Genomic DNA, 112,937 nt, shown 5'->3' on the forward strand with positions numbered 1-112,937 from the left:
GCCGCCGCCGACACCCGCACCGTCCTGCTGAACCAGGTGTCGTGGGGCGCGATCTTCGCCGGCGCCGTCACCGCCCTGGTGACCCAGGTCATCCTCAACATGGTCGGCGTCGGCATCGGCCTGTCCAGCGTCGGACCGGTGGCCGCCGACAACCCGGCTGCCTCGACCCTGTCGCTCAGCGCCGGCATCTGGTTCATCGTCTCGGGCATCGTGGCCGCCCTGGCGGGCGGCTTCATCGCCGGGCGCCTGTCGGGCAAGCCNCGATAACCCGGCCGCCTCGACCCTGTCGCTCAGCGCCGGCATCTGGTTCATCGTCTCGGGCATCGTGGCCGCCCTGGCGGGCGGCTTCATCGCCGGGCGCCTGTCGGGCAAGCCYGTCACGGGCGCGGCCGGCCTGCACGGCCTCGTCTCCTGGGCGGTAACCACCCTCGTGGTGCTCTACCTCCTCACGTCGGCGGCCGGTGGCCTCATCGGCGGGGCCTTCTCCGGCGTGACCAGCACGCTGGGCGGAGCCGGCTCGCTGGTCGGCGGCACCGTGCAGACCGCGGCCCAGGCCGCTGCYCCGTCGCTGTCGAAGATCACCAACCCGCTCGACGGCATCGAGCAGAGCGTCCGCAACCAGGCCGCSGGCCAGGACCCGCAGGCCGCCAAGGACGCCGCCGTCGCCGCGATCCGCGCCCTGTTCACGGGTGATCCGAGCCAGAAGGCCCAGGCCGAGAACCGTGCCNGGCCAGGACCCGCAGGCCGCCAAGGACGCCGCCGTCGCCGCGATCCGCGCCCTGTTCACGGGTGATCCGAGCCAGAAGGCCCAGGCCGAGAACCGTGCCGCCGACGCGCTGGCCAAGGCCCAGGGCATCCCGGTCGACCAGGCCAAGACGCAGATCCAGGACTACCGCAAGCAGTACGAAGAGACCGTCGCCACCGCCAAGCAGAAGGCCGAGGCCGCGGCCGTTGCCGCCAAGTCCGCCGCCACCCAGGGCGCCTTCTACGGTGCGCTTGCCCTGATCCTCGGCGCGCTCGCCGGCTTCTTCGGCGGCCGCCTCGGCGCCCCGAAGCTCCACACCCTCGCCGACAGCTACGGCGCCCGCCGCGCCTGAGCCAATCCCCGGCCGGTCACCCGCGACCGGCCGGACCTCCCCCTNAGTACGAAGAGACCGTCGCCACCGCCAAGCAGAAGGCCGAGGCCGCGGCCGTTGCCGCCAAGTCCGCCGCCACCCAGGGCGCCTTCTACGGTGCGCTCGCCCTGATCCTCGGCGCGCTCGCCGGCTTCTTCGGCGGCCGCCTCGGCGCCCCGAAGCTCCACACCCTCGCCGACAGCTACGGCGCCCGCCGCGCCTGAGCCAATCCCCGGCCGGTCACCCGCGACCGGCCGGACCTCCCCCTGCGATCTCATTCTCGAACCGAAGGAGCATCCCCATGAGCAGCACCACGGACAAGCTGAAGGGCCTCGCCAACGAAGCCGCCGGCAACGTCAAGCAGGTGGCCGGCAAGGTCACGGGCAACGACACGCTGGTCGCCGAGGGCAAGGCCCAGGAACTCAAGGGCGAGGCCCAGCGCACCGTCGGCGAGGCCAAGGATGGCGTCGCCTCAGTGGTCGACAAGGTCACGGGCAAGCACTGACCCCGCAAACGCTGACCCGAAAGGGCGGGCCCCGACCCGATCTGGGGCCCGTCACCTCCATCCATTCCGAACTCGGGAGTATCTCATGAACGGCGACCAGTTCCGCGGCGCATCCCGCCACCTCACGGGCCGCGCCCAGACCGCGCTCGGCGGAATCACCGGTGATCCCGCCCGTCAGGTGCGCGGCGCCGTCAATCAGGTGGCCGGCGGTGCGCAATACGCCTACGGCCGGGCCCGTGGCCGGGCCGAGGATTTGGCCCAGGATGGCCGAGACATCGCCCATGAGATCCGGGATCGCGCCGGAAATCTCGTCGAGGACGGACGTCACCTCGTTGACGAGGCGCGAGATCGGGCCGGACACCTCATTGCCAATGGGCGCGACCTCGCGCGTCACGCCCGCAAGCGCGGCACGACCTACGGCCGGCAGGCCGTTCGCTACGCCGACAACAACCGAGCCTCCGCCCTGTTCGGCCTCGCCGCCGTCGCTTTCGCGGTAGGGTGGCTGTCCCGTTCCAAGCGTTGATCCCTCGTCCTCGGAGACCATCCCATGATCCGCAAGCTCCTGACTGCCTTCCTGCTTCCGAAGATCATCGCCTATGTCAGCCGCCGCTTCGGCGGCAGGTCCGCCGCCCCGCCGAACCGTCGGGGCTACTGATCCGGTTTCGGCATTTCCCCATCGCACGTCAGGAGACCACCTCACGATGAAGCTGACCTTCGCCCTCGCCGCCACCTTGGCCGCAACCCTGACCGGGCTTCCGGCCCAGGCCTCCCCGGCCACCGTCTCTCCGATCGAGGCGCTGGTCCGTGGTGACCTGCCGACCGGGTACGTGCAGCACCGTCGCTTCGGTCATCGGCACGGCTGGCGTGGCGGGCGTGGATACGGCCGGGGCTACGGCCATCGTCGTGGCTACGGTTACCGCCGTGGTCCCGCCGTGGGCGCCGCCGTCGGCGCAGGCGTGGCAGGCCTTGCGGCGGGGGCCATCATCGGCGGTGCCATCGCCAACTCGCAGGCCCAGGCCGCCCCGCGTGGGGTCCCGGCCGAGGCCGTCGCAGCCTGCGCCCGCCGTTTCCGCTCTTACGACGCGGCCAGCGGAACCTATCTCGGCAACGACGGCGACCGTCACACCTGCCCCTGATCCATCGATGGGGCCCGGACACGCCCGGAAAATGCCGGCGTCGCTCCGCCCCGACTCCCGCGGCACTCCTTCCAACGCCGGCTCGGCTCCCATGCCGGGCCGGATTTCCGCGGACTGCCTTCCGCCCCCCACTCCCCACCGACAAGGACGACAGATGAGCAAGGGCTATCCCTCGATGACCGCGCTGCTGGGCCTGTTGGCCGTGGCCGGCTACCAGAACCGCGACAAGCTCGCCGAACTGCTGAAGGGGCACGATGCCCCGTCGGCTCCGTCCCTGAGCCCGAACCACGGCACCGTCCCGCCGATTCCCAACACCAGCGCGAACACCGGCTCCACGGGCGGCCTCGGAAGTCTTCTGGGCGGCCTCGGCACGGCCGGCGTGGGCGGGCTGATCGCCAGCGGCCTGAGTGAACTCGTCGATCACTTCACCAAGGGCGGTCATGGCGAGACCGCGACGTCCTGGGTCAACCAGGGCGCCAACCGCGACATTCCCGAGGCAGATCTGGAACGTGCCATCGGCACGGACACCCTCGACCACCTCACCCAGCAGACCGGGCTGAGCCGCGCCGCGCTCCTGTCCCGCCTCTCGCGCGAGCTGCCCTCGGCCATCGACCGCTACGCCGCCGACGGCCGCAAACCGGCTTAAGGCCAGACTTGCAGGCCAGACCTGCCCGACACGATGCCACGATGCGGCCGGCGCATGACTGCGCCGGCCGCATACGACGCCGGGCGATGCCGCGCCGGGGTTCGATCCACCGCCTTCCCCGACACCGCGAGACCCTCATGGCCATCGACTACCGCTCGGAACTCCGCCGACCCTTGCCCTTCAGCCTCGCTGTCGTGGCCGCGATCCTGCTGGTCTGGCTCATCGTCGCCTCCATCGCGGGCGCACGCCAGCGCAGTGCCCGGGACCATCGGATCGAGGACCTGCAGAGCCAGCAGACTGCGCTCCGCGCCGATCTTGAGCGGCAGGTCTCGACCGCCGGAACCCTGAATGCGCTCCAGGCCAAGATCGCCACCGCCCAGCAGCAGGGCCAGCAGGCGAGCCAGGCCGCCGAGCAGGCGAAGTCGCGCGCCGCGGCCCTGACGCAGGAGCAGCAGACGGCTGAGGCCAAGGCGGCCGAGGCAAGGAAGACGGCCGAGGCAGAGGCCCGCAAGCTCACCGAGCTGCAGAGCCAGGTCACGCAGGTCGAGGGGAAGCTGACGCCGTTGCGCGAGGCCATCACCACCGCGGAGACATCGGCGGTGGACCGCGCCCGGGATCTCGCCGAGGTCGGTCGCCGTCTCGAGGACGCCCGCGTGCAGGAGGCCAAGCTCCGCGCCGATCTCGCGACCATGACGCAGGAGGCGACGGCCAAGACGACCGACCTCGCCAAGGCCGAGGAGCGCCAGCAGAATGCCCGCGAGGCCGCCGCCGCCGCGCAGAAGGATCTGGCCGACGCGCGTGCGGCGACCGAGCAGGCCACCAAGCAGCGCACGGAGATCGATCAGGCTGTCGCCGAACTGAACGCCAACAAGGACAAGCTCACCGCCGAGATCGGTCTCGCCAACCGCGACGCCCAGCAGGCGCGCGAGGCCCTGGCGACCGTCCGCAACGACCTCGCCGAGGTCCAGGCGCAACGCGACCGCGTCGTGTCCGAGCGTGGTCAGGCCGAGCAGGCCTTGCAGAAGCTCTCCACCGACCGCGATGCCGGCACCGCTGCCCTCGACGCGCTGCGCAAGCGCCAGACCGATGCGCAGGGAGAGCTGGCCACGCTCACCGAGACCCTGGCCACCCGCAACAAGGAGGCCGCCTCCATCGACGAGCGCCTGGCCTCCGCCCGGCAGGATCTGAGCGCCGCCCAGGCGAAGCTCGCCGAGACCCGCCAACAGCTCGCCGCTCCGCCGGCCGTGGCGCCCGGCCAACCCGCCACCAATCAGCCGTCTCGTTGAGGCAACAACGACCCATGCGAGCACTGCTTGCGTGGGTCGTCCATCCGGCCCTGTCCCCTATGAAGATCGCAGCATGACCATCCGTATCTTAGCCCTGACGGGTCTCGCTCTCGTCGGAGCGCTAGCCATGACCCAGCCATCCGCGGCGCAGGAGGGTCCCGAAATGGAGGCCATGCGGGCGAGCTGCGGCGGCGATTACCTGCGACTCTGCGCGGGAATGAAGCCCGGCGGCCCTGAAGTGAAAGCCTGCTTCAAGCGCAATCGCCCGAACCTTTCGGAAGGATGCTCGAGCGCCATCGCCGCTTACGAGCGGTCGCGTAGCCGCTCCTCCGACGACGCCGAAGACTGACACGTAAGACGACAGCCCGTGCCCCGTCTTGCCCGGTGAGAGTGGCGTCGGGGACGTGCGACACGAAAAACACAGAGAAACGGATCGGATCCATGACCAAGTTCACCAAGGCCATCACCTATGCCGTGGCCGTCGCGGCCCTCGTCACGCTGGTGGTCGTCATCGTCCAATCGACGAGCATGCTCGCAAGCTCGTAGCGGGCGATGGGACGACCAATGTTTCGGAATAGCCTGCGGCATGTAGAAACGCCGCAGGATCCTGTCGCGAACACGAACGACGACCATAATCGAATAATCGGCGAATGAAGGAACGGTATTGACGCGAACTTGTTTCTTGCTTCCAAGTTTAAGTCGGAGGCATGCATGCGTCGCGTATCATCTGTCCTCTCGATCTTCAGGAAGCGCGCCAATCCTGAACAACCTCCGCAAAAGTCATTACGGTCAAGCTCTCCTGTCGCGCCCCATCCTCTGAGCGAAAGTCTCATCTACCCGATGGGACAAAGCTATAGCTGGGGCGGCCCATCGACGGCGTCACATGGCTTCGCGCCGGCTATAGGCTATGACGGCTATCATGGCGGCAACGGCTACTGATCTTGTGACGAAATAAAATCACGGCGGAGACTGGAACAGTAACCCCGTGACTGTCTAACCGACGGCGAGGTTGAGGGTGCGGTCCGCCGGCGAGAGCCTGACCTGGGAACCCCATCCGAACGGCAGGAAATCCTGCTCGATACCGTCCGCGAATACGACACCGCCGTCGTTCATCCGCGAGGTGATGAGGAGCCCGGCGTCTTTCAGCTTGCCGGCGCGCAGCCGCGTGGTGCTGGCGACGCTGGGGAAGGGCTCGCGCACCCAATAGCCCACCGCCGCCTCCTCGGTTCCGAGCGGGATGGTCAGATGCGTCGCCTCGGCGATGGAGCGGGCCCACCCGGTGATCCCGGTCCCGGAGGCCACGATGAGCCCGCTGGAGGAATGATCCTCGGCCTCGTCCGCCGTCTCGATCCGATAGCGTGCGGATTGGTGGCTGCGATGCCCGACGAAGATCTCGTTGAGGGCAAACAGCGTCTCGCCGTGGTCGAGGATTGCCCGGACCATGGTGCGACGCTCGATCGCCGCCGCACCGTTCACGCTGGCGGGGAGGAGAGCGCCCAACCGCTCGACGGCGATGCGGGCGAGGATACCGTCATAGAGGTCCGGCGCCGGGTTGATGCCGATGACGGGCTGCGCTCCGAGATACTTCGCCACATTCGCCACGAGCCCATCCTGCCCCACGGCGACGATCACGTCGTTGGGGGCGAAGAGGAAACGGTCGAGATCGGCCCGCCGGACCAGGGCTTGGCGCCACTCGTCAGGAACCGAGGCCCGCGCACGGGCGAGCACGGCGTGGAAACGCTCGTGGCGCTCCACCACGTCCTCGAGCTTCTGCCCACGGCTCTCGAGGAAGAAGCGCGCCTGACCGCTCGTGGCGTGCCGGGCGATCAGGGCCTCGTAATCGGTCTCGCGGATGACGAAGACCGCGCGGTGGGTGAGGGCGGCCATGCCTAGCGCGCCCCCACCATCGGACGGGGCTTGTGAAACTCGCCCATCACGGCGGCGAGGAGGTCGGGCGTCACGCTGACATGCTCGATCGTGTCGAGCTTGCCCGCCAGTTCCTGCGCGGCGAGGCCGAGCAGAACCGCGGGCGGCAGGTCGCGGTAGATCGCGACGCGCTGCGCCTCGGCCAGGACCCTGGCCCCCTCGACGAGGCGGATGCGCTCCGCTTCCGCCATCGCCTCGACGCCTTGCGCCTCGGCGAGACCGGCGGCGCGGCTTCGCGCGTTCTCGGCCTCCTCGGAGATGAGGAGCTTCTCCCGACGCGCCAGTTCCGTGCGCGTGGCGAGTTCGTTCTCGGCGATGGCGCGCTCCTTCTCCACGGCGAGCGCCCGACGGGAGAAGGTCGCCTCGTCGGCCTTCTGCTGAAGCGCTTCGAAGGTCGGGGTCTGCAGGGCGCGTTCGAGCTCGCTCGTCGGCGCGAGGTTGGTGAGCCGCACCGACACCGCCGAGACGCCGATCTCGGCCAGGGACTGGTCCCCCGCCAGAACGGTCTCCAGTCCTTCGCGCAGGGGCTCGGGGCCGGCATCCAGGATGGCGCGCACCGGCTTGCCACCGAGATATTGCAGCACCGCCTGACTGGCGATGCCGGCGATGCGGGCCTCGATCTTCTCGATCGGCTCACCCTGGAGCTTTCCGTTGCGAAGGCCGATGGAGAAATCGATGCGGTTCGCCAACCGCTCGGGATCGACCACGTGCCAGCCGATCGTCCCCTGCACGGCGACGGCCTGGAAATCCTGGCTGCGGCCCCGCACGAACAACGTCATCTCGCGGTCGTCCATCGGCACTTCGGCGATGCTCGACGTCTCGGGGCGGAACCAGAACACGAGGCCCCGGCCGCTCTGCCGGATGCGTCCCTTGCGATAGCGGATGACGTGGCTGCTCGCCTCGCTCCTCAGTTGCGCGATCAGGCCGATATTGCGGATCGTCGCCATGGAAATCCTCCTGTGCGTTCAGCGAGATGGTTGAAATCGGTAGAGTTCGGCCGGCCGGAACGACGTTCCGGCCTCACGCAATCCGGTCGGCGCCAGCCAGCCCCGGTCGAGCATTCTGCGTCGGAAAGCCGGCTTGTTGAGCGTGGTGCCGAGCACCGCCTCGTGCACGTCCTGCAACTGGCGCAGGGTGAAGTGCTCGGGCAGGAGGGCAAAGCCCACATCCGAATAGTCGAGCTTGCCGCGCAACCGCAGGATCGCCATGGCCAGGATGGCGGCATGGTCGAAGGCGAGGGGAAGCGTCTCTCCCTTCGGCGACAGGGCCGTCACCTCTCCGCCCGTCTCGCCCGGCCACGACACCGCGATGGTGACCGGCATGAGGGCCGCCGAGCGCTCCAGCGCCTCAGCGAAGTCAGCCTCCGGCAGAAGAGCCAGATAGGCGACGCTGATGATCCGCATCCGCGGATCGCGGTCGAGGGCGCCGAATGTGTAGAGCTGCTCCAGATGCGCCCTGGCGATGCCGGCCTTCTCCTGCAGGACATGCAGGGCCGCCGCATCGAGGGTCTGGTCGATGCCGACGAAGCCGCCGGGCAGCGCCCAGCGGCCGCCATGCGGAAGCTGGTCCCGCTTCAGCAGCAGCGCCGCGAGCCGGCCCGCGCGCAGTCCCAGCAGGACGAGATCGACGGCGAGGGCAGGGCGCTCGTAGGCGGCGGGATCATACTCCGCCAGGAACTCGGCTTCGGTCACGGGATAGCCTTATATGCTCGATGCATCTTAGTTAGATGCATCGAGCATATAAGGCAAGAGGTGCGTCGCCGGGGTCCAGGGTTCCGGCCTCGTCCGGCGACTGCGTCCGGAAAAGGAATCGGCCACAGAGCTTCCGTCGCCCCAGGCACGAAAAAACCGGCCGTCACCTGAGGTGCGACGGCCGGTTCTTCGGGCCGGAATGGATCGATGCTACAGGTGCGACGGGGTCAGTTCGGCAGCTTGTCGTCGATGCCCTTCACATACCAGTTCATGCCGAGGATCATCGGGTCGGGGGCGGTCTCGCCTTCCTTCACGGCGACGCTGCCATCCTGTTTCAGGACCGGCCCCTTGAAGGGATGGAGCGTACCGTCGGCGATCGCCTTCTTGGAGGCCTCGGCCTTGGCCTTCACGTCGTCGGGCATGTTGGCGAAGGGCGCCAGCACCACCATGCCCTCCTTGATCCCGCCCCAGGTGTCGTGGCTCTTCCAGGTGCCGTCGAGAACGGCCTTGGCCTCGCCGATCACGTAGCCATCCCAATCGTCGACGATGGAGGTGAGCTGAGCCTTCGGGGCGAAGCGCATCTGGTCAGAGGACTGGCCGAAGGCGAACTTGCCCTGCTTCTCCGCCTCCTGCAGCGGAGCGGCGGAATCGGTGTGCTGGGACAGGATGTCGGCCCCCTGCGCCAGCAAGGCCTTGGCCGCCTCGGCCTCCTTGCCCGGATCGAACCAGGTGTTCACCCAGACGATCTTGAGCTTGATGTTGGGGTTCACCGATTGCGCGCCGAGCATGAAGGCATTGATGCCGCTCACCACCTCGGGGATCGGGAACGAGGCGATGTAGCCCACCGTGCCGGTCTTGGAGAGCCTGCCGGCGATCTCGCCGCAGATGTAGCGGCCCTCGTAGAACCGCGCCGAATAGGTCGAGACGTTGGCCGAGCGCTTGTAGCCGGTGGCGTGCTCGAACTTCACCTTCGGGAATTTCTTGGCCACCTTCAGGGTGGGCTCCATGAAGCCGAAGGAGGTGGTGAAGATCAGCTGATGGCCCGAGCGTGCCAGGCTCTCGATGGAGCGTTCGCTGTCCGCTTCGGGCACGTTCTCGAGGAAGCTCGTCTCGACCTTGTCCGGCATGGCCGCCAGCAACGCCTTGCGGCTCTGGTCGTGCTGAAACGAGTAGCCGAAATCGGCCACCGGCCCGACATAGATGAAGCCGACCTTCAGCTTGCCCGCCAGCTTCTCCTGCGCCTGGGCCGCACCGAGCCCCAGCGCGAGCGCCACAGCGACGGCGACCCCCTTGATCATCCCCATATCACCGTCGTCCTCTTCGAAAAGCGCCGTTCAGCGGAACGGCGTGAACACGCGGCCGAGCGAGGCCGGGGCCACCGAGCCGCCCTGTCGTCGCCCCAGGGAGAGCAAGACGAGGGCCAGGATGGTGGCGAGATAGGGCAGGGCCGAGAGGGCCTGGCCGGGCAGCCCGAGACCCGCTGCCTGCGCGTGAAGCTGCAGCACCGTGGCTCCGCCGAACAGCATCGCGCCGGCCATCACCCGTAGCGGGCGCCAGGAGGCGAAGACGACGAGGGCGAGGGCGATCCAGCCGCGGCCGGCGGTCATGGCCGGAGCCCAGAACGGCGTGTAGGCGAGGGAGAGATAGGCGCCGGCGAGACCGGCGCATGCGCCCCCGAACAGCACCGCGAGAAACCGGACCTTGCGCACCTTGAGACCGAGCGCGTGGGTGGAGGTGTGGTCGTCGCCGATGGCGCGGAGCGCGAGACCGGCCCTGGTCCGCCACAGGAACCATGCGATTCCGGCAACGAGGGCGAAGCCGGCATAGACGAACGCATCCTGCCCGAAGAACAGCCGGCCGATGCCGGGAAGGTCGGTGAGGCCGGGAATGGCGAGATGCGGCGCCGATTCCCGCTTCATGCCGACATAGGAGGCGCCGACCAGTCCCGAGAGGCCGAGGCCGAGGATCGTCATGGCGAGCCCGGAGGCGATCTGGTTCGCGGCGAGTACCACGGTGAGGATTCCGAACAGGGCCGACAGAGCGAGGCCGGCGCCCGCCCCCGCCACCGCTCCGGCCAATGTCGAGCCCGTCTCCACGGCCACCGCGAAGCCCGTAGCGGCGCCGAGCACCATCATGCCTTCGACGCCGAGATTGAGCACGCCGGACCGCTCGACCACGAGTTCGCCGAGCGCCGCGATCATCAGCGGTGTCGCGGCGGCGACGATGGTGACGAGCACCATCTGCAGGACGTCGAGAGTCATGGTGCGAGCTTCCTTCGACGCGCCGTCCGTCCAGCCGCCTTGCGGGCCGTCTCTCGCCGAGGACCGCACGGACGGATCATGCGCGCGAGCCGGGCCGACAGGGGTGTCACGCCCGTCACGTCGCCGTCCCCGGCACGAAACGGACGCGGTAGCGCGATAGGGCGTCCGCCCCGAGCACGAGGGCGAGCAGCAATCCCTGGAAGGCGCGGGTGAGGTCGAGGGGCAGCTTGAGGTCGATCTGCGCGCCCTCACCGCCGATGGTCGTGAGCGCGATCACCAGGGCCGCCACCAGGATTCCCACCGGGGAGAGCCGTCCGAGGAAGGCGACGATGATGGCGGTGAAACCGTAGCCCGGCGAGATCGACGGCTGAAGCTGGCCGATCTTACCCGCCACCTCGGCGATCCCGGCGAGCCCCGCCGCACCGCCCGAGACCGCGAAGACCGCGAGCGTCAGGCGGACATCGCTGAACCCGGCGAAACGGGCGGCGCGCGGGCTCGCCCCCACCACCCGGACCTCGAAGCCGAACAAGGTCCGCGCCAGCACGATGGCGGCGACGATCACCGCCGCCAGGGCGATGAGGACGCCGGCATGGAGCGTGTCGCCCTCCATCAGGTAGGGGAGGCGGGCCGCGTCGTCGAAGGTGACGCTCTGGGGAAAGTTGTAGCCCGCCGGGTCGCGCAAGGGTCCGCGCGCCATGTAGTCCAGCAGCAATTCGGCGACATAGACCAGCATCAGGCTCGTCAGGATCTCGGAGACGCCGAGCCAGACCTTGAGCAAAGCCGGGATCAGCGCATAGGCGATGCCGGCCAGCGTGCCCACGGCGAGCATCAGCGGCAGGACCCAGAGGGTGTTCCCCTCCGCCCCGTGCGTCGCCACGGCGATCCAGCCGCCGAACAGGCCACCGACGACGAACTGGCCCTCGGCGCCGATATTCCAGACATTGGCGCGGAAGCAGAAGGCGAGGCCGATGGCGATGAGGGCGAGGGGCGCGGCCTTCAGCGCCACCTCCTGCAGGGACCACACCTCGCTCAACGGCGTGACGAAATAGGTGACGAAGGCGGCGGCCGGCGAACGGCCCATGGCGGCGACCACGATGCCGCCGATGGCGACGGCGACGACGAAGGCGAGGATCGGCGCGAGGCCGTCCATGAGGGGGGAGCGGTTGGTGCGCGGCGACAGGTCAATGCGCATGGGCCATCGCCTCCATCGCCGAGGATGACGGCGTCGATTCGATGCCTCCGCCCCCCATCAGCAACCCCACCGCCTCGCGGCTCGTCTCGCTCGCGGGCACCGCCCGCGACAGCGTCCCGTCATGCAGGACCGCGATGCGGCCGGCGATCTCGAACAGTTCGTCGAGGTCCTGGCTGATGACCAGCAGGGCGGCCCCACGCCCGGCGAGATCGAGCAGGGCCTGCCGGATATGCGCGGCGGCGAGCGCATCGACGCCCCAGGTCGGCTGGTTGACGACGAGGATCCCCGGCTCGGCCATGATCTCCCGCCCCATCAGGAATTTCTGAAGGTTGCCGCCGGAGAGCGTGCCGGCGGCAGGGTCCGGCCCGGCCTTGCGCACGTCGAAGGCGGCGATCACGCGTTGCGCCAAGGCCTTGGCCGCGGCGTTGCGGAGGAAGCCGAAGCGGCTGAGGCCGGCGGTGGCGTGGCGCGAGAGGAGGGCGTTGTCGGAGAGGCTCAGGGTCGGGGCGGCCGCGTGGCCGTTGCGCTCCTCCGGTACGAAGCAGGCCCCGTGGCGGCGTCGCTCGGTGATGCCGAGGCGCCCTGCCGGAACGCCGTCGAGCGTCACCATGCCGGCCTCGGGTGCCGAAGCCTCGCCGGACAGCGCATCGAACAATTCGGCCTGCCCGTTGCCGGCGATGCCCGCGATGCCGACGATCTCCCCGCCCGAGACCGTGAGCGAGATGTCGCTCAGCGCCGTGCCGTGCAGGCCCGACGTCGCCAGCGAGAGATTGGAGAGGACGAGCCGGGGCGCCCCGAGCGGCATGCCGGAGGGCGGCTTCACCTCGCCGACCTGGACGCCCACCATCATCGCCGCCAGCGACCGGGCGCTCTCCTGGCGCGGGTCGCAGGCGCCCACGACCTTGCCGCCACGCAGGATGGTGGCGCGGGAGCAGAGCCGTCGCACCTCGTCGAGGCGGTGCGAGATGTAGAGCAGCGCCCGGCCCTCGTCGCGCAGTCGCTCCAGCACCGTGAACAGGCCCTCCGCCTCCCCCGGCGTCAGCACCGATGTCGGTTCGTCGAGGATGACGAGGCGCGGGTCCTGCAGCAGGCAGCGGATGATCTCGATACGCTGGCGCTCGCCGGCCGAGAGCGACCAGACCGGGCGATGCGGATCGAGATGCAGGCCGTAGGTGGCGCCCACCGTGGACATCTTTTCCCTGAGCGCCTTCGGGCTCATGTCGGGCGGCATCACCAGGGCGATGTTCTCCGCCACGGTCAGGTTCTCGCAGAGGGAGAAGTGCTGGAACACCATGCCGATGCCGAGCGCCCGCGCGGCTTCGGGGTTGGCGAGCTTCACGATGTCGCCGCGATGGGTCACGACCCCTTCGGTGGGTTCCAGAAGCCCGTAGAGGATCTTCATGAGCGTCGACTTGCCGGCCCCGTTCTCGCCGAGCAGGGCATGGATCTCCCCGGCACGGATTTCGAGGTCGACGCCGTCATTTGCCGTGAAGTCGCCGAAGCGCTTGACGATGCCGTAGGCACCGAACAGCGGCGTCGCGCCAATCTGGCCGGCAAGAGCCGGGGTAGCGGGAGCCGGGCTCGGGGTCGCATCCGTCATGAGGGCTGGGTTCCCCGATTCCATAGCGAGCCCATCGGACCACGCCGCCATTGCGGGCCGCGGCGCAGGATCGGGCGAGCACGCAACCCGCCCGCCTTCCTGCCCGCGGCCGCCGTCACGATCCGCTCCGCAGCGCATGGGCGAGGCGGGTATGGGCCTCGCGCAGCTGCCCGGTCTCGATGCCCAGCGGCTGGCCGTCCACCACCCGCCAGCTCCCCGCCACCATCACCCGGTCGGCCCTGTGGGCGCCGCACAGGACCAATGCCGCCAGCGGGTCGTGGGCGCCGGAAAAGCGGAGTTCGTCGAGGGTGAACAGGGCGAGATCGGCCTCGCGGCCCTCCTCGATCCGGCCGATATCGGTCCGGCCGAGGCAGGCGGCCGAGCCCTCCGTCGCCCAGCGCAGGGCATCGAGATGGGTGACGCGCTCAGCGCCGTAGGTCAGGCGGTTGAGCATCAGGGCGTGCCGGACGCCTTCCATCAGGTTGGAATTGTCGTTCGAGGCCGACCCGTCGACGCCGAGCCCCACCGGCGAGCCGGCGGCCTCCAGCTCGCAGGTCCGGCACTGGCCGGAGGCGAGCGTCATATTTGAGGTCGGGCAATGGCACACGCCGACGCCGGCCCTGCCGAGACGGACCACTTCCTCGTCGTTGAAATGGATGCCGTGGGCGAGCCAGGTCCGGCTCTGCATCCAGCCAATCTCCTCGATGTAATCCACCGGGCGCTGGCCGAAGACGTCGAGACAGTATGTGTTCTCGTCCAGGGTCTCGCCGAGATGGGTGTGCAGGCGGCAATCGTAGCGCTCGGCGAGCGCCGCGCTCTCGCGCATCACGCGCTTGGTCACGCTGAAGGGCGAGCAGGGCGCCAGGCCGATCTGCACCATGGCCCCCGGCTTCGGATCGTGGAACAGGCGCAGCACGCGCTCGCTATCGGCCAGGATCGTATCGTCGTCCTGCGTCAGGCATTCGGGCGGCAGGCCGCCGTCGCGCACCGACAGGCTCATGGAGCCACGGGTGACGAAGGCGCGGATGCCGATCGGACCCGCTTCCTCGACCTGGATGTCGACGGCGGATTCGAGGCCCTTGGGAAAGAGATAGTGGTGGTCGCCCGCCGTGGTGCAGCCCGAGAGCAGGAGCTCGGTATAGGCGAGCCGGGTCGCAAGGCGGAACGCGTCGGGGGTGATCTTGTCCCACACCGTGTAGAGGGCCTGCAGCCACGGGAACAACGGCTTGTTCAGCGCGACGGGATGGGCGCGCGTCAGCGTCTGGAAGAAATGGTGATGCGTGTTCACGAGCCCGGGAATGACGACGTGGCGGCTCGCGTCGAAGGTCTCGTCCACGGCTCGCGAAGGCTGCGCTCCCGCCGCGATCCGCTCGACGATCCGCGTTCCCTCGACGACGATGCCCCCGCCCGCATCCTCCGCGAGGATCGCCAGCGGATTGCGGATCCAGACCCGCCTCGGTGTGCCCGCTTCTGCCATCGTGCCCGTCAGTCCCTTCGCCGGAGGAAGGACGGAGCGTTGCCCCGGCCTCGTCACGCCTTGGTGTAAGGTGGACGGACGCGTCCTTCCAGAAGCGCTCCCCGCCGGACGCGAACCTTTCCGACCGGCGCGTTCCTAAGAAAACCTTGCTTCAGAAGACGTGGAACGAGACGCCGGCGAGGAAACTCTTCTCTTCCGTGCCCTTGAAGGTCGCCGTTTCCTGAGCGCCGAACTTGTTCAGCCAGTACTGAAAGCCGATGAAGACATCGACCTTGTTGGGAGTGTCGTAGACGAGCTTGCCGAGGTCGAGGACGAGATTGGTGCGGGAGAGGAATTCGAGACCGGTCTTCGCGTTGAAGGCGAACGCGGTCACGTCGGTGACGCCGCGCCCCTTGGGCAGCACGATGTTGTTGAAGCCCGCGATGCTGAGCGGCAGACCTGTGAAGCTCAGGGGCAGGCTGTAGACGATTTCGAATTCGGGGACCGTGTCGAAGCTGACGTCGCGGTTCGGGTAGGTGTTGAAGCCGTTCCGGTTCCACTCCTTGTAGGCATGGACGGACGCGTTGATGAACCCGGCCGGCACGTCGAAGGCGAAGTTCAGGCCGCCGACCACGTCGCGCTTGCGCGGGCCGAAGGCCGTGTTCTTGGCATTGGCGTCGAAACCATAGGACAGGGAGATGTCCTTGATGATGCCCGGCACCGCGAAGGCCTTCGTGCCGGTGAGCGCATTGAGGCTGAGCGTACCGCGATAGAGGCCGTAGGCTTCCGTGGCGCCATAATCGTATTGCGCGAAGCCTCCCGGCGCGTTGGTGGTGCCGCCGGGGTCCTGCGAGGCGGATTTCAGGATGTCCAGCGTGAAGAAGTTGGTGCCGTAGGCCCAGGCATTGGCATGCGAGATATTGTAGATGTGCTTCGGGATACCGCGCGTGCTGAACGAGCCGTCGGAATTCTGGACCTGCACGCCGGGCTCGGACGACGGAAACTGATAACGGTAGCTGAACTGCGTATCCGAGAAGAGGAAGAACGATCCGGGCGCATCGGGGAGCGGTGCGGGTGCGGGAGCCTTCACGAGGTCGGCGGCGAAAACGGGCGCCGTCACCAGCAACGAGACCACGCCCGCCATCAGCGCTTTCGGGATGCCCGACATGTTCAATCCCTCTTCCGAGCATCGCGCTCATGGGGATCGAAGGCTGCAACCCATATGCCAGGACACGCGAGCCGGAGAGGATGTGCGAATTGGCGACCCGATATGTGCAAATATGCAACAGAAGCGCCGAGGGTACGAGTCGACAACAAATACAGGGGTTCACCGTCCGACCGGCAGTCAATGCACATAGATCGATTCGAACTTGATAGTTTAACAATTCCTCTTCGCCGGCAAGTCATTGAAGATCATGAGGCCCGACCCAACTGGCATCGTTAAAAACGATATAAAAAATTCCGGTACTTTCAAGCGCGACCCGGAAGGCATGGTCTCCCGAATCGACGGCTATAGTGGTCGTCCTGGGGAATGTTGCAGCACCACGCCGGTCTCGATAAGTCTGCTTCTCGCAACACCCTGCATTCACGGCACGAGAAACTGCGCTAGGGTACGACCGCGTCCCTTCGGGTCGTCTTCGTCCCCCACTTCATCGAGAGACCGGTGCCTGCATCACAGACCCGCGCCGAACACCTGGCGGACCAGATCGCGAACGACATCCTGGCCGGCGTTTTCCCACCGGGCCTTCATCTCGATGAGCAGGTCCTCGCCAAGCGCTTCGGCGTGTCGCGAACGCCCGTCCGCGACGCCCTGCGCCTCTTGAGCGGGACGGGACTGATCGACCTGCGTCCGCGCGCGGGCGCCATGGTGCGCAGGATGGCGCTCGACGAACTCGACATGCTGTTCATCGCCATGGGCGAGATCGAAGCCACCTGCGCGCGGCTCGCGACACTGAGCATGGCGCCGAAGGAACGGAGCCAGCTCCAGACCCTCCATCACGGCATGGCCCGGCTGGCGGATGCGGATGACAGGGCGGGCTACATGGCCGCCAACCAGGAGTTTCACGGCCTCCTCTATGCCGGCGCCCATAACAGCGTCGTCGAGGAGATCGCGGTCTCCCTTCGCAGAAGGCTGACACCTTACCGCAAGGCGCAGTTTAAGGCCCCCGGCCGTCTCCATCGATCGCATGCGGAGCATGGCGCCGTCGTTCGCGCGGTGCTGGGGCGCGACGCGGCGGCGGCCAATGCCGCGATGCTGATCCATATGAGCATCGTCGAGGACGTCTTCGAGAGCGTGGATGCCGAGCCGGCGCGGGAGCGCGAAGCCGCTCACGAACGCGATGACGACCGCCGCTCCGCCGTCGAACCGGAAGCGGGGATCGGCAGGCTGGAGCGCTCGAACCGCTGAGCCAGCGCAAGGATTCCACAACCTGGCGCGCAACGACGCAGGATCGCGCATCATTTGGGCGTGTGCCGGAGCTACCGTGCATACATGATCGCAACGACATCGCGACCGAATCGGCACCGCCGCCGGGATTCGAGAACGCGGCATCGGACGATCGGGTGTGCAGGTCATGAGTGTCACGCTCAGCGCGGAACCCGCCGATCTCGGCTTCGATCCCGCCACCACCGCGCTCGTCATCATCGACATGCAGCGGGACTTCCTGGAGCCCGGTGGGTTCGGCGAAACCCTGGGCAACGACGTCTCGCTCCTGCTGGCCGCCGTCGCGCCCTGCCGGTCCGTCCTCGCCGCGGCACGCCGCACCGGGATGCTGGTCGTGTATACACGGGAAGGTCACCTGCCCGACCTGTCGGACGCACCGCCGGCCAAGCTCGAACGGGGTGAGCCGACGGCGCGGATCGGCGCCCCCGGCCCGATGGGCCGCATCCTGATCCGCGGCGAGCCCGGACACGACATCGTGCCGGATCTCGCGCCGTCGGCGGGCGAGATCGTGATCGACAAGCCCGGCAAGGGGGCATTCTACGCGACCGAACTGGGGGCGGTTCTGGCCGAGCGTGGCATTGCCACCTTGCTCGTCTGCGGCGTCACCACCGAAGTCTGTGTGCATACGACGATCCGTGAAGGCAACGACCGGGGCTATCGCTGCGTCGCGCTCGCGGATTGCTGCGCCTCCTACTTCCCGGAATTCCACCGCATCGGCCTGGAGATGATCAAGGCGCAGGGCGGCATCTTCGGCTGGGTCTCGTCGTCGGAGGCCGTCCTGACGGCCCTCGCCACGCCCGGATGACGATCGGCGGGACGGGCTGATGGCGGCGGGACGGGGAGGGTGGACCATGGCAGCGGGATCGGCTTCGGGCGGAACGACAAGCGGGATCGGCGTCTTCCGTCCCAGCCTCTGGGTGCCGGGGGATTGGAACGCCTTCTTCGGCTTCGGCACCAACATCCTGGTGAACCTCCTGGTCCTCACCGGCCTGCTGCGCTTCGTCCTCGGCATGCCCGATGCCATCACCTTCGGGCGCATCCTGCCGGCCATCGGGCTGATGCTGTGCCTCTCCACCGCCTATTACGGCTGGCTGGCCTACCGCCTGGCGAAGGCGACGGGCCGGAGCGACGTCTGCGCCCTGCCATCCGGCATCAGCGTCCCGCACATGTTCATCGTCGTCTTCGTCATCATGCTGCCGATCAAGCTCGCCACCGGAGATCCGGTGAAGGGCTGGGAGGCCGGCCTCGCCTGGGTCTTCATCCAGAGCTTCATCCTGATGATCGGCGGTTTCGTCGCCCCCGTCATCCGGCGGGTCACGCCGCGCGCCGCGCTCCTCGGCACGCTGGCCGGCGTCTCGGTCACCTTCATCGCCATGCGTCCGGCCCTGGAGATGATCACGACACCCGTGATCGGTGTCGTCGCCTTCGCCATCATCCTCCTCGCCTGGTTCGGCGGCTTGCGATATCCCGGCCGGATCCCCGCCGGCCTCGTCGCCATCCTGTTCGGGATGGTGGTGGCCTGGGGGGCCAAGCCGTTCGGCCTCGACATGGGCGGGGTCAGCGGTCCCGGTTTCCTCGCCGCCATCCAGGGAATCGGTTTCTCGATTCCCCTGCCGGCCTTCGGCCACGTCTTCGGCGGGTTCGAGTTCCTCGGCGTGATCCTGGTGACCGCGATCCCGTTCGGCATCTACGATCTCGTGGAGGCCATGGACAATGTCGAGAGTGCCGAGGTCGCCGGGGATGCCTATCCGACCACCCGCGTCCTCACGGCCGACGGCGCCGTCAGCCTGATCGGCTGCATGATGGGAAACCCCTTCATCAACGCGGTCTATATCGGCCATCCCGGTTGGAAGGCGATGGGCGGGCGGATCGGCTATTCGGTGGCCACGGGTCTGGTGATCCTGGCCCTGTGCTGGCTCAATCTCGTGTCGCTGCTCTCCAGCCTCGTACCCGTGGTCGCGATCGCGCCGATCCTCCTCTACATCGGCATGCTCATCGGGGCGCAGGCCTTCCAGGAGACGCCGCATTCCCATGCACCCGCGATCGTGCTCGCCTTCGCGCCGCATCTCGCCGCCTGGGCCAAGACCCTCGTGGACGGCGCGCTGGGCGCGGCGGGCACCAGCGCGGCGGCGGTGGGGCTCGACAAGCTCGGACAGGTGGGCGTGCTCTATGGCGGGCTCGAAGTGCTCGGCGAGGGCGCGATCCTGGGTGGGCTGATCCTCGGCGCCATCGCGGTCTTCATCATCGAGCGCGATTTCGCCAAGGCGGCGGCTTTCTCGGGCGCCGGGGCGGTGATGACCTTTTTCGGCTTCATGCATGGCCCCGCGGTCGGAATCGCGGTGAAGCCCGGCCTGGCCCTTGCCTATCTCATGGTGGCGGGGCTCCTCTACGCAGCGTCCCGCGCCACCGCCGGGGAGCGGCTCATGCCGGTCTCGTCGGCACTGCCAGCGGAATAGAAGAGACAGGGAGACGATCATGGTCGAGATGCCGAAGACCGAACCCGCACCGGGGGGGCTCGACGCCTATATCGACGCTGCCTCCTCGCTCCTGGGCATTCCCCTCGACCCCGCCTGGATCGCGGCAATCGGGGCGAATCTCACGGTGCTTCAGGCCACTGCCGGCCTCGTCGCGGCCTTTCCCTTGCCCGACGAGGCGGAGCCGGCTCCGGTCTTCGTAGCGTGAGCAGCGGAACGCAATGACGAACGACACGATGAACGATCCGAGCACGATGCACGCGGCGAAGATCGCCGGGTCCGTGAGGGACGGGGTGATCGGCGCCCGCGAAACGGTCGAGGCCGTGCTCGCGCGCATCGCCCGGGTGGACACATCGGTGAATGCCTTCACCGACGTGCTGCCCGAGCGCGCGCTGGCCAGGGCAGATGCCATCGATACGGCGCGGAACCGTGGTGAGGCGCTGGGGCCGCTGGCGGGCGTCCCCTTCGCGGTGAAGAACCTCATCGACATCGCGGGCCTGCCGACGCGGGCCGGCTCGAAGATCAACCGCGATCTCGCCCCCGCCGAACGCGACGGCGCCTTGGTGAGACGGCTCGAAGCGGCCGGGGCCATCCTCGTGGGCGGTCTCAACATGGGCGAGTATGCCTATGATTTCACGGGCGAGAACGTCCATGACGGCGCGACCCGCAACCCGCACGATCTCGGCCACATGTCCGGCGGCTCGTCCGGGGGTTCGGGCGGCGCGATCGGCGCGGGCCTCGTCCCGCTGGCCCTCGGCTCGGACACCAACGGCTCGATCCGCGTCCCCGCCGCCTTCTGCGGCTGCTTCGGGCTGAAGCCCACCTATGGCCGGCTGACGCGGGCGGGAAGCTTCCCCTTCGTCGGCAGCCTCGACCATCTCGGGCCGATGGCACGCAGCGTCACCGACCTCGCTTTGTCCTACGATGCCATGCAGGGGGCCGATCCGGACGATCCGGTGGCGACCACCCGCGCGCCCGATCCCGCCATGCCGGGCCTCGATGACGGCATCGGCGATCTGCGCATCGCCGTGGCGGGCGGATACTTCGCGCGTGGCGGTGACCACGAGGCCTTCGTGGCGGTGGAAACCCTCGCCGCATCCCTGGGCGCCAAGCGCCGGGTGGAGATCCCCGAAGCCGCACGGGCGCGGGCCGCCGCCTACCTCATCACCGCCGCCGAGGGTGCGGCCCTCCATCTCGACCGCTTGCGCACCCGCGCCGCCGATTTCGACCCGGCCGTGCGCGACCGGCTCATCGCGGGAGCGATGATTCCGGCTCCCTTCGTCGAGCGCGCGCAGCGCTTCCGCCGCTGGTACCGGGCGGCGATGCTCGACCTGTTCCGCGAGGTCGACATCATCCTGGCACCCTCGACCCCGTGCCGGGCTCCGAAATCGGGCCAGGTCACCTTCGAGCTCGACGGCGTCACGCTGCCGGTGCGGGCGAATATCGGCGTTTTCACGCAGCCGATCTCGTTCATCGGCCTGCCCGTGGTGGCGGTGCCGGTACGGGTCGATGACGGCCTGCCCCTCGGTGTCCAGATCATCGCCGCTCCGTGGCGCGAGGATCTGGCGCTCCGGGTCGCGCGCCACCTGGAGAGGAACGGCGTCGTCTCCGCGCCGCATGCGACCCTGTGAGCGAGCCGATGGACATCGACGCAGCCGACGTGATCGCGGAAGTCGAGGCCGCCTTCGCGGCCTATGAAAAGGCGCTGACCGGCAACGACGTGGCGACGCTGGAAGCCCTGTTCCACGACGATCCCCGGACCATCCGCTATGGCGGGGGCGAGAACCTCTACGGCATGGACGCGATCCGTGCCTTCCGCCGCGCGCGCTCGCCGGCCGGGCTGGAACGGACCCTGTCCGATACGGTGATCACGGCCTATGGGCGGGATACGGCCGTGGCGATGACCCTGTTCCGCCGCGACGGATCGCCCGGCAAGGTGGGTCGGCAAAGTCAGACCTGGATCCGTTTTCCCGATGGCTGGAAGGTCGTCGCCGCGCATGTGAGCGTCATCGACGGATAGGCGCGGAGAGCCCTGGCCTGCCTCTCTCGCGGAGACCGCGTAGGAGAGCGAGCGTCAGCGACGTGCGGGGCGGTAGCGCCTGCTCACGTCTCCTGAGGCGTCGTCTCGGTCACCACGCGGCGCAGGCGACCCTTGCGCTTCTCGTACTGGAACATCGAGGTCAGGGTCGGATCAGCCGGATCCGATGCCGGGCTCATCGGCGCCAACTCGGGCGCCGGCGCAGGCTCGGGGGCCGGTGCAGGCTCGACCGCCGGGGTGGGAGCCCTCCGTTCGAGCGCGAGGCGCACCACCTCACGGTCGCGCAGAATGATGGCCGCAATGGCGTTGTCGGCGGCCATCGTCGCGCTGGCGCCGTCGGTGAACGTGATCGGCAGGGTCGCGGTGGTCGTGGCCGAGGATTCGAGCACATCGAGCCCGAGCCCCACGAAGGAGGCCGCAAAACCGAAGGGCGACGGCAGGGCCTTGGTCGTCGTGGCGAGCGCGCCTTGGAGACCGCGCACGATGTCGCCGCTCCAATGCGGCTCCGTCGCCGGGTCGGTCGGCAGGCCGAGATCGGAAAGATCCTCCACGCCACGGATATCGCCGTTGGGAAAGCGAAACACGCCGTTGTCGTAGGTGGCCACTCCCTCGCCGAAGGAGCCCGCCGTGATCCGAATATCCGTCATCGTGCCGTCCTGGCGGACGTCGACCGCCGCCATCGCCCGAACCTACGCAGCCATGTGTCCGAAACAGGGCGTCGCCTCAGACGGCCGGCGCGGGCGCCGTACCATAGGCCTCCGCCATCTCGGCGATGGCATCGAGCTTGGCATGGAGCGCCGACCAATCGTCCCGCTCGGCAATCGGATCCCACAGCGCCTCGACCTCTTCGATCAGCATCGTGCAGGGCTCGCGCCGCGCAAAATACGGATGATCGAGCCGGATTCCTTCCGCCGGGGACAGGGAAGCGAGGCTGGTTCTGACGGGGGCGAAATCCTCGCGCTCGTAGAAGGCGGAGGAGGGGCTCGCCGCCGCACGGTCGGTGCTGGCGAGGCCGCCATACCAGTCGAAGAACGTCTGCTCGAACGGCGCCCGGCTCTTCGCCAGGAAGCCCCAGAAGGCGGCGACGAACCGGTGCAAATCCGCCTCGTCCGCCGGCTTTGCCAGGCCCAGCCGGGCGAGGAGGGCCTCGGCGAAGGCATCCTGAAGGCTCGTCCCGAAGACCTTCAGCGCGCCTTCGAGGGCTTCGCGGTCGGCGAGCGGCATCAGGCATTCGGCGAGCCGGCTGAGGTTCCAGAACAGCGCCTCGGGCTGCCGGCCGAAACTGTAGAGCCCTTGAACGTCGAAATAGGCGGCGGTGAAGCTCGGATCACTGGCGGGCGCGAAGCGCCACGGGCCGTAATCGAAGCTTTCGCCGGTGACGTTGATGTTGTCGGTGTTCAGCACCCCATGGACGAAGCCCGCCGCCATCCACTGGGCGCCCGTGCGGGCGACCCTGCGGCAGACCTCCTCCAGGAAGGCGACGGCGCGGGGCCCGGTCTCCTCCCGCCACGCGTCGGGCAGGTAGGTCCCCACCGTGTAATCGAGGAGTTTCTGGATGTTGTGCGGCTCGTCCAGCGCGAGCAGGCGCTGGAAGCTGCCGATGCGGATATGGGAATGGCTCAGCCGCACCAGGACGCTGGACCGGGCGGGGGAGGGCTCGTCGCCGCGCTCCAAGTCTTCGCCGGTCTCGATCAGGCTGAAGGTCTTCGAGGTGTTGACGCCCAGGGCCTCGAGCATGGAGGTGGCGAGAATCTCGCGCATGCCTCCCTTCAGGGTGAGGCGGCCATCGGCGGTGCGCGACCATGGTGTGGTGCCGCTGCCCTTCGTCGCGAGATCGAGGAGACGCCCATCCACGAGGTCGTGAAGCTGCGCGAACAGGAAGCCGCGCCCGTCGCCGAGATCGGGGTTGTACGAGCGGAACTGGTGGCCGTGATAGCGCAGCGCCAGCGGCTGGGGCAGGCTACCGGGTAGCGGCTGGAAACGGCCGAAATGCGCGATCCACGACTCGTCGGACAGACCGTCGAGCCCCACCCGCGCCGACCAGGGCCGGTTGCGATAGCGCAGGATCGTCTTCGGGAAATCGGCGGCGGCGACGACGTCGTAGAAGTCGGTGCCGAGTTCCATGTGCTTCGCGGCGGTGCGGGGTGATGGCATGGGCGAGCGCGGGTTCCTGCGATGGAGGCCGGACTCTAGCGAGAGCGGCGCTGCGATGACAGCCACCCCAGATGACGCGAGCGCCTCTCGGGGGAGAGTCATGACCCCTCGAACCGGCGCTGCTCCGCGCGGCTCGCCAGAATGACGACCTTGCCGGGAAACCGTTCGATCAGAGCGAGGTTCCTCGCCCGCCTCTTGCGGTTCCAGGTCCAGACGTAGCGCAGGAACTCCATATCGAGCCGCTCCGGGCAACCGAGCGCCGCATCCGGCCGGACCCGGCCGTAGCTCGCCGCCAGCCGGCGGATCACCCGCGCCATCGTGAGCCAGGCCGGAAGATCGAGATAGACCAGTGTGTCCGCCGCCTCGAAGCGCGGCCCGATCGTGTCGGTGTAGTTCCCGTCGATGATCCAGCGCGGAAGGGCGGCGAGACGCTCCACCTCGGCGCGGAACGCCTCGGCCGGCACGGGCTCCCAGCCCGGACGGAAATAGGCCTGATCGAGATGGAAGACGGGCAGGCTGCGGGCGGAGCCCAGGCGTCTCGCCAGGGTCGATTTCCCGCTGCCCGGCGGCCCCATGACGATCACGCGCTGCATGCGGACCTGCTTAGCCGATGAGCGGTCGCCGCCGCCAGAGTGTGCGTCGCGCTACCGCTCCCGCCCGATCGTCGCCTCGATCTGTCCGTGCGGTTCGTCGGTGGGCAGGAACACAGCGTTCGGGTTGTCGAGGCCGAAAGGCGCGAGGTTGATCGGGATGTAGTGCTTGTTGGGCATGGCGAAGGCGATCTCGGCGATCTCCGGGATCGCGGCCAGGACCGCCTCGCCCATCCGGTACATGCTGTCCTGGACACCGTAGCTGTACGTCGTGCCGAACACCGCGATGAGGGTCGCCAGCACCTGGGCGTTGGCGGCAGCATAATCGGCCGGGATGCCGGCCCAGGTCCAGGTCGCGTCCATGCTCGTCGCGGCGATGCGGTCGCTGGTATCCGGCAGGGTACGGTATTGGTCATCGACGAAATCGGCCCAGCCGGACTGGGTCGTCTTCATGAAGGTGTAGCCGCGCAAGCCGGATTTCAGCACCGACCCGGCGCGGTTCGCCGTGAGCTTGACGAAGCCGACGCCGTTGCCGTCGAGGGTGAAGGTATGGCCATGCGGCACGCCCGCGATGGCGTGGCGCAGCCAGCGCGTCTCTCGCGCCTCGATCACGACCTCCTCGACCTGTGGATAGGCGTCGAGGAAGACCGATGCCACGGCGCCGGCGAACGCTTCCTTCTCCGCCGTGAGATGCTTCGCCGCCGTGACGTTGACGATGTTCTTGACGCTGTCGGTGGCGACGCAGGCCCGGTTGTCGCCCGCCGTCCAGGCACGGTCGAAACCGCCCTTCATCAGCACCTTCACGTCGAGTTCGCGCGGGGTATGGTGGTCGCCGTCGCGGGCCAGCCGCATCACCCGCACCCGTCCCTTGCCGTAGGTCGACGCCGTCAGGGCCATGATCGGTTCCTTCTCGTTTGCCTCAGGCCTCGGCCGCGTGGGCGATGCGGGTCGCCTCCGAACGTGCGGATGCCGCATCGCCAAGGCCGTTGAAGAACAGATTCAGCACCACCGCCGCCACAGCCGCGAGCAGGATGCCGGATTCCAGCAGCGGATGCAGCGCATGCGGCATATGCTTGAAGAAATTCGGCGCCACGAGAGGGATCAGGCCGAAGCCCACCGATACGGCGACGATGAAGAGGTTGTTGCGGTTGCGCGCGAAATCGACCGCGCCGAGGATGCGTGCGCCCGTGGCCGCCACCATGCCGAACATGACGAGGCCCGCGCCGCCCAGGACGCATTGCGGCACCGCTTCCACCAGGGCTGCGAGCTTCGGGATCAGGCCCAGGCCGAGCATGATGAAACCACCCACCACCGCCACGTAACGCGAGCGCACGCCCGTGACCCCGACGAGGCCGATATTCTGCGAGAAGGAGCTGTAGGGGAAGGTGTTGAACACGCCGCCCAGCAGCGTGCCGAGCCCGTCGGCGCGCAGGCCGCGGCCAAGCCGCTCCTCATCGACCGGGTCGTCGGTGATCTCGGCCAGGGCCAGGAACATGCCGGTCGATTCGATCATCACCACCACCATCACGAGACAGAGCGTGAGGCTCGCCACGAGATCGAATTTTGGCCAGCCGAAGGCGAAGGGACGCACGATGTCGAGCCAGGGGGCAGCACCGACGCGGGTGAGGTCGACGAGGCCGAACGTACTCGCAGCCAGCATGCCGGCGACGATCCCGATGAGCACCGAGGCCGAGGCGACGAAGCCCCTGGCGTAGCGCGTGAGGAGAAGGATCACCGCCAGGACGAAGAGCGCGATGCCGAGATAGAGCGGCGCGCCGTATTGCGGGTTGCCGACGCCCCCGCCGGCCCAGTTCACGGCGACCCGCATCAACGAGACGCCGATGACGAGGATGATCGTGCCGGTCACGACGGGAGGAAACAGCGGGAGCAGCCGGCCGACGAGCGGACCGGCCAGGAACGCGAACAGGCCGGAGACGATCACCGCCCCATAGATACCCGCGAGGCCGAGATCGGGGTTGGTGCCCATGGCGACCATCGGCGTCACGGCCGCGAAGGTGACCCCCATCATCACGGGCATGCGGATGCCGATCCCGGGCATGCCCCAGGACTGGACCAGGGTGGCGAGACCACACGCGAAGAGATCCGCGCTCACGAGGAGCGCGACCTGCTCCGGTGCCAGACCCAGGGCGCGTCCCACGATGAGCGGCACCGCCACGGCACCGGCATACATGACGAGGACATGTTGGAGGCCAAGGAGGACCAGAGCGGCCGGCGCGACCTTTTCGGGAGGGCGCTCCATTCCCGGCAACGGATCGGTCGTGGAGGGAGAGCGTTCGATCACGGTCAAGGCTCCTTCCATGGACCCGCCGCACGGCCCGCGCACGGCTCACCCATTTCGAGGAACACCCGCAAGCGATGTGCCAGCGAAACGACCCTCGGCAGGGATGCAAAGTCGGCGATCGTCCGCCCGCATTCACACCCATTCGCCTTACACTCGCTCGCCCGGGCCCCGATCGTTCTGGCCCGTTGCCTGCTATGAACGGGCGAGGGCCTATCCGGGACGAACAGCGGAGCGACGTGCCCCGGAGACGAGGGATGCCATGAGTTCTCCTGCCGCCCTCGATCTGACGGACCTCAATGCGGCGACGGTCGCGGACTTCGTGTCCGCCCTCGGCGCGGTGTTCGAACACGCCCCTTGGGTCGCCGAGGCTGCAGCCGGCCGGCGCCCATTCGCCACGGTGGCGGAGCTGTTCTCCGCGATGCGGGGCATTGTTGAGGAAGCCTCGGACGAGGATCGTCTCGCACTCCTGACCGGCCATCCCGAATTGGCGGGCCGGGCCGCGCGATCCGGCGACATCGCTGCGGATTCGGTCGCAGAACAAGCATACGCCGGTCTCGACCGGCTATCAGGTGCCGAATACGCCCGGTTCGAGGCCCTGAACGCGGCCTATTCCGATACGTTCGGCTTTCCCTTCATCCTCTGCATCAAGCGACACGGCCGCGCCTCGCTGCTCCGCACGTTCGAGCAACGTCTGGCCTCGACGCCGGCGATGGAGCGGGCGACAGCAGAGGAGGAAGTGTTCCGGATCGCCGCGATCCGCCTCGATGCTCTGGTGAAGGGGGAGGGGAGGCTGCGCACGACCGGCCGCGTCTCCACTCACGTCCTCGACACCGCTTCCGGCAGGCCGGCGGCGGGGGTCGCGGTGTCCCTGTACGAATGGGTTTCCGACGACAGGGCCGCCCTCGTGGCCAGCACGGTGACGAACGCCGATGGACGCACCGACGCGCCCCTCATCGGCGGGAGGCCGGTGCCGATCGCGGCCTACGAATTGCGGTTCGGCATCGGCGACCATTTCCGGCGGACGAATCCCGGACTACCGGAACCGCCCTTCCTCGATATCGTCACTCTGCGCTTCGGGGTGAGCGACCCGGAGGGTCACTACCACGTCCCGCTGGTGGCGAGCCCCTGGAGCTACCAGACCTATCGCGGGAGCTGAGCTCGTCCGTGGAGACGGTGAGTCGCAGATCCCGCGAGGGAGTGCCCCGGTCAGGCGGCGCGGATCGTCGCGAGGAAGCGGCCGAGTTCGACGTTGAGATGCTCGGACTGGCGTGACAGTTCCGATGCCGCGCCGAGCACCTGGCTGGCCGCTGCTCCCGTCTCCTCGGCGGCGTCCGCCACGCCCACGATGTTCACCGTCACCTCGCTCGTGCCGGTAGCGGCCTGGGCCACGTTGCGAACGATCTCCTGTGTCGCGGCGCCCTGCTGCTCCACGGCGGCCGCGATCGACGTCGAGACGCCGCTGATTTCCTGGATTCGCGTGGTGATGCCGCCGATCGCCGAGACCGCCTGATCCGTCGACCTTTGCACCGAGGCGATGTGCCCGCCGATCTCTTCGGTCGCCCTGGCCGTCTGGTTGGCGAGCTCCTTGACCTCCGCCGCGACCACGGCGAAGCCGCGGCCGGCCTCGCCGGCGCGCGCCGCCTCGATCGTGGCGTTCAGAGCGAGGAGATTGGTCTGGGCCGCGATCGAGGTGATCATCGTCACCACATCGCCGATCTTCAGCACCGCCGAGTTGAGATCCTTCACGAAGGTCGTCGTCCGGGCAGCCTCCTGAACGGCGGCATGGGACATGTCGGCCGAGGCGCTGACCTGACGGCCGATCTCGTGCACCGACGAGCCGAGTTCCTCGGCCGCGGCCGCCACGGTGGTGACGTTGGACGCGGCCTGATGGGCAGCCGCGGCGACGCTGGTGGATTGCGCAGCGGTCTCCGTGGCGGTGCCGGCCATGCTCTGGGCTGTCGCCTGCAGTTGCGTCGCCGAACTCGTGACGCTCTGGATGATCCCGCCGACCGCGGCTTCGAAACCGTCGGCCATGGATCGCATGGCCGACTTGCGCTGTGCTTCCGCGCCGGCCCGGGCCAGTGCGGTCTCCTCCTCCAGAGCCTTCATGCGCAACAGGCCGTCCTTGAACACCTGCACGGCATCGGCGATGCGCCCGATCTCGGTCCGGGCCTTCTGGTGCGGGATGGTCACGGAGAGGTCGCCCGCAGCGAGGGTCTGCATCGGCCGCACTACGGAATCGATCCCTCCGGTGACGCCCCGGATGATGACGAGGGCGGAGAGCACGGACAGCACGACGGCGACGACGATGGCGGAGATGCCTAGGGTCCGGGTCTGCTCGAACACTTCCTTGCTGCGCGCCTGTGCCATATCCGCACCGACATTATTGAGGTTCACGAGTTTCTCGAGGGCCTCCGACACGCCCCGGCGGATGGCGAGCCCCTTGGTCTCGTACAGGGCGAAGGCCTGAGCTTTCTCTCCGCTGCGGGAGAGATCCATGATGGCGTCGCGCACCACGGCGAATTTCGCGGCCTCACGGGTATACGCGTCGTAGAGGTCGCGCTCCCCGGGGGACGCAATCATCGTCTCGTAGGATTTCTTCTTCTCCTCGAGCTTCTTTCCGAAACGGACGAGGTCGCCCTCGATCGTGGCCTGCTTCTGCGCATCGGTCTCCTGGGCATGGCGCAGGATGACGGCGCTGTTTCTCGCCGTGAGTGTATCGATCTCGCCAAGTACACGGATACTGGGGAGCCAGTTGGTCTCGATGTGGAGTGCCTGTTCACGCATGCGCAGGGTGCCCAGAATCCCGAGCAGCCCCAATCCCATGATGAAGACGGTGAGTATCGAGAAAGCCACGATGAGCTTCGTGCGAATGGGGAGAGCCTGGAGCGTCACAACGAACCTCATCAAGACCACCATCCGGTCATTCGGTGGGGCGATCGAATGTCGACACTCCCTCGGAATCCTTAAGGTTCACTTTTGATTGCTTCGTCTCTTCCTCATCCCTTCGCGACACATGTATTCTTCTGTCATCGTCAGAGATCTGCAGGGCGATGCCCAATCCGGCCGTGCCTCGCCCCATGTCCCCATTCGTCCGAAACAGGACAATCGCGCATTGGGATCTGTTCCGGCATGCGGATTGCACTGCATTGACTTCCGTTTGACGTGCCGACAACCAATCACCGTGAGACATTCAACCGTGGCAGCACGACCGATGACACGCTTCTTCACCGTTACTCTCGCGGCCGGTCTTGTGATCGCATCCGCGAGCCTCGCTGTCGCGCAGAGCTACGGCGCCCCCTCGGGCCGCGACGCCGCCACCGCACCGGGCGGAACGGAAGGCGTGGCCGGTCCTCGCAACGAAGCCGAGGCCATCCGGAGCGGCGATGCCGTTCCGGTGCCGCAAGGTGCGGGGGGCATTCGGGCCGATGAGCCGAAAGTGCCGCCCCACGCCCCTCACACGCATCCGTCCCCGCGCCCCTGATTGCGCCGTTGGCGCAACGGGCTCGGAGCGTCGACGACGCCAAGCCCCCATCCGACCACATTCCCCTTGCATAGGCGGATTGGAACGGTGCCGGGCGCACCGGCAACGATACGGGGATCTCGGATGGGCGTTGCTGCAGCGGAGAAGCGGGTTTCCGAGCCCGATGCCGGGCACCTCCCCGCCGTCGCCTCCGCCCTTCGGACCATCGAGACCGAGCGCGAGGGCCTGCGCTGCCTGATGGAGGCCATCGGCAACGGGCTCGGCGCGGCCTTTTCCGAGGCCGTCGCCCGAATCTCCGACGCGAAGGGCCGGGCCATCCTCACCGGCATGGGCAAGTCCGGCCATGTCGGCCGCAAGATCGCCGCGACGATGGCCTCCACCGGCACGCCGGCCCTCTTTGTTCATCCAGCCGAGGCCAGCCATGGCGATCTCGGCATGATCCAGCCGGAGGACGTCGTCGTCGCCCTGTCCTGGTCGGGCGAAACGACGGAACTGGCCAACATCATCGGCTATGCGCGGCGCTACCGGGTCGGCCTCATCGCCATCACGGCGAATGCCGGCTCGACCCTCGGGCGGGAGGCCGATATCTGCCTGACCCTGCCCAAGGCCCGCGAGGCCTGTCCCAACGGGCTCGCGCCGACGACCTCCACGGCGATGCAGCTCGCCCTGGGCGACGCCCTCGCCGTCGCCTTGCTCGAGGCCCGCGGCTTCTCAGCCCGCGAATTCGGCATCTACCATCCCGGCGGACGCCTGGGAGCCTCGCTCCGTCAGGTCCGCGAGGTGATGCATGCGGGCGACCAGCTGCCGGTGGTCCGGCGCGGCACGGGCATGCGCGCCGCCATCGCCGAGATCGACGCCAAGGGATTCGGATCGGTGGTGGTGGTGGAAGAGGACGGCCGCCTCGCCGGTATCCTCACCGACGGCGACCTGCGCCGCAACGTGTTCAGGGCCGATCTCGACGGCCTCGTCGTCGAGGCGCTGATGAGCGTCCGGCCGCGCACCGTGAGCCCGGAGACCCTTCTCGCCAAGGCCCTGGAAATCCAGGAATCGATGAAGATCACCTCGCTCATCGTCGTGGAGAACGAGCGCCCCGTGGGCCTCGTCCATTATCACGACCTGCTGCGGGCCGGGGTCGCCTGACCACGGGCCTTTCCTCCGCGAAGACCGGAGCGTATCCGCCCCCCGGTCTTGGGGCACGGCACTCGCACATCTCGCGGGCAGCAAGGGTCCCCTCTCTTGGAAGGCAGGGTGATCGCATATGCCGATTTACTCGTCGAGAAATTGAAACGCAGCACCCCGTCATCCCGGGGCCGCGCAGCGGAGCCCGGGATCCAGAAACACAGGCGGTGCAGGACTTTGCACCGTCAGCGGATCTGGATTGCACGCCTCTGGCGCGGCCCTCCGGGTCCGGGCTCGCCTCTGGCGACCCGGAATGACGGCGCGGTACCATATGCGATGGCCCTGCCCGGAAGGAGAGGGACAGGGTGAGGTATGTGACCTCTCCGGAGATGGACCACACCTCACCCCAGCCCTCTCCTTCCAGGAGAGGGAGCCCGTCGCGCCTCATGTCGAACCCGCCAGGATCAAGGGAACGGATGTCGAGCAGATGTGTGACCCATTAGAGTCTTGGGGTGAGAGCGGGAACCGAGCTGGGTCGCCCCGGCATCACACCGTCAGGCAGTCGAGGATAGGCTCCAGCATCCCGTCGATCACCCCACGCGCCGCCTCGGCCGGCCCCAGCGCTCCGTCGAGGGCAAGCCGCGCGAGACCATGGACCACGGACCAGCAGGCGACGGCCTTCGGGTCCGGGGCGGTATGATTGGAGACCGCCGGTAGTCCGCCATCCTCGAAAGGGGTTCCGGCCACCGCCGCTTTCAGGAGCCCGAATGCACGACCGGCGGCCGCCGCGTAGGCCGCGTCGCCCGTATTGATCCGCGCACAGCGCCACATCGTGTCGAACTCGGCCGGATGGTCGAGGGCGAAGCCGATATAGGCCCGGCCCTGGCCGCGGATGCGCCTGTCGCGGTCGGTCGCGGTGGAATCGGCAGCGGCCAGCGCGTCGCCCAGCATCCGGAACCCCTCCGTCGCCACGGCGGTGAGTAATCCGCGCGCATCGCCGAAATGATGCTGCGGGGCCGCCGGCGAAACGCCCGCGCGCCGCGCCGCCTCCCTCAGGGAAAATCCATCGATCCCGCGCTCTCGCAGGATGGCCGTCGTCGCATGGATCAGGGCGGCCCGCAGATCGCCGTGATGGTAGGCAGCAGCCTCGGTCGTTCCGACGTCCTTCGACGACTTGACAGTGTCAAGATGCTTATCCATGCTCGATCTATACGATGTCAAGATAAGGATGGGCAAGACGTGATCCCCGCAGCCAGCCTGTTCTCCCTCTGCAGCACGATCGCCCTGTTGGGCTGGATCGCCCTCGCCATCGCGTTGTTCGCTCCCCGTCTCCGAAGGGCTACCTGGATCGGCACCGGCCTCGTCCTGCCGGCATTCCTGGCGGTGGCCTATCTCGGTGCCCTGGCGGCAGGGTTGGCAGGCGGCGCGAAAGGCGGCTTCGACTCCATCGAGGCGGTCCGCGCCCTGTTCGCGGACGATCATGCACTCACCGCCGGCTGGATCCATTATCTCGCCTTCGACCTCTTCGTCGGCACCTGGATCGCTCGCGCCGGGATCGGAGCGGGAATCTCGCCGCTGCTGCTCCTGCCCTGCCTCGTCCTCACCTTTCTGGTCGGCCCGGCCGGTCTCCTCCTCGCCCTCGTCATCGGATTCAGCACCGGCAGGCTCGGCCTGGAGACCCGGACATGATCCCCTTCACCCTCGGCGGAGACGCTCCCCACCCCACGGCACTCGCCCGGCTTCGGGCGGACGATCCCGTCCTCACCGCCTTCGGCCTCGCCTGTCTGTTGACCGGCGCCGTCACCCTGGCACTCCCCCTGGTCGATGGGCGGCTCATCGATGGCGGCTTTGTCTGGGCGAAGCCCGCGAAGTTCTTCGTTTCGGTCGGTGTGTACGCCCTGACCTTCGCCTGGTTCACCGGCTACGTCCGGCCGGATCGGCGCCGCTCCCGCTCGCTGCGCGCCGGCCGGCTCCTGATCATCGTCGCCGGCGGGTTCGAACTCGGCTACATCACTCTGCAGGCGGCGCGGGCCGAGGCCTCGCATTTCAACGACGGCGATCCGCTGCACGCGTCCCTCTACGCCCTGATGGGGATCATGGCGCTCACCCTGCTCGCTGCCAAGATTCCCCTGGCCGTCGCGGTGGCGGTCCGGCCACGTCCCGGCCTTGAGCCGAGCCTGCGCCTGGCCGTCCTTCTCGGCCTCGCGACGACGGTGATCCTCGGGGCCGCCACCGGCATCGCCCTCAGCGTCAACCACGGCCATGCGGTCGGCCCGACCGGTGCGAGCCTGCCCCTGCTCGGCTGGAACCGGGCGGGCGGCGATCTGAGGGTCGCCCATTTCCTCGGCATGCATGGGGAACAGATCGTGCCCCTCGCAGCCGCCGGCTTCATCGCCCTCGGCTTGCCGAGGCGACGGATGCTCGTGACGCTGGCGGCCTGCCTCCTCTGCATTGTCGTCGCGGGTGCCTGGGTCCAGGCTGGTCGGGGCCTCGCCTTTCCCTTCTTTTGACCGCGTCCTTCCCACCGCGATGACGTCGGCAGCGCTTTGAGGCGGCGGCGCGCTCGCCTATGGTCGGGGGAATGCCACCCGTGCTCCGCCCCGTCCGCCGCCTCGACCCGATCCTCGTGGACCGCATCGCCGCGGGCGAGGTGGTGGAGCGCCCGGCCTCCGCCGTGAAGGAACTGGTGGAGAACGCCATCGATGCGGGCGCCACCAGTATCGAGGTGACGATCGAGGCGGGGGGCCGCCGGCTGATCCGCGTGGTGGATGACGGCGCCGGCATGAGCGCCGACGATCTCGCCCTCGCGGTGGAGCGCCACGCCACATCGAAGCTTCCCGGCGGCGACCTGACCCGCATCGATTCCCTCGGCTTTCGCGGCGAGGCGCTGCCCTCCATCGGGGCTGTGGCCCGCCTCTCCCTCACCAGCCGCACCGCCGAAGCCGAGAGCGGATCGACCCTGGTGGTCGATGCCGGGATCAAGGGCGAGGTCCGTCCCGCACCGAGCCCGCGCGGCACGCGGATCGAGGTGACGGACCTATTCTCGGCGACGCCGGCACGGCTGAAATTCCTCAAATCCGACCGCGCCGAGGCGCTGGCCATCGCCGATGGGTTGCGGCGTCTCGCCGTGGCGCAGCCGCGGATCCGCTTCGCCCTCCGCTCCGAGAGCGGCAGCCCCCTGGTCTTTTCCGCCGAGACCGGCGACGACGCCGACCTGCGCCGGCTCACGGCGGTGCTGGGGCCGGATTTCGGCGCGAGTTCCGCCCCCCTCCAGATGGCGCGCGAGGGCTTCGCCCTGTCCGGCCATATCGGCCTGCCGAGCTACCATCGCGGCGCGGGCAACCAGATCCACTTCACGGTCAACGGCCGCCCGGTGCGCGACCGCCTGCTGCTGGGCGCCGTGCGCGGGGCCTATGCCGACACGATGAGTTCGGACCGTCATCCGGTGCTCGGCCTCGCCATTACCTGCGATCCCGCCCTCGTCGACGTGAACGTCCATCCCGCCAAGACGGAGGTGCGCTTCCGCGAGCCGGGCCTCGTCCGCGCCCTCATCGTCAGCGCCATTCACGAGACCCTGCGGCAGGTGGGAGCGCGCAACGCCAGCACGGGGGCCGCCCGCACCCTGGACGCCCTGCGGCCGGGCCATCCCTCATCGACGATGCGGCCTGCAATGACCGCACATTCTGGACGTGGCGCCTGGTCGGGCAGGGCGGCGCTTCCGCCGGGCCTGCTCTCGTTCGGCGCGCCGGCCGGCCTCGCGCCGGCATCGTCCTTCGGTGCGCGCGGGGGCCTGTTCGAGGCCCCGCAGGCGGCGTTCGATCGGTCCGGGGCAGGGTTCGAGGACCCAGGGTTCGAGGAAGCCGGGCAGGCGCTGTTCTCCGGCGATCTCGCGCCACCGGGCGCCGATATGCGCGAGCCGGAGGTGGAGCCCCTGCCGGACGATCACCCGCTGGGTGCCGCCCGCGCGCAGCTCCACGAGACCTACATCGTCGCCCAGACCCGCGACGGGATCGTCCTCGTCGACCAGCACGCGGCCCATGAGCGCCTCGTCTACGAGCGGCTGAAGCGCGAGCGCGCCGCCGGCGGCATCGCCCGCCAGGGCCTCCTGATCCCGGACGTGGTGGAGATGGCGCCCCAGGACGCCGAGCGCCTCGTCGCCGCCGCACCCGACCTCGACCGCCTCGGCCTCACCCTGGAGGCTTTCGGCACGGGTGCGGTCCTGGTGCGTGAAATGCCGACGGCGCTGGCCGGTGCATCCACCCGCCGCCTGCTGGAGGACGTTCTGGACGCCCTCGACGCGAGCGGGCTGGAGGAGGGCAGCGCGGACGGCACCGAGGGCGGTCCGCTCGGGCGGCGTCTCGACGCGATCCTCTCGCGCATCAGCTGTCACGGCTCGGTCCGCGCCGGCCGGCGCCTGCGCCCCGAGGAGATGAACGCGCTCCTGCGCGAGATGGAGGCCACCCCGTTCGCCGGCACCTGCAACCACGGCCGCCCGACCTTCGTGGAACTGAAGCTCCAGGATATCGAGCGGCTGTTCGGCCGGCGCTAGAGCGCTCTCCGCCGAAGTGGATGCCGGTTCGGCGAAAAAGAGCGCGGCAAAACAAAGGCCTGGAGATGTGCCCCGGCCCAACGTGGTCGGGCGCAGCTCTAGGGAGCGGCGCCGGTTCATCGGTCCTCAGGCGGTCGGCAGGGCGGAGGCGGCGTCGAGCGCCCCGGCGAGGGCCTTCTCGCGGGCCTCGGGACCGAGGGCGATCCCCTCGGCGATGACGAATTCCGGGTTGGTCACGCCGATGAAGCCGAGGACGACCCGCAGATAGGTCTCGGCATGCTCCGCCGAAGCCGTCGGCGACCCCGCCCCGTAAAGGCCGCCGCGCGACACGGCGACGATGATGCGTTTCTCAGGCACGAGGCCGACGGCGCCGCTCTCGGTGTATTTGAAGGTCTGGCCGGCCACGAGGATGCGGTCGATCCAGGCCTTGAGCTGGGTCGAGATCGTGAAATTGTAGAGCGGCGCGCCGATCACCACGATGTCGGCGGCCAGGAACTCCGCCAGCACCGCGCGGCCGAGGGCGACGTCGTTCTGGATGTCCGGCGTGTTGGTCGCATTGGGCTGATGGCCCGCGAGATAGGCGCCGGAGAGATGAGGGATCGGCGTGGCAGCCAGATCGCGATAGGTCGTCACGAGGTTCGGTGACCCTGCCTGAAGGCGGGCGACGATGGCGGCCGAGACCGCGCGGCTGACGGAATGCTCGCCCAGGATGCTGCTGTCGATGTGCAGAAGGTTCATGTTCGATCCTCGGTATCAGAAATATACCGAGGCGCTATAGAGTACCGGAGCGGCGCTCGCGCAAGGAGGCACATTGGTGGAACCCGGTCACAGCGACGTAACCGAGGCACAGGCCTCTCACCGCCCCGGCGATTGCCGGCTGGTCGGTACGGTGCTGGCGCGCGTCGGCGACAAATGGAGCATCCTCGTGGTGATGACGCTCACGGACGGGCCCCGGCGCTTCAACGAGTTGAAGCGGATCATCGGCGGCATCTCACAGCGGATGCTCACCTTCACCCTGCGCGGCCTGGAGCGAGACGGCCTCGTTTCGCGCACGGTCACCCCGACGATCCCGCCCCGGGTGGATTACGAACTCACCGAGCTCGGCCGCTCGCTACAGGTGCCGGTCCAGGCACTCGGCTCCTGGGCCTTCGCGAACCTGCCCACGATCCAGGCCGCGCGGACCCGTTTCGATGCCGGCGGCGAGACGGACCCGGCTTGAGACCGGGGCGTTCGACGGGCGTGACAGCGGGAAGACCGGCCGATCAGGTCCAGTAGAGGACCCGCGCGAAGGGCAGTTCGCGCGCGACGGCGGCGGTGATCGTCTCCCGCATGGTCCGCATCAGATCGCGGGGATAGACGTATTTCACCGAGCCGAACTTGGTGAGCTTGCGACTGCGCTCGTCCTCCCGCATCGGCAGGTCGGAGCCGGGATACCAGCCCTGGAGCACGTCCTTCGACCCCGGCGTGAACCGGTGCGTGATGAGCTCCACGGTGAGGTCGGGGTTGGAGACGCCGGACAGCGCCTCCGCCACCTCCCGCAGGAGCCCCTCATAGGCGTCCGGCCAATCGGGAACGGCGATGATCGGCGCGATGGTGAGCCCCACCGGATAGCCGGCGCGGGCCATGGCCCCGAGCGCCTGCAGGCGGGCGTCGAGACTGGCGGTGCCGCCCTCGTAGCGCGCGGCGGGACGCGCGTTGAGGGAGAACCGCACGCGGGTCCGGCCCCGATGGGGCAGGGCCAGAAGCGGCTCGACGGCGGCGAATTTCGTCGTGAAGCGCAATTGCACCGCCGCGTCCCAGGCACCGAAATGCGTGATCGCCGCCGAGAGCGAACCGGTCAGGTGCTCGATGCCGAGGGGGTCGGTGTAGCAGGAGGCCTCGAAGGTTGTGCCCTCCTCGACCCGGCCGGCCTGGGCCGAGGTGACGCCGCCCTTACCGAGATAAGCCGGCAGATTCCCGAGGATGGCGTCGAGATTGGCATAGGCCCGCGTCACCGGCGGGCCGGACAGGGAGCCGGCGAGGTAGCAATACTGGCAATGGGCCGGGCAGCCCTCCGCGAGATCGAAGCGCCAGTCGGCACTGGGCGGGATCGGCAGCAGCTTCAGCTTGGTCGGGGGCGCCACCACGATGGCGAGGGTCGCCTTCGCCTCGCGATAGGCCCGGCGTGGATCCTCGTCGCGCAGTCCCGTGAGACGGTTGCTTTTCAGACGCTCCACCGGGAGACCGAGCGCCTCGGCCCGCGCCAGCATCGCGCGGCCATGGGCATGGTCCAGGGCCGCCGGCGTCACCAGGACACGGCGCGGCCTCCACAGGCGCGCGTCACGCGAAGTCCCTACCGGCCCGGCCTTCGCCGGCTCGGCCGTCAGGGGATCGCGTGTGACGTCTTCGAGGACCATGGCGGAGCAACGCGGCGGCGATGCCCCGGGGTTCCCGGCGCGCGCCGGGGTCGCAGGGTCGACGCGTCAGGCCTGGAAGCGCGCGAAGGCCAGGGCGGTGTCTCCGTAGATCCGTCGTTCGAGCTCGGTGAAGCCCGGCGGCAGCGCGACGTTGGCGCCGGCGGCCTCCTCCACCACCACGAGGGCGCCGGGGGCGAGCCACCCGCCATGGGACGCGCTGGCGAGAGCGGCCGGCGCGAGGTCCCTGTTGTAGGGGGGATCGCAGAAGACGAGGGTGAAGGTCCCGCTGGTGCCGGCCGGGCCGAGCTTGGTCGCATCGCGGCGGAACAGCCGCGTCTTGCCGGCACAGCCCAACGCATCGATGTTCTCGCGGATCAGACCGCGCGCTTCCGCCCCCTCGTCCACCAGGAGCGCGTAGCTCGCCTCGCGGGACAGGGCCTCGAAGCTCAGCGCCCCGGTTCCGGCGAAGAGATCGAGAACCCGCGCGCCCGCCACCGCGTCGTCATAGGCATGGGCGAGAACGTTGAAGAGCGCCTCGCGCAGGCGATCCGAGGTTGGCCGGATCGCGTCCGATTTCGGGGTGGCGAGGCGGCGTCCACGCAGGTCGCCGCCGACGATCCTCACCGCGAGCCGCCACGGGGCGGACGTCCGCCCCCGCCACCGGGCTTACCGCCCGCGCCGCCGCCGCGATTGCCGAAACCGCCGGGCTTGGCCGAACCGCCGGGACGGGACGAGCCGCCCGCCTTGAACCCGCCCGGCCTTCCGGCCCCGGCGGGTTTGCCCGATCCGCCGGGCTTGCCGAACCCACCGGGCTTTCCGCCCGGGCGGAAGCCGCCACGATCGGCGCCGGAGCGTTCGGCGCCGATGTCACGGTCGCCGCCCTGGCGGTCGTCGGAGCGGCCCTTGAAGCCCGCTCCCTTGAAGCCGCCCGGCTTGAACCCACCCGGCCGGCCGCCACCGGGACGATCGTCCCCGCCACGATTGAAGGCCGGCTTCTCGCTGCGGAATCCCGCCGGCCTGTCCCCGCGCGGCTCGCCGCGATTGAAGGCCGGGCGTTCCGCGCGGTCGTTGAAGCCGCCGCCATCGCGAGGCTTGAAGCTGCGGGGGCGCTCGTCGCCGCCACGCGGCGGACCGCGCCGCTCGGCACCGTCCTGCCGTCCGAACCCGCCGCTGCGCGGAGCATCGTCCCGGCGCGGGGGTCTGGAATCGCTTCGCGGAGGCCTTGCATCGCTGCGCGGGGGCCTGGAATCTCCGTCGAACCGGCGCTGCGGCGGCCGCGCATCGGCCTCCTCGCGGCGGGCCGCCTTGGCATCGGATTGGCGCAGCGTCCGGACCGGACGCTCGGCGGCGCCCGTCTCGTCACGCCGTGCACCGCGATCACGCCGATGCGGCTCGGGAGCCGGCTCCTGCGGGCTCGCCTTCAGGCGCTCCACCAGGACACGGCGCTCGCCGGTGTTGATCGCGCCCACGCGCTCCCGGCCGCGAGCGGCGGATGCCTCACGCTCCGCCTTGGGATCGGCGCCACGGCGGGGGATCTTGACCCGGCGCGGGCCGTCCTCCTGCGGTGCGGCCTCGTCCGCGCGCCAGACCGAGCGCCGGGGGCCGGCACTGTTGCCGCCGGTGGGGACCCGTGCGGGTTCGGCGGGCTTGCGCAGGGGGCGGTCGCCGCCGCGATCACGGTCACCGCCGCGCTCATAACCGCGCGGGGCGTCGTCATAGCTGCGCCCGGCGCTTCGCGCCGCGGCCGCCGAGGCGCTGCGGGCGGGCTGTTTCGCCTGCTGCTGCGCGGCTTTCGGCGAGCCGAACGGGGCGATGGGCTCACGGTTGGGGCTGGTGAAATCGACGCCGGCCTGATCGGCGAGGGTCGGGCCCAGCTGCTCCTTGAGCACCTTGGTGCGAATCTCTTCCACCAGTCCGACTTCGAGGTCGCCGAGCTGGAACGGGCCGAAGGACAGGCGGATCAGCCGGTTCACGGCCAGACCCAGATGTTCGAGGATGCGCTTGACCTCGCGGTTCTTGCCCTCGCGCAGGCCCAGCGTCAGCCAGAGGTTGTCGCCCGAGGACCGGTCGAGGACCGCGTCCACCGGGCCGTAATCCATGCCGTCGATGGTGACGCCCTTGCGCAGCTTGTCGAGCTCGGCCTGATTCGTGTCGCCATGCGCGCGGACGCGGTAGCGCCGCAGCCATCCGGTATCGGGATGGGCGATCACCTTGGCGAGGCCGCCATCGTTGGTGAGAAGCAGCAGGCCTTCGGTGTTGATATCGAGGCGGCCGATGGCGACCACGCGCGGCAGGTCCTCGGGCAGGGCCTCGAAAACGGTCTGGCGTCCTTCCGGATCGCGCGCCGTGGTCACGAGGCCCCGCGGCTTGTGATAGATCCACAACCGGGTCCGCTCGCGGGCGGGCAGGGGCTCGCCGTCGACAGTGATCTCGTCGGCATCCGTCACGTTGATCGCGGGCGAGGTCAGCACCTTGCCGTTGAGGGTGACGCGGCCCTCGGCGATCATCGCCTCGACGTCGCGGCGGGAGGCGATGCCGGCGCGCGCGATGGCCTTGGCGATACGGTCGCCCTCGGGCGTCGCCGAATCGGAATCACCGGCGGCATCGTCCCCGGCCTTGGCCGCAGGCCTCGGCAGGGCGGCCTTGCGGCGCAGGGGAGCGTCTCCTCCCCTGGCGGGCGCGGCGGCCCGGCGGGGCTTCGGCTGCTCCTCGGCAGAGGGGCCGGGCACGCCCGCATCGGTCGCCGGGGTCCAGGCTTCGCCGGAAACGCTGTTGGTCTCGGGCGCGTCCTCGGACCCGCCCGTCTGTTCGTCTGTCTTGTCGCTCATCCGAGCCCCATAACAGAGCGGAGGCAAGGTTGCGAGCGATTGCGCGTGGGGCGGCCTGCCCCTCGCGCAAGGGGGCATTGCGGCCGATCACGAAAAAGGCAGCCTTTCGGCTGCCTTCGTTCCTCATCCAGTCGGGCTGGATGCCGAGGTTCAGAGCTTGCTCTTCACCGTGTCGGCAGCGTTCTTGACGCCGTCCTTGGCGTCGCCGACGGTCTTCTGGGCATCGCCCTTCAATTCCTGGGCCTTGCCTTCGGCCTTAAGCTTGTCGTTGTCCGTGGCATTGCCGATGCCCTGCTTCACGTTACCGACCGCCTCGTTGGCGAGCCCCTTGATCTTGTCAGTGGTGCTGCTCATCGTCTGCTCCTGATAAGATCCTGCGGCCTTGGCCGCGTTGGAGATGAAACGGCTCAGCCTCAGCGATGTTCCTGCCGAGCCGGATCACAGGATCTCGACCGCTTCCTTCTTTCAACGAATACAAAGGCTTGGGCTCGACGATCGTGACTGCGCCCATTTCCTCGAAGGCCGCGACCGACCCGTTGAGCCTCGCTTTCGACGCCGCCCGCCGCGCGGCCGGGGAGGGCGAAGTGCCGGTCGGCGCCGTGATCGTGCGGGACGGCCTCGTCCTCAGCGTTGCCCACAATCGCCCACGGGCGCTTCGCGATCCCACCGCCCATGCGGAGATCCTGGCGATCCGCGCCGCCTGCGCCGCCATCGACGACGAGCGCCTCATCGGCTGCGACCTCTACGTCACCCTGGAGCCCTGCCCGATGTGTGCGGGCGCCATCTCGTTCGCGCGCATCCGACGGGTCTATTTCGCGGCCCTCGACCCGAAGGGCGGCGGGGTCGAGCACGGGCCACGGGTCTTCAACCAGCCCACCTGCCACCACGCGCCGGACGTCTATGGCGGCTTGCGCGAGGCGGAGGCCGCCACGCTCCTGCGCGACTTCTTTCGCGACAGGCGGGAGGGCTGACGCGAGACGCCTTGCCCATCGTACAAACGGCGGCCATCCGAATCTTGCGTCCCGGAGATACCCCATGATCGCGACCTATCGGCGTGCCCTCATCGTCGGGGCCGGAGAGGGCCTGAGCGCCTCGCTGGCCCGGCGTTTCGCCCGTGAAGGCCTGCGGGTCGGCTTCGCCTCGCGCAACGTCGGGAAACTCGAAGGGCTGGCGGCCGAGACCGGCGCCGCCGTGCATTCCTGTGATGCCGCCGATCCGGCCGAGGTGGAAGCCCTGTTCGCCCGGATGGAGCCGGCGCTCGGGGGGCCGCCCGACGTGGTGGTCTACAATGCCAGCGGTCGCTTGCGCGGCCCCATCGCCGATCTCGACCCGGACGCGGTGCGTCAGTCCGTGATGGTCTCGGCCTTCGGCGGCTTCCTCGTCGCCCAGGCCGCCGCGCGACGCATGCTACCGGGGCGACACGGCGCGATCCTGCTCACCGGAGCCTCGGCCAGCGTGAAGGGCCATGCCGAGTCCTCCGCCTTCGCCATGGGCAAGTTCGCCCTGCGCGGCCTGTCGCAGAGCCTGGCGCGCGAACTCCAGCCGAAGGGCATCCATGTCGCCCATTTCGTCATCGACGGCGGGATCCGCAGCGTCTCCCGCCCGGAGCCGGCCGAGGCTCCCGACAGCCTGCTCGACCCCGATGCCATCGCCTCGGCCTATTGGGACGTCCTGCGCCAGGACCGCAGCGCCTGGACCTCCGAGATCGCGCTGCGCCCCTGGGTCGAGCGGTTCTGAGGCACTTGGGAGCGCCTCGGAACCGGCCGGCGATCAGGCCGCCGCCAACGGCTTCGAGACATCCTCCAGGGACTTGCCCTCGGCGGCCGTGCCCCAGACCCCGCCGACGATGGCGGCGATCAGCATGAGAGCGGCACCGATGCCGTAGCCGATCAGCACGTTGTCGCGGGACCCCGTCTCGACCAGGGCGCCGAACAGGAGCGGGCCGGAGACGCCGCCGATGCCTGTGCCAAGCGCGTAGAACACCGCGATGGCGAGCGCCCGGATTTCCAGCGGGAAAGTCTCGGCGACGGTGAGATAGGCGGCGCTCGCGGCGGCGGAGGCGAAGAAGAACACCACCATCCAGGCCGCCGTCTGGCCCACGGGGCCGAACACCTCGATCTTGAACAGGTAGCCGGTGATGGCGAGCAGGACCGCCGAAATACCGTAGGTGAAGGCGATCATCTGGCGACGGCCGATCGTGTCGAACAGCCGGCCGAGCAGCAGCGGCCCGAGGAACGAGCCCAGCGCGAAGGGCAGCAGGTACCAGCCGACATGGTCCCCCGGCACCCCGTAGAAGCGCTGGAGCACGAGGGCGTAGGTGAAGAACAGCGCGTTGTAGAAGAAGGCCTGCGCGATCATCAGGGCGAGGCCCACCAGGGTCTGCTTGCGGTAGCCGACCAGCATGGTGCCGAAGACTTCCTTCAGCGGCGTGTGGCTGCGCGTCCTCAGCTTCATCCGCTTCGATTCGTCCACCGGCGGCAGAGTGATGCCCTCGTCGATGAAGCGTTTCTCGATGCTGGTGACGACCCGGTCCGCCTCGGCGACGTAGCCGTGGGTGGCGAGCCAGCGCGGGCTCTCGGGGATCCATGTCCGCAGCAGCAGGATCACGAGGCCGATACCGCCGCCGACGAAGAAGGCGATGCGCCAGCCCCAGGCCGGGTCGATCATGCCGGGGCGCAAAACCGCGATGGAGAGGAAGGAGCCCAAGGCCGCCCCGATCCAGAACGAACCGTTGATGACGAGGTCGGTCCAGCCGCGCACGCGGGCCGGGACGAGTTCCTGGATGGTGGAGTTGATGGCGGTGTATTCGCCGCCGATGCCCGCGCCGGTGAGGAACCGGAAGATACAGAAGCTGTAGATGTCCCAGGACAGGCCGGTGGCCGCGGTAGCGGCGAGGTACAGAGCCAGCGTGATGAAGAACAGCTTCTTGCGGCCGATCCGGTCGGTGAGCCAGCCGAAGCCCAGGGCCCCGACGACGGCACCGACGAGATAGGAACTCGCCGCCAGACCGATATCGAACTCGGTGAAGCTCATGGGCTCGGCCCGCAGGGCGCCCACGAGCGAGCCCGCCAGGGTGACTTCGAGGCCGTCGAGCACCCAGGTGATGCCGAGCGCCACGATGACGAGAACGTGGAAGCGTCCCCAGGGCAAACGGTCGAGACGAGCGGAAATATCGGTATCGATCACCGTGCCCATCGGAACCCGCTCGGGCGCGGGAGAGCCCGACTTTGCTTCGACCATACTCGTCATCGACGCCTCGTTAACCACCGGATACGATTGCTGTTGGCAATGAACGGCCAAGCGTCGCGGTTCCGTCGGCGTCTTTACCTGTTCACGCTTCACTCACGGTACTCGTCTCCGGGTGCCGCCTCCGATGTATTCCCGCCTCCTCTCCGTCATTCTCGCCACCACGGCCCTTACGGCCGTCGCGATCGTGCCGACGTCCCTACGCGCCACGGAGATCTCGCGCAGCCAACCGAGCGGCGCCGAGCGCTGGCGCCTTCGCCCCGCCGACGTGACGATGACGGGAAGCACCGGCACGGTGGCGAAGGATCGCCCGGCGGCCGACATCCCGGCGGAACGGCGTGCCGTGCGGGTGGTCTATCCCGGGCTCCTGCCTGCCCAATGACGACCCGGCCGGCAGCCCATCGTGACAAGACCGATCATGGTTGTCGCGATGATTCACACAACAAGAATCATCGTTGTCATTTGCCGATCGGCACTATCGGCTCCCGACCGCAAAGATATCATTCAAAGACCTCGCTCCGTCATCTCGCTTAAGATCTCGACACCCACGAACGGGTTGAGGACCGATACGAGGGGCGAGCGCGGATTGTCGTTCGACCACGCGACGCCGCACTGTCCGGTCACTGACGGAAGTTGCATGTTATAGGAAAAATTGACTCTACCGGTTGACGGTCTCGCAAGCCCGTGGGCTGCAAGGTCCGGTCTGATTAAAGGATCGGTAACGATGCTGGAACGGCTCGCCAACAAGATCTCGCTGCGGCATCAGATCAGCCTCGTCACTGGGGCGGTCGGCCTCACGATCGTGGCCGCGGTCACGCTGGGATCCGCCTTGCTGGCGCGCGCGCAGGCCACCGACATGGCCGAGAACGCGCTATTGCAGGTCGCACGCTCCGTTGCCGATCGTCTGGACCAGGACATGGCGGAACGCCTGCGCGAGATCCGCAACGTGGCCGCGCTCGATCCGCTGCAGCCTCACTGGATGGAGAATACCGGGAGTCTCCGCAACGTCCTGCAATCGATGCAGAAGACCTTCCCGGATTATGCCTGGATCGGCTTTGCGGACGAGACCGGAAAGGTTCGGGCTGCGACCGGCGGTATCCTGGAAGGTGCGAATGTCGGCCAGCGTCCTTGGTTCATCGATGGAATCAAGGGCGCGGCGGCCGAGGACGTCCATCTCGCGGCCCTGCTGCAGACTCTGCTCAAACCCAATGCCGACGGAACGCCCTTCCGGTTCGTCGATCTCGCATCGCCCGTCATCGACGCGTCGGGCCGGACCATCGGCGTCCTGGGAAGCCATCTCAGCTGGAGCTGGGCCGACGGGGTGCGCCGGGAGGTCCTGTCCTCCCGCCGCCCCGAACTGAAGGAGGAGGTCGTCGTCCTCGACCGGACCGGCCGCGTCCTCATGGGACCGGCGCTCGGCACCCATCCGTATTCGCCCGCCGATCTCGCCGCCGGCCATTTCATCGCGCGCGGCCCCGGCGGAGACCAGTTCGCGGCCGTCTCGGCGACGAGGGGGCGGGGCGATTATGCTGGCCTTGGATGGATCGTCGTGGCCCTCCAGCCGGTGCAGACGGCCCTCGCGGGTGCCCACAGGCTAACCGTCGTCATCACCCTGGTCGGCCTCGGCGCGGGCGCGCTCGGCACGCTCGGCATTTTCCTCGTGGTGACGCGCCTCAGCCGCCCGCTGGCGCGTCTCACGGATGCGGTCGACCGGATCGGCCGCGAGCGAAATGCGACGATGACGGAGCGCGTCCAGGGCTCCCCCGAAGTGTTGCGCCTGTCCGCCGCGGTCAGGTCCCTGTTGCGACGGATCGGCACCGCCGAAGCCGATGCACGCGACGTGGAACTCGAAGCGTCGCGGGCCGTCCGAGCCGCCCAGGACAGGATCGAGCGCATCGGCGCCGATCTTCAGGCCATGAAGCTGATCGCGAACAGGGACGCCCTCACGGGCCTGCTGAACCGGCGTGCGTTCCTGCCCCTCGCGAAGGACGCCCTCGGCGATTTCAGACGCTATCAGCGCCCCCTCTCGGTGCTGATGATCGACATCGATCATTTCAAGCGGGTGAACGACCGTTACGGCCACCCGGCGGGGGATGTGGTGATCCGCAAGGTCGGCACCATCATCAACGATACGATCAGGACCACGGACAAGGTGGCGCGGTTCGGGGGCGAGGAGTTCGTGGTTCTCCTCAACGACAACAATGCCGCCGGTGCCGCGATCATCGCGGAGCGTATCCGACAGACCGTGGCCAGCACGGTGTTCGAGGCCGACAACGATCGCCTCCTGGCGACGATCAGCATCGGCATCGCCGAGGCGGAGAAATTCGACACGGACATCGACCGCATCATCGAGCGCGCGGACCGCGCCCTCTACGAGGCGAAATCCCGCGGCCGCAACTGCGTGCATACGTTCGAGATCGACATCGACGATCTGCGTTCGGTCGCGTAGCCCCGTTCGTCGACGGGTCGGCCGCCCTACTGCCAGCGTGCCTCCTGCCGGCGCGCGTCGCAGGGCTTCCGCATGCGGCGGCCGAGGGGCGCTCGCGCGCTCTCGGCCGGACCATCAGGTCTCCGAAAGGCGCGGGTCGAGGGCGTCGGCGAGACCATCGCCGATCGTGTTGAGGGCGATGAGGGTCAGGACGAGAAAGGCGGCGGGGCCGGCGAGCATCCACGGGGCGGATTCGAGGGTGCGTGCGCCGTCCGCGATCAGCGCCCCCCAACTGGTGGCCGGCTCCTGCACCCCGAGGCCGAGAAACGACAGGAAGCTTTCGAGCAGGATCACCTTGGGCACGAGCAGGGTCGCCGCCACCGTGACGGGACCGAGGGTGTTCGGGACGATATGGCGCCAGAGGATGGCCGGTGTCGAAAGCCCGAGCGCCTCGGCCGCACGCACGAAGTCGCGGGCGCGTAGCGACAGGGTCTGGGCGCGCACGAGGCGGGCCATGTCGAGCCATTCCACCGCGCCGATCGCCACCAGGATCAGCCCCAATCCAGAGGGGAAGAACACCAGCAGCATGATGACGAAGAACACGAAGGGCAGGGCGTAGAGGATGTCGACGATGCGCATCATCACCGCGTCGGCCACACCCCCGAGGTAGCCGGCCGCCGCGCCGTAGGCGATCCCGATCAGCAGCGCCACGGCGGTGGCGACGCCACCGATGAGGAGCGAGACCCGCCCCGCGACGAGGCTGCGGGTGAGGAGGTCCCGCCCCAGCATGTCGGTTCCCATGAGGAAGCGCAGGCGGCCGAGCGGCGCCTCGACGACGAGGCGGCGACCCTCGTCGAGACGCTCGACGATGCGGGGGGCGCCGAACAGATCGGACCGGGGGAGATAGGCGAGGACGCGCTCGTCGACGGGCCTGGCCGGGTCCGACACCACCATGCGCACACGGTCGCCCGAGACGGTGACGTCCGAGACCGAGACCCGCATGCGGAAAGCGAGGCGGGCCAGCGCCGGAACGACCTCCCCGGGTTCGGGATGAGCGGCGAGGCCGGGCGCGATGCGGACGAGATCGGGATAGATCCGCCCGGGTTCGTGGCCGGTGAGGAACGGCCCGACGAGGCAGGCGAGCATCATCGAGACGAGGATCAAAGAGGCGGCAACGGCGCCGCGGTTCCACGCGAAGCGGGTCCAAACGCGGCTCATCGCCCGTGCCTCAGGCGCGGATCGAGGAGCGCACAGGCGATGTCGGCGACGATGTTGAGCAGAGTGACGAACAATGCCACGAGGATGACGGTGCCCATCACCAGGGTGTAGTCGCGGTTGAGCGCCCCATCGACGAAGGCCCGCCCGATCCCGGGCAAGCCGAAGATCGTCTCCACCACCACCGACCCCGTCAGCAGCCCGGCCGCCACGGGCCCGAGGATCGCGACCACGGGCAGCAGCGCCCCGCGCAGGGCATGGCGGGCGACGCGTCGGGGCGGCAGGCCCATTGCGCGCATGGTGCGGACCGGCTGGGCGTTCAGGGTCTCGTTGAGGGACGTCCGCGTCAGCCTGGCGATGGCGCCGATCTGCGGCAGCGCGAGGGTGAGCACGGGAAGCACCAGATGCGAGGGCGCGCCGCCCTCCCAGCTGCCCACCGGCAACCAGCGCAGGCTCAGGCCGAACACGATCTGGAGCAGGGGCGCCACGACGAAAGTCGGGATCGCCAGGGTCAGCCCGGCGAGAAGGCCGATGGCCCGGTCGATCCATCCGCCGCGCCGGAACGCCGCCCAGGCTCCGAGGCCGATTCCCACGCTCAGGGACAGAAGGAGGGCGAGGCCGCCGAGGGTCATGGAGACGGGCAGGCCACGCGCGAACAGGTCGGCCACGGTCAGGTCGCGGAACGAGAAGGAGGGGCCGAGATCGCCCTGGATCAGTGCGGCGAGGTAGCGGCTGTATTGGACGATGAGGGGCTGGTCGAGGCCGTAGACACGGGCGAGATTCTGCATCGCCGCCGGCGGCAGCGGACGCTCCAGGTCGAAGGGTCCACCGGGGGCGAGGCGGATCAGGAAGAAGCTGCCCGTCACGACGAGGAACAGGGTCGGGATCGCCTGGGCGAGGCGGCGCAGGACGAAGCCGATCATGCCTGGATCCCGCCCGTCACGCGTCGAGCTTCAGGAAACGCGTCGGCGACGCGTTGCGCGGGTTCGGGTGATAGCCGGTGAGACGGGCCGAGATCAGTGCCTTCGACCGGGTGTGGAGCACCGGGATCCACGGCAACTCGTCGAGGATGATCGCCTCGGCCCGGAACAGGAGGTCGGCCCGCCTGGCGAGATCCCGCTCGGCGGCCGCCTCGCGCATCAGCCCGTCATAGGCCGGATTGCTGTAACGACCGGGGTTGAGCCCGTCATTGCCGGTCTCCAGCAGGAACAGGAAATTCTGCGGATCGGAGTAATCGGCGACCCAGGACATGCGGGCGACATCGAAATCGCCGCCGTCGCGCAGGTGGGCGAAATGGGTTTTGGCATCGGTATAGACGAGGCGCGTCTCGACGCCGATGCCCCGCCACATGTCGGTGAGAGCGACCGCCGCGTTGCGGTTGTTGTCGGTGCTGTTGAAGCGATACTCGACCCGGAGGGGCTTGCCGCCGGGCCCAAAGCCGGCCGCGGCGAGGAGTGACCGTGCCTCCTCCTCACGGTCGATGGGCATGGCGTTCCGCCCGGCGAGTTCCGGCGGCGTGCGGTAATTGTCGAGGCCCGGCGGGCACAGGGAATAGGCCGGTGCCATGGTCTCGCCCCACAGCCTCTCGGCCAGGAATTCACGATCGATCACAAGGGATAAGGCCTGTCGCACCCGGACGTCGTCGAACGGGGGCTTCCGGATATTGACGGCCAGGGCATAGAGCCCGAGCGACGGACCGAGGACGACCTGACCGCCGAACCGCGCCTTCAGCGAGGCCATCTGATCGCCCGGCAGGTCGGCGAGGGACTCGATCTCGCCGGCGGCGTAGCGGCGGACCGCGCTGGAGAGATCCGGTGTCGGCAGGAAGGCCACCGTCTCGATCGAGACGCCGGCCGCCGCATGGAAAAAGCGGTTGCGTGTCAATGTGATACGGTCGTTCGGCACCCAATCGACGAGGGCGTAGGCACCGTTGCTGACGAGGTTGCCCGGCCGGGTGAAGGCATCGCCGAAGCGCGAGACGGAAGGCGGATGCACCGGCAGCGAGGTCTGGTGAGTGAGGAGTTCGAGGAGGTAGGGCGTCGGCCGGTCGAGGGTGATGACGAGGGTCCGCGCATCCGGCGCCGTCACGCCGAGGCTCTCCGGCGCAGCCTCGCCCTGGTTCACGGCGCGGGCGTTCATCAGCGGATACAGCACTTCGGCATATTTCGCCGCCGTCGCGGGGTGCAGGATCCGGCGCAGGCCGAAGACGAAATCCGCCGCCACGACCGGATCGCCGTTCGACCAGCGCCCGTCCTCGCGCAGATGAAACGTGTAGGTCAGGGCGTCATCCGAGACAGTCCAATGCGTCGCCGCACCCGGGATGATGGCGCCGTGATTGTCGTAGGTCAGCAGCCCCTCGTAGAGGTCGCGCAGGATATGCGCCTCCGCGACGGTGGAGGATTTGTGCGGATCGAGGGTTTCCGGATCGGCATCGTTACCGCGCCGGTAGACCGGCCCGCCGGTCGCGCGCGCCGAGCTTGTTCCAGCCACGAGCAGAGCACCGCCACCGAGGAGGCAGGCCCGGCGGTCGGGGCGCATGGCGGCGCTCAGGCGCCGGTCTGCGCGGTGAATCCAGCGGCTTCGATCCCGGCGAGCGCGCAGAGTTCGTCGTTGTCGGAGGTATCGCCCGAGATGCCCACGGCGCCGATGACCGCATCGCCATCGCGGATCAGGACACCGCCCGGCACCGGCACGAGCGCGGCCGGACCGACGAGATGGCTCACGGCCGCCACGAAATAGGCCTGCTCCTCTGCCCGTTTGTGGATCGCGCGCCCGCCGAGGCCGAGCGCCAGGCAGCCATTGGCCTTGCCCATGGCGACCTCCGCCCGGCGCAGCGACGTCCCGTCTTCGGCGCCCAGCGCCTTCAGGGCTCCACGCGCATCGTAGACCACCACCGCGAGGGGCTTCAGGCTGTGCGAGCGGGCCGTCTTAAGGGCGGTGGCGACGATGGTCTGGGCGGCGGCGAGGGTCAGGTCGGGCATCGGCTTACCGGGGATGAGTTCACGGGTCATACCGGACGTACCCTGCCCGTCGATGCCCGACCAGCCCCGGCCTCACCCATCGCGGTCGGCCAGGAACGCATCGTAATGCCGCGTCACCGCCGCCAGATCCTCGAAATGCGGGAAGGCCCCGGTGGGCAGGACGTCGACGGTCCAGTTCGGACGGCCGGCGACACGGTCGGCATGGCGGTAATCGACAAAATCGCCGCGCACCCCGTGGATCATCCAGACCGGGAGGGTGAGCGCCTCGTAGAACCGCCCCGGCGCATCGGGAAACAAGGCCCCGGACAGGAACGAGAACGGCGCATGCCGGGCGCCGGGACGATGGGCGGAGGCGTAGTCGTAGGCGAGCAGACCCTCGTCGATGTCCTTCGAACCCCAGGTCTTTTCCAGGAAGAAGCGCATGCTCGGCCGGCTCACCAGGAGATCGAACAGCGGCTCCCCCCAGAGCGGGGCGTTCAGCATGGTGCGGGCGACGGCCCCACCGTGCCGGGTCCGGTCGCGGTGCCGGCCGACGAAACGGGCATCGAAGCCGGTCGGACTGATCAGGCCGAGACTGCGATAGGCGCCCGGTTCCTCGAGAGCGGCAGCGGCGAGATACTCGCAAGACAAGGACAGGGCGACGGCATCGATCTCCCCGCCACCATGCCGATGTCGGATCTCGGCGGTGACGGCCCGGATCGCATCGGACATCAGGCGTGGGGTGTAGACCCGGTCGCTGCGCTCGGAAAAACCGAACCCCGGCAGGTCGAGCGCGTAGACCGGACGGCTCCCCGCGTAGTGCCGGTAGAGCGGGCGAACCTCGTAGGCATTGGCCGCCGCGTTCACCGAGTGGATCAGCAGCAGCGGGACGCCGGGCGCGGACGCGCTCCCATATAGGCCGATCCCACCGGCCGGCGTCTCGAGGCATTCATGCCGGCCGGGCAGGGCCGGGTGGAGCGTCTGGTGGTGGTCGATCCCGAAACGGCTATAGGCGATCCACGCGCCGGCAGCACCGAGAGGTAGCAACGCGAGCTTGGCGGCGAGGGGCAGGGATCGATCGCGCCGGATCAGGTCGGGCATAGGGTCGTCCGCGTGATGGATCGGGTGCGGGAAACGCGAGGCGGCGCCGGTTGATCCCGGCCGCCGGACGCATCACGCCGTCGCGCCCTCGATCTCGCCGCTGAGCTCCAGCCATTCCTCCTCGGCCGCCTCCAGCGCGGCGGCGGCGTCGGAGCGCATCTTTGCGAGTTCTCCGGCCTTGGCGGCATTGGTCTGGAAGGCGGTGCCGTCGGCGAGCGCCGCGTCGATCTTGGTCATGGCGTCGGTGAGCTTCTTCATCCGCGCCTCGACGCCCTCCAGCTTCTTGCGCAGGGGGGCCAAAGCCACGCGGCGGTCGGCGTTGGAGCGGCGCTCCAGTGCCTTCACTCCGCCGGCGGCCTCGGACGCGCCCTTCTCCGCCTCGCGTTCGGGACCCGCGAGGACGAAGCGGCGATAATCGTCCATGTCGCCGTCGAAGGCCTTCACGCTGCCGTTCGCTACGAGCCAGAGCCGGTCGGCGCAGGCCTCCACTAGGAAGCGGTCGTGGCTCACCAAGATGACCGCCCCCTCGTAGTCGTTGATCGCTTCCACCAGGGCCTGCCGGCTCTCGATATCGAGGTGGTTGGTGGGCTCGTCGAGGATGAGGAGATGCGGCCCCTTGAACGCCGCCAGCCCCATGAGCAGGCGCGCCTTCTCACCGCCCGAGAGCTGCGAGACCGGCGTCTCGGATTTCGCACCCGAGAAACCGAGGCGGGCGGCGGCAGCGCGCGCCTTCGATTCCGGCACGTCCGGCATCAGGTCGCGGACATGGGCGTAGGCGCTCTCGGCGGGCCGCAATTCGTCGAGCTGGTGCTGGGCGAAATACGCCACCTCCATCTTGCCCGAACGCCGCATCTCGCCGCTCAAAGGGGGCAGGCGCCCGCCGATGAGCTTGCAGAAGGTGGACTTGCCGTTGCCGTTGGCGCCCAGCAGCGCGACCCGGTCATCAGGGGCCAGCGACAGGTTGAGCCCCGAGAGCACGATCCGGTCCGGGTAGCCCGCCTGTACCCGCTCCATGGCGACGATGGGCGGCGAGAGCGGACGCTCCGGGCTCGGCAGGCGGAAGGCCGGCACGTCGTCCTCGATCACCGAGGCAATGATCTCCATCTTGGCGAGACGCTTGACGCGGGACTGGGCCTGGCGCGCTTTCGTGGCCTTGGCCTTGAATCGGTCGACGAAGCTCTGGAGATGCGCCCGCTCCGCATCCTGCTTGGCCTTCGCCTTCGACTGGAGCACGCGCTTCTCGGCGACCTGCCGGGCGAAGGAGGTATAGCCGCCCCGGTAGATGCTGAGCTTGCCGCGATCGAGATGCAGGATGTGGTCGACGCATTCGTCGAGCAGGTCGCGGTCGTGGGAGATGATCACGGCGGTGCGCGGATAACGCTCCAGGTAGTCGTAGAGCCAGATCGTCCCCTCGATATCGAGGTAGTTGGTGGGCTCGTCGAGGAGCAGCAGGTCGGGTTCGGAGAACAGCACAGCGGCCAGCGCCACACGCATGCGCCATCCACCCGAGAAGTCGGAACATGGCCGCCCCTGCGCCTCAGCATCGAAGCCGAGGCCGTGCAGGATGGCGGCGGCGCGAGCGGGCGCAGAATGCGCCTCGATATCCACGAGCCGGGTCTCGATCTCGGCCCGGCGCAGGCCGTCGGCGTGCTCAGCTTCGGCCATCAGGCGCGCCCGCTCGGTATCGGCGGCGAGCACGACGGAATGCAGCGTTTCAGGGCCGGCCGGAGCTTCCTGCGCCACGGCGCCGATGCGCATGCCCTTGGGCATCGATACGGTGCCGCCCTCGGTGGGCAACTCACCGAGGATCGCCTTGAACAGCGTCGTCTTGCCCGCGCCGTTGCGGCCCACGAGCCCGACGCGGGCCCGGTCCGGAATGACGAAAGTGGCGCCGTCGAGGATCAGACGTTCGCCGATGCGGTAGGTGAGGTCGTTGACGCGGAGCATGGAAGGCTTCTGGCGGCGCAAGGCGAGGGTTGCAAGGGGAGCGTCGCCAAGGGACGGGCAGGGGGGTGCCGTATCCGGCGGAGGCAGAGCGTTGTAATCGGGCGGCCATGACGCTGACGCTTCTCGCTGCCCTCTTGCCGATTGCTCTCCTGATTGGGTTCGGCGCGGCCCTGCGCCGCCTCGGCTTCCTCGCCGAAAGCTTCTGGCCGCAGGCCGAACGCCTTGCTTATTACGTCCTGCTGCCGAGCCTTCTTCTGGACAGCCTCGCCACCGCGCAACTCGCCGATGTCCCCGTCGGTGCGCTCGCCCTGGTCCTGGTTCTCTCGACCCTGGCGGTGGCGGGTCTGACGCTGGCGGCCGGACCACGCCTCGGCTTTGGCGGACCGGCCTTCACCTCGGTGTTCCAGGGTGGGATCCGCTTCAACAACTACGTGGGAGTTTCGGCGGCGGCCGGTCTCTACGGCGCTCAGGGCATCGCACTGGCGGCGGTGGCGAATGCCGCGATCGTCCCGACGGTCAATGTCCTCTGCGTGCTGATCTTCGCCCGTTTCGGCACGGCAGGGAGGCCTTCGGCCCTCGGCCTCGCACGGCAGATCGTCCTCAACCCTCTTGTCATCGGCAGCCTCGGCGGCATCGCACTCCAGGCCTCGGGGCTCGGCCTGCCACCGGGACTCGAGCCGATGCTGCGGGCCTTAGGCCAGGCCTCGCTGCCGCTGGGCCTGCTCTGCGTCGGCGCCGCCCTCGATTTCGGGTCGGCGCGAAGCTGGATCAGGCCGGTCGCGGTGGCGTCCCTGATCAAGTTCGGGCTGATGCCGGCCGCCACGATCCTCGCCTGCCTCGCCATGGGGCTCAAGGGTCCCGCCGCGGTGACGGCCCTGCTGTTCCAGACCCTGCCGACCGCGTCATCGTCCTACATCATGTCGCGCCAGCTCGGAGGAGACGCACCTTTGATGGCGGGGATCACGGCGACCCAGACCGTGATCGCCGGGGCGGCGCTCCCCCTCGTCCTGGCCCTCGTTCTGGCTTTGACCGGGATCGGCTGAGCCCACCCGCGGGATTCGCGTCAGACCAGTTCCCAGGCGGCGGGATCCTTCATCAGGGCCACGACCAGGGCGTGGTTCAGTTCATGCCCGGTATGCGCCGCCTCGATACGGCCGAGGATCGGCCGTCCCGCCAACGCGAGATCGCCGACGAGGTCGAGCATGCGGTGACGCACCGGTTCGTCGGGCACGGTCATCCCGCCGATGATCCGCCCGCCGACGATACAGGCAGTCGAGGAGAGGTTCGCCCCCCGCAGCAGCGGCTTGCGCAGGAGCGTGCCGTAGATCTTGGCCGGAATCGCCCATTTGGCCCGTCCGAAGCTGCGCGACGGGGCCAATTGCTGAGTAAACACCTCCGGCGTGATCGTGCCCGACCATTGCATGGCATCGAAATCGGAGAGTTCGAGACGGCCAGAGAGATGAAGCGCGTCGGCCGGCTCGATCCTCAACGTCCTGTGATCCTGGCGGACCTCGACGGGCCGCAGCACGCGGATGCTGCGCAAAGGCGTGTCGCTTTCGGTCCGACCACTCGCACGCAACGCCTGGCACCAGGGCAGGGCGCCGCCGTCGAAGATCGGCAGTTCCTCCGCGTCGAGGCAAACGAGCGCGTTGTCGATGCGATACGCGGCGAGCGCGGCCAGGAGATGCTCCACGGTGCGGACCAGCGGTCCTTCGGACGATCGCAAGGCGGTGCAGAGTGGCTGCGTCTCGCGAAAGGTCCATAAGGCTGGCACATCGACGGTGCGCGCTCGCCTGAAGCTTCGCCGGAAGACGATGCCGTGGTCGTCACGGGCGGGCGCGACGGTGACCGTGACGCGACGCCCGGTATGCAGGCCGTAACCTGTCAGAGAGAAGCTCGCGGACAGCGTCGCCTGCCGGGGGCGAGCGGCCGGTAGCGCCACCTCGCGCACGGCCTCGATCGATGGGGCAGCGAACATCGCTATGGCGTCGTGCGGCGTCGCGGTGAATCCCGGCCCAATCCCGTATGGCCCCGGCAGATGGTTTGAATCTTCAACGTCCGTCGATGACGCGGAGCTCACCAGCATGTCTCGGGTCCCAGCGCGATCAACCGGGATTGTCATCCGACAGGCGGTTCATTCTGTGCGTGCGCTTAGCTTAACCCAGATCAGTTGCAAAGGCAGGTAAACTGCGCGCGATGAGGGTTTTCATTCTCCTGTCCGATGGCCAAGCCGCAGCCAATGCCGGCGCTCGATAGGTCGGACTCATCGAGACTTGGTATGAATGGAATATCCAACCACGCGACTTTTGGTAGGGATGGTCCGACGGAATGGGTTGACCCACAGGACCGGCAGCTTAACGATCACTCGCTTTAGGAGATGATACCCGTGACTGCAGGACGGCTGGCGACAATCCCCTTCTTCAAGGAGCCGGGAATCGAGCTGTCGACCTATGAGACCCGCTGCCACTGGCGCCGGTTCGACGAGAACGAAGTCCTGGTCGATTACGACGACATCTCCACCGACGTGTATTTCCTCGCCTCCGGCGAGGTCCGCATCCTGAATCGCTCTCAATCGGGCAAGGAAGTGATCCTCGGCGAGATGCGGGGCGGCGCGTTCTTCGGTGAGCTCGCGGCTCTGGACGGGATCGGCCGCTCGGCCAACGTCACCGCCCTGACCCGCGGCGAGGTCTGTGTCGTTCCGGCCCCGATCTTCCGGCAGATGATCTTCGCCTCGGAGGCCATTGCCGACCGGCTGTTCCGCCTTCTCGCCAAGCGCGTGCGCGAGCTCAACACGCGGCTGATGGAACACGCGCTGCTCGACCTGCGCCACCGGCTCTATGCCGAGTTGTTGCGCCTGTCCGTGCCGCGCGCCGGCGGCGACGGGGAACGGGTGGTGACGCCGCCGCCTTATCACCATGTGCTGGCCGCCCGCATCGGCTGTCGGCGCGAGCAGGTGACCCGTGAGTTCACCGTGATGGCGGCGGACGGCCTGATCGACCGGACCAGAGGCGCTCTGGTCATCCGCCGTCCGGACCTGCTCGAGGCACGGGTCGCCGAAGCCTTGCGCGAGGACAATTGACGGCGCGGAACACTGTGGCTCCGTTCCTCACCCTCGAACGGCTGACCAAGACGTTCGGCGCGCAAGTTGCGGTCGCAGATCTTTCGCTCGCTGTGCCAGCCGGGGAAATTCTCTGCCTGCTAGGCCCCTCCGGCTGCGGCAAGAGCACGTTGCTGCGCCTGATCGCCGGATTCGAGACGCCGACAGGTGGCGCAATCCGCCTCGACGGCGTCGATCTCACCGGCCTCGCTCCGCACAGGCGACCGGTGAACATGATGTTCCAGTCCTATGCGCTGTTCCCGCATCTCAGCGTCAGCCGCAACATCGCCTACGGGCTGAACGGCCTCCGCCGCTCGGCCGCCGCCGCCCGCGTGGAGGAGTTGCTGCGCCTGGTACAGTTGGAGGATTTCGGGAACCGGCGTCCCGAGACCTTGTCCGGAGGCCAGCGCCAGCGCGTCGCCCTCGCGCGGGCGCTGGCGCGCGAACCGAAGGTGCTCCTCCTCGACGAGCCGCTCGGCGCGCTCGACCGGGGCCTGCGCGAGCAGACCCAAGGCGAGTTGCGCGCGATCCAGCGTCGCCTCGGCACCGCCTTCGTCATCGTCACCCACGATCCGTCGGAGGCCATGGCGCTCGCCGACAGGATCGGCGTGATGGACAAGGGCCGCCTCGTCCAGGTCGGCCGGTCCGAGACGCTCTACGAACGGCCCGTCAACCGCTTCGTCGCCGGCTTGCTCGGCGACGTGAACCTCATCCCGGGGACGGTCCGGGACGCCGACGGCGCGCTGGTGCGGGTCGAGACCGCCCTTGGGCCCATCTTCGCGTCCGGTGAGAGCGCCCCCTCCATCGGTGCGCCCGCGGTGATCGCCCTACGCCCCGAGCGTCTGGCGGCATCCACCATCGACGGGGTGGCCGCCGGGGATCGCAATACTCTCGACGGTCAGGTTGAGGCCTCGATCTATCTCGGCGACCACATCCGCTTCGACATCCGCATGCGGGATGGCAGCACGATCCGCGCGAACATACCCGCCGGAACCGGGATCGCCAGCGAGACTCATGTGCGCCTGTCCTTCGCGCCGGATGCCGCGACCGTCATGGCGGCGTGATGAAGCGACTTCTCCCGGTCGCTCCGTATCTGTGGCTGGCCGCCTTCGTGCTGCTGCCCTGCCTCATCACCCTCAAGATCAGCCTTTCCTTACCGGCGACGGCGCAGCCGCCCTACCTGCCGGTGCTCGACTGGAGCGCGGGTATCGACGGATGGGGCGCGTTCCTGGAAGCCCTGGATTTCGCCAATTTCGAGACCCTTGCCGGCGACAGCCTGTATCGCGACGCGGCCCTCTCATCCCTGCTCTACGCCGGCATGGCGACGGCCATCCTGGTGAGCGTCGGCACGCCCATCGCCCATGCGCTCGCCCGCTCGCCGGCCCGGCTCCAGCCGCTTCTGGTAGCGCTGGTGATCGTACCGTTCTGGACGAGCTTTCTCATCCGCATCTATGCCTGGATCGCGATCCTGAAACCCGAGGGCCTGCTGAATGCAGGACTGATCTGGACCGGCCTCATCGCCAGCCCCTTGGATATCCTGAACACACCCGCCGCGGTGATGATCGGCCTGACCTACGCCTACCTGCCGTTCATGGTGCTGCCGCTCTATGCGGTGCTTTCCCGCCTGGATCCGACCTTGACGGAAGCCGCCGCCGATCTCGGGGCCTCGCCGACGCGTGCCTTCTGGACCGTGACGCTGCCGCTGGCCCGGCCCGGTATCGCGGCGGGTGCGCTCCTGTGCTTCATCCCGATGGTCGGTGAGTTCATCATCCCCGACCTGCTGGGCGGTTCCGATACGCTGATGCTCGGCCGCGTCCTGTGGAGCGAGTTCTTCTCAAACCGCGACTGGCCCCTCGCCTCGGCGGTGGCGGTGCTGCTGCTCGTGCTCATCGTCGGACCGATCGTGCTGTTCCGTGATGCGGAGCGCGAGCGGGAGGACGTCGGCCGGTGAGTGTGCTCAACCGACTCAGCCTCGGGCTCGGCCTCGTCTTCCTCTACGCACCGATCGCCGTCCTCGTCGTCTTCTCGTTCAACGCCTCGTCCCTCGTGACGGTCTGGGGCGGATTCTCGACGCGCTGGTATGGGGTGCTCGTCAATGACGGCCCACTGATCGCCGCCGCCCTGGTCTCGCTGAAAGTGGCCTCACTCGCCGCCCTCGTGGCGACACTCCTCGGCACGCTGGCGGCGCTGGCACTCAACCGCAGCGGACGCTTTACGGGACGCGGCGGCTTCACCGGCCTCGTCTACGCGCCCATGGTGATGCCGGAGGTGATCACCGGCCTGTCGCTCCTGCTCCTCTTCGTCGGGCTCGGGCTCGACCGCGGCCTCGTGACCCTGGTCATCGCCCACGCCACCCTCGGCCTCGGCTTCGTCGCAGTGGTGGTCGGAGCGCGTCTGAAGGGACTCGACGGTTCCCTGGAAGAGGCAGCGGCGGATCTCGGGGCGGGCCCCTTTCGGGTTTTCGCGACCGTCACCCTGCCGCTGATCGCGCCGTCCCTGGTGGCGGCCTTCCTCCTCGCCTTCACTCTCTCGCTGGACGACCTCGTCATCGCGAGCTTCGTTTCGGGCCCGGGGGCGACGACGTTGCCCATGCGGCTCTACAGCCAGGTTCGCCTCGGCGTGAACCCTGAGATCAACGCCGCGTCGACGCTCCTCGTCGGCGGCGTCACCGTCGTCGTCCTCGCGGCCTCGTTTCTCACCGGACGCCGCGGCGTAGGAAATCAGGGCACGTAGGCGCGCACCCTGGTCGGTAGATCGAGCGCACCCGTCCTCGGTCCCTGCATGTCATCGAGATTCAGGATCGAGCCGCCGCGGGAGTCGAGATCGGAACCACCCTCGCGCGGGATGGTGCGAACAGCGACCGCGTCCCATGGGCCTTCGATGTCCAAGAGGGTGCCCTGAGGCAGGCTCGAAGAGCGGTTCGGCGGCGACATCGGCCGCAGGGCGGGATCGGCTGGGCTTCGCGGCAACAGTTCCGCCCGTGCAGCGAGGGTCCGCTCCGGTAGAGACAAGGTTCCCCGTAACGAGGCGGTGAGCGACGATGTCTTCAAAATGCCATCGGCAATGTCGCCGACGCCATCGACGAAGCGCAGGGAGATTCCCGCGCGGTCGAACGGGGTGCGGGCGTTCCGGCGGGCCAAGGCACCGTCGGCGGCGACGCCATTGCGGTGCACCACGTCGGCAAGGTCGAGCCCGGCGAGGGTCCCGTTCTCCATGGCGAGGGACGAGCGTCCGTTGAGGTGGTCGATCAGGCTGGCCGCGGTGCGGCCCGATCCCTCGAGCGTGAACTGTCCCTGGGCGTTTCCGAGAAGCCAGCCCTCCTGCCCGAAATCGACCAGCAGGGCGCCGAGATCGAGCCGGTCGAATGCACCCTGGGCGCGCAACTCCGTCTCACCGCGGTCGGTGGCGGAGGTCGTGAGGCCGAACCGTCCCTTGACGATGCCGCCTCTGACCACGGCACGAGCCAGAGAGCCTTCGACGCTGCCCTCGCGGACCAGAAGGCTGGAAGCGAGATCCTCCATCACAAGCGGCCCGAGCCGGGCAGTGCCGGCCGAGAGACGCAGATCGAGGTCCCCTCCGGTGAAGGGGCGCAGCGCGAGACTTTGCCGGCTCCAGCCGCTGGCGTTCAAGGATTCGTCCGGGCCGAAGACCCGGATCAGGGTGGCAAGAGCGGGTGCGAGATTCAGGCTCTCGGCCGCCAAGGTCGCCTGAAGGGCCGGACGGCTCTCGGCGAAGCTGATCGATCCCGCGCCTTCGAGGCTGTTGTCGCCAAGCCGCATTCGCATGGATGGCAGAAGGAGGGTCCGGCCCGAACTTTCGAACGTTCCGTCGATGGCCAGGCTATCGAGGAACGGCGACAGGGCGATATCCGTCCCCGCCCAGGTCAGGGTCTCGCGCAGGGAGCGCGATTGCAGGCTGCCCTGTCCACGAAGCGACAATCCATCCGCGAAGCTGCCGCTTCCCTCAGCCGCCAGATTGCCGGCGGGCCAGGTCGCGCTGGCGGAAAAGGACGATTCCCGGCCGGAGAACAACTCGTCCAGCCTGACACCGGAGAGCGAAAATTGGGTTGGCGTGTCGTTCCAGATAAAGCTTCCCGCCGCGTTCATCTGGGACGACCAGAATGGCCAGGCCAGAACCAGATCGACATCGCGGGCGGTCTGGGCGCTGCCGTCGCGGGGGTCTCGGCCGGACAGCGTCGCGTCGGTGAGGCTGATACGACGCGGACGCGACACGCCCCCCTGGGTCAGGCGCGCTCTCAGGCGCCGGAGCGGCTCGACCCAGCGCGAATCCCCGTCATCCTGGGGGAGGGTGATCGTCGTGCGTTCGAGGGAGAGGGTGTCAATCTCGATGCGGCCGGCGAGAAGGGCACGGATCCCGAGCTTGAGGGTGAGCGATCCGCCATCGGCGAGGAGCGGCCCGTCCAATGTCCCTGCGCTGAGCCGGACGCCCTCGAAATCGAGCCGGGGAATGGGCAGAAGCGCGACGCCCGCCGATCCTTCGGCCTTCATCGCAATTCCGTAATTGGTCGCCAGTGCCTTGCCGACGCCCCGCGTGAGGCGCGCGGACGCGACCGACCAGGGCAGACAGGCGGCGATCAGGGCAAGGACGAGGCTGCCGATACAGAGGGCCGGCAGGAGGCGACGGAGCGACATGTCTCTCCCTATCGGAGCAAAACCGCGACACGCGGTTGCGCGCGCGGCCTCGCCGAGCCGCCGCGATCGATCTTCTAAAAACCTACCCCCCACTCTCTCCATAACGAGCGGGAAAGCATTTGTCTGCCATGCATCATTCCTCTGCCGTGGAGCATTCAGGAGCAGACACCGGCAAGCCGTCCCGCGCTTCTCCGGGCACCCCATTCTGCTACAGCTTTCGCGACCCCTCACGTTTCAGGCCCGTTGTTCCCTCGCAGGATCTTGCCGAAACGCCTTATCCTGGCGCAGAGACAAGGCAGACGGACACGGCCAGCCCCTGGTATACCTGAGCCTGACCTAAGCCGGGCCGGCGGGTTGGGATTGGCTCGCGTTTCGCAGGGCAGCCCGAAACGGCGCCAAGGACCGGATTCCGGGAGGAAGGCTTGAGATGAAGAAGGTATATTCCGACGCCACGCAGGCGGTCGCCGGCTTGCTCAAGGATGGCATGACGATCATGGCCGGCGGCTTCGGCCTGTGCGGCATCCCCGACGAGCTGATCGATGCGATCCAGGCGTCAGGGGTCAAGGACCTCACCGTCATCTCCAACAATGCCGGCATCGACAATGTCGGCCTCGGCAAGCTGCTCCAGACCCGCCAGATCGCCAAGATGATCTCGTCCTATGTCGGCGAGAACAAGGAATTCGCCCGCCAGTATCTCGGCGGCGAACTCGCCATCGAGTTCAACCCGCAAGGCACGCTGGCCGAGCGCATCCGCGCTGGTGGGGCGGGTATTCCGGCCTTCTTCACCAAGACAGGCGTCGGCACCCTCATCGCCGAGGGCAAGGAGGTGCGTGAGTTCGACGGCGAGAATTACGTGATGGAGCGCGGCCTCTTCGCCGATCTCGCCATCGTCCATGCCTGGAAGGGCGATACCGAAGGCAATCTCGTCTACCGGAAGACCGCCCGCAACTTCAATCCGATGATGGCCACGGCCGCCAAGGTGACGGTCGCCCAGGTGGAGCATCTGGTCCAGCCGGGCGAGATCGACGGCGACGCGATCCATACGCCGGGCATCTTCGTCAAGCGCATCATCCACGTGGCGATCCGCGAGAAGAGAATCGAGCAGCGCACCACGCGCAAGCGTGGCGAGACCGCCGATTCCTCCGCAGCTGCCATCTGACATCCAAGGGAGACACCACCATGGCCTGGACCCGCGAACAGATGGCTGCGCGCGCCGCCAAGGAGCTGCGCGACGGCTACTACGTGAACCTCGGCATCGGCATCCCGACCCTGGTCTCGAACTACATCCCCGAGGGCATGTCGGTGCAGCTGCAATCCGAGAACGGCATGCTCGGCATGGGGCCTTTCCCTTACGAGGGGGAGGAAGACCCCGACCTCATCAATGCCGGCAAGCAGACGATCACCGAATTGCCGACCACGAGCTATTTCTCGTCCTCCGATTCCTTCGGCATGGTCCGGGGAGGGCACATCAACCTGTCGATCCTCGGCGCCATGCAGGTCGCCGAGAATGGCGACCTCGCCAATTGGATGATCCCCGGCAAGATGGTGAAGGGCATGGGCGGCGCCATGGACCTCGTCGCCGGTGTGAAGAAGGTGGTGGTGGTGATGGAGCACACCGCCAAAGGCAAGGATGGGTCGGAAAGCCCGAAGCTCCTGACTGCCTGTGACCTGCCCCTGACCGGCACCGCCGTGGTCGACATGGTGATCACCGATCTCGGCGTCTTCACCATCGACAAGAAGGGCGATGGCGGCATGGTCCTGGTCGAACTCGCCGACGGTGTCACCGAGGATGAAATCCGGTCGAAGACCCAAGGGGCCTTCACCGTCGCGTTGACCTGAATCCGGCCCGGCACAATCCGACCGGTCGTTGCAAAAGGCTCCCGATGCGATCGCATCGGGAGCCTTTTTCGTCGACGCCGCAGAGGTCTCGCAGGCGTTTCAACCTCGTGCGGCCGGCGGCTCCTCGATCCGGACGGGGAACGGGAAGGCGGCGCGCAACGGCTTCGTGTCGAGGGGGGAAGGCGGGAGCACGCATCTGCGGCGCTCCAGCCATGACAGGTCGCTGAACTGACGCGGGAGTTCGAGGGCTTCGTGGGCGAGCCCCACCGATTGCTTGTAATCCCGCATCTTGAAGGAATCCTTCGCCTCGGCGTTCGGCTCGGACAGACGCGCCGATTGTGCGGGCACACCATAGGCATGGGCCACGATGAGGCCGTGCAACGATGTGGTGACGATCTCGTCGCAGGACAGGATCTCGCGGACCACCCGCTCGATATCCTCGAACGTCACGCCCAGGAGTGGGATGACCTTGACATGGTCGGCGCCGACCGCCTCGAGAGCCTCACGGATACGGTTCTCCTGCAGCACGTGCGGGATGATGCCGACCTTGTGGGTCTTCGCCACCACCGGCGCATAAAGCTCGGGCAGGAGGATGGCGGCATCGCCGTAGATTTCGGGGCATTGCCCCCCTGCCGCCAGAACGGCGTCGCGGGACAAAGGTCCGCGCACCGCCGAGTAGATCGCGGTCGGGCAGAGAGTATCGGTGCTGCGGGGCATGCCGGTGCCCCAGAGGTGCATGCCGGGACGGGCGAACTTGGCGGTGCTTCCGATACAGAGGCCATCCGCCTCCTTCGCATTGTGCCACCGGGGCATTACGCCGAAAGCATGCCACAGCACGTAAGGCGTGAGGATATCGCCGAAATTTCCGGGAAACGGACTGCGCATCCACCAGATCTTCGGACGGAACCGCTCGTCGAGTCTCGCCTCCGCTGCGATATCATCGAGCGTCAGCAGAGCGCGGTAGGCCGATACGAGAGCCCCCCATTTTTCCACCGACTGGCCCAACAGCTCGGCCTCGAGCGCGAGGAACGCATCTCGCTCTCCACTCCTGAGAAAAGCCAGGAAGGTTTTCTCCGCGAGCGACTCTTCTTCTTTCGCCAAGGTTGGTCTCCCCCTTACGGAACCGGCTATCGAGCCGAAGCCGCGTTTCGGAAAATTACAATGCGATGACAATGGCTTAACGTGCCTTGTCATGGGGCATGCGCGGAAGGGTTATCTCAAGGCGCACCGTCTCTGTCGAGGCGATTTCGCAGGCCGCTCTTTGCTCGACGGATCATACGGGTGATGGCACGCAGCATCGTGCGGGCAGGGCAATCGCATCATCCATGCTCTGATCCGACCTCCAGTGCCCCGGACGATGCTCGCCCGAGCGAGCCCAATCGTGAGGTGGAGCCCCTTCGGAACCCCGCTCCGGACCGCACCCTCCGAATGGGGCGACCAAAAGTTGCGCAAAGGACCAGCCTGCCATTTGAGACGACGGCGCAACCCACTTAGAAGCGGGGTTTACCGCAACGCTCGGCGCGCGGTCACGCCCTTTGCAAGTGGAAAGCTCATGAGCAGTCTGAAATTCGGAACCAGCGGCCTGCGCGGATTGGTGACGGACCTCGTAGGATGGCCGAGCTACGCCTATGCCAGCGCGTTCTTCCGCTCGGTCGCCGCGACGGCTGGCGAGGGCGCGTCCGAACGGATCGTCGTCATCGGGCGGGATCTGCGTGACAGCAGCGCGGGGATCGCAGCCACGGTGGCAAATGCCGCCGCGGCGGCCGGGTTCAGCGTGTACGATTGCGGCGCGCTACCGACCCCGGCTCTCGCCCTGGAAGCGATCCGGCGCGGGGCCTGCGCCGTCATGGTCACAGGCAGTCACATCCCGTCGGATCGCAACGGCCTGAAATTCTACCGGCCCGATGGAGAGATCACCAAGACCGACGAGGTCGCCATCCTCGCCGCCCTGGGCGACATCACCAAGGCCGGGGACATGCCGAAGGCCGATTCAGCCATTCAGGAGCCTGGCGCCATCGACCGCTACCGGCAGCGCTATACCGATGCCTTCGCACCGACCATCCTGGCTGGTCAAAGGATCGCGGTCTATCAGCAGAGCTCGGTCGCGCGGGACCTCCTCGCCGACGTGCTGGCCGCGCTCGGGGCTGACATCGTACCGATCGGCCGCTCCGACAGCTTCATTCCGATCGACACGGAAGCACACCGTCCCGAGGATATCGCGTTCATCCGCGATGCCATGGCGTCGGGCGGCTTCGACGCGCTCGTGACGACCGATGGCGATGCGGACCGCCCGCTGCTCGCGGATGCCGCCGGCAGAATCGTGCGGGGAGACGTTCTCGGGCTGATCACCGCTCGCTACCTCGGCGTCGACACGGTGGTGGTGCCGGTCACGGCGGGCTCGGCGATCGAGCATGCGGGCGGGTTCCGGAGCGTGTTGCGCACCAAGGTCGGCTCTCCCTTCGTCATTGCCGGGATGGACCGGGCGAAGAGCGAAGGCGCGAGCACCGTCGTCGGTTTCGAGGCCAATGGCGGGTTCCTCCTTGGCTCGGACGTCGTCATCGATGGCAAGACACTGCTGGCCCTGCCGACGCGTGATGCGATCCTTCCGATCGTGGCGACATTGGCGGCCGCGCAGGAAGCCCGCCTGACCCTCGCTGAACTCGTCACGTCGCTGAATGTCGGCGAGACGGCGAGCGATCGTCTTCCCAATACGCCCGCAGAGCGAAGCGGCGCGTTGCTGCGCCAACTCGGTCAGGACTCGTTCCGCGGGGAATTCTTCCGCCCGATCGGTACGCCCCAGGGCGTGGATGAACAGGACGGCGTCAGGGTCGAACTCGACGGCGGCCGGACGATCCATTTTCGTCCGTCCGGCAATGCGCCCGAACTGCGCTGCTACGCGGAGGCGGGATCGGCCGCGGACGCTGAAGAATTGGTACGCTGGGGATTGGCCGCAGCGGCCGCGGCCATGACAAACTGAGCCGAGCGAGTCCAGGGGCGGGCCAGGCGGGCCCGCTCCTGGCCGGTCCCTGCACCTGGACTCGATCCATTCTCGACCGGGAATCGCCCCGGTTCTGGTCCCGCCCGGATCGGGCCGAAAACGCTTCGGCAATGGCTGGTTAGGCGGCGATCGCGAGGCGGCCGGTCCGCCTTGCTTCGCTCGTGTCCGATGGGGTGCTGGAGTTTGAAGGACCTGCGAGACGGATAAGGTTTGCGACAAGCATACCGGCACGATGCCGACGATCTTGCGGCGCACTGAGCAGACGCACCACCTCGGACGAAGTATCCCACGGGAACAGAGCTTCACCGATGTCGCCGAATACGAGACATCCTTCTCTCACGATCCTGAAATAGAGCAAACCCATCCCGAAAAGCTCGACTATAATGTATACAGAGCAGGAGCCGTGACGCGTCGGCGTCGAGGAGGATGGGATGGCCCGAGAGATCGGCAGGCGTGGCTTTCTGAAGGCCTCGGCGGCTCTTGCCGCGACCGCAACGGCCGGGTTTTCGTGTATCGAGATCGCGAATGCCGCGACGATCGAGATACCGACGGTCGACACGCTGAGCTTGCGCGTCTTGATCGACTCGTCCCACGATCAGTTCCTCAAGCCCGCGACGGTTCAGGGTGTCGTCCACCAGCCACCCGGGAACGGGCGCGGCAGCGATTACCGCAAGGTTCTGCACAACCAATGGGGCCTGTCGCTGTTCGCGGAATCGCGGCGCGCGGACGAGGCACGCACGATCCTGCTCGATTTTGGCTACAGCCCCGATGCGTTGCTGAACAACATCGAGATCCTGAAGGTCGACCCGTCCAAGATCGACGCCCTCATCGTCAGCCACGGCCATCACGATCATTACGGCGGCCTCAACGGGTTCCTGGACAAGTACCGCGCATCCCTGCCCGCGGATCTGACGCTCTATGCCGGCGGCGAGGACAATTTCTGTCACCGCGTCAGCCCGAGCAAGGTGCAGGGGCAGTTCACGGATTTCGGCCAGCTCGACCGGCGTGAGTTGACGGCGCAGAAGATCAGGACAGTCCTGTGCGAGACACCCACGGTGGTGGCCGGCCATGCCTTCACCACGGGTCAGATCAAGCGCTCCTCCATCGAGCGCATCCTGCCCAACACCTTCGTGGAACGCGGCATCAAGGACGGTCTCGGCTGCGATGCCACCCACTATTCGCCGGCTGAACTACAGGGGCAAATCATTCCCGACGAGCATGTCCACGAACACGCCACCTGCTTCAACGTGAAGGGCAAGGGCCTCGTCGTCATCAGTTCCTGCGGCCATGTGGGAATCGTCAATTCGGTCCGTCAGGCCCAGGCCGTCTCGGGTGTCGAGAAGGTCCATGCCATCGTCGGCGGGTTCCATCTCGGGCCGGCGTCGAAAGACTATCTCACCCAGATCGTGGCCGAGATCCGAAAGCTCGATCCCGACGTGGTCATTCCCATGCATTGCAGCGGCCTCAACTTCGCGCTGGAAGCCCAGGCGCAGATGCCCGCCAACGTGATCGTGCCGACCACGGGCAGCCGTCTCACCTTCGGTGCGTAGGTCCGCAGCCGCGGCGCTGTTCCTGTCGCTCCTGGCCTGGCACGCCATGGTGCCGGCTCGTGGCGCGGAGCCGGCGCGACGCTCGGCTGCGGAGTTGATGGACGTGCTGATGTGGAACCGCGAGCCGGTGGGCGGGCCCTTCAGTCTCGTCGATCACGAGGGGCGCAGGCGCACGGAGGCCGACTTTCGCGGCAAGCTCCTCCTCGTCTATTTCGGCTACACCTCGTGTCCCGATATCTGCCCGACCGACCTCATGGAGATCGCCCGCGCCCTCACCCTGCTGGGCGCGGAGTCGGAGGCGGTCCAGCCGCTGTTCATTACCCTCGATCCGGAGCGGGACACGGTCGCGCATCTCGCCGAATACGTGCCGAACTTCTCGCCCCGGCTCGTGGGCCTGACGGGAGGACCGGCGGCGATCCGTCAGGCTGCCGATGCCTACCGGGTGTTCTTCGAAACGGGCGTGGGAGTGAATGGTGACAGGACGATCGACCACTCGGCCTTCATCTACCTGATGGACCGGTCGGGGGCCTATCTCGGCTTCTTCCCGCCGGGCACCTCGGCCGAGCGAATGCTGACGATCATCCGCCCCCATCTCGCTCAGCCCTGACGGCTGCGCATCGAGCCTCCACCGTCGATCAGATCATCGCGCCATGCCCCAGCGCCGCACGGTGAGCCGCTCGAAGGCCGCGAACACGATGTTCTCGACAACGAGGCCAATGACGACGACGAGGACGAGGCCGGCGAAGACGCGGTCGGTGTAGAGTTCGTTGCGGTTCTGGAAGATGTACCAGCCGAGACCGCCGCGCCCCGAGGAGGCGCCGAAGACGAGCTCCGCCGCGATCAAGGTACGCCAGGCGAAAGCCCATCCGATCTTGAGGCCGGACAGGATCGCCGGCAGGGCGGCGGGGATGAGGATCTGAATCACATAGGACGGGCCGCGCAGGCCGTAATTGCGCCCGGCCATGCGCAAGGTTTCGGGCACGCCCTGAAAGCCCGCATAGGTGTTGAGCGCCATCGGCCACAGCACCGAATGGATGAGGACGAAGATCAGACTGCCGGAACCGAGGCCGAACCAGAGCAGGGCCAGCGGCAGCAATGCGATCGCCGGCAGCGGATTGAACATCGCCGTCAGGGTCGAGAGCAGGTCGCGGCCGAACTGGGTCGAGACGGCCAGCGTCGTCAGCAGGAAGGCCAGGACGATCCCGCAGACATAGCCCTGCAGCAGCACGACGAGCGAGATCCGTACCCGATCCAGCAATTCGCCGTTCACCAAACCATCGAACAGGGCCGCCATCGTGGCGCCGAAGCCGGGCAGCAGCAGGTCGTTGTCCTGCCACCGCGCCAACCCCTCCCAGAGGAGGATCAGGGCGACGATGATCAGGCCCTTGCGGAGCCAATCCTGCTGCCAGAGCCGGGTCGAGAACGGCAGCACCCGTTCCACCGGGGCTTCCACGAAGGGGGCGAGCACATGGTCGTATTCCGGGCGGATCGGCGGCACGAGGGGCCGGCCCGCGAGACTGGCATTGCTCATGCCGAAACCTCCGTGGATGCGCGGCTTTCGGGTGCGGCCTCGAACAGGCGGCTGTGCAGTCGCTGCACCGCGTCCTGAAAATCGTGGCTCCCGATGCTGGTCAGATCGAAAGCATGGCTGTTGAACTCGGCCCGCACCCGGCCCGGATGGGGCGAGAGCAGCGCCACCCGGTTCCCGACCACCAGGGCCTCCTCGATGGAATGGGTGACGAAGAGAAGGGTGAAGGGGGCCTCGTCCCAGAGGGACAGCAACTCCTCCTGCATCCGGCGCCGGGTCAGGGCATCCAGAGCCGCGAAGGGCTCGTCCATCATCAGGACCTTCGGCTGCATCGCGAGCGCCCGGGCGATCGCCACGCGCTGCTTCATGCCGCCCGAGAGCTGGTGCGGGTAGCTCTCGGCGAAGGGCGTCAGCCCGACCTTGTCGATGTAGTGGCGGGCCCGCTCCATCGCTTCGCGCCGTCCCAGCGCCCGTGCCGCGCGCAAGGGGAAGGCGACGTTCTGGGCCACCGTCTTCCAGGGCGGCAACTGGTCGAATTCCTGAAACACCACGATCCGGTCGGGTCCCGGCTCGCGCACGGGCACGCCGTCGAGGGTGATCTCGCCCTCGACGGGGCGAATGAAGCCCGCAGCCGCCTTGAGCAGGGTGGACTTGCCGCAGCCCGACGGCCCCAGCAAGACAAAGCGATCCCCCTGGTGGATGTCGAGATCGATGCGATGGGTGGCGCGCACCACCCGCTCCGGCGTGCGGTATTCGAGGGTCACACCCTTGATCCGCAAAAGCGGCGATGCCTCGGCCGCGATCGGGGAACGGGCGCGCGCGTCTTCACGCCGGATGGAACCCCGCGCGCGGGATTCGGGATGTTCGGCGATGGCAAAGTCGGAACGGTGGGCTGCGAAACTCATGGCGTGCCGCCTCAGCTGCCGCTGCTGATGCGCGGATCGTCGAAGAAGTAGTCGCCGATGGCCAATGGCTCGGCCTTGATCGCGCCGACCCGGTGCATGAACTTGCCGAGGCCGATCGTGTTTTCCGGCTTCACCTTGAAGGTCGCCGCAGGGTTCTTGATGATCTTCGTCAGGAGAGCCGGGTCGAGCTTGCTGTTGTTGATCCGAATATAGATGTCGGCGGCTTTCTCCGGGTTCTCGGTAATGAACGTCGCGGCTTCATCGAGCGCGCTCAGGAACGCCTTGTAGGTCTTCGGGCTATCCTTGTAGAATTTCTCCGTGGCGTAGAGCACGGTGGAGGAGGCCGGCCCGCCCTGCACGTCATAGGAATTGAGGACGATCCGGGCCTTCGGGTTCTCGGCCAGTTCCTGCTCTTGGAAGGGCGGGTTGCCGAAATGGCCCGAGATCTCCGTGCCGCCCTTGATGATCGCGGCGGTGGCCTCGGGATGCGGGACGGCGACACTGATCTTGTCGAGTTTGGCGAAGTCCTTGTCGCCCCAAAGCTTCGCCGATGCCAGTTGCAGGATGCGCGACTGAACCGAGACGCCGACGGCGGGAACCGCGATACGGTCCTTCTCCGTGAAGTCGGCGATGGTCTTCACGTCCGGATTGTTGGTGACGAGATAGTAGGGGAAGTTGCCCAGGGACGCGACGCCCTTGACGTTCTGCCGCCCCCTGGTGCGGTCCCAGAGGGTGAAAAGCGGGCCGACCCCGGCACCGGCGATCTCGATATTGCCGGACAGGAGGGCGTCGTTGACCGCCGAGCCGCCGGAGAGCTGGACGTAGTCCACCTTGATATCGAGGCCCGCCTGCTTGCCGTGCTTCTCGATGAGCTTCTGATCCTCGACCACGTTGAGGAGCAGGTAGACGACACCGAATTGCTTGGCGATGCGCAATTGGCCTTCGCCGGCCGCAGCATGGCCCGCGGCCACCAGGGACAGGGCGAGCCCGCCGAAAAGGGACGCGGCCTTGCGGCGCGAGAGGGACATGCGTCGGGTCGTCATGGGGAACCTGCTGTCGAATTCGGGCGCGGAATGCGGAGCCGGGACGTGAAAGGCGCCTGCAAATTTGCTTGGCGGCGCTCGCCGCGTCAATGAAATCGTTCTCTTTATAGAACAGCGGATGGAGATGATCCGTCTCTGGAACGCGTAGACTTTAGTAGCTATCCAGCTTTCGTCGATAGTAAGAAGGATATTTCCAGCACTTCAGTCGTAAGCTGGAGGTTGTCGGTTCATACCATCCCCACAGTCGTTCGTTTTATGGGACACGGAGGGCAGCTTGTCGGATGCAAGGCCGGTCACCGTCCCCGCCACACCAACTCATGTGCCGGATCGATCTCGCCCGATCGGCACGGGGGCCGGATCATGCCCGGCGGACACGTCGGTTGAGACGAGCGGCGAAACGCTCGCCGATGGTCTGCACCGCCTGGACCAGTACGATCAGCACGACGACGACGGCGAGCATCATCTCAGGGCGAAAGCGCTGGTAGCCATAGCGGATGCCGAGATCGCCCAATCCCCCACCGCCGACGGCGCCGACCATGGCCGAATAGCCGAGCAGCGACACCACCGCGAGGGTCAGGCCGAGGAGGATGCCGGGTAGCGCCTCCGGGATCAGCACCTTGCGGATGATGGTGAGTGGGCCGGCACCGAAGGCGCGCGCCGCCTCCACGAGCCCGGAATCGACCTCGCGGATCGCTGCCTCCACGAGACGGGCGATGAAGGGGGTCGCCGCCACCGTCAGCGGCACCGTGGCGGCCCATAGGCCGATGGAGGTGCCGGCGATGAGGCGCGTGAACGGGATGATGGCCACCACCAGAATGATGAAGGGTGTCGAGCGGGTGGCGTTGACGACGAGACCCAGGATGCCGTTGAGCCACGGTGCGGCGAGCAATTCCCCGCGCCGGCTGGTCGCCAGGAAGATCCCGAGCGGCAAGCCGAACAGGGTTCCGAGACAAGCCGCGACGGCCACCATGGCGAGGGTGTCACCGGTCGCCTGGAGCAGCAGGCGGATCATTTCAGGCGACACGGCGAGCCTCCACGCTGCGAGCCGGCAGGTAGCCGAGGAGATCGGAGACGAGACCATGGGCGTCGAGGAACGCACGTGCGCGCCCGACGACATCCGGCCCCGCGGGCAGGCCCACCGTCAGTGAGCCGAATGGCTGTCCGGCGATCTCGTCGACGGTGCCGGACAGGATGTTGGCCTCGATGCCGGTCTCGCGCGCGAGCCGCGCGATGATCGGGTCGCTGGCGTGAGCTCCGCGAAAGGCGATCCGCAGAACCGCCGTGCCGCCGGGAATCGGCTGGGTGTCGATCTCGGCGCGAAGCCCGGCCGGCAAGGCCAGCCCCATCTCCCCGGCCAGGAGTGTCCGGGTGATCTCCGCCTGCGGACGGGTGAAGACCTCGAACACGTCGCCCTGCTCGACGATACGGCCCGCCTCCAGCACGGCGACGCGATCCGCCACGGCGCGGATCACCGACATTTCATGGGTGATGAGCACGATGGTGAGGCCGAGCTCGCGATTGATCCGGCGCAGGAGCGCCAGGATCGACCGCGTGGTCTCTGGATCGAGGGCGGAGGTGGCCTCGTCGGAGAGGAGCACACTCGGTCCGGTGGCCAGCGCGCGGGCGATGCCGACCCGCTGCTTCTGCCCACCCGAGAGTTCGGCGGGATAGCGGTCGCGCTGATCCTCCAGCCCGGTCAGGGCCAGCAACTCCCCGACACGGGCGCGGCTCGCGGCCCTGCCGCGCCCTTCGATCTCCAGCGGCAGGGCGATGTTGCCCGAGACGGTGCGGGACGAGAGCAGGTTGAAATGCTGGAAGATCATGCCGATGCGACGGCGCACGTGGCGCAGCGCGCGCTCGTCGAGGGACGAGACCTCGGCATCCCCGACCTTGATCGTCCCGGCGCTGGGGCGTTCCAGCCCATTGATCAGACGGATCAGGCTCGATTTTCCGGCGCCCGACCGGCCGATCACCCCCAGCACCGAACCCGCCGCCACCGAGAGGTCGATCCCACTCAGCGCGGAGACATCGACGCCGTCGCGGGTGACGTAGGTCTTCGCCACCTGCTCGAAACGGATCAGCACTTCCGGCGGCGGCGGTACGGCATCGCCGGGGCTATCATGATGAACTGACGACACGCAACGAACCCTTTGGACCTGCACACGCATCGCCCATGCAGGATCGCCAGAATGACTAGGATCGAAGATGTATTCCTACATCTTATACTTCGGACGCTCAATAAAAACGGTTATCAAATCGATCGTCGATTGGAAGAGAACGATCCCCGTATTCGCACCGGAAGGGAAGGATCCTCCATCCGCCCACTCGACCCGGCTCTCGCAGCAGGACTTCCAAGCACCGATTTCCGCGAGCCAACACGCTGCGGCCCCCTTCGGCAGCACTATTCGACCGCGCAGGCCGGACCCACGAAAATCACCCCGTCAGACACCCGCTCGATAGAAGATGCTATCGAATTTTTGAGAGTGTTCAGAATTTCATTTTATTGAATACAGGGGACGATTACGCTTTAATGCTTCGAGATCGGCAAAGGCGGCAGTGCCTTTGCACGGCTCTTAATCCCATGACCTTATGCTTCGCGTTCTTTGACGAACGCCCATTCGGACTCCGTTTTCATGTCGTTTGATATCATGCGTGAACCGCGCCGGTCATCGAGCCGGCGCGGCTTCCTTCGGCTGGCCGGTGGCGCGGCGGGCGGGATCGGCATCGCGTCGGCCGCGCAGGCCCTCGATGCCGGCGATCCCCTGGCCGTTCCCGAATGGAGCCGTACGCCCGGCGCGCCGTCCGCATCGCCGCCCTATGGACGGCCATCGCCCTACGAAGTTCTGGGCCGGAAGTCGCGGACGCCGCCGACCTTTCCGGGAGCCGCATCCACCGGCACGCCGCTCCAGCACCTGCATGGCATCATCACGCCCAACGGTCTGCATTTCGAACGTCATCACGCAGGCGTTCCAGCCATCGACCCGGAGCGCCACCGGCTCGCGATCCACGGCCTCGTGGAACGCCCGCTCGTCCTGACCATGGACGATCTGGTGCGGATGCCCTCGGTCTCGCGCATCCACTTCCTCGAATGCTCGGGCAATACGCCCTGGCTCGGCGCCAAACCGACCTGGACCCTCCAAGACAGTCACGGGCTCCTCTCCTGCGCCGAATGGACCGGGGTCGAATTGGCGACTCTGCTCGATGAGGTCGGCGTGAAGCCGGGCGCCGCCTGGATCCTTGCGGAAGGCGCGGACGCGGCCGGGATGACCCGGAGCATTCCCCTCGATCTCGCACGCGACGGTGCGATCCTGGCCTATGCCCAGAATGGCGAGCGGCTCCGCCCGGAACAGGGCTACCCGCTGCGGCTGTTCGTGCCGGGGGTCGAGGGCAACCTCAGCATCAAATGGCTGCGCCGGCTCAAGGTCGGAGACCAGCCGTTCCAGACGCGCGAGGAAACCTCGAAATACACCGACCTGATGCCGGATGGGTCGGCACGGCAGTTCACGTTCGCGATGGAGGCGAAATCCGTCATCACCTCACCCTCCGGTGGCGAGCAGTTGCGAAGCCCCGGCTTTCGCGAGATCCGCGGTCTCGCCTGGACGGGACGCGGCCGCATCGCGGGCGTCGAGGTCTCCACCGATGGCGGCGCGCACTGGCAGGCAGCCGTTCTGGAGGGTCCGATCCTGCCCAGATGCCTTACCCGGTTCCGGCTCCCCTGGCGCTGGGAGGGCGGCCCCGCGCACCTCCTCAGCCGGGCCACCGACGAGACGGGCTACGTCCAGCCACCGCGTGAGGCGCTGCTCTCCGTCCGGGGCACCCAATCCTTCTACCACAACAATGCGATCGCCGGCTGGCGTGTCGCCGCCGGAGGAAACGTGAGCCATGCGGTTTAGCGGCCTCGGCCTTCTCCCCTGCCTGATGGTGACGGGCGCCGCCCTGGCGGACCCGTCCGGGCCCGTCTCCCTCCCTGGCAACGGGCTCGGCCCTCTGGCGATTGGGCAGCCGGCGAGCCAAAGGATCCTCGCCCTGTGGGATATCGACGTGCGTGCCGACGGGCAGGGCCTGCCCGCCGGCCATGGCAGCGTGCGCCAGGGCGAGGCCCTGTTCGGCGCGCGCTGCGCCGCCTGCCACGGGGCGCAAGGGGAGGGTGCATCCGCCGACAGGCTCGTGGGCGGCCAGGGCAGCCTCGCGACGGGCAAGCCGGTGCGGACGGTGGGCAGCTTCTGGCCCCATGCCACCACCCTGTTCGACTATATCCGCCGCGCCATGCCCTACGACGCACCGCAATCCCTGAGCGCCGACGAGACCTACGCCCTCAGCGCCTATATCCTGCATCTCAACGGCATCCTGCCGGAGGAAGCCGAACTCGATGCCGCCTCCCTGCCGAAGGTGCGGTTGCCGAACCGGGACGGGTTCACCGCCAATATCCGCCCCGATGTGCCGGCGCACGCCAGTCAGGCGCCTCTTACCGGGATCACCGCGCCGCGATAGCGCACGCGGATGAATCCCGCGACCTCCGCCGATTGCAGGAGGGAGGAGAGCGTCTGGATGCGTGCATCCTGGGCCAGGGCCTGGGTCGTCACCAGCACGTTGGCGTAGGGGTTGCCCTCCGCCCGTTCCAGCCCGAGGGAATCCTTAGCCGGGTCGAGGCCGGATTCGAGGGCGTAGTTGCCGTTGATGACCGCCAGGGCGACGTCGTCGAGGGAGCGCGGCAATTGCGGCGGCGCCACCTCGATGAAGCTGAAGGATTTCGGGTTCTCGGCGATGTCGCCGGCCGTGGCGAAGGTGCCGTCGCCGCCGGGCCGGAGACGGATGAGGCCGTTCTCCTGCAGCAACCTCAGCCCCCGGCTGAAATTGGTGACGTTGTTCGACAGGGCGACGGTCGCCCCCTTCGGCAGGTCGGCGAGGCTGCGGGCGCGGCGCGAATAGAGCCCGAGCGGCTCCACATGCACGTTCGCGGTCACGGCGAAGCGAGTGCCGAGCTCGGCCTCCTCGCTGCGCAGATACGGCACGTGCTGGAAGAAGTTGGCGTCGGCATCGCCATCGAGAACGAGGCGGTTCGGGCGGATATCGCCGCTGATCTCGATGATCCGCAGGGGCAGGTCCGGAGCGAGCTTGTCCTGCACATAGGTCAGGATCTCGGCATGCGGCACCGAGGAGGCGACCACCTTGAGGGGTGTCGCGGCCCGGGCCGTGGAGGCCGTCAGCAGAGCAAGGGTGCCGCCCAGCAGGGCGCGACGGTTCAGGGGCATAGTGATCCTTCCTGTTCGGGCGTGCCGGCGCGTCCGCCATCGAGCGTAGCGCAGGGCTCCGGGCGGCCGGCGCGCGCTTGAAGAAACGGGTCGGGACGGGAGTTTGAGTCGGCGACCGCGCTACCAGACCGGCTCGAGGAAGCCCTTGTAGGTCTGCTCGATGTAGTCCCGCACCGGCGCCGACCGGAAGCTGCGGATGAAGGCGGTGAGACGCGGATCGTCGCGATTGTCGGGCCGCGCGACGAAGCTCAGCGTGTAGCGCCGATCCCCGGCCCCGTCGGTGATGAGGGAGGTCTTGGGGTCGCCGCCGGCGGCGATCAGGTAGGTGAAGCTCACCTGCGCCAAGGTCACGTCGTCCATCGCACGCGGCAATTGCGCCGCTTCGAGTTCGATGATCCGCAGGCGCTTCGGATTGGCGACGATGTCGGCGACGGAGGCCTCGTCGCCGACGCCCGGCTTCAACGTGATCAGCTTGGCAGTCTCGAGCAGGCGCAAGCCCCGCGCCGCGTTGACGGGATCGTTGGCGATGGCGACCGAAGCGCCGTCGGGGACCGTGTCGAGGCTGGTCACCGTCTTCGAGAACAGGCCCACGGGCAGGACCATGGCGCCCTCCACCGCCACCAGCTTGTAGCCCCGCGAGCGGATCGCGTTCTGAAGGTAGGGCACGTGCTGGAACAGGTTGGCGTCGATATCACCCGAGGCCACGGCCTCGTTGGGCGTCACCCAATCGGTGAACTCGACGATCTCGACATTCTGCCCCTGCTTGCGGGCGAGATCGGCGGCGAAGGCCAGGGTCTGCCCCACCGGCCCCGGCGTCGCACCGATGCGCAGGGGTTTTTCCGCAGAGGCGGGGCCGGTCGCCAGAGCGAAGAGGACAGCCGCGAAGCCGAGGAGGCTGCGGCGGGTACGGAGCGGGGGCATCGTGGAAGCCTGTGATCGGGGAGGGGAGAGGGAGCCGTCAGGCGGCGGAGGCGCGCGCCTCGCTGCCGGACTGGCGGAAGCGGGCACCCGGATGGGTCGCCTTCAGGGTGGCGCCGCCCTCCGGGAATAGCTTTTCGCGGAGCGTGCCTTCGCGATACCGCGTCTTGAACGCGCCCCGGTCCTGCAACTCGGGCACGACGAGATCGACGAAGGCCTCGATCGTCTCGGGCGCGACGGCGCGGGTGAGATTGAATCCGTCGATATCGGCCTCGTCGGCCCAGGACAGCAGCGCGTCGGCGACGTCCGAGGGCGATCCGACGATGAAGGGGGCCCTCGCCCCGCGCGGGCCGAACTCGGCGAAATCGGCGCGGGTGAAGGGGCGTTCGCCGGGCAGCGTTAGGTTCTCCAGCAAGGACTGCATGGCATTGGTCTTGACGTAGGCGAGCCCCTCATGGGCATCGAGTTCGGACAGGTCGATTCCGGTCCAGCCGGAGACGAGGGCGAGCTGGCCCTCCACGTCGAGATATTGCGCGTACTCGTCGCGCAGATCGAACGCCTCGGCGCGGGTTGGGGCGACGATCACGGTGGCCCCGACGAACATCCGGATGTCGTAGGGATCGCGGCCCGCTTCCTTCGCCGCCTGCCGCGTGGCGCGCACGGCCTTGCCCGCGATGGCCTTGGTCTGGCCGTTGAGGAAGATGCTCTCGGCATGGCGGGCGGCGAAGAGACGTCCGCGCGACGAGGCACCGGCCTGGTAGAGCACGGGCGTCCGTTGAGGCGACGGCTCGCTGAGATGCTGCCCATCGACCCGGTAGCTCGGCCCGTCATGGGTGACGCGGTGGACCCGGTCCGGCTGCGTGAACAGACCGCTCGCCCGGTCGCGCAGGGCCGCGCCGTCCTCCCAGCTTCCCTCCCAGAGCTTGTAGGCGGCCTCCAGGAAATCCTCGCCGGCATCGTAGCGCGCATCGTGTTCGCGGGCCTGGGGCAGGCCCATGCCGCGTGCGCCACTCTCCAAGTAACCGGTGACGACGTTCCAGCCGATCCGCCCATTGGTGAGGTGATCGAGGGTCGAGAGCCGGCGGGTGAAGGTGTAGGGGTGTTCGTAAGTGAGGTTCGCCGTGACCCCGAAGCCGAGATGCGTCGTGGCATGGGCCATCGCCGGCACCAGCAGGAACGGGTCGAGGTTCGGAGCCTGCGCCGCCCGGGCGAGGGCGGTGGCCGGGCTGGCGCCGTAGACGTCGTAGACCCCGACCACGTCGGCGAGGAAGATCCCGTCGAACAGGCCGCGCTCGGCGGTGCGGGCCAGCGACACCCAGTAATCGAGGGTATTGTAACGCGCCGCCGCGTCGCGCGGGTGCCGCCACAGCCCGGCCCAGGTATGGCCCGGCGCCCCCATCTCGAAGGCGTTCAGCCTCAATTCGCGGCGTGGGCTCATGACAGATCCAGGCAATCCGGGGCGACGGTATCGTGCGATGGGGAAGAGAGGCCTCGTTCACGCGATGCGGGAGGCCTTCAGGCGCATGAGCCTAGCCGGAGACCGGACCCGGTCAACAAGAATGATCTTTCAACGATCATCCCTTCCAAGCATACATCGTCTATTTTACGATTGATTAGAGCATAACATCTCCAAATCGCACATCTGATCATAATTTATACTTGTCTGCCCTGCCCGGATTGACGATCAGGACGACCATGAGGCCGGGGGGCATCGAGCGCGAGCCCCTTCGGCGTCACGGCATCACAGGCACGGGATCGACGGAATGTCTCAGACGGAAGCGGGATGGGGCGCGGGACCGAGCGCAGGCTACGAGGCGCTCGCGGCCGGTTTCCGGCCGGTCTTCGCACGCATCCGCGCCACCGCCATCACCCGCGATCTCGCGCACACGCTCCCCCATGACGAAATCGACTGGCTGAAACAGGCGGGCTTCACGACCCTGCGCCTCGCACGCGAAGAGGGCGGCCACGGCGCGAGCCTGCCCGAATTGTTCAACCTCCTCATCGAGTTGTCCCAGGCCGACCCCAACGTCACCAACGCCCTGCGCGCGCATTTCGGCTTCACGGAGGACATGCTGTGCTCGTCCTCGCCGGAATGGCGGGCGCGCTGGACCGCCCGGATCGGCGATCGCCAGACCGTCGGCAGCGGCGTGTCCGAGACGGGCGAGGCCAAGGTCGGGCAGTTCGATACGGTACTGCGGCCGCAGGGCGGGCAATGGCTGCTCAACGGCCGGAAATTCTACACCACCGGTTCGCTCTTCGCCGATTGGATCCACGTCTCGGCCCAGGACGAGGCGGGCGCGTCCCTGGTGGCGGCCGTGCCGGCGCGGGCGCCGGGTGTCGAGATCGTCGACGATTGGGACGGTTTCGGCCAGTCGCTCACCGCGAGCGGCACGGCGATCTTCACGGACGTCCTCATCGGGCCGGAGCTCATCAAGCCCGATCCGGAGCGGTTCCCCTACGCGATGGGGTTCTTCCAGCTCGTCCATCTGGCGACTTTGGCCGGCATCGGCCGTTCGGCCGCCCTCGACGTGTCGCGGCTCGTGGCCGAGCGCAAGCGGGTCTACAGCCACGGCAACGGCAGCCGGGCCGGCGACGATCCCCAGATCCAACAAGTGGTCGGGCGCGTCCGCGGCGCGGCCTACGCGGCGGGCGCCATCGTCCTCAAGGCGGCGGAGTCCCTGCAGCGGACCTACGACATTCACCGCAACGGAGAAGCGGCGGACCATGCGGCGGGTATCGCCGACATCGAGGTGAACCAGGCGGTGACCGTGGTCACCAATCTCGTTCTCGAAGCCACCACGACCCTGTTCGATGCGCTCGGCGCCTCGGCGGTGAAGAGCGGTCTCGGCCTCGACCGGCACTGGCGCAACGCCCGCACCATCGCCTCGCACAATCCCCGGATCTACCGCGACCGGGCGGTGGGCAATTTCGCGGTGAACGGCACCGCCCCGCCGCGTCAATACCGGGTCGGCTCGGCCTGAAGCGCCCCCTGCCAAGCAAGCCCATTGGAACGAGAGATCAAGGACAGACCCATGTCACGTCGCCGGGACACGATGCGCCTCGGTGCCTTCCTCTATCCGGGCGGGCACCACGTCGCGGCGTGGCGGCACCCCTCGTCACAGGCGGATGCGGGGATCGACCCCGCCCATTACCGGCGCCTCGCCAAGGTGGCCGAGGCGGCGAAGTTCGACCTGATCTTCCTCGCCGACGGGGTGAGCATCCGCGGCGACGACATCGACGCCCTGAGCCGCACGGCGATCCGTTATGTCGGACAGTTCGAGCCGCTCACCCTGCTCTCCCACCTCTCGGCGGTGACGGAGCGCATCGGCCTCGTGGCCACCGCCTCCACGACCTACAACGAGCCGTTCCACGTGGCGCGCAAGTTCGCCTCCCTGGACCATCTCAGCGGCGGCCGGGCGGGCTGGAACCTCGTCACCTCGGCGGACCCGCGCGAGGCCTACAATTTCAGCCGCGACAGCCATCTCGCCCATGCGAGCCGCTACGCCCGCGCCGAGGAATTCGTGGACGTGGTCGCCGGCCTCTGGGACACGTTCGAGGACGACGCCTTCGTCCGTGACCGCGACGAGGGCCGCTTCTTCGATCCGGCCAAGCTGCACGTGCTCGGCCATGAGGGCGAGCATTTTTCCGTGCGTGGCCCGCTCAACGTGCCCCGTCCGCCGCAGGGCCATCCGGTCGTCGTGCAGGCGGGCTCCTCGGAGGCCGGCAAGGCATTGGCGGCCCGGACCGCCGAGGTGATCTTCACCGCCCAGGCGACCCTGGACGATGCGACCGCCTTCTACGCCGACGTGAAGGGCCGGCTCGGCCGGCACGGCCGCGAGCCCGACTCACTCAAGATCCTGCCGGGCGCTTTTCCGGTGGTGGGCCGCACGATGGCTGAGGCCGAGGACAAGTACGGCGCGTTGCAGGAGCTGATCCACCCCGTCGTCGGCCGCTCGCTGCTGGAACAACTCGCGGGGCTCGACCTCTCCGGCTATTCCGACGATGCGCCGGTTCCGCCGGCCAACGGGACGGAGGGCGGCAAGAGCCGGCAGGACCTTCTCGTCACCATCGCCCGGCGCGAAGGCCTGACCATCCGCGAGCTCTACCTCCGCATCGCCGGCGCTCGGGGCCACTGGACCCTCATCGGAACACCCGCCCGGATCGCCGACGCCCTCCAGGAGCGGTTCGAAGCTTATGGCGCCGACGGGTTCAACATCATGCCCCCGACGCTCCCCGGCGGGCTCGACGATTTCGCCACGCTGGTGATCCCCGAATTGCAGCGGCGCGGACTGTTCCGAACGGAATACGAAGGGACCACGCTCCGCGAGAATCTCGGCCTCGCCCGGCCCCACCATCGTCGTCACGACGTGGCCCGGCGAGAATGATCCGCCGCAGCTTGCCCCGAGGCGTCCTCCTTCAGACGCCTCGGGGCAAGCGATGACGCTTCCCGTCCGAGCCCCCCGATCTCACCCGGCCTTCCGCATCGGCGAGGATCCGCTCCTTCCCTCCTTGGCCGGGCGCCGGGCGCTGGCCTCCTGCAGGCGTTCGAGGAGGCGGGCGCCAAGATGGCCGCGCTCGACGGCATCCTCGCACTGCGCCCGCAGGAGCACGCGGCGGTCGCGGCGCTCGATATGCGCGTTGACCGGCAGCAGGATCGGCGGCGCGTTGGCACGGAAATCCGCCGCGAGACCTTGGGGGCCTCCGCTCAACCGCGCGATTCCGAGCGTGCGGCACCCGACCCGGAGCCGGGCCAGGGTGACGAGGGCCTCGAACGCCTCCGGCGGCGGGCCGAACCGGTCCGCAACCTCGTGGCGGAGCGCCTCGACCTCGTCGGCGGTCGTCAGGCGCAGGAGCCGCGTATAGAGGCTCAGGCGCACTTCCGGCTCCGGTACGTAATCCGCAGGCACGCCGCCGGAGAGACCGATCCGGATCTCGGGGGTCCAATCCTCGGCGGTCTCGCCCTTCGCGGCCCGCAAGGCGAGATGCAGAAGGTGCTGATACAAGCCGAGCCCGATCAGCTTAACATGGCCGGCCTGGTTCTCACCCACGAGATCGCCGGCCCCGCGCAAGTCGAGGTCGCGGGCGCTGATGGCGAAACCGGCACCGAGCCGGTCGAGGGCCTCCAAGGTGCGCAGCCGCTTCTCCGTCGCCGGGCTCAGGGGCTTCTCCGGCTGGTGGAGGAGGTAGACGACGCCACGACGTTGGCCGCGACCGACCCGGCCCCGCAGCTGATGCAGCTGCGACAGGCCGAAACGCTCCGCATCCCAGACCAGCATCGTGTTGGCGCGGGGCACGTCGAGGCCGCTCTCGATGATGCTGGTCGCCAGCAGCACGTCGCCCTCGCCATCGGCGAAGCGCACCATCACGTCGTCCATGTCCGCCGCCTTGAGCTCGCCATGGGCGATCATCGTGCGCAGGTCGGGGACGAGCTTGGCGAGACGCTCCGCCATGGGGCCGATATCCTCGATCCGCGGGCAGACGACGAAGCTCTGTCCGCCCCGTCGATGCTCGCGCAGGAGCGCGTCCCGCAGGCCATCTGCGTCGAACGGCGCGATCACCGTACGGATGGGCTGGCGCACCGCGGGCGGCGTGGCGATGACGCTGAGGGATTGCAGTCCGACGAGGGCGGATTGCAGGGTGCGGGGGATCGGCGTCGCCGTGAGCGTGAGGACGTGACCGTCCCCCGCCGTGTTGCGGAGCGCCTGCTTCATCTTGGTCCCGAAGCGCTGCTCCTCGTCGATCACCACGAGGCCGAGATCGGCGAAACCGACGCCCTTGGCGGTGAGGCAATGGGTGCCGACGACGAGGCGGATGCTGCCGTCGGCGAGCCCCGCTTTCACGCGCTTCGCCTCGGCCGGCGTGACGAGCCGGGAGAGATGGGCGACCTCGATGCCGAAGCGGGCGAAACGCCGGGTAAAGGTCTGCACATGCTGGCGAGCCAGCACGGTGGTGGGCGCCACCACCGCCACCTGGCGACCGGCGAAGATCGCGGCGGCGGCGGCACGCAGGGCCACCTCGGTCTTGCCGAAGCCGACATCGCCGCAGACGAGCCGATCCATCGGCCGCCCCGAGGCGAGATCGCCCATCACCCCGTTCACGGCGCGCGCCTGATCGGCGGTGAGGTTGAATCCGAAACCGGCGGCAAAGCGCTCCATCTCCCGGACCGGGGGTGACAGAACCGGCGCCTTGACCTCCCGGCGTGCCTCGGCATCGGCGAGCATCATGCGGGCCGCCTTGGCCATGCAGGCCTCGGCTTCGAGACGCCGACGCCCCCAGGACCCGCCTTCGAGTTTGTCGAGGGTCACCGCCTCGGCCTCCGAGCCGTAGCGCCAGATCCGGTCGGCCTGGGAGACCGGGACCATTAGGATCGCGTTTCCGGCAAAACGCAGACGCAGGGCGTCCTCGCCGCCTTCCGCTCCGGTCTCGACATGCTCCAATCCCTCGAAGACGCACAGACCGTTGTCACGATCGACCGCCACATCGCCGAAGCGCAGCTCGACCTCGCCGATAGGAAGGCTCGCCGTCGGCTCGCCCTCAGCCGCAGCGGCCGCGCGGCTCCCGAACAGGTCGGCGGCTGCAATGACACAGACACCCTGTCCCGGCACCCTGAACCCCGCCTCGATGGGAGCGGCCAGCGCCAGGATCGCACCGGGCCCGGCACGGGCAACCTCCGTCCAGTTCGTCACCTTTCGTGCCTTACGACCCAACACACGCTCGGCGACGCGGATCAGGCGACCGAGAGGCTCCTCCGGTCCCGTCAGCAGGATGCGTTCTCCGCTTTCGAGATGCTGGCGCAGGGTCTCGGCGAGGGCCGCATTCGGACGGGCCTTCCGCACGAAGGCCGGAATGGCGAGATCCTCGGATTCGTCCGCCGACGCGGTGGCGATGCGTCGCTTCTCTTGAAGGGCAGTCCAACTCCGGGGGTCGAGATAGAGGTCCCCGAGGTCACGGTTCCGGTCGCCGGCATCGCGCCCTTCGGCGATCTGTTCGAAGAAGGCGGCGGCGCGCTGTTCGGCGCCGGTCTCGACCACGAGGCGGGCATCCGGAACGTAGTCGAGCACCGTCGTGAGCGTAGGGTAGAAGCGGGGAAGCTGATGCTCCTGACCGGTGAAGGGCCGCAACTGGTTCTCCGATCCCTCCGGCAGAAGGATCTCCGTGGCCGGGTCGATGACCAGTCGCTCGGCCTCCGCCAGGGAGCGCTGGGAGACCGGATCGTAGGACCGGATCGCGATGACGCGGCCGTCCTCGTGCTCGATCCGGCAGGGGCGCGGCGCGGCGGCGGGGAACACGTCCACCGTCCTTCCCCACACCGCCACCTCGCCTGGCTCGTCGACCCGGTCGTCCAGGATGTAGCCGAGTCGCTGCAACGTCGCGGTGATCGCCGTCGGGTCGAAATCGTCGCCGACGCGGATCTCGAGATGGGCGTCCGCCCATGTCTCGGGCGGTGGAACCCGCTGGATCATTGCGGGGGCGGTCGTCAGGACGATGTCGGGCAGGGCGGCGGTGTCCGTGAGCCAGCGCAACACGCCCGTGCGCTGCCCCATGACGCCGCGCGACGGCGAGGTCCGGTCGAAGGGCAGGCAATCCCATTCCGGGTAGATCGCAACGCTGCGATCGGGTGCCAGGGCGCGCAGGATCGCCGCGATGGCCTCCTGCCGGTGCGTTTCGCGCACCATGTGGATCAGGGGCTTGTTCAGTGCCACGAGGTCGAGGAGCGCCACGGCCAGGGCGCCGATGGGAACGAGGGGAGCGACGACCTCTTCGGAGGCGTTGTCGGGAGACGTCCTAGTCCGGCGTTTTGCCATCGGGGAGTGCGCTGCCCATCATTGATGTCGGGAGTCGGCAAACGTGGGCCGACGCGACTCGGGTCCCGAGATTCACGATCTGTCCCCAGTTTGTCGCAGACCGTACCGAGTGCGGGATGATGGGTGGACGAGGGCGTCATCCATCGCCGGGCGGGGGCATTCCTCCCTACTCGACGTGTCGCTCATACAACCCTCCGCCCGCGTGAATCCCAGCCGGTTTCAAGCGCGGGACAGGCAGGATCGGGCGGATCGTCCGCGCTGGAGTAAAGCCCGCCGCATGACGCATGTTGAGCCCGTCCGATGGCGGTCGTTTGCCCCCTCCGATGGCGGTCATTTCTCCGCGAGGATGCCGAGGATCTCGGTGCGCAGGCTCAGGAGCTTCGGGTCGTCGCGGCGGCGCGGATAGGGGGCATCCACCGCGATCTCGGTCCTGATCCGAGCCGGTCGGTCGCTCAGCACGATCACCCGCTGGGCGAGGATGAGGGCCTCCTCGACATCGTGGGTGACGAGGAGCGCCGTGAAGCGGCTCTCCTGCCAGAGCCGGACGAGTTCGCCCTGCATGGCGAGGCGAGTGAGAGCGTCGAGCTTGCCCAGAGGCTCGTCGAGGAGGAGCAGGCTCGGATCGTTGACGAGAGCCCGGGCGAGCGCCGTGCGCTGGGCCATGCCGCCGGAGAGCTGGTGGGGATAGGCCTCGGCGAAGTCGGCAAGCCCGACGAGGTCCAGCGCCTCGTCGATGCGGTGCCGATGGCGGCGAAGCAGCCCGCGCGCCTCCAGGCCCAGCGAGACATTCCCCCGCACCGTGCGCCAGGGATAGAGCGTCGGATCCTGGAAGACGAGGAGCCGTTCCGGATCGGGTCCGGCGATCGTCTCCCCGTCGAGGGCGAGGGTGCCGGATTCCGGCGGTTCGAGACCGGCGGCGAGGCGCAGCAGCGTCGACTTTCCGCAGCCCGAGGGCCCGAGCAGGGCGACGAAGGAGCCCGGCGCGATGGTCAGGTCGATGTCGTCGAGAACGGGCAGGCGCGTACCGCCGATGTCGAAGGCGTGGGAGACACCTCTGACAGCGAGGGCTCCACGCCGGCTGGAAGAGGAGGCGCCGGTCGGCGCTTCGAGGGTCACCGCTACCATTGGACGAGCCCCTTCTGCCAGGACAGGACGCGGTCGCGCAGGCGGAACAGCAGGGTGATCAGGGTCGAGCACATCAGCGCCATGGCGATGAGGGCGGCATACATGTTGGCATAGGCTGCCCATCCTTGCGCCCATTGCAGGTACCAGCCGAGGCCGGATTTCACGCCCAGCATCTCGGCCACGACGAGAACCGCGAAGGAGGCGCCGAGCCCCATGAACAGCCCGACGAAGACGTGAGGCAGCGCGGCCGGGATCGCGACCTTGCGGATGAGGAAGCTCTGCGAGGCTCCGAGCGTGCGGGCGACGTCGTAATAGGATTTGTTGGCGGCCGCGATCCCTGACCAGGTCAGCACCGTTACCGGGAAACCCGTCGCCAGAGCCACGAGGAACGTGCTCGCCGACCAGGACGAGGGGAACACGAAGAAGGCCAGCGGCAGCCAGGCGGTGGCCGGGAGCGGTCCGACGAAGCGCAGGACCGGATGGACCCAGTAGCCGGCCGTCCGCGACCAGCCCACCGCCACACCGAGAACGAAGCCGACCGCGGCACCGATGAGGTAGCCGCCCGACAGAAGGATCAGCGAATTGACGATGCTGCCGCCGAGTTTCGGCCAATCCTCTGCGAAGACTTCCAGGATCGCCTGAGGAGGCGGGAAGAACGGCATCGGCAGCCATTCGAACTTGGCCGTCACCAGTTCCCAGACGGTGAAGGCGAGGGCGAGGGCGACCGTCCAGGGTCCCCAATGACGAAGGCGGCCTCCGACCCGGCCGAGGGCGGGGAGAAAGGGGCTCGCCAGAAGCAAGGCCGCACCGATCAGTCCGGCGCCATGTCCGAACGTGGCGGAATACGGAAAGTCGCCGTTCTCCGGCAGACCGATCGTGAGGGCCGCGAGGGCGAGCCAGACGGAACCGGCGAGAAGGCCGACCCACCACAGGGCAGCGAGACGAGTTCGCCATGCGGAGCGACTCGATACCGTGGCATCCGCATCCGCTTCGGCGGCCCGGCGGAAGCCTCCGCCGAACGCCCCCGTCAATGAACTCGACATGGATGCCCCTCAGCTCAGGACGTCGGCATAGACCCGGTCGGCGAACTTCGCCGTGTCGGTGGAGCGGCGGATCACGTTCACGCGCTTCAGTTCGTCGCCGTAGAGGGCGATCTCCTGCTTGAGGGTGACGCCCACTGGCCGGTGATCGTGCGTATGGCTGCGCAGCATCGCGGCCAGATCCTCCACCGACCCTTTGCCACCGTAATTCGAGAAGATGCCGGCGGCATCCAACGGATCGGAGGCGACGCGGTGGCCACCCTCGAGGATGGCGCGGGTGAGGGCGGTGGCAACCGCCCGGTCGTTACGGATCAAGCTGCCGCGCAGGGCCACCACGCAGCAGGAGCGCGTGGCGAAGCTGCCTGTCAGGTTGGTGGCCACTTCGGTGAAGCGCGGGTCCTTCAGCCAGATCCAGGTGCGCGGGTCGGCATCGGCCAAAGCCTGGGCTTCGCCCTTTTCCACGGCTAGGTTGAGGAGATCGGCTGGGTATTGCCGCCATTCCACCTCCCTGTCGGGATCGATACCGGCATCCGACAGGAGCAGGGCGAAGAAGTTCTTGGCCGGGCTCGCATGGTCGCTGATCGCGATGGTCTTGCCTTTCAGGGAGGCAATGTCGCTGATGCCTGCGGATTTTGCGCCGATCAGCCTGAGGCAACCGCCATGGAGGCCGGCGGTGATCTTGACGTCGAATCCCTGTTCGAGGGGCTTCAGCCAGCGCAGGGCCATACCGATGCCGGCATCGGCCTTGCCGGTGGCGATGGCCTCCAGCAGGGCCTCCGTAGACCCGCCGAAATTGATGAATTCCACGTCGAGCCCGTACGCCGCGAAGATGCCCCGCTCCTTGGCGACGGGGGCCGCGGCGGTGCAGATGGCATTGGCGTTCCAGGCGAGCTTCACAGGCCGCAGCGGGCCGCTCCATGGCTCAGTGGCCACTGCCGGCGCGCACAGGGGACCGGGATCGAAGGGCACAGCAGGGCCCGGAACCCAGGCACGCCCCGCCGTCGCGGTAAGGCCGAGGGGCAGGGCGGCCGCGACGGTGGCGCCCGCTCTCAGCAGGCGGCGTCGGGACAGCAGGTCGTCGGTCATGGTCGTCTCCGGGGCCGCGAGCAGCCCGCCTTCATGGATCGATGGAATGTCTGGAGAGGCAGTCGGCGGGTCAGGCCGGGGCGTAACTGAGATAGGCGACCATCATCTCGGCCACCGCCCGATGGGCGTAGTCGGAGACGCTCTCTCCGCCATCGACCGGAAAGGCCTCGACGACGCGGCGGCCAGCCAGCACTTCGGACAGCTCCTCGGGCATCAGCCCGTTCTCGATGGCGGCAGCCACGGCTGCCCTGCCATAGGTGCGGCGAACATGCTTCGGCGCGAGAGCGCCTGCAAAAGCCCAGGCGCTCGCGGAGCTAACCGCTTCAATTCTCGCGTCGTGATAACCCATGACCATCAACCCCATTCGTCAGAATCGTCCCAGGATGAGTGCCGCCGAGATCGGCGAGACATGCATGGTGAAGGCAACGATTATGTTTGGGGTGACGGATCTTCATTGCGCCCTCGCGTCGGCAGCGAGCCGATAGACTTGTCGACAGGCGAAACTATAGGTGAGGGCTCGCGAAATGTGCTTCCAAATGTCCCGCATTCCGCAGGTGAGAGCTCTCTCCCGACCGGTCGATCGGGAAAGTTCCTGGTACCGATGCTCGCATGCCAACGGACCGTCAGCGGGCGGAGCCAGCCATCGCGTCGGAAACCGGCGCCTCGTCGCGGGCGCCGACGAAGCGGCCGAACAGGCGCCAGAGCAGGGCGCCGAGGCTGTCCATCAGAAGGAACACGGCCGGCACGAAGACCAGTGAGAGCAGGGTGGAGACGATGAGGCCGGAGATCACCGCCACCGCCATGGGTGCGCGGAACTCGCCACCGACACCCAACGCCATCGCCGAGGGCACCATGCCGGCGGCCATGGCGATGGTTGTCATCACGATAGGGCGCGCCCGCTTGCGGCCGGCATCGACGATGGCGGTGACGCGGTCGACGCCGCGCGCCATCTCCTCCACGGCGAAATCCACCAGCATGATCGCGTTCTTCGTGACCAGCCCCATCAGCATCAGGATACCGATGACCACGGGCATCGATATCGGCATGTTGAGGATGAGGAGGCCGAGGATCGCGCCACCGATGGAAAGCGGCAGCGAGAACAGGATCGTCAGTGGCTGAAGAAACGAACCGAACAAGAGAACGAGAACGGCGTATACCATCATGATCCCGGCCCCCATCGCCAGCAGGAAGCCGGAGAAGACCTCGCCCATGATCTCGGCGTCGCCGGTCTGGCGAATGGTGACGCCAGGCGGCAGCGACTTCGCGGTGGGTGTTTCCAGGGCTTGAGCGATGAGCGAGCCCAACGCGTCGGACCCTTCCATGTTGGCCTCGACCGCCACGCGGATTACGCGGTCATAGCGCTCGATGGCGCCCGGTCCCTGGTCGAGCTCGATATCAGCCACAGCGGCGAGAGGCACGGCGCCGCCGTTCTTTGCTGGGACCTTGAGGTTCTCCAACCGCGAAATCGCGCCGCGCGCCGCCTCGGGCAATTGAACGCGGATCGGAATCTGGCGGTCGACGGCGTTGAACTTGGCCAGGTTCAGGCCGATATCGCCGATCGTCCCGACTCGTACGGTCTCGGCGATGGTTTCTGTGGAGACGCCGAGATCGGCGGCGGCCCCCTCTTTCGGGCGGATGCGCACTTCCGTGCGGTTGAGCGGTGCGGTCGACATCACGGAGACGAGGTGTGGGATCGCCGCCATGTCGCGCTGCAGCCTTGCCGCCACTTCGGCGACGATCTCGGCATCCGGCCCTCCAACCACAAGGGCGAGGTCGCGCTGGCCGGAATCGCGCAGGGACCAGGAGCGGATGTCCGGTTCCTCCGCCAGCAACGCGGCGATGTCGGTCTCTACCGCCGCCTGCTTCTTCGAGCGCGCGTTCTTCGGAGTCAGGTTGACGATGAGGGTGGCGAGCCGGGTCTCCTTCTTGCCACCCACCTGACGACCGCCATCGACGAAGACCGAGGTGACTTCCGGCAGGGAACGGATGCGTTCGACCACTCGGTCAGCGACAGCTACGGTGTCTACGAGCTTCGCGCCAGGCGCGAGTTCCACCATGAACAACGTGCGGGCATTGTCCTGCTTCGGCACGAAGCCGGAGGGCAGCAACCCGGTGGAGGCGAGCGAACCGGCAAACAGCACGAGGCCGACGATGAGGGTGATGACGCGGTGGCGCACGGACCAGCCCACCAACCGGCCATAGGTGCGCATCACCCATCCCTCACGTTCGTCGTGGTGATGGCCGTGGTCGCGTAGGAAATAGGCAGCGAGCATCGGCGTGATCAGCCGCGCCACGAGCAGCGACATGAACACCGAGACGGCGATGGTGAGCCCGAACTGCATGAAGTAGCGGCCTGCGATACCGCCCATGAACGAGACCGGCGCGAACACCGCGATCAACGTGGCGGTAATGGCAATGACGGCGAGACCGATCTCGTCGGCGCCCTCGATCGCCGCCCGGTATGCTGACTTCCCCATCCGCATGTGCCGGACGATGTTCTCGATCTCGACGATGGCGTCATCCACCAGAATGCCGGTGACGAGGGTGATGGCGAGCAGGCTGATGCCGTTGAGGGTAAAACCCAGCGCATCCATCGCCCAGAAGGTCGGGAAGACGGAGAGCGGTAGGGCGACCGCCGCGATCAAGGTCGCGCGCCAGTCCCGCAAGAACAGGAAAACCACGATGACAGCGAGAACAGCGCCCTCGATCAGGGTGTGCATCGCCGAATCGTAGCTTCCGATCGTAGCCGAAACCGATGAATCGATGACGTCGAAAGCCACGTCGGGATAGGTTTTGCGGAACTCGTCGATGCGCTTCTCGATGGCTGTCGCCACCTCGGCATCACTGGCGCCCGAGCCGCGCGAGACCGCGAAGGCGACGACCGGCTCGCCATTGAAACGGGCGAAGGTGCGCGGCTCCTCGATGGCGTCCTGCACCACAGCGAGATCGTCGAGACGAACCTTGCGTCCCCCCGGTAGGACGATGGACGTAGCCTTGAGGTCACGTACCGTGCGAGAGGCGGCAAGCGTCCGAATCGATTGTTCGCGACCACCGACCTCGCCACGTCCGCCCGCCATGTCAGCTGAGGTCAAGCGTAACTGCCGATTAACATCCGCAGCGGTGATGCCGAGCGCCAGCAGGCGGTCGGGCTGGAGCACGACGCGGATCTCGCGCGCGACGCCGCCGACACGCTCGACCCCACCGACGCCCTTCACCCCCTGGAGCGAGCGGGCGATCTTGTCCTCCACCAGCCAGGAGAGGTCGGCAGGTGTCATCGCCGGGGCCTTCACGCCGTAGATCAGAATCGGCAGGCCTGCGATCTCGACACGGCTGATCACCGGTTCGTCGATGGTGCGTGGCAGGTTGATGCGGATCTTCGAGATTGCATCCTTTACGTCGTTGACCGCGCGGTCAGTGTTCACCTCAAGACGAAATTCTACCGTCGTGACGGAGGATCCCTCTGTGATCGCCGAGGTGATGTGCTTCACGCCGCGTACGCCGGCTATTGAATCCTCGACCCATTTCGTCACCTGGGTCTGGAGCTCGGATGGGGCAGCGCCGGCCTGCGTGATCGCCACCGAGACGATGGGCACGTCGATATTCGGCATGCGCGTGACTGGAAGCCCACGAAAGCTGACGAGGCCGAGAACGATCAGGACGAGGAACAGAACCAGTGGGCCGATCGGCTTGCGGATCGCCCAGGCGGAGACGTTGAGGCGCATCGGCACAAACCGTGTTCGCGAGATGGAAACAACAGAGCCCGGCTGTTCCGGGCGCTGTTTCAGGGAATGCCGGCTTCAGCGGTTTCGCGCGGGGACGGGCCGTTCGCGACGGCGGGAGCGGGCGTAACGGCAACCGGGATGGCGCGGACCCGGTCGCCGTTACGCAGGAAGCTTCCAGAGCGCGCGACCACGGCCTCGCCTTGGTTGAGGCCTGAGCGGATTTCGATATCGTCATCGTCTGAGATGCCGGTGCGCACGGTCCGCGCCTCCACGAGGCCATCGGCGACTATGAGGACGCTACTGCGTTGCGGCCCGCCATACAGAACGGAGGCCTGGGGCACGGTGATGCCACGGGTTCGTGCGACCTCAATGGCCCCTCGGGCAAAGGTGCCAATACGCAGGCGCGGATCGGGATCGAGCCGGACGCGGACCTTGCCGAGGCGGGTTGCCTTATCGACCTCCGGGTAGACGGCGCGCACGCTCCCTCGCACGCGCTCGCCAGTGGTAAGCTCCATCGAGGCGGGTGCCCCCTCCCGCAACAGTGGCAGCTTGGTCTCAATGACCTCGCCTTCGAGCTCAATCTCGCCTCGGGCGATGAGCCTGAACAACGGCTCAGAAGAGGAGGAGGCTGCCATACCGACGCGGGCCGTACGGCGGTTTACGATACCGGCTTCCGGCGCGCGGATCTCGGTGCGGGCGAGGCGCAATGAGAGTTCGTCGCGCAGAGCCCGCGCCTGAGCGAGTTCCGCCCTTGCGATGACAAGACCATTGCGCGCGAAGGCGAGCTTGCCCTCCGTTTGACGCAAGGACGCAGTGCGCCCCTCCATGATCGCCGCTGTGCCGTTGCCGCTACTCATGAGTTGCTTAGCTCGCTCGAAGGCAAGGCGCGCTTCCATCTCGGCGGCCTCCGCCTGCTCGATATTGCTCTGTGCTTGCGGCACGGTGGCCGACGCCTTGCTGACCAGGGCGTCCTGCTGAGCGATCTGCTGGTCGATGAGATCGCGCGAGAGCCGCGCCAGGATCTGGCCTCGCTCTACGCGCATGCCCTCCTCGACCAGCACTTCGGTGACCCGATAGCCCTCGATTTCGGGCGTTACCAGGATTTCGTCACGGGGAACCAGAGATCCGGTAACGACGACCTGCTCGACGATTTCGCGGCGTGCCGCCTCGACAGTGCTCACCGCCGGCGCCGGCTTGTTTGGAGCCAGCGCGACCTCAGCGAAGGCCGAACCCGACGGTAGGCCAAGAATGAGAACGAAGGGACGAACGACCTTAAGGACGGAACTCATCGGCTACCCTCCAAGAGAGAGTGGGACGGAAAACCGAGCGAGACGGGAAGCGCGCCGGCCTCCGCCTCCTGCGCCGCCGTCGGCAGCCGTCCGTCCAGTCCCGCCTCGATCAGGGCGCACAAATGCGCCGCGGCGGGGGCTGGATTGAAGGCTGGCCAAAGCGCCAGGTTCACGAGAATGCCCTTCATCAGCGGGTTCAGCGTTTTGTCGTAGAGAATGGCGGCATCGCAGGCCGGTGAGGTTGCCAGAGACGAAAGAGTCTCGACAAACCAAAGGCGGGCCTCGGTCTCGCCTCGCTCGACCATGCCGGCAATGTCGGGGTTGCGAGTGGCCTCGGACCAGAGATCGACGCGCAGGACCGCGCTCTCGCGGGTCGCCCGGGCGAAGTAGCGTTCGAGGATGCCCATTAGGGCCCCACGGCGATCGCCGGCCCGCTCCATCTCTTCGACGAGGGCCATACCATGCCCGCGCTCACGCTCCGCGAGGCCTAAGACAACGGCCTCCTTCGACTTGAAGTAATGGTAGATGTTGCCTGCGGTCATCCCGGCTTGACGGGCGAGATCCTGCATCGTTGTGCGGTGGAAGCCATTGCGGACGAAGCAAATCTCGGCGGCATCGAGGATGTCCTGGCGGCGGGTCGACTGGCTGCTTCGAGGCTCAGTGAGGACGCCGGCGCTCATGATGCGGCCCCCGTGTTCGCGACGATGCCCACACCTTGAGCATTGATCGATCCGCAGGAGTACGCATGTTCACCAAGGTCGGCGCAGACCCGCGCCTGCCACCCATCCGATCCTGCACCCGTCCAGCCAATGAAAGCGAGCCAACCGACGAGAATCAAGAGCCCCGGCAGAAGATTGGACATCCGGCAAGCGGAGCGGGCCGAGACCACAATGCGCTGGGAGATCCCATCGCGAGGCGCATCCACATCATCGTACCAACCTAGATCGCCCATCGCGGCCTCCCGTCTCTCCGCAAATCTATTGAACGTTCATTCAAACGTCAATGAATGAACGTTCAATAGGAGCTAATAATGTTATCTGACTCCCTCCTCGACGGGATGAGCAGCGCTCCTAGTTTAACTCCCATGCGCTTCATGATTCTGACCGCCGCCCTCGTGTCATTCTTCAGCAGTTCGGCCCAGGCAGATCCGTGCGGGGATCTCATCGACAGCGTCGTGGCTGAGACGAAGGCCACGCTCGTCAACCGCACCGTTGATTTCGCGGAAATGTCGGTCACCAACGGGATGACGCTGACACTCGCCTGCGGTGACCCGTCCGCTGTCGGAGTCCAATTCAAGGGGGAGACGCCGAGCGATGACTACTATGACCTGTTCGGCCGGGCCGGGCGGATCGCTACCGGGATTGCACCAGACCTGATCGTAGCCGCAGCTCGCCGCGCCCGCGAGCAGGCGGTCATCTCCCGCCACAGCCATGCCGATGCGGCGACATCTCTCGTCACGTGCTCTGTCATAAACGGGAGCCGTGGACCAATGACCGGCTGCGCGGTGGTAAATAAGCGCGACCGCTGAGGCATCCCCCCTGGGTCGCTGCCGAGCAAAGTATAGGTGCGCCACAGCAGGCCTTACGCCGGTGCGGTGGATTTGCTCGATGATGCTCGGCTCGATGCTTCGGCCCAGTCAGATTTCCCGGTTAGCCATAGGAACCCACCTGCCGATGGTCGAGCCGGGTGGTTGACGTCGTCGCTCGTGAAGAAAAACGTCGTGGGTATAAGCAGACGCTGACTATCAAGAGCGGATAGCTGCACCTCGGGGCATCTACCCCGGTGGTGTTCAGGGATGCATCTTCGGCGACGAAGAAATTAGCTGTCTCGCCGCTGCCATTCACATTGTCACCGGAGAGCCGCTCCCTCCGGAGCCTGCCGTCGATGAGCAAGGACAGCAGGTGCTTCTTACGGAAGGATCAGGCTGAGGCGCCGGCGGAAGAGTCGAACAGGAAATCGTCGGCGGCTGGGACAGTGACAGACAGGCCGGAGCCGTAGGCTGCTTTTGAGAGGCGCCAGGGGCGGTCGGCTTGGGCGCGGATAGCCTCGGACGGACGCAGGCGCCGCAACGCCCCTTCTTCGCTCAATTCCTCGACGGTGAGGAAGCCGTAGACCTGCAGGCGGGCGGCGATCAGCTTAGTCTCACGATCACCCGCCGCAACCGCGAGCGTTCCGCTGGCATAGACCGCATCCATCAGCGCGCGCTGATCGACCCGCCTCGCGGCTAGGGAGGGCGATACGACGGGAGCCTGGGGCTGGGGCCTGCCGGGACGTCGGAAGGGAACCACGTTGTCGATCGCCGTGTGAACGCTACGCATACACCGTTACCCTTACAAACCACGCGCGGAGACCAGCGCATGTCGCCCCGGCCCCAACGATCGCTAGGTTTCGACGAGTCGGATTAATGGGCGGTTTACGGTAAATCCCAGCCCTGTCCCGAAGGCGCACCGCCTTGTACTTCACGCAAAAGAGAGGAAATTCCCTTACGCCGACCTGCCCGAACGGCGATGCCCGCCCGTCCGGACACACATGTTTCGAAACAGTAACAGAGCAAAGCATTTGCTAGTGTAAATACGTCGTACTCCAGTGTATTAATAATATTTATTCTATCAGATGACGTTCTGCCATTCTGTTTCGGCTAAAAGTAGCACTATCCGACGAAGTTACTATTTGCAATATGACTTTATTGCTAATTAATCTTGGGATACAATGACTATCTCAAGTATAAAAATTGGCACATAGCCACGTATGGCGTTCATAGCAGGCCTTATTGCAACGTTCGACCCGAACCGGCAGGCTCTCGCCGCGGATGAGCGCATCTATATGCATAACATTGGGAATGAGGACCTTTGGCTGTGGAGGTGATCTGGGCTGCGCCTTATGGCGTTGGCTACGTCGAACCTGGGGGCAAGCGCTACCCGCATCGTGGCGGTGCCCCTGCATCAGCCAACCTGTCCCAACTTCGCAGGACACCTCCTCGACGGCCCCTTGTCACGACCGCCTTCGAAGGCATGGACGCCAGCAGGGGATGCCGACTTCAAACCGGCAACACGCTCCTTATCGATACCGGAGCCTGGAGCGTGCTGGAGTCGGCCTTTCGCTTGAACGCTCTATGAGGAATCCCTAGCGCAGGGATTGCCGCCCGCTCAGCGGGATCGAGGGAGCCGCCGAATTGGTGCTCTCCTTGTAGATCGGCACGATGAGCCGCAGCCAACCGCGCGTTTCTTGACCACCGTAATTGCGCTCCACCACATCGCGCGTGACATAGGCCTGGAGGTTCACAGGCCCGAAATTGTAGCCGACGAGGCCGCCGACGGCGATCTGTCCCTGGCGGCGATACCCGGGAAATCGGGTGGGCATGTCAGTGGAGGCGAAGGCTACCGGGCCGACCTCCCACTTACCGAATTTCTTGGTCGCAGTGAGGTCGAGGTTGAGATAGTCGGGATAGACCACACCTTGGGCGGTCACCGGATCGACGAAAACTCCGTAGAGCAGATTAGCGGTCAGGTTCAGTCCGTTACCCGTATAGCTCGCAGCGAAGCGGTGGCTGAGGGACGCGTTCCGGGTGAGGAACTCCGTCTCGATCGGCAGGTATCCACCGAAGAGATAACTGACGCCGAAATCGTTGCCGAGGTTCCAAGCAAGTTGGGTAGCGAGCAGTGGTTGGCCGATGCCGCTCTGATAGGCTGCGCCTCGCGGACTCGACGCTACGACCGGCTGGATCGCCGCTAGGTTGAGGCGCGCGCCCAGCAGGTTCCAGGGCGTCGCCCAAAGGAAGGTGGGCAGGTTGATATTAGATTCGGAATCAAGCGGCCGGGTATCGCGGACACCAAAGCTCGACGTGTTCACGAAGTAGAGGCCGACGGGAAGCTGGGCGCCAACGGGGAGACCGACCGTCTGTCCCGGTTGCGCCGCAGAACCGGCCTGGACCGGCCTTGAAGCCAGGGTGGTCAGGCCGAGGCCGACGCACAGGGTGAGACCGAGCGTGTATGTCGCGTGACGGGTACCGTGAATCATCCAGTGCCTCTACTTCGAGCGTGATGGGAAGAGCGCTGCGTTCGAGCAAGCTCTTCTTCATCGACGCACCAGCACCGGATCTCATTCCCCACGTATCGTCATCGCATCTGCGGATGTCACCTAAAGGTCACATATAGATAAAGGGGCAATTCTCTCGCGAAATACCTACAATTAAAGCAGCGATCGTTATTTGCATAGACGAAAATATTTATTTGTACTCTTGCCGCGATACCGCTTTCCAATGCGAGATCAAAATCATCGGCTTCGCGTTTGCAGCGCTCGTAGGTATTGATGTCCGCGACGTCGTTAGCGCTGAATCACGGCGTCGGCGCAACACCAGCGGGGGCCGGCAAGGCGACACGTTTCTCGGGATTCCTGATCTGACTATATACGACGCTCGAAAAGCTGCCGATGACCGCGTGCCAGCCGATCTTGCCGTAGGCCGGATCATGGCGCGCAACCTGGCAAAACACTGTCGTCAGCCCATTGACGATGTCGTCGTCCTTGGCCCCTCCGGCGGCTGCCTTTACCTTGGGTAGCAGAGAGTCGATGACCGGCACGAAGTTGTCCGGCGCCAAGCCTTTGAGGCTCTCGGCACTCCCCGCATCGGCGATGGCCTTTGCGACCTCGGGTTGCGCGATCTCCGCGCAGGGCGCCGTTCCGGCGAGCATGGTCTGAGTGGCGGCGCGGGCGGTTGTGACGATGCCGCGCTCGGCGATGACGGGGGCGTTGTTGCCCCACGCGTTGCGGATGTAGTCCGTGACGTCGGCGACCTCTCGGTCGGTCATGCCGGCCCCCACTGCAGGCATCGGCGCGTAGCCGTTCTGGGCAGCGAGGCCGCCGAGGATGATGCGGATCACCGTCTCGGGGCCTTCCGACTGCACCGAGGTATTGCCGGCGAGCGCCGGGATCGCCCCCTCGACGCCCTGGCCGTCCGGCTTGTGGCAGGAGGAGCAATAGCTGAGATAGGTCGCAGCACCCGGCGCATCGGCCTGGTTGAAGGCCTGGATGTCCTTGATTTTATAGCTCTCTTTGGCTTTCTGCGTGCGCAGGTAGGCGACCATCGCCTTCAGGTCGGCATCGGTCAGCCTGGAGAGGGATTCCTCGATGGTCTGACGCATCGGCCCGGCTGCGACGCCCGGCCGGTTGCCCGGAGCCGTGCCGGTTTTGAGGTATTCGACCACCTGATCGTCGGTCCAGGAGCCGATCCCGGTGTGGTCGTCGGGGGTGATGTTGGGCGCATACCAGCCGTCGATGACCCCGCCACCGAGTTTGCCCGCCAACCCGCTGTTTCCGACGATCTTGTTGGCGTTGTGGCACATGCCGCAATGGCCGAGGCCCTCCACGAGGTAGCCGCCGCGATTGACCTCGGCGCTGGCGTTCGGATCCGGCTTGAACTCGCCCGCGGTGAAGAACGCGGTGCGCCAGGTAATCAGCGCGCTGCGGATATTGAAGGGGAACGGGATCTCGGAAGGTTTGCGGGGCTCCTTCACCGGCTCGAGGGAGCGCAGATAAGCAAAGATCGCATCGGAATCGTCGCGCGTGACCTTGGTGTACCAGGCGAAGGGGAAGGCCGGATAGAGGTAGCTGCCCTCGTTGTCGATGCCTTCGTGCAGGGCGCGGTAGAAGTCGTCGGCGGTCCATTTGCCGAGCCCGGTCTCGTCGTCCGGTGTGAGGTTCGGCGTGCGGATCTTCCCAATTGGCGTGTTGAGGACGTAGTTCCCCGCGAAGGGCTTGCCCCCCGGCGCAGAATGGCAGGCGACGCAATCGCCCGCCGTCGCCAAGTATTCGCCCCGCTTGATCTGTTCCGCATCTTGGGCCGAGGCACCGGTCACGGCGGCGATGAGACCGGCCGAACCGAGCAGAAGGGCAGATATGCGACGCATGATGTCGGTTCTCCACTCATGAAACCCAGGATGGGACAATGGTCGGTCAGCCACGCCTCGTGACCGTTCTGCCCGGTTGGCGAAAATCGGGCATGACCGGATCGGATGCGTCATGCGACCCCCCGAACATGCGCAACGCGACCTCCCCTAGATGCGCCATCAGCGAGGCGATGAGGCAGAGCGCAACCACCGTCCAATCCGAGCCGATCAGCGCGGCGCGGATCGCCAGCATCAGGGCCGCGCCCGAGGCGAGGTTGCAGAAAAGAGGCGGAAGGAGCGGGCGCTCTCCCCCACGAAGACGCCATGCCACGAGGGCGGCGGCTTCGAGCGCCACGAGACCGAGGATCACGTCGATGATCCGCCCGGAGGCGAAGAGCGACGCCAGGGTCGCCGCATCCGGAATCATGCCCGGCTTCCGACATCGCGGACCGGTACGGCTCGGCCGAACGGCGCGTTCAGCCGCACGATCACCCGGTTGAGCAGTGTCGCGACGCTGACCCAGGCGAGGTAGGGCGCGAGCAGAAGGGCCGCGATCCCCGAGGCATGGGCCGTCACCGCGATCAGCGCCACGATGGAGAGCCAGAGGGCAATCACTTCCAGATAGGCCCAGTCCGGCCGGCGCAGGCGGAAGAAGATGCCGCTCCAGGCGATGTTGAGGACGAGGTTGACGCCGTAGGCGGCGAGCAATGCGCCGCGCGCCGAGGTTCCAGCATCCGCGTGCCAGGCCATCACGGCGGAGATCGCCGTAAGGGTGAAGATCGTTGTCCAGACCGGGCCGAAGGCCCAGTCCGGCGGCTTCCACGAGGGCCGCCGCAGGGATTGATACCAGGTGCCGGTCGTCGTCAGGAGGCCACCGGCAAGGGCGGTGACGAGGGCCGCCGCCGCCGCGGCCACGACCGGGCCGGTTTCGTAACCGCCGATCACGGGGAGACCCAGCGAAACAGGTGCGCCAGGTCCTTGAAGAAAATCCGCGCATGGGCGGCGGGCTTTGCCCGGACCAGTTCCTTGTTCATGTAGGAATCCCAGGTGAGCTGCTGGACGTCCTTGTCGCGGCAGATCGAGACGAAGCGCTCGCGCAGGGAATCGTTGCGGTACCAGACCCACTGCATCATGCGCAGGATCAGGAAGACGCGGCCATGCAGGCGCATGAAGCGCCGCCGGGCGAGGGCCAGGGATGCGGCCTTGCCGGTGGCGAGAAAGGTGTCGGCCGCTTCCGCCGCCAGCCGGCCACCGAGCATGGCGTAGTAGATGCCTTCGCCCGAGGCCGGAGCGACGATGCCGGCGGCGTCCCCGGTGAGAAGCACGTCGCGCCCATTGTCCCAGCGCTTCAGCGGTTTGAGCGGCAGCGGCGCGCCCTCGCGGCGCAGGGTCTCGCCGGCATCGAGGCCGGCGGAGGCGCGTAAGGCGCGGATCGCCCCGCGCAGGGAGAAGCCCTTGCGGGCGCTGCCGGTGCCGATGCTGATCGTGTCGCCGTGGGGGAAGACCCAGGCGTAGAAATCCGGCGAGAGCTTGCCCTGGTAGTAGACGTCACAGCGCGTCCCCTCGATATCGCCGCTCCCATCCGCCGGCCGCCGGACGATCTCGTGATAGGCGAAGACCTGCTTCATCGCCGCGTGGCCGGGAATCTCGGCCCGCCCGACGACCGAGCTCGCGCCGTCCGCGCCGATGACGAGGCGGGTGCGGACCCGGTGCTCCGCATCGCCGGAGCGGTAATGCACGACCGCCCCGCAATCATCGTCCCGAACGATGCGGGTGAAGCTACCGGGGCGGTGGTCGGCCCCGGCCAGGGCCGCGCGGTCGCGCAGCCAGGGGTCGAAATGCTCCCGGTCGACCATGCCGACGAAGCCGTCGCCGATAGGCATGTCGACCCGCTTGTCGGCCGGTGAGATCATGCGGGCCGAGCGCACCCGGGCGACGAGCAGCGCGTCGGGAATGGCGAAATCACGGATCAAGCGCGGGGGAATCGCGCCGCCGCAGGGCTTGATCCGCCCCGGCTTGTCGAGGAGCAGCACCCGCCGCCCCATCTGGGCGAGATCGGTGGCGGCGGTGGCCCCGGCCGGGCCGCCTCCCACCACCACGACGTCGAAGGTCTCCAATTCCGGCATGGGTCTCACCTCAACGACAATCGGGGCTGGAGCACGGGCTCGGCGGGGCGGGCAGGGCGGCGCAGTCGCGTCGCGGCGGCGTGCTCGATCCGCATGGAGAGGGCGGCGCCGCCCAGGAACAGGGCGGCCTCGGCCAGGAAGACGGCGGCATAGGCATGGACCGGTTCGGGGCTGACGAGGCGGGCGAGATCCACCGCCATGGTCCCGAGGAAGCCTCCGGCCCCGAAGGCGACGCCCTGGGCCGCGCCCCAGACGCCCATCCGGGTGCCGCGCTCGGCCTCGCCACCGGCACCCGCCAGACCCATCATCGAGCCGATGGCGGCCACGGCGAACATCCCGTTGAACAGGCCGAGAGCGAAGACGGCGGCGCGCAGGGGGAAATCCGGGCCGACGAGGCCACCGACGGCGATTCCGGCCAGAGCCAGAGCCGAGCCGGCGCAGCCGGTGGCGGTCCATACTTTCAGCGAGCCGAGATAGGGACCGCCGATTCCCATGGTCAGACCGGCGACGGTGAGCATGCCGGCGAGCACGCCGCCATGCTGGAGACCGGACAGCTTGGTGGTGGCCCCCGGCGTCATCGCGAAGACGAGGCCGGCGAAGGGTTCGAGGATGAGCTCCTGCGCGCTGTAGGCGAGCATCGCCACGAAGATGAAAATGGTGAAGCGGCGCGAGGCCGGCTCCGACCAGACCCGGGCCAAGACCTCGCGGAACGGCCGCTTCCGGCCGGCATCGGACGGTGCGGCCGCCGCGCGGCTCGGCTCGATTCCACGGATTGCGAGACAGGCGAGGGCGAAGGCGGCAAGCGACACCGTGCCGGAGACCATCACCAGCCGGACACCGGAGAACGGATCGAGGAAATGTCCGGCGATCGGCGCGGTGATGGCGAAGCCGGCGATCATCATCACCCAGACGATGGTGGCGGCAGCCCCCCTGCGGCGCGCATCGACGCCGCCGGCCAGGAGAACGAGGAGAGAGGTCCCCGCCGCGCCCGCGCCCATCCCCACCAAGAGGAAGGACAGGATGGCGAGGGCGATGCCGGTGGAAAGCTGCGTTTCCATGAGGGCGGTCGCCGCTGCCGCACCGAATCCGCCGAGGCAGAGCGCGGCCATGCCGCCGACGATCCAGGGCGTGCGCCGCCCGCCCACATCCGAGCCGTAGCCCCAGCGCGGGCGCAGGACCTGCACGGCGTAGTGGAGGGTGACGAGGGCGCCGGGGATCATCGCCGGCAAAGCGAGCTCTACGACCATGACCCGGTTGAGGGTCGAGGTCATGAGAACGACCACGGCACCCAAAGCGGTCTGGACGAGGCCGAGGCGGACGATGGCGAGCCAGCCCATAATCGGCGCCATCACGCGGCTCCCTGCTGCGCGAGGGCCCTGAGGGCGAAAGCCGCCACCAGCATGCCGATGACGTAGAGGGTGGTGCCGGTGCCGTTGTACCAGGCTGCCCGCTCACGCGGGCTCCGGAGCAGGCGGGACATCAGCGCGAGTTGCGCCACGAGCAGCTCCGTGACGAGGGCCGCGTGCCCGGCGCAGTTCCAGGCCGAGAGGAGGAGGATCACCGCCAGCTGTGGCAGGGCCATGACGAGGCAGGCGAGGCGCGCGGCCCGGTCGGTCCCGAGCTGGACCGGCAGCGAGCGGAGATTCATGCGCGCATCCCCCTCCACCGACTTGAAGTCGTTAAGGGTCATGATGCCGTGGGCACCCACCGAATAGAGGAGGGCCACGGTGAGGATGCGGTGGTCGGGCAGGGCGCCGGCCATCACGGCGGCACCCGTGAACCAGGGCAGGCCCTCGTAGCAGAGGCCCACCGCCGCGTTGCCCCACCAGCCGTTCCGCTTCAGCCTCAGGGGCGGCGCGCTGTAGATCCAGGCGAGGACGAGCCCGAACAGCGCGGCGCAGAGGATCCAGACCCCGAGCGAGGCCGCGACGGCGAGGGAGAGGGCGGTCCAGGCCAGCGCGACGTAGAGGCCCCACCGGCCGGGCATCCGGCCGGACGGGATCGGGCGCAGCGGCTCGTTGATCGCGTCCACATGGCGGTCGTACCAGTCGTTGACCGCCTGCGAGGTCGCGCAGACCAAGGGACCGGCGAGCACGATCCCGGCGAGGATCAGCGGCCAGCGCCCCTCGGCCGCCATACCCGACGAGACCACGCCGCAGGCGAAGGCCCACATCGGCGCGAACCAGGTGATCGGCTTCAGAAGCTCGACCAGGGTAGCGAGAGCGGGGATGCCGACGGAAGCGGCGGGAGGGGTGGACGCCGACGTTGCCATGCCCCGAAGCTAAGGGCCGGCCGTCGGGAGTGTCAAGAAAGATTGACACGTAAAATGTCAATCTTGTGCGACATTCGGTCTGCCGGAGGACAGGCCTGAACTATTGTTCGTCGGCGGGCTCCGGCCCATCGAGATCGCCGATGCCGTAACGGCGCAGCTTGGCGTAGAGGCCCTGCCGGCTGAGCCCCAGCATCTCGGCGGCAGAGGCTCGGTTGTCGCGGGTGATGCGCAGGGCCGCCTCGATGCAAAGGCGCTCGATCAGGTCCGTCGATTCGCGCACGAGGTTCTTCATCGAGACCCGGCCGACCAGTTCGGTCATCTGCTCGACGGAACGCGGCAATTCCCGCCCGCCCAGGGCCGCCGCCGCGCGGCGCGGCGTCGAACGGATGGTGAAGCCGAGACAGGGTTGCCCGGCGCCGGGCACCGCAACGGCGGCGACCTCAACCTCCTCCACCGAACCGTATTCGCCCCGCAGGCTCGTCGCGAAATGGCGCACCGAGCCATGCTGGCCGAGGGTGGAGAACAGGGCGGCGGCCTCGGTCTCCTCTCGGCCGAGCCAGCGGTCGAGGGGTTCGCCGCGCACCTGTTCCTCGGTGGCGAGCTGCACGAGATCGAGGAAGGCGGCGTTGGCGGCGAGGATACGGCGGGCCGGATCGGTGACGACGAAACCTTCGGGCAGGCTCTGGATCACGTCGAGGGCGGAGGTGCCGGCACGGCTCGGTCCGGCCACCTCCGCGGGGCCGGTGGAGAGGCGCAGGAGCGCGCTCGTGGCGTTCTCCTGACGGAACAGGGAGGCGGCGACGCGGGTCTCGCCGCGACCGTTGCCGAGCTGCGCGACGAGATCGCCGGCCTGACCGGTGATGCGCAGGCCAGCGAACAGCGATTCGAGTTCGCGGGTGCTGGCGGAATCGAACAGGTCGACCACGTCCTGTCCGATGATGCGCTTCTCCGCCCGGCCGAGGAGGCGGGCGGCGGCCGGGTTCACCTCGGTGACCCGGCGGGTGGCGGCATCCACCACCAAGACCGGTTCGCCGGCGAGCTGGAACAGCAAACGGTAGCGGGTCTCGGCGCCGCGCAGGCGCAGGTAGTCGCGTTCCAGGGCCTGCTGGGTCTCGGCGAGCTTTCGCTGGAGCACGGCCATGGCGCGGAGATTGCGGCCGATGGCGATGATCGGACCGCCATTCTCCAGGCGCAGGGCGGAATAGCGGACCGGCAGGTCGATACCGGTGGCGGAAGGATGGTTCACCTGCCGCCAGCGCGTGACGGCGCCCGGGGCGGCATCGCGCAGGAGGGCGGCGATCTTCGGCCGGCTCTCGACCGTGACGGTATCCATCCAGGGCTGGCCAAGCCAAGTCTCACAGCCCTCATCGGCGAAATCCGCGTTGCCGAAAGCCGCATCACGGATGATCCCGTCCGCATCGACCACCAGAGCGAGATCCGTTGCGGCCGCGACGAGAAGCCCGGCCGACTCCGCGTCCAGGGGACCGAGTGCCTTACGAAGCGCTGCGAAGGTTTCCGCCGCGGCGGGAAGTGCCAGACTGGTCAAGGATCACCACGATGTGACGACGTCGAGCCGGTCTTTCAGCAGGGTCTGGCCCGCGGATCAAGCAAGCTCTCGGCGATGGTTATGGCAAGGCGTGCATCACCCGCCGTCGCGTCCGCGCCGACGAGTGCCGAATATTCGGGATGGTTCATGAAGATCGGCCCGCCGACCATGACACGGACCGATGGATTGCGCGAGGTGCGACGAAGCTCGGTCACCAGCCGGGTGAGGGTTGGGAGTAGGGTTTCGCAGCCGAGCGATACGCCGATCACATCGAACCAGCCCGTGCTGGCGGCGCGGATCGCCTGGGAATGCGCGGAATGGGCCGCACTGGTCACATCCCATCCGGCGTCGCGGAAGAAGCGTTCGACGAGGGAGAGACCGAAGCTGTGCGTCTCGCCGGGACAGGCCATCAGGAAGACGCTGCGGCCGTGCGGGTCCGGCGCCGGCTCGTCGCGAAACCGGGCGGTGAGCTCGTGCATGATGCGCTGGAGCCGGCCCATGGCGATGGTGAGCTCGGCGAAGTCGCAGAGGTCTTCCTCCCACAACAGGCCGAGATGGCGGGCCGTGGGGGCGAGGAGATCGAGGAGCAGGCTGTCGAGGGCGAGCCCGTCATCAACGAGGCGCGCGATCCGGTCTTCGACATCCTCGCCGTCCGGTGATAGGACCAGCGTGGCGAAATCCGTGATCTGCTCCGTGCTCGGCAGGATTCCCGGGCGGTTGGCACGGGAATCCGCCCGGTGGGCGAGCATCAGGCGAGGGATGATCTCCGCCTCGATGACGCTGGCGAGATCGACGTCCCACGCGGAGTTCCGCTCCTGCCTGGCCCCGCCAGGATATAATGCGAATTCCGACGAGGCGCACTCGTCCAATGCAACCGGCTCGATCCCGGAAGCCGTGCGAAACCGCCAGACATCATCCATTGGGTCCTCCAATGTTTTATGACGGCTTCTTGATCCAGCTCGATCTTGATTGTCGAACTTGACGTCTTCGACTTAAAAAGCGTCCGACGCTGCTTGCAGTGCGACAAGCGGGCCTTGTCGATAACGATACGCTTCACAACCCATTTGGCAATCCAGCAACTCACATTATTATGCATCAATGCTGTAAATTTAAAATTACGTAAAGCCAGCTTGACACTTATTCCGCCGGTTCATACCCTCCTCGGCAACGGGCCCCGACCATGCGGGGCCAAGCCGGGACAGGGTGGAACCGATGCCTGCAAGAGGGGGCCAGCCGACTCGACCTCTCTACTCGCCGGCCGAGCGCGCCCGGCGCGACGCCTCCCGCTGGACCCTGGTCCAGGGCATCCTCGCACCCCTCCAGTTCCTGGCTTTCCTGATCAGCCTCGGCCTCGTCCTGCGCACCCTGGCGACGGGGGAGGGCGCGCAGATGGCCAACGTCTCCATCGTCGCCAAGACTTTGCTGCTCTACGCGATCATGGTCACGGGCTCGATCTGGGAGAAGGACGTCTTCGGGCGTTACCTGTTCGCCCCGGCCTTCTACTGGGAAGACATGGTCAGCATGCTCGTGCTGGCCCTGCACAGCGCCTATCTCGTGGCGCTCGTCACGGGCGCCCTCACGACGGCGGAGCTGATGCTCCTGGCGCTCGCCGCCTACGCGTCCTACGCCGTCAACGCCGCGCAATTCCTGCTGAAGCTGCGCGCGGCCCGGCTCCAGGCCCCGTCCCGCCTCGTCCTCTCACCGGAGGGCGCGCGATGAATGCCCATGCCAAGCTCGGCAACTTCGACCCCGCCTGCGGCGTCGAGATCCGGCAGGAGCGCGGCCAGCGGGCGGTGTTCTGCGGCCTCACCGGGATCGTCTGGCTGCATCGCAAGATCCAGGACGCCTTCTTCCTCGTCGTCGGCTCGCGCACCTGCGCCCATCTCATCCAATCGGCCGCCGGGGTAATGATCTTCGCCGAGCCGCGATTCGCCACCGCCATCATCGACGAGCGCGACCTCGCCGGCATCGCCGACATGAACGACGAGCTCGACCGCGTGGTGGGTCGGCTGATCGAGCGCCGCCCCGAGATCAAGCTGCTGTTCCTCGTCGGCTCATGCCCGTCGGAGGTGATCAAGCTCGATCTCGGCCGCGCGGCGCAGCGCCTGTCCCGCGAGCTGTCTCCCCAAGTCCGGGTGTTGAGCTATTCGGGCAGCGGCATCGAGACCACCTTCACGCAGGGCGAGGATGCCTGCCTCGCCTCCCTCGTCCCCTCCATGCCGGCCGAGGCGAAAGATGCCGCCCCCTCGCTCCTCGTGGTCGGGGCGCTGGCCGACGTGGTCGAAGACCAGTTCGCCCGTATTTTCGCAGAACTCAGCATCGCCCCCGTGCGGTTCCTGCCCGCGCGCCGGGCCGGCGAAATGCCGCCGGTGGGCCCGAACACTCTGGCGCTGCTGGCCCAGCCCTTCCTCGCCGACACGGCACGGGCGCTGGAGGAGCGGGGCGCAACACGGCTCACCGCCCCGTTTCCCCTGGGCGCCGAAGGCACCACGGGATGGCTCAAGGCTGCGGCGGACGCGTTCGACGTGGCCCCCGCCCGGTTCGCCGCGGCCACCGCCGCGGGATCGCGCCGCGCAGAACAGGCGCTGGCGCCCTACAGGGCCATGCTCGCCCGCCGCCGCGTGTTCTTCTTCCCCGATTCGCAGCTGGAAATCCCGCTTGCGCGCTTCCTGTCACGGGAACTCGGCGCCGAACTCGTCGAAATCGGCACGCCCTACCTGCATCGCGGCCATCTCGCCGACGAACTGGCGCTGCTCCCGCGCGGAACGACGATCGTCGAGGGCCAGGACCTCGATGCCCAGATGGACCGATGCCGGGCGGCCCGGCCGGACCTGACGGTGTGCGGCCTCGGCCTCGCCAACCCGCTGGAGGCGGAGGGGCTGGCGACGAAATGGTCGATCGAGCTGCTGTTCACCCCGATCCAGGGCTACGACCAGGCCGGCGACCTCGCCGAACTGTTCGCCAGACCCCTCGTCCGTCGCACCCGGCTGGAGGTCTGACGCGATGCAGCTCACGATCTGGACCTATGAAGGGCCGCCCCATATCGGCGCCATGCGCGTCGCCACCGCCATGCGGGGACTGCACTACGTCCTGCATGCGCCCCAGGGCGACACCTATGCCGACCTGCTCTTCACTATGATCGAGAGGCGCGATGCGCGCCCGCCGGTGACCTACACCACCTTCCAGGCCCGCGACCTCGGCGCGGACACCGCCGCGATCTTCAAGAATGCGGTGGAGGCCGCCTACGAGCGGTTCCGGCCGGAGGCGATGATCGTTGGCGCGTCCTGCACCGCCGAACTGATCCAGGACGATCCGGGCGGTCTCGCCAAGGCCCTCGCCCTGCCGATCCCGGTCATCCCGCTCGATCTCCCTTCCTACCAGAAGAAGGAGAATTGGGGCGCCTCGGAGACCTTCTACCGGCTGGTGCGCACTCTGGCCGTCCCGGTGAAACCCACCGCGCCGCGCGAGACGCGGCGTCCGCTCTGCAACATTCTCGGCCCCACCGCCCTCGGCTTCCGCCACCGCGACGACCTCGTCGAGATCAGGAGCCTGCTCGGCCGGCTCGGGATCGACATGAACGTGGTGGCGCCGCTCGGGGCGACCCCCGCCGATCTCGGCCGCCTCGGCGAGGCCGATTTCAACGTGGTGCTCTATCCCGAGATCGCGCGGGCCGCCGGGCAGCACCTGCACAAGACCTTCGGCCAGCCGATGGTCGAGACCGTGCCGATCGGCGTCCAGGCCACCATCCGGTTCGTCGAGGAGGTGGCGGCGCTCGCCGGGATCGATCCGGCCCCGGTTCTCGACGGCGCACCGTCGCGGCTGCCCTGGTACTCGCGCTCCGTCGATTCGACCTACCTTACGGGCAAGCGCGTCTTCGTCTTCGGCGACGCCACCCATGCCCTCGCCGCGGCCCGCGTCGCGTCCACCGAACTCGGCTTCAAGATCGTCGGCCTCGGCACCTATACCCGCGAATTCGCCCGCGAGATCCGGGCGGAGGCGGCGCTCCACGGCATCGAGGCCCTCGTCACCGACGATTACCTCGACGTGGAAGCGGCGATCCAGGCCAGCGCCGCCGAACTGGTGCTGGGCACGCAGATGGAGCGGCACATCGCCAAGCGTCTGGGCCTTCCCTGCGCGGTGATCTCGGCCCCGATCCACGTCCAGGATTTCCCCGCCCGGCATTCGCCGCAGATGGGGTTCGAGGGCGCCAACGTCCTGTTCGATACCTGGGTCCATCCGTTGATGATGGGGCTGGAAGAACATCTGCTCGGCATGTTCCGCGAGGACAACGAGTTCCACGCCGACGCCGCGCCCTCCCATCTCGGACCCGGTCACCAGCCTGTCCCTCCCCCCTTTGCGGGGGAGGGTGGCCCTCGCGTCAGCGAGGGTCGGGAGAGGGGAGCGCCATCTCCGGAGAGGTCGCCCCCTCTCCCGCCTGCTCCGCAGGCACCCTCCCCCGCAGAGGGGGGAGGGAGTTCCAGTTCCGCACAAAGCATCTGGGCCCCCGACGCCGAGAAGGAACTCAGGAAGATCCCGTTCTTCGTGCGGGGCAAAGCCCGCGCCAATACCGAACGGTTCGCCCGCGAGCGCGAACTCCCCCTCATCACAGTCGAGACGCTCTATGATGCCAAAGCGCATTTCGGGCGCTGAGCGTCCGGCCCTCCGCATCGTCGTCGTGACGATGGACAATCACATGGCGAGCGCGCTCGAACGCGCCCGCCGCCGGCTCCATGACGAGATGCCGGGGCTCGTCCTCGGCTTCCACGCCGCCGCCGAGTGGGACACCGATCCGGGAGCGCTCGCGTCCTGTAAGGAGGACATCGCGGTCGCCGATATCGTGGTCTCCACCATGCTGTTCATGGACGAGCATGTCCGCGCCATCCATCCGGCGCTGCTCGCCCGCCGCCCGCATTGCGACGCCATGATCGGCTGCCTGTCGGCGAGCGAGATCGTGAAGACGACGCGCCTCAACCGCTTCGACATGGACGGCACCAAGCGTGGCGCCCTCGATTTCCTGAAGAAGCTGCGCGGCAAGACCGGCGCCCAGGGCAACGGCGCCCGCCAGATGGCGATGATCCGCCGCCTGCCCAAGATCCTGCGCTTCATCCCCGGCTCGGCCCAGGATGTCAGGGCCTATTTCCTCACCCTGCAATACTGGCTCTCGGGCTCGGACGAGAACATCGCCAACCTCGTGCGCTTCCTCGTCGGCCGCTACGCCGCCGGGCCGCGCGCGGCCTGGCGCGAGATCGCCGCCGCTCCGGCCCCCATGAGCTATACCGAGACCGGTCTCTACCACCCACGCATGAAGGGCCGGATCGGCGAGGACGTGACACGGGTTCCGGCTCCCGCCGGCACCGTGAAGGGCCGCGTCGGCCTGCTGGTCATGCGCTCCTACGTGCTGGCCGGAAACACCGCCCATTACGATGGCGTCATCGCCGCCCTCGAGGCGCGCGGGCTCAGTGTCGTGCCGGCCTTCGCCAGTGGCCTCGACAACCGCCCGGCGGTGGACGCCTTCTTCCGGAGCAACGGGCGCCCTGCCATCGACGCCCTGGTCTCGCTGACGGGATTCTCCCTGGTGGGCGGCCCGGCCTATAACGACGCCTCGGCCGCCGAGGAGACCCTGCGCGGCCTCGACGTGCCGTATCTCGCTGCCCACGCCCTCGAATTCCAGACCGTGGAGCAATGGGAGGCCTCCGATCGCGGCCTCTCCCCCGTGGAGGCCACCATGATGGTGGCGATTCCCGAACTCGACGGCGCCACCGCGCCGATGGTGTTCGGCGGTCGCTCCAGCGCGTCGCCCGGCGCCAATGCCCGCGACATGAGCGTCCATGCGGAACGGGCGGACATGCTGGCAGCGCGCGTCGAACGCCTCGTCTCGCTGCGCAGGACGGAAAAGGCCTCGCGGAAGGTCGCCATCGTCCTGTTCGGCTTTCCGCCCAATGCCGGGAGCATCGGCACGGCGGCGTTCCTTTCGGTCTACCACTCGCTCCACAACACGCTGAAAGGCCTGAAGGCCGACGGTTACGACGTCGCCGTGCCGGACAGCGTCGACGACCTGCGCAACGCCGTGCTCGCCGGCAACGCAGCCCGCTACGGCACCAGTGCCAACGTCCATCACCGCATCCCGGCCGACGACCATATCCGGCGCGAGCGCCACCTCTCCGAGATCGAAGCGCAATGGGGTCCGGCGCCGGGGCGCCAGAACAGCAACGGCTCGCAGATCTTCGTGCTGGGCGCGCAATTCGGCAACGTCTTCGTCGGCGTGCAGCCGGGCTTCGGCTACGAGGGCGACCCGATGCGGCTGCTGTTCGAGCGCGGCTTTGCCCCGACCCACGCCTTCTCCGCCTTCTACCGTTACCTACGCGAGGATTTCCGGGCCGACGCCGTGCTGCATTTCGGCACGCACGGGGCGCTCGAATTCATGCCCGGCAAGCAGACCGGCCTGTCGGCTTCCTGCTGGCCCGAGCGCCTGATCGGGCCGCTGCCCAATGTCTACCTCTACGCCGCCAACAACCCGTCCGAGGGGATGATCGCCAAGCGCCGCTCGGCCGCCACCATGGTGAGCTACCTGACGCCGAGCCTCACTCAGGCGGGCCTCTATCGCGGGCTCATCGACCTGAAGGCCTCGGTCGAGCGCTGGCGCGGGCTGGAGCCAGAGGCGGAAGCCGAGCGGCGCGAACTCGGCCAGCTGATCCAGGCGCAGGGCTCAGCCCTCGACCTGACATCGGCCGAGCCGGCCTGGTCCGGGGACATGTCCGGCAGTATCCTGGCCCTCGGCCTCGCGCTCAGCGAACTCGAACACAGCCTGATCCCACACGGGATGCATGTGGTCGGGGAGGGCACGCCCCCTGAAGAGCGGATCGACCTGCTGACCGCCCTGGCCGAAGCCTCGAACGGGCTCCGGCCCGACCGCGCCGGCATTGCCGCCCTGGTGGCCGGCGACACGATCGACAAGGCCCTGACGGCCTCCGGCCTGCCCCTCGACGACGCCCATCGCGCCGCCTTCATCGCCCTGCGCGAGACCGACACGCTGCTGGCGCAAGACCACGAGCTTCCGGCCTTGCTGCGGGCGCTCGATGGCCGCTTCATCCCGCCCGTTGCCGGTGGCGACCTCCTGCGCAACCCGTCCGTGCTGCCGACGGGGCGCAACATCCACGGCTTCGACCCCTACCGC

At 67.8% G+C, this 112,937-nt stretch carries 100 protein-coding genes and 3 pseudogenes (1 of these 103 running past the window's edge); 45 read left to right on the forward strand and 58 right to left on the reverse strand.

The annotated features are described in order from the left end of the window. Nucleotides 1–261: 261 nt before the first annotated feature. From ASF32_RS26345 to ASF32_RS06235, 9 genes and pseudogenes are all read left to right on the forward strand, one after another. Nucleotides 262–628: pseudogene (locus ASF32_RS26345) on the forward strand (PhnA-like protein); the annotation flags it as partial. Nucleotides 629–728: 100 nt separating this feature from the next. Continuing rightward, a pseudogene (locus ASF32_RS26350) lies at nucleotides 729–1,097 on the forward strand (PhnA-like protein); the annotation flags it as partial. Between the two features lie 45 nt (nucleotides 1,098–1,142). Then, nucleotides 1,143–1,339 (forward strand): annotated as a pseudogene (locus ASF32_RS26355) (PhnA-like protein); the annotation flags it as partial. A gap of 77 nt (nucleotides 1,340–1,416) precedes the next feature. Further along, nucleotides 1,417–1,620 (forward strand): CsbD family protein, encoded by a 204-nt coding sequence (locus ASF32_RS06210; protein ID WP_056425021.1) that lies wholly within the window; start codon nucleotides 1,417–1,419, stop codon nucleotides 1,618–1,620. Between the two features lie 85 nt (nucleotides 1,621–1,705). After that, nucleotides 1,706–2,143 carry a CsbD family protein gene (locus tag ASF32_RS06215; RefSeq protein ID WP_056425024.1) on the forward strand — a complete coding sequence of 146 codons (438 nt, stop codon included), beginning with the start codon at nucleotides 1,706–1,708 and terminating at the stop codon, nucleotides 2,141–2,143. A 178-nt stretch (nucleotides 2,144–2,321) separates the two neighbouring features. Then, entirely contained in the window at nucleotides 2,322–2,756 is a 435-nt protein-coding gene (locus ASF32_RS06220) for a BA14K family protein (RefSeq protein ID WP_056425028.1), read from the forward strand. Nucleotides 2,757–2,910: 154 nt separating this feature from the next. Next, nucleotides 2,911–3,402 (forward strand): YidB family protein, encoded by a 492-nt coding sequence (locus ASF32_RS06225; protein WP_056425030.1) that lies wholly within the window; start codon nucleotides 2,911–2,913, stop codon nucleotides 3,400–3,402. Nucleotides 3,403–3,539: 137 nt separating this feature from the next. Then, nucleotides 3,540–4,688: a hypothetical protein gene (locus tag ASF32_RS06230; protein WP_056425033.1), complete on the forward strand. Its 1,149-nt coding sequence runs from the start codon at nucleotides 3,540–3,542 to the stop codon at nucleotides 4,686–4,688. A 127-nt stretch (nucleotides 4,689–4,815) separates the two neighbouring features. Continuing rightward, nucleotides 4,816–5,037 (forward strand): hypothetical protein, encoded by a 222-nt coding sequence (locus ASF32_RS06235; RefSeq protein ID WP_082470196.1) that lies wholly within the window; start codon nucleotides 4,816–4,818, stop codon nucleotides 5,035–5,037. 644 nt (nucleotides 5,038–5,681) lie between these two features. Here ASF32_RS06235 and ASF32_RS06240 read toward each other — a convergent pair. From ASF32_RS06240 to ASF32_RS06280, 9 genes are all read right to left on the reverse strand, one after another. Continuing rightward, nucleotides 5,682–6,575, reverse strand: a complete 894-nt coding sequence (locus ASF32_RS06240) for an NAD(+)/NADH kinase (protein ID WP_056425039.1) — start codon at nucleotides 6,573–6,575, stop codon at nucleotides 5,682–5,684. A 2-nt stretch (nucleotides 6,576–6,577) separates the two neighbouring features. Then, on the reverse strand, nucleotides 6,578–7,561 hold the full coding sequence (locus ASF32_RS06245; RefSeq protein WP_056425041.1) for an SPFH domain-containing protein: 984 nt from the start codon (nucleotides 7,559–7,561) through the stop codon (nucleotides 6,578–6,580). An 18-nt stretch (nucleotides 7,562–7,579) separates the two neighbouring features. Further along, nucleotides 7,580–8,305: an NUDIX domain-containing protein gene (locus ASF32_RS06250; protein ID WP_056425044.1), complete on the reverse strand. Its 726-nt coding sequence runs from the start codon at nucleotides 8,303–8,305 to the stop codon at nucleotides 7,580–7,582. 227 nt (nucleotides 8,306–8,532) lie between these two features. Further along, nucleotides 8,533–9,603 (reverse strand): BMP family ABC transporter substrate-binding protein, encoded by a 1,071-nt coding sequence (locus ASF32_RS06255; RefSeq protein WP_056425440.1) that lies wholly within the window; start codon nucleotides 9,601–9,603, stop codon nucleotides 8,533–8,535. Nucleotides 9,604–9,639: 36 nt separating this feature from the next. Next, nucleotides 9,640–10,566, reverse strand: a complete 927-nt coding sequence (locus ASF32_RS06260; RefSeq protein ID WP_056425047.1) for an ABC transporter permease — start codon at nucleotides 10,564–10,566, stop codon at nucleotides 9,640–9,642. 115 nt (nucleotides 10,567–10,681) lie between these two features. Further along, nucleotides 10,682–11,758: an ABC transporter permease gene (locus ASF32_RS06265; protein ID WP_056425051.1), complete on the reverse strand. Its 1,077-nt coding sequence runs from the start codon at nucleotides 11,756–11,758 to the stop codon at nucleotides 10,682–10,684. Then, entirely contained in the window at nucleotides 11,748–13,358 is a 1,611-nt protein-coding gene (locus ASF32_RS06270; protein ID WP_056425442.1) for an ABC transporter ATP-binding protein, read from the reverse strand. The genes ASF32_RS06265 and ASF32_RS06270 overlap by 11 nt, the downstream gene beginning before the upstream one ends. Before the next feature lie 115 nt (nucleotides 13,359–13,473). Further along, nucleotides 13,474–14,835, reverse strand: coding sequence for an 8-oxoguanine deaminase (locus ASF32_RS06275; RefSeq protein WP_056425054.1), 1,362 nt, complete (start codon nucleotides 14,833–14,835; stop codon nucleotides 13,474–13,476). Nucleotides 14,836–14,986: 151 nt separating this feature from the next. Beyond that, nucleotides 14,987–15,982 carry a hypothetical protein gene (locus ASF32_RS06280; protein ID WP_056425056.1) on the reverse strand — a complete coding sequence of 332 codons (996 nt, stop codon included), beginning with the start codon at nucleotides 15,980–15,982 and terminating at the stop codon, nucleotides 14,987–14,989. Between the two features lie 495 nt (nucleotides 15,983–16,477). On the opposite strand from ASF32_RS06280, the gene ASF32_RS06285 reads away from it, so the two are divergent. The 6 genes from ASF32_RS06285 to hpxZ all read left to right on the forward strand — a co-directional run bounded on the left by ASF32_RS06285 (nucleotide 16,478) and on the right by hpxZ (nucleotide 21,751). Further along, nucleotides 16,478–17,221, forward strand: a complete 744-nt coding sequence (locus ASF32_RS06285) for a GntR family transcriptional regulator (protein ID WP_056425058.1) — start codon at nucleotides 16,478–16,480, stop codon at nucleotides 17,219–17,221. Nucleotides 17,222–17,387: 166 nt separating this feature from the next. Continuing rightward, complete coding sequence (locus ASF32_RS06290; RefSeq protein ID WP_056425063.1) at nucleotides 17,388–18,062, forward strand: isochorismatase family cysteine hydrolase; 675 nt, start codon at nucleotides 17,388–17,390, stop codon at nucleotides 18,060–18,062. A 46-nt stretch (nucleotides 18,063–18,108) separates the two neighbouring features. Continuing rightward, nucleotides 18,109–19,713 (forward strand): hypothetical protein, encoded by a 1,605-nt coding sequence (locus ASF32_RS06295; protein WP_056425065.1) that lies wholly within the window; start codon nucleotides 18,109–18,111, stop codon nucleotides 19,711–19,713. Nucleotides 19,714–19,732: 19 nt separating this feature from the next. Next, nucleotides 19,733–19,939 (forward strand): DUF4089 domain-containing protein, encoded by a 207-nt coding sequence (locus ASF32_RS06300; protein ID WP_056425068.1) that lies wholly within the window; start codon nucleotides 19,733–19,735, stop codon nucleotides 19,937–19,939. 28 nt (nucleotides 19,940–19,967) lie between these two features. Continuing rightward, nucleotides 19,968–21,362, forward strand: a complete 1,395-nt coding sequence (locus ASF32_RS06305; protein ID WP_056425445.1) for an AtzE family amidohydrolase — start codon at nucleotides 19,968–19,970, stop codon at nucleotides 21,360–21,362. An 8-nt stretch (nucleotides 21,363–21,370) separates the two neighbouring features. After that, nucleotides 21,371–21,751, forward strand: coding sequence for an oxalurate catabolism protein HpxZ (hpxZ, locus tag ASF32_RS06310; RefSeq protein WP_056425448.1), 381 nt, complete (start codon nucleotides 21,371–21,373; stop codon nucleotides 21,749–21,751). An 83-nt stretch (nucleotides 21,752–21,834) separates the two neighbouring features. On the opposite strand, the gene ASF32_RS06315 is transcribed toward hpxZ, so the two are convergent. The 5 genes from ASF32_RS06315 to ASF32_RS06335 form a co-directional block, all read right to left on the reverse strand. Continuing rightward, complete coding sequence (locus ASF32_RS06315) at nucleotides 21,835–22,449, reverse strand: hypothetical protein (protein WP_056425071.1); 615 nt, start codon at nucleotides 22,447–22,449, stop codon at nucleotides 21,835–21,837. 43 nt (nucleotides 22,450–22,492) lie between these two features. After that, nucleotides 22,493–23,923, reverse strand: a complete 1,431-nt coding sequence (locus ASF32_RS06320) for a protein adenylyltransferase SelO (RefSeq protein ID WP_056425074.1) — start codon at nucleotides 23,921–23,923, stop codon at nucleotides 22,493–22,495. Nucleotides 23,924–24,021: 98 nt separating this feature from the next. Next, complete coding sequence (locus ASF32_RS06325; protein WP_056425077.1) at nucleotides 24,022–24,516, reverse strand: AAA family ATPase; 495 nt, start codon at nucleotides 24,514–24,516, stop codon at nucleotides 24,022–24,024. Nucleotides 24,517–24,567: 51 nt separating this feature from the next. Next, nucleotides 24,568–25,410, reverse strand: coding sequence for a factor-independent urate hydroxylase (pucL, locus tag ASF32_RS06330; RefSeq protein ID WP_056425080.1), 843 nt, complete (start codon nucleotides 25,408–25,410; stop codon nucleotides 24,568–24,570). Between the two features lie 22 nt (nucleotides 25,411–25,432). Further along, entirely contained in the window at nucleotides 25,433–26,773 is a 1,341-nt protein-coding gene (locus ASF32_RS06335) for a nucleobase:cation symporter-2 family protein (RefSeq protein WP_056425451.1), read from the reverse strand. Between the two features lie 301 nt (nucleotides 26,774–27,074). Here ASF32_RS06335 and uraD point away from each other — a divergent pair, with 301 nt between their 5' ends. Beyond that, a complete protein-coding gene (gene uraD / locus ASF32_RS06340) occupies nucleotides 27,075–27,971 on the forward strand; it encodes a 2-oxo-4-hydroxy-4-carboxy-5-ureidoimidazoline decarboxylase (RefSeq protein ID WP_056425083.1) in 897 nt (298 codons plus the stop codon). Nucleotides 27,972–28,021: 50 nt separating this feature from the next. On the opposite strand, the gene ASF32_RS06345 is transcribed toward uraD, so the two are convergent. After that, on the reverse strand, nucleotides 28,022–29,710 hold the full coding sequence (locus tag ASF32_RS06345) for an MCP four helix bundle domain-containing protein (protein WP_056425453.1): 1,689 nt from the start codon (nucleotides 29,708–29,710) through the stop codon (nucleotides 28,022–28,024). Between the two features lie 304 nt (nucleotides 29,711–30,014). Here ASF32_RS06345 and ASF32_RS26360 point away from each other — a divergent pair, with 304 nt between their 5' ends. Continuing rightward, nucleotides 30,015–30,299, forward strand: coding sequence for a hypothetical protein (locus tag ASF32_RS26360; protein ID WP_244483600.1), 285 nt, complete (start codon nucleotides 30,015–30,017; stop codon nucleotides 30,297–30,299). Between the two features lie 123 nt (nucleotides 30,300–30,422). Further along, the gene (locus ASF32_RS06355; RefSeq protein WP_056425088.1) at nucleotides 30,423–31,439 is read left to right on the forward strand and encodes a KpsF/GutQ family sugar-phosphate isomerase; all 1,017 of its coding nucleotides are present in this window, start codon (nucleotides 30,423–30,425) and stop codon (nucleotides 31,437–31,439) included. A gap of 525 nt (nucleotides 31,440–31,964) precedes the next feature. Here ASF32_RS06355 and ASF32_RS06360 read toward each other — a convergent pair. Next, nucleotides 31,965–32,618, reverse strand: a complete 654-nt coding sequence (locus ASF32_RS06360) for a TetR/AcrR family transcriptional regulator (protein ID WP_056425091.1) — start codon at nucleotides 32,616–32,618, stop codon at nucleotides 31,965–31,967. Between the two features lie 39 nt (nucleotides 32,619–32,657). On the opposite strand from ASF32_RS06360, the gene ASF32_RS06365 reads away from it, so the two are divergent. From ASF32_RS06365 to mutL, 3 genes are all read left to right on the forward strand, one after another. Then, complete coding sequence (locus ASF32_RS06365; RefSeq protein ID WP_056425096.1) at nucleotides 32,658–33,107, forward strand: abscisic acid-deficient protein Aba4 family protein; 450 nt, start codon at nucleotides 32,658–32,660, stop codon at nucleotides 33,105–33,107. After that, nucleotides 33,104–33,928, forward strand: coding sequence for a hypothetical protein (locus ASF32_RS06370; RefSeq protein ID WP_056425098.1), 825 nt, complete (start codon nucleotides 33,104–33,106; stop codon nucleotides 33,926–33,928). The genes ASF32_RS06365 and ASF32_RS06370 overlap by 4 nt, the downstream gene beginning before the upstream one ends. 71 nt (nucleotides 33,929–33,999) lie before the next feature. Then, nucleotides 34,000–35,967, forward strand: coding sequence for a DNA mismatch repair endonuclease MutL (gene mutL / locus ASF32_RS06375; protein ID WP_056425456.1), 1,968 nt, complete (start codon nucleotides 34,000–34,002; stop codon nucleotides 35,965–35,967). A 126-nt stretch (nucleotides 35,968–36,093) separates the two neighbouring features. Here mutL and ASF32_RS06380 read toward each other — a convergent pair whose 3' ends face one another. After that, nucleotides 36,094–36,705 (reverse strand): FMN-dependent NADH-azoreductase, encoded by a 612-nt coding sequence (locus ASF32_RS06380; RefSeq protein WP_056425100.1) that lies wholly within the window; start codon nucleotides 36,703–36,705, stop codon nucleotides 36,094–36,096. 76 nt (nucleotides 36,706–36,781) lie between these two features. Here ASF32_RS06380 and ASF32_RS06385 point away from each other — a divergent pair, with 76 nt between their 5' ends. After that, nucleotides 36,782–37,186 (forward strand): helix-turn-helix domain-containing protein, encoded by a 405-nt coding sequence (locus ASF32_RS06385; RefSeq protein ID WP_056425104.1) that lies wholly within the window; start codon nucleotides 36,782–36,784, stop codon nucleotides 37,184–37,186. 43 nt (nucleotides 37,187–37,229) lie between these two features. On the opposite strand, the gene ASF32_RS06390 is transcribed toward ASF32_RS06385, so the two are convergent. The 4 genes from ASF32_RS06390 to ASF32_RS06405 form a co-directional block, all read right to left on the reverse strand. Next, nucleotides 37,230–38,363: a spore photoproduct lyase family protein gene (locus ASF32_RS06390; RefSeq protein WP_056425107.1), complete on the reverse strand. Its 1,134-nt coding sequence runs from the start codon at nucleotides 38,361–38,363 to the stop codon at nucleotides 37,230–37,232. Nucleotides 38,364–38,429: 66 nt separating this feature from the next. Further along, nucleotides 38,430–38,987 carry a 16S rRNA (guanine(966)-N(2))-methyltransferase RsmD gene (gene rsmD, locus ASF32_RS06395; RefSeq protein ID WP_056425110.1) on the reverse strand — a complete coding sequence of 186 codons (558 nt, stop codon included), beginning with the start codon at nucleotides 38,985–38,987 and terminating at the stop codon, nucleotides 38,430–38,432. Continuing rightward, nucleotides 38,984–41,191: a pseudouridine synthase gene (locus ASF32_RS06400; protein WP_200919059.1), complete on the reverse strand. Its 2,208-nt coding sequence runs from the start codon at nucleotides 41,189–41,191 to the stop codon at nucleotides 38,984–38,986. The genes rsmD and ASF32_RS06400 overlap by 4 nt, the downstream gene beginning before the upstream one ends. Before the next feature lie 150 nt (nucleotides 41,192–41,341). Continuing rightward, entirely contained in the window at nucleotides 41,342–41,545 is a 204-nt protein-coding gene (locus ASF32_RS06405; protein WP_056425115.1) for a CsbD family protein, read from the reverse strand. A 143-nt stretch (nucleotides 41,546–41,688) separates the two neighbouring features. On the opposite strand from ASF32_RS06405, the gene ASF32_RS06410 reads away from it, so the two are divergent. Both ASF32_RS06410 and ASF32_RS06415 read left to right on the forward strand, forming a co-directional pair. Then, nucleotides 41,689–42,162 (forward strand): nucleoside deaminase, encoded by a 474-nt coding sequence (locus ASF32_RS06410; RefSeq protein WP_056425462.1) that lies wholly within the window; start codon nucleotides 41,689–41,691, stop codon nucleotides 42,160–42,162. A 64-nt stretch (nucleotides 42,163–42,226) separates the two neighbouring features. Continuing rightward, the gene (locus tag ASF32_RS06415) at nucleotides 42,227–42,928 is read left to right on the forward strand and encodes an SDR family NAD(P)-dependent oxidoreductase (RefSeq protein ID WP_056425119.1); all 702 of its coding nucleotides are present in this window, start codon (nucleotides 42,227–42,229) and stop codon (nucleotides 42,926–42,928) included. Nucleotides 42,929–42,961: 33 nt separating this feature from the next. Here ASF32_RS06415 and ASF32_RS06420 read toward each other — a convergent pair whose 3' ends face one another. Next, nucleotides 42,962–44,440, reverse strand: a complete 1,479-nt coding sequence (locus ASF32_RS06420) for an MFS transporter (RefSeq protein ID WP_056425122.1) — start codon at nucleotides 44,438–44,440, stop codon at nucleotides 42,962–42,964. Nucleotides 44,441–44,564: 124 nt separating this feature from the next. Between ASF32_RS06420 and ASF32_RS06425 the strand changes: the two genes are divergently transcribed. Both ASF32_RS06425 and ASF32_RS06430 read left to right on the forward strand, forming a co-directional pair. Next, nucleotides 44,565–44,819: a hypothetical protein gene (locus ASF32_RS06425; RefSeq protein ID WP_056425126.1), complete on the forward strand. Its 255-nt coding sequence runs from the start codon at nucleotides 44,565–44,567 to the stop codon at nucleotides 44,817–44,819. A gap of 342 nt (nucleotides 44,820–45,161) precedes the next feature. Next, complete coding sequence (locus tag ASF32_RS06430) at nucleotides 45,162–46,886, forward strand: sensor domain-containing diguanylate cyclase (protein WP_056425136.1); 1,725 nt, start codon at nucleotides 45,162–45,164, stop codon at nucleotides 46,884–46,886. 114 nt (nucleotides 46,887–47,000) lie between these two features. Here the strand turns inward: ASF32_RS06430 and ASF32_RS06435 are convergent, their stop codons facing one another. The 6 genes from ASF32_RS06435 to ASF32_RS06460 form a co-directional block, all read right to left on the reverse strand. Then, nucleotides 47,001–48,083 (reverse strand): ABC transporter permease subunit, encoded by a 1,083-nt coding sequence (locus tag ASF32_RS06435; protein WP_056425139.1) that lies wholly within the window; start codon nucleotides 48,081–48,083, stop codon nucleotides 47,001–47,003. Then, on the reverse strand, nucleotides 48,080–49,003 hold the full coding sequence (locus ASF32_RS06440; RefSeq protein ID WP_056425142.1) for an ABC transporter permease subunit: 924 nt from the start codon (nucleotides 49,001–49,003) through the stop codon (nucleotides 48,080–48,082). Before ASF32_RS06440 ends, ASF32_RS06435 begins: the two co-directional genes overlap by 4 nt. A 16-nt stretch (nucleotides 49,004–49,019) precedes the next feature. Then, nucleotides 49,020–50,618 carry a peptide ABC transporter substrate-binding protein gene (locus ASF32_RS06445; RefSeq protein WP_056425145.1) on the reverse strand — a complete coding sequence of 533 codons (1,599 nt, stop codon included), beginning with the start codon at nucleotides 50,616–50,618 and terminating at the stop codon, nucleotides 49,020–49,022. Nucleotides 50,619–50,626: 8 nt separating this feature from the next. Beyond that, entirely contained in the window at nucleotides 50,627–51,061 is a 435-nt protein-coding gene (locus ASF32_RS06450) for a heme-binding protein (RefSeq protein WP_056425465.1), read from the reverse strand. A 72-nt stretch (nucleotides 51,062–51,133) separates the two neighbouring features. Beyond that, nucleotides 51,134–52,141: an alpha/beta hydrolase gene (locus ASF32_RS06455; RefSeq protein ID WP_056425147.1), complete on the reverse strand. Its 1,008-nt coding sequence runs from the start codon at nucleotides 52,139–52,141 to the stop codon at nucleotides 51,134–51,136. A gap of 72 nt (nucleotides 52,142–52,213) precedes the next feature. Next, nucleotides 52,214–54,088: an ABC-F family ATP-binding cassette domain-containing protein gene (locus tag ASF32_RS06460; protein WP_056425150.1), complete on the reverse strand. Its 1,875-nt coding sequence runs from the start codon at nucleotides 54,086–54,088 to the stop codon at nucleotides 52,214–52,216. 107 nt (nucleotides 54,089–54,195) lie between these two features. On the opposite strand from ASF32_RS06460, the gene ASF32_RS06465 reads away from it, so the two are divergent. Then, nucleotides 54,196–55,131 carry an AEC family transporter gene (locus tag ASF32_RS06465; RefSeq protein WP_056425153.1) on the forward strand — a complete coding sequence of 312 codons (936 nt, stop codon included), beginning with the start codon at nucleotides 54,196–54,198 and terminating at the stop codon, nucleotides 55,129–55,131. Nucleotides 55,132–55,151: 20 nt separating this feature from the next. On the opposite strand, the gene ASF32_RS06470 is transcribed toward ASF32_RS06465, so the two are convergent. Further along, nucleotides 55,152–56,066, reverse strand: a complete 915-nt coding sequence (locus tag ASF32_RS06470; protein ID WP_056425157.1) for a UDP-3-O-acyl-N-acetylglucosamine deacetylase — start codon at nucleotides 56,064–56,066, stop codon at nucleotides 55,152–55,154. Between the two features lie 399 nt (nucleotides 56,067–56,465). Between ASF32_RS06470 and ASF32_RS06475 the strand changes: the two genes are divergently transcribed. Genes ASF32_RS06475 through ASF32_RS06490 form a run of 4 tightly spaced genes read left to right on the forward strand, consistent with a single transcriptional unit; the run spans nucleotide 56,466 to nucleotide 59,918 of the window. Next, a complete protein-coding gene (locus ASF32_RS06475; protein ID WP_056425160.1) occupies nucleotides 56,466–57,167 on the forward strand; it encodes a Crp/Fnr family transcriptional regulator in 702 nt (233 codons plus the stop codon). After that, nucleotides 57,164–58,249: an ABC transporter ATP-binding protein gene (locus ASF32_RS26955; RefSeq protein WP_056425164.1), complete on the forward strand. Its 1,086-nt coding sequence runs from the start codon at nucleotides 57,164–57,166 to the stop codon at nucleotides 58,247–58,249. Before ASF32_RS06475 ends, ASF32_RS26955 begins: the two co-directional genes overlap by 4 nt. After that, nucleotides 58,249–59,136 (forward strand): ABC transporter permease subunit, encoded by an 888-nt coding sequence (locus ASF32_RS06485; protein WP_056425166.1) that lies wholly within the window; start codon nucleotides 58,249–58,251, stop codon nucleotides 59,134–59,136. Before ASF32_RS26955 ends, ASF32_RS06485 begins: the two co-directional genes overlap by 1 nt. Beyond that, on the forward strand, nucleotides 59,133–59,918 hold the full coding sequence (locus tag ASF32_RS06490) for an ABC transporter permease subunit (RefSeq protein ID WP_056425168.1): 786 nt from the start codon (nucleotides 59,133–59,135) through the stop codon (nucleotides 59,916–59,918). Before ASF32_RS06485 ends, ASF32_RS06490 begins: the two co-directional genes overlap by 4 nt. Here ASF32_RS06490 and ASF32_RS06495 read toward each other — a convergent pair. Further along, nucleotides 59,906–61,837, reverse strand: a complete 1,932-nt coding sequence (locus tag ASF32_RS06495) for an AsmA family protein (RefSeq protein WP_056425170.1) — start codon at nucleotides 61,835–61,837, stop codon at nucleotides 59,906–59,908. The genes ASF32_RS06490 and ASF32_RS06495 overlap by 13 nt on opposite strands. Before the next feature lie 427 nt (nucleotides 61,838–62,264). Here ASF32_RS06495 and ASF32_RS06500 point away from each other — a divergent pair, with 427 nt between their 5' ends. Together ASF32_RS06500 and ASF32_RS06505 are read left to right on the forward strand one after the other, a co-directional pair. Further along, nucleotides 62,265–62,996, forward strand: coding sequence for a CoA transferase subunit A (locus ASF32_RS06500; RefSeq protein ID WP_056425171.1), 732 nt, complete (start codon nucleotides 62,265–62,267; stop codon nucleotides 62,994–62,996). A 20-nt stretch (nucleotides 62,997–63,016) separates the two neighbouring features. Continuing rightward, on the forward strand, nucleotides 63,017–63,676 hold the full coding sequence (locus ASF32_RS06505) for a 3-oxoacid CoA-transferase subunit B (RefSeq protein WP_056425174.1): 660 nt from the start codon (nucleotides 63,017–63,019) through the stop codon (nucleotides 63,674–63,676). Nucleotides 63,677–63,775: 99 nt separating this feature from the next. On the opposite strand, the gene ASF32_RS06510 is transcribed toward ASF32_RS06505, so the two are convergent. After that, nucleotides 63,776–64,777, reverse strand: a complete 1,002-nt coding sequence (locus ASF32_RS06510; protein WP_056425177.1) for a polysaccharide pyruvyl transferase family protein — start codon at nucleotides 64,775–64,777, stop codon at nucleotides 63,776–63,778. A gap of 451 nt (nucleotides 64,778–65,228) precedes the next feature. Between ASF32_RS06510 and ASF32_RS06515 the strand changes: the two genes are divergently transcribed. From ASF32_RS06515 to ASF32_RS06525, 3 genes are all read left to right on the forward strand, one after another. After that, nucleotides 65,229–66,653, forward strand: a complete 1,425-nt coding sequence (locus ASF32_RS06515; RefSeq protein WP_056425182.1) for a phosphomannomutase — start codon at nucleotides 65,229–65,231, stop codon at nucleotides 66,651–66,653. A gap of 452 nt (nucleotides 66,654–67,105) precedes the next feature. After that, on the forward strand, nucleotides 67,106–68,224 hold the full coding sequence (locus ASF32_RS06520) for an MBL fold metallo-hydrolase (protein ID WP_056425184.1): 1,119 nt from the start codon (nucleotides 67,106–67,108) through the stop codon (nucleotides 68,222–68,224). Nucleotides 68,225–68,270: 46 nt separating this feature from the next. Continuing rightward, complete coding sequence (locus tag ASF32_RS06525) at nucleotides 68,271–68,831, forward strand: SCO family protein (RefSeq protein ID WP_056425470.1); 561 nt, start codon at nucleotides 68,271–68,273, stop codon at nucleotides 68,829–68,831. A 33-nt stretch (nucleotides 68,832–68,864) separates the two neighbouring features. On the opposite strand, the gene ASF32_RS06530 is transcribed toward ASF32_RS06525, so the two are convergent. The 5 genes from ASF32_RS06530 to ASF32_RS06550 form a co-directional block, all read right to left on the reverse strand. Further along, nucleotides 68,865–69,755, reverse strand: a complete 891-nt coding sequence (locus ASF32_RS06530) for an ABC transporter permease (protein WP_056425186.1) — start codon at nucleotides 69,753–69,755, stop codon at nucleotides 68,865–68,867. Further along, nucleotides 69,752–70,657: an ABC transporter ATP-binding protein gene (locus ASF32_RS06535; protein ID WP_056425190.1), complete on the reverse strand. Its 906-nt coding sequence runs from the start codon at nucleotides 70,655–70,657 to the stop codon at nucleotides 69,752–69,754. Before ASF32_RS06535 ends, ASF32_RS06530 begins: the two co-directional genes overlap by 4 nt. A gap of 11 nt (nucleotides 70,658–70,668) precedes the next feature. Continuing rightward, entirely contained in the window at nucleotides 70,669–71,700 is a 1,032-nt protein-coding gene (locus tag ASF32_RS06540; RefSeq protein WP_056425196.1) for an ABC transporter substrate-binding protein, read from the reverse strand. 358 nt (nucleotides 71,701–72,058) lie between these two features. Next, nucleotides 72,059–72,724, reverse strand: coding sequence for a methionine ABC transporter permease (locus ASF32_RS06545; RefSeq protein ID WP_056425199.1), 666 nt, complete (start codon nucleotides 72,722–72,724; stop codon nucleotides 72,059–72,061). Beyond that, on the reverse strand, nucleotides 72,714–73,838 hold the full coding sequence (locus ASF32_RS06550) for a methionine ABC transporter ATP-binding protein (protein WP_056425202.1): 1,125 nt from the start codon (nucleotides 73,836–73,838) through the stop codon (nucleotides 72,714–72,716). Before ASF32_RS06550 ends, ASF32_RS06545 begins: the two co-directional genes overlap by 11 nt. Nucleotides 73,839–74,333: 495 nt before the next feature. Here ASF32_RS06550 and soxC point away from each other — a divergent pair, with 495 nt between their 5' ends. Both soxC and ASF32_RS06560 read left to right on the forward strand, forming a co-directional pair. Then, the gene (soxC, locus tag ASF32_RS06555; protein ID WP_244483601.1) at nucleotides 74,334–75,593 is read left to right on the forward strand and encodes a sulfite dehydrogenase; all 1,260 of its coding nucleotides are present in this window, start codon (nucleotides 74,334–74,336) and stop codon (nucleotides 75,591–75,593) included. Beyond that, nucleotides 75,583–76,191 carry a cytochrome c gene (locus ASF32_RS06560; protein ID WP_082490375.1) on the forward strand — a complete coding sequence of 203 codons (609 nt, stop codon included), beginning with the start codon at nucleotides 75,583–75,585 and terminating at the stop codon, nucleotides 76,189–76,191. Before soxC ends, ASF32_RS06560 begins: the two co-directional genes overlap by 11 nt. Here ASF32_RS06560 and ASF32_RS06565 read toward each other — a convergent pair. The 3 genes from ASF32_RS06565 to ASF32_RS06575 all read right to left on the reverse strand — a co-directional run bounded on the left by ASF32_RS06565 (nucleotide 76,155) and on the right by ASF32_RS06575 (nucleotide 79,308). Beyond that, the gene (locus ASF32_RS06565; protein ID WP_056425204.1) at nucleotides 76,155–76,952 is read right to left on the reverse strand and encodes a MetQ/NlpA family ABC transporter substrate-binding protein; all 798 of its coding nucleotides are present in this window, start codon (nucleotides 76,950–76,952) and stop codon (nucleotides 76,155–76,157) included. The two genes, ASF32_RS06560 and ASF32_RS06565, sit on opposite strands and share 37 nt — an antisense overlap. Before the next feature lie 120 nt (nucleotides 76,953–77,072). Then, complete coding sequence (locus ASF32_RS06570; RefSeq protein WP_056425207.1) at nucleotides 77,073–77,873, reverse strand: MetQ/NlpA family ABC transporter substrate-binding protein; 801 nt, start codon at nucleotides 77,871–77,873, stop codon at nucleotides 77,073–77,075. 37 nt (nucleotides 77,874–77,910) lie between these two features. Further along, complete coding sequence (locus tag ASF32_RS06575; protein WP_056425209.1) at nucleotides 77,911–79,308, reverse strand: LLM class flavin-dependent oxidoreductase; 1,398 nt, start codon at nucleotides 79,306–79,308, stop codon at nucleotides 77,911–77,913. A gap of 325 nt (nucleotides 79,309–79,633) precedes the next feature. Between ASF32_RS06575 and ASF32_RS06580 the strand changes: the two genes are divergently transcribed. Both ASF32_RS06580 and ASF32_RS06585 read left to right on the forward strand, forming a co-directional pair. After that, entirely contained in the window at nucleotides 79,634–80,851 is a 1,218-nt protein-coding gene (locus tag ASF32_RS06580; protein ID WP_056425212.1) for an acyl-CoA dehydrogenase family protein, read from the forward strand. A gap of 51 nt (nucleotides 80,852–80,902) precedes the next feature. Then, nucleotides 80,903–82,255 (forward strand): LLM class flavin-dependent oxidoreductase, encoded by a 1,353-nt coding sequence (locus ASF32_RS06585; RefSeq protein ID WP_056425215.1) that lies wholly within the window; start codon nucleotides 80,903–80,905, stop codon nucleotides 82,253–82,255. An 81-nt stretch (nucleotides 82,256–82,336) separates the two neighbouring features. On the opposite strand, the gene ASF32_RS06590 is transcribed toward ASF32_RS06585, so the two are convergent. From ASF32_RS06590 to ASF32_RS24370, 9 genes are all read right to left on the reverse strand, one after another. After that, on the reverse strand, nucleotides 82,337–85,675 hold the full coding sequence (locus tag ASF32_RS06590) for a DEAD/DEAH box helicase (protein ID WP_056425218.1): 3,339 nt from the start codon (nucleotides 85,673–85,675) through the stop codon (nucleotides 82,337–82,339). A 330-nt stretch (nucleotides 85,676–86,005) separates the two neighbouring features. Continuing rightward, a complete protein-coding gene (locus tag ASF32_RS06595; RefSeq protein WP_056425221.1) occupies nucleotides 86,006–86,800 on the reverse strand; it encodes an ABC transporter ATP-binding protein in 795 nt (264 codons plus the stop codon). Beyond that, complete coding sequence (locus ASF32_RS06600; protein WP_156467711.1) at nucleotides 86,794–87,843, reverse strand: ABC transporter permease subunit; 1,050 nt, start codon at nucleotides 87,841–87,843, stop codon at nucleotides 86,794–86,796. The genes ASF32_RS06595 and ASF32_RS06600 overlap by 7 nt, the downstream gene beginning before the upstream one ends. Nucleotides 87,844–87,852: 9 nt before the next feature. Next, complete coding sequence (locus ASF32_RS06605; protein WP_056425223.1) at nucleotides 87,853–88,926, reverse strand: ABC transporter substrate-binding protein; 1,074 nt, start codon at nucleotides 88,924–88,926, stop codon at nucleotides 87,853–87,855. A gap of 70 nt (nucleotides 88,927–88,996) precedes the next feature. Further along, on the reverse strand, nucleotides 88,997–89,167 hold the full coding sequence (locus tag ASF32_RS26375; protein WP_244477986.1) for a hypothetical protein: 171 nt from the start codon (nucleotides 89,165–89,167) through the stop codon (nucleotides 88,997–88,999). 382 nt (nucleotides 89,168–89,549) lie between these two features. Then, nucleotides 89,550–92,648 carry an efflux RND transporter permease subunit gene (locus ASF32_RS06615; protein WP_056425224.1) on the reverse strand — a complete coding sequence of 1,033 codons (3,099 nt, stop codon included), beginning with the start codon at nucleotides 92,646–92,648 and terminating at the stop codon, nucleotides 89,550–89,552. 59 nt (nucleotides 92,649–92,707) lie between these two features. Then, nucleotides 92,708–93,937 (reverse strand): efflux RND transporter periplasmic adaptor subunit, encoded by a 1,230-nt coding sequence (locus ASF32_RS06620; protein WP_056425227.1) that lies wholly within the window; start codon nucleotides 93,935–93,937, stop codon nucleotides 92,708–92,710. Then, nucleotides 93,934–94,617: a TetR/AcrR family transcriptional regulator gene (locus tag ASF32_RS06625; RefSeq protein ID WP_056425229.1), complete on the reverse strand. Its 684-nt coding sequence runs from the start codon at nucleotides 94,615–94,617 to the stop codon at nucleotides 93,934–93,936. The genes ASF32_RS06620 and ASF32_RS06625 overlap by 4 nt, the downstream gene beginning before the upstream one ends. Then, nucleotides 94,614–94,889: a hypothetical protein gene (locus tag ASF32_RS24370; RefSeq protein WP_082470160.1), complete on the reverse strand. Its 276-nt coding sequence runs from the start codon at nucleotides 94,887–94,889 to the stop codon at nucleotides 94,614–94,616. The genes ASF32_RS06625 and ASF32_RS24370 overlap by 4 nt, the downstream gene beginning before the upstream one ends. A gap of 78 nt (nucleotides 94,890–94,967) precedes the next feature. Here ASF32_RS24370 and ASF32_RS06630 point away from each other — a divergent pair, with 78 nt between their 5' ends. Next, a complete protein-coding gene (locus ASF32_RS06630; protein ID WP_244477987.1) occupies nucleotides 94,968–95,465 on the forward strand; it encodes a hypothetical protein in 498 nt (165 codons plus the stop codon). A 391-nt stretch (nucleotides 95,466–95,856) separates the two neighbouring features. Here the strand turns inward: ASF32_RS06630 and ASF32_RS06635 are convergent, their stop codons facing one another. From ASF32_RS06635 to ASF32_RS06680, 10 genes are all read right to left on the reverse strand, one after another. Next, complete coding sequence (locus ASF32_RS06635; RefSeq protein ID WP_056425232.1) at nucleotides 95,857–96,255, reverse strand: hypothetical protein; 399 nt, start codon at nucleotides 96,253–96,255, stop codon at nucleotides 95,857–95,859. A gap of 805 nt (nucleotides 96,256–97,060) precedes the next feature. Next, nucleotides 97,061–97,954, reverse strand: a complete 894-nt coding sequence (locus ASF32_RS06640) for a transporter (RefSeq protein WP_056425239.1) — start codon at nucleotides 97,952–97,954, stop codon at nucleotides 97,061–97,063. Between the two features lie 317 nt (nucleotides 97,955–98,271). Next, nucleotides 98,272–99,840, reverse strand: a complete 1,569-nt coding sequence (locus tag ASF32_RS06645; RefSeq protein ID WP_056425242.1) for a cytochrome c — start codon at nucleotides 99,838–99,840, stop codon at nucleotides 98,272–98,274. Between the two features lie 46 nt (nucleotides 99,841–99,886). After that, nucleotides 99,887–100,246 carry a hypothetical protein gene (locus ASF32_RS06650; RefSeq protein ID WP_056425245.1) on the reverse strand — a complete coding sequence of 120 codons (360 nt, stop codon included), beginning with the start codon at nucleotides 100,244–100,246 and terminating at the stop codon, nucleotides 99,887–99,889. Next, nucleotides 100,243–100,764 carry a TspO/MBR family protein gene (locus tag ASF32_RS06655; RefSeq protein ID WP_082470162.1) on the reverse strand — a complete coding sequence of 174 codons (522 nt, stop codon included), beginning with the start codon at nucleotides 100,762–100,764 and terminating at the stop codon, nucleotides 100,243–100,245. The genes ASF32_RS06650 and ASF32_RS06655 overlap by 4 nt, the downstream gene beginning before the upstream one ends. Further along, nucleotides 100,761–101,945, reverse strand: coding sequence for a geranylgeranyl diphosphate reductase (locus ASF32_RS06660; RefSeq protein WP_056425249.1), 1,185 nt, complete (start codon nucleotides 101,943–101,945; stop codon nucleotides 100,761–100,763). Before ASF32_RS06660 ends, ASF32_RS06655 begins: the two co-directional genes overlap by 4 nt. Nucleotides 101,946–101,950: 5 nt before the next feature. Then, entirely contained in the window at nucleotides 101,951–103,294 is a 1,344-nt protein-coding gene (locus tag ASF32_RS06665) for a BCD family MFS transporter (protein ID WP_056425251.1), read from the reverse strand. After that, nucleotides 103,294–104,217: a chlorophyll synthase ChlG gene (gene chlG, locus ASF32_RS06670; protein ID WP_056425254.1), complete on the reverse strand. Its 924-nt coding sequence runs from the start codon at nucleotides 104,215–104,217 to the stop codon at nucleotides 103,294–103,296. The genes ASF32_RS06665 and chlG overlap by 1 nt, the downstream gene beginning before the upstream one ends. A 100-nt stretch (nucleotides 104,218–104,317) precedes the next feature. Beyond that, the gene (ppsR, locus tag ASF32_RS06675) at nucleotides 104,318–105,763 is read right to left on the reverse strand and encodes a transcriptional regulator PpsR (protein ID WP_056425257.1); all 1,446 of its coding nucleotides are present in this window, start codon (nucleotides 105,761–105,763) and stop codon (nucleotides 104,318–104,320) included. Between the two features lie 35 nt (nucleotides 105,764–105,798). Continuing rightward, a complete protein-coding gene (locus ASF32_RS06680) occupies nucleotides 105,799–106,683 on the reverse strand; it encodes a cobalamin B12-binding domain-containing protein (protein ID WP_244477988.1) in 885 nt (294 codons plus the stop codon). 292 nt (nucleotides 106,684–106,975) lie between these two features. On the opposite strand from ASF32_RS06680, the gene bchF reads away from it, so the two are divergent. The 4 genes in view from bchF to ASF32_RS06700 are tightly spaced (at most 4 nt apart) and all read left to right on the forward strand, a layout consistent with a single transcriptional unit that may run on beyond the window. Further along, nucleotides 106,976–107,482, forward strand: coding sequence for a 2-vinyl bacteriochlorophyllide hydratase (gene bchF / locus ASF32_RS06685; protein WP_056425260.1), 507 nt, complete (start codon nucleotides 106,976–106,978; stop codon nucleotides 107,480–107,482). Continuing rightward, the gene (locus ASF32_RS06690) at nucleotides 107,479–108,762 is read left to right on the forward strand and encodes a ferredoxin:protochlorophyllide reductase (ATP-dependent) subunit N (RefSeq protein WP_056425263.1); all 1,284 of its coding nucleotides are present in this window, start codon (nucleotides 107,479–107,481) and stop codon (nucleotides 108,760–108,762) included. The genes bchF and ASF32_RS06690 overlap by 4 nt, the downstream gene beginning before the upstream one ends. A 4-nt stretch (nucleotides 108,763–108,766) precedes the next feature. Then, nucleotides 108,767–110,413, forward strand: coding sequence for a ferredoxin:protochlorophyllide reductase (ATP-dependent) subunit B (gene bchB / locus ASF32_RS06695; protein WP_056425267.1), 1,647 nt, complete (start codon nucleotides 108,767–108,769; stop codon nucleotides 110,411–110,413). Then, nucleotides 110,388–112,937, forward strand: the 5' portion of a protein-coding gene (locus tag ASF32_RS06700) for a magnesium chelatase subunit H (RefSeq protein ID WP_056425490.1). The gene runs 1,161 nt beyond the window's last position; only the first 2,550 of its 3,711 coding nucleotides appear in the window; the start codon lies at nucleotides 110,388–110,390; the stop codon falls past the right edge of the window. Before bchB ends, ASF32_RS06700 begins: the two co-directional genes overlap by 26 nt.

Origin of the sequence: Methylobacterium sp. Leaf91 (assembly GCF_001422815.1) — a bacterium.
In the GTDB taxonomy this organism is placed as follows: Bacteria; Pseudomonadota; Alphaproteobacteria; order Rhizobiales; family Beijerinckiaceae; genus Methylobacterium.

What these genes read in the sequence shown, in the direction of transcription:
- ASF32_RS06210 (WP_056425021.1), top strand. Translation starts at nt 1,417, where the DNA reads ATGAGCAGCACCACGGACAAGCTGAAGGGCCTCGCCAACGAAGCCGCC.
- ASF32_RS06215 (WP_056425024.1), top strand. Translation starts at nt 1,706, where the DNA reads ATGAACGGCGACCAGTTCCGCGGCGCATCCCGCCACCTCACGGGCCGC.
- ASF32_RS06220 (WP_056425028.1), top strand. Translation starts at nt 2,322, where the DNA reads ATGAAGCTGACCTTCGCCCTCGCCGCCACCTTGGCCGCAACCCTGACC.
- ASF32_RS06225 (WP_056425030.1), top strand. Translation starts at nt 2,911, where the DNA reads ATGAGCAAGGGCTATCCCTCGATGACCGCGCTGCTGGGCCTGTTGGCC.
- ASF32_RS06230 (WP_056425033.1), top strand. Translation starts at nt 3,540, where the DNA reads ATGGCCATCGACTACCGCTCGGAACTCCGCCGACCCTTGCCCTTCAGC.
- ASF32_RS06235 (WP_082470196.1), top strand. Translation starts at nt 4,816, where the DNA reads ATGACCCAGCCATCCGCGGCGCAGGAGGGTCCCGAAATGGAGGCCATG.
- ASF32_RS06240 (WP_056425039.1), bottom strand. Translation starts at nt 6,575, where the DNA reads ATGGCCGCCCTCACCCACCGCGCGGTCTTCGTCATCCGCGAGACCGAT.
- ASF32_RS06245 (WP_056425041.1), bottom strand. Translation starts at nt 7,561, where the DNA reads ATGGCGACGATCCGCAATATCGGCCTGATCGCGCAACTGAGGAGCGAG.
- ASF32_RS06255 (WP_056425440.1), bottom strand. Translation starts at nt 9,603, where the DNA reads ATGATCAAGGGGGTCGCCGTCGCTGTGGCGCTCGCGCTGGGGCTCGGT.
- ASF32_RS06260 (WP_056425047.1), bottom strand. Translation starts at nt 10,566, where the DNA reads ATGACTCTCGACGTCCTGCAGATGGTGCTCGTCACCATCGTCGCCGCC.
- ASF32_RS06265 (WP_056425051.1), bottom strand. Translation starts at nt 11,758, where the DNA reads ATGCGCATTGACCTGTCGCCGCGCACCAACCGCTCCCCCCTCATGGAC.
- ASF32_RS06270 (WP_056425442.1), bottom strand. Translation starts at nt 13,358, where the DNA reads ATGACGGATGCGACCCCGAGCCCGGCTCCCGCTACCCCGGCTCTTGCC.
- ASF32_RS06275 (WP_056425054.1), bottom strand. Translation starts at nt 14,835, where the DNA reads ATGGCAGAAGCGGGCACACCGAGGCGGGTCTGGATCCGCAATCCGCTG.
- ASF32_RS06280 (WP_056425056.1), bottom strand. Translation starts at nt 15,982, where the DNA reads ATGTCGGGCATCCCGAAAGCGCTGATGGCGGGCGTGGTCTCGTTGCTG.
- ASF32_RS06290 (WP_056425063.1), top strand. Translation starts at nt 17,388, where the DNA reads ATGAGTGTCACGCTCAGCGCGGAACCCGCCGATCTCGGCTTCGATCCC.
- ASF32_RS06295 (WP_056425065.1), top strand. Translation starts at nt 18,109, where the DNA reads ATGGCAGCGGGATCGGCTTCGGGCGGAACGACAAGCGGGATCGGCGTC.
- ASF32_RS06300 (WP_056425068.1), top strand. Translation starts at nt 19,733, where the DNA reads ATGGTCGAGATGCCGAAGACCGAACCCGCACCGGGGGGGCTCGACGCC.
- ASF32_RS06305 (WP_056425445.1), top strand. Translation starts at nt 19,968, where the DNA reads ATGAACGATCCGAGCACGATGCACGCGGCGAAGATCGCCGGGTCCGTG.
- hpxZ (WP_056425448.1), top strand. Translation starts at nt 21,371, where the DNA reads ATGGACATCGACGCAGCCGACGTGATCGCGGAAGTCGAGGCCGCCTTC.
- ASF32_RS06315 (WP_056425071.1), bottom strand. Translation starts at nt 22,449, where the DNA reads ATGGCGGCGGTCGACGTCCGCCAGGACGGCACGATGACGGATATTCGG.
- ASF32_RS06320 (WP_056425074.1), bottom strand. Translation starts at nt 23,923, where the DNA reads ATGCCATCACCCCGCACCGCCGCGAAGCACATGGAACTCGGCACCGAC.
- ASF32_RS06325 (WP_056425077.1), bottom strand. Translation starts at nt 24,516, where the DNA reads ATGCAGCGCGTGATCGTCATGGGGCCGCCGGGCAGCGGGAAATCGACC.
- pucL (WP_056425080.1), bottom strand. Translation starts at nt 25,410, where the DNA reads ATGGCCCTGACGGCGTCGACCTACGGCAAGGGACGGGTGCGGGTGATG.
- ASF32_RS06335 (WP_056425451.1), bottom strand. Translation starts at nt 26,773, where the DNA reads ATGGAGCGCCCTCCCGAAAAGGTCGCGCCGGCCGCTCTGGTCCTCCTT.
- uraD (WP_056425083.1), top strand. Translation starts at nt 27,075, where the DNA reads ATGAGTTCTCCTGCCGCCCTCGATCTGACGGACCTCAATGCGGCGACG.
- ASF32_RS06355 (WP_056425088.1), top strand. Translation starts at nt 30,423, where the DNA reads ATGGGCGTTGCTGCAGCGGAGAAGCGGGTTTCCGAGCCCGATGCCGGG.
- ASF32_RS06360 (WP_056425091.1), bottom strand. Translation starts at nt 32,618, where the DNA reads ATGGATAAGCATCTTGACACTGTCAAGTCGTCGAAGGACGTCGGAACG.
- ASF32_RS06370 (WP_056425098.1), top strand. Translation starts at nt 33,104, where the DNA reads ATGATCCCCTTCACCCTCGGCGGAGACGCTCCCCACCCCACGGCACTC.
- mutL (WP_056425456.1), top strand. Translation starts at nt 34,000, where the DNA reads ATGCCACCCGTGCTCCGCCCCGTCCGCCGCCTCGACCCGATCCTCGTG.
- ASF32_RS06380 (WP_056425100.1), bottom strand. Translation starts at nt 36,705, where the DNA reads ATGAACCTTCTGCACATCGACAGCAGCATCCTGGGCGAGCATTCCGTC.
- ASF32_RS06390 (WP_056425107.1), bottom strand. Translation starts at nt 38,363, where the DNA reads ATGGTCCTCGAAGACGTCACACGCGATCCCCTGACGGCCGAGCCGGCG.
- ASF32_RS06400 (WP_200919059.1), bottom strand. Translation starts at nt 41,191, where the DNA reads ATGAGCGACAAGACAGACGAACAGACGGGCGGGTCCGAGGACGCGCCC.
- ASF32_RS06405 (WP_056425115.1), bottom strand. Translation starts at nt 41,545, where the DNA reads ATGAGCAGCACCACTGACAAGATCAAGGGGCTCGCCAACGAGGCGGTC.
- ASF32_RS06415 (WP_056425119.1), top strand. Translation starts at nt 42,227, where the DNA reads ATGATCGCGACCTATCGGCGTGCCCTCATCGTCGGGGCCGGAGAGGGC.
- ASF32_RS06420 (WP_056425122.1), bottom strand. Translation starts at nt 44,440, where the DNA reads ATGACGAGTATGGTCGAAGCAAAGTCGGGCTCTCCCGCGCCCGAGCGG.
- ASF32_RS06425 (WP_056425126.1), top strand. Translation starts at nt 44,565, where the DNA reads ATGTATTCCCGCCTCCTCTCCGTCATTCTCGCCACCACGGCCCTTACG.
- ASF32_RS06430 (WP_056425136.1), top strand. Translation starts at nt 45,162, where the DNA reads ATGCTGGAACGGCTCGCCAACAAGATCTCGCTGCGGCATCAGATCAGC.
- ASF32_RS06435 (WP_056425139.1), bottom strand. Translation starts at nt 48,083, where the DNA reads ATGAGCCGCGTTTGGACCCGCTTCGCGTGGAACCGCGGCGCCGTTGCC.
- ASF32_RS06440 (WP_056425142.1), bottom strand. Translation starts at nt 49,003, where the DNA reads ATGATCGGCTTCGTCCTGCGCCGCCTCGCCCAGGCGATCCCGACCCTG.
- ASF32_RS06445 (WP_056425145.1), bottom strand. Translation starts at nt 50,618, where the DNA reads ATGCGCCCCGACCGCCGGGCCTGCCTCCTCGGTGGCGGTGCTCTGCTC.
- ASF32_RS06450 (WP_056425465.1), bottom strand. Translation starts at nt 51,061, where the DNA reads ATGCCCGACCTGACCCTCGCCGCCGCCCAGACCATCGTCGCCACCGCC.
- ASF32_RS06455 (WP_056425147.1), bottom strand. Translation starts at nt 52,141, where the DNA reads ATGCCCGACCTGATCCGGCGCGATCGATCCCTGCCCCTCGCCGCCAAG.
- ASF32_RS06460 (WP_056425150.1), bottom strand. Translation starts at nt 54,088, where the DNA reads ATGCTCCGCGTCAACGACCTCACCTACCGCATCGGCGAACGTCTGATC.
- ASF32_RS06465 (WP_056425153.1), top strand. Translation starts at nt 54,196, where the DNA reads ATGACGCTGACGCTTCTCGCTGCCCTCTTGCCGATTGCTCTCCTGATT.
- ASF32_RS06470 (WP_056425157.1), bottom strand. Translation starts at nt 56,066, where the DNA reads ATGTTCGCTGCCCCATCGATCGAGGCCGTGCGCGAGGTGGCGCTACCG.
- ASF32_RS06475 (WP_056425160.1), top strand. Translation starts at nt 56,466, where the DNA reads ATGATACCCGTGACTGCAGGACGGCTGGCGACAATCCCCTTCTTCAAG.
- ASF32_RS06485 (WP_056425166.1), top strand. Translation starts at nt 58,249, where the DNA reads ATGAAGCGACTTCTCCCGGTCGCTCCGTATCTGTGGCTGGCCGCCTTC.
- ASF32_RS06495 (WP_056425170.1), bottom strand. Translation starts at nt 61,837, where the DNA reads ATGTCGCTCCGTCGCCTCCTGCCGGCCCTCTGTATCGGCAGCCTCGTC.
- ASF32_RS06500 (WP_056425171.1), top strand. Translation starts at nt 62,265, where the DNA reads ATGAAGAAGGTATATTCCGACGCCACGCAGGCGGTCGCCGGCTTGCTC.
- ASF32_RS06505 (WP_056425174.1), top strand. Translation starts at nt 63,017, where the DNA reads ATGGCCTGGACCCGCGAACAGATGGCTGCGCGCGCCGCCAAGGAGCTG.
- ASF32_RS06515 (WP_056425182.1), top strand. Translation starts at nt 65,229, where the DNA reads ATGAGCAGTCTGAAATTCGGAACCAGCGGCCTGCGCGGATTGGTGACG.
- ASF32_RS06520 (WP_056425184.1), top strand. Translation starts at nt 67,106, where the DNA reads ATGGCCCGAGAGATCGGCAGGCGTGGCTTTCTGAAGGCCTCGGCGGCT.
- ASF32_RS06525 (WP_056425470.1), top strand. Translation starts at nt 68,271, where the DNA reads ATGGTGCCGGCTCGTGGCGCGGAGCCGGCGCGACGCTCGGCTGCGGAG.
- ASF32_RS06530 (WP_056425186.1), bottom strand. Translation starts at nt 69,755, where the DNA reads ATGAGCAATGCCAGTCTCGCGGGCCGGCCCCTCGTGCCGCCGATCCGC.
- ASF32_RS06535 (WP_056425190.1), bottom strand. Translation starts at nt 70,657, where the DNA reads ATGAGTTTCGCAGCCCACCGTTCCGACTTTGCCATCGCCGAACATCCC.
- ASF32_RS06540 (WP_056425196.1), bottom strand. Translation starts at nt 71,700, where the DNA reads ATGACGACCCGACGCATGTCCCTCTCGCGCCGCAAGGCCGCGTCCCTT.
- soxC (WP_244483601.1), top strand. Translation starts at nt 74,334, where the DNA reads ATGTCGTTTGATATCATGCGTGAACCGCGCCGGTCATCGAGCCGGCGC.
- ASF32_RS06560 (WP_082490375.1), top strand. Translation starts at nt 75,583, where the DNA reads ATGCGGTTTAGCGGCCTCGGCCTTCTCCCCTGCCTGATGGTGACGGGC.
- ASF32_RS06565 (WP_056425204.1), bottom strand. Translation starts at nt 76,952, where the DNA reads ATGCCCCTGAACCGTCGCGCCCTGCTGGGCGGCACCCTTGCTCTGCTG.
- ASF32_RS06570 (WP_056425207.1), bottom strand. Translation starts at nt 77,873, where the DNA reads ATGCCCCCGCTCCGTACCCGCCGCAGCCTCCTCGGCTTCGCGGCTGTC.
- ASF32_RS06575 (WP_056425209.1), bottom strand. Translation starts at nt 79,308, where the DNA reads ATGAGCCCACGCCGCGAATTGAGGCTGAACGCCTTCGAGATGGGGGCG.
- ASF32_RS06580 (WP_056425212.1), top strand. Translation starts at nt 79,634, where the DNA reads ATGTCTCAGACGGAAGCGGGATGGGGCGCGGGACCGAGCGCAGGCTAC.
- ASF32_RS06585 (WP_056425215.1), top strand. Translation starts at nt 80,903, where the DNA reads ATGTCACGTCGCCGGGACACGATGCGCCTCGGTGCCTTCCTCTATCCG.
- ASF32_RS06590 (WP_056425218.1), bottom strand. Translation starts at nt 85,675, where the DNA reads ATGGCAAAACGCCGGACTAGGACGTCTCCCGACAACGCCTCCGAAGAG.
- ASF32_RS06595 (WP_056425221.1), bottom strand. Translation starts at nt 86,800, where the DNA reads ATGGTAGCGGTGACCCTCGAAGCGCCGACCGGCGCCTCCTCTTCCAGC.
- ASF32_RS06600 (WP_156467711.1), bottom strand. Translation starts at nt 87,843, where the DNA reads ATGTCGAGTTCATTGACGGGGGCGTTCGGCGGAGGCTTCCGCCGGGCC.
- ASF32_RS06605 (WP_056425223.1), bottom strand. Translation starts at nt 88,926, where the DNA reads ATGACCGACGACCTGCTGTCCCGACGCCGCCTGCTGAGAGCGGGCGCC.
- ASF32_RS06615 (WP_056425224.1), bottom strand. Translation starts at nt 92,648, where the DNA reads ATGCGCCTCAACGTCTCCGCCTGGGCGATCCGCAAGCCGATCGGCCCA.
- ASF32_RS06620 (WP_056425227.1), bottom strand. Translation starts at nt 93,937, where the DNA reads ATGAGTTCCGTCCTTAAGGTCGTTCGTCCCTTCGTTCTCATTCTTGGC.
- ASF32_RS06625 (WP_056425229.1), bottom strand. Translation starts at nt 94,617, where the DNA reads ATGAGCGCCGGCGTCCTCACTGAGCCTCGAAGCAGCCAGTCGACCCGC.
- ASF32_RS24370 (WP_082470160.1), bottom strand. Translation starts at nt 94,889, where the DNA reads ATGGGCGATCTAGGTTGGTACGATGATGTGGATGCGCCTCGCGATGGG.
- ASF32_RS06630 (WP_244477987.1), top strand. Translation starts at nt 94,968, where the DNA reads ATGTTATCTGACTCCCTCCTCGACGGGATGAGCAGCGCTCCTAGTTTA.
- ASF32_RS06635 (WP_056425232.1), bottom strand. Translation starts at nt 96,255, where the DNA reads ATGCGTAGCGTTCACACGGCGATCGACAACGTGGTTCCCTTCCGACGT.
- ASF32_RS06640 (WP_056425239.1), bottom strand. Translation starts at nt 97,954, where the DNA reads ATGATTCACGGTACCCGTCACGCGACATACACGCTCGGTCTCACCCTG.
- ASF32_RS06645 (WP_056425242.1), bottom strand. Translation starts at nt 99,840, where the DNA reads ATGCGTCGCATATCTGCCCTTCTGCTCGGTTCGGCCGGTCTCATCGCC.
- ASF32_RS06650 (WP_056425245.1), bottom strand. Translation starts at nt 100,246, where the DNA reads ATGATTCCGGATGCGGCGACCCTGGCGTCGCTCTTCGCCTCCGGGCGG.
- ASF32_RS06660 (WP_056425249.1), bottom strand. Translation starts at nt 101,945, where the DNA reads ATGCCGGAATTGGAGACCTTCGACGTCGTGGTGGTGGGAGGCGGCCCG.
- ASF32_RS06665 (WP_056425251.1), bottom strand. Translation starts at nt 103,294, where the DNA reads ATGGCGCCGATTATGGGCTGGCTCGCCATCGTCCGCCTCGGCCTCGTC.
- chlG (WP_056425254.1), bottom strand. Translation starts at nt 104,217, where the DNA reads ATGGCAACGTCGGCGTCCACCCCTCCCGCCGCTTCCGTCGGCATCCCC.
- ASF32_RS06680 (WP_244477988.1), bottom strand. Translation starts at nt 106,683, where the DNA reads ATGGATGATGTCTGGCGGTTTCGCACGGCTTCCGGGATCGAGCCGGTT.
- bchF (WP_056425260.1), top strand. Translation starts at nt 106,976, where the DNA reads ATGCCTGCAAGAGGGGGCCAGCCGACTCGACCTCTCTACTCGCCGGCC.
- ASF32_RS06690 (WP_056425263.1), top strand. Translation starts at nt 107,479, where the DNA reads ATGAATGCCCATGCCAAGCTCGGCAACTTCGACCCCGCCTGCGGCGTC.
- bchB (WP_056425267.1), top strand. Translation starts at nt 108,767, where the DNA reads ATGCAGCTCACGATCTGGACCTATGAAGGGCCGCCCCATATCGGCGCC.